Genomic DNA, 113,266 nt, shown 5'->3' with positions numbered 1-113,266 from the left:
TGGCTGGGCGTCCAGGGCGAGGGCGGTGTCCACGGCCCGGCGGGCGTTGGCGGGTGTGAGGTGCATCGCCGCCTTGTGCGCGTCATAGGTCTGGGTCAGCTCGGTGAGCTGGCGGTTCAGCTCGATGCTGCCGGCCAGTGCCCCGTTCATGATCTCGTCGCCATCGTCCGGCGCGGTCGGTCGCGGTTTGCGTGCTGTACCGGCTGGGCTGAAGTGCTCTTGTACATCGGCGTCGATGATCGGGTTGATCTTGCCCAGGTCCTGGGTGGCCGTGCCGACCTTCTTGGCGATGATCCCCATGAACGCCAGGTCCGCCCCGTAGGTCGAGGAGGTGGCTTCGGGCATGAAGTGGTAGATCTCGGGGTTCTTCGTCTGCCCGTACCGGTCGATCCGGCCGATACGCTGCTCCAGGCGGGAGGGGTTGAACGGGATATCGAAGTTCACCAAACGGTGACAGTGCACCTGCAGGTCGATGCCCTCCCCCGCGGAGTCCGTGGCGAGCAGTACCCGCACCGGGTGCTTGTCGGGGCTCTCGGTGAACCGGGCGCGGATCCTCTCGCGCTCCTCCACCGGGGTCGAGCCCTGGATCGTCTCCAGCACGTCCCCATAGCCCCGCTGCCGCAGAACGCCGGCGATCCAGTCGAGCGTGGCCGCGTACTCGGTGAACACCACGACCCGCTCATTCGTCCAGTGCAGGCCATCCGATGTCCGACAGTGCGTGTTGAGGAAGGAGGTCAACGCCTCCAGCCGGGAGTCCGGCTTGTGCTCGTAACCCAGGCCCCACCCGACCAGTGCGGCGATCTCGTTGTCGGTGGCCGCGACCAGCGGGTCCGAGCCCTTGGAATGCCGCAGCGCAGTGAACTCGGGGTGCTCGGCCTCGCCCTCCTCTTCATCGGACTGTCCGCTGCCCATGACCTCGGTGTAGTACTCGGCCTCGTCCTCCATCTCCAGCTGACGATCGCCGGCCGCCGCCCCGTCGTACAGCTCCAGGGTCCGGGCAAACGACCACGGGCTGGACAAAAAACGCTTCTTCAGGAGCATCGAGACGATGTCGCCGCCCTTGCCTTTGCCATTCGCGCGGGCGCTCTCCGCGAGCAGCCCCACCAGCCGCTCGAACTGCTCCTGTTCGTCCGCGGAGGGCTTAAAGGGAATCGTCAACAGCTTGCGCGGCTTGAAGCCCTTGTCCGGCAGCTCGCTCTTCAGCCGCCGCACCCGCACCTCGTCCAGCGCCTTCCTGTCGATGCTGGCGCCACGGGTGAACCGGCGGCTGTCGATCATCTCCAGAAGGGCAGTGAACGACTCCGAGTAGCCGTTGTGCGGCGTCGCGCTCAAGAACAGCCGGTGCTCGCACGCCTCCGCCAACCTCTTCGTGGCCGTCGTACGGTTGCTGTCCACCGCGTACCCACGCTGTCCTGGAGCCGTCGTCGGGCTGGCTGGAGCCACATGGTGCGCCTCGTCGACCACCAGTACGTCGAAGGCGAAACGCCGAGCGGTGGAGGCGTGACGCACATCGGCCAGGACATCACGCAGCAGACGCTGCGCCCGCAGCGACGGCAGCCAGGCCATACTTACGATCACCCGCGGGAACAGCCGGAACGGGTTCGCGCTCAGCCCGTGACTGCGCCGCACCTTCGCCATCAGCTCGCTGTTGACGATGACGAAGTCGAGGCCGAATTTCTCCCGCATCTCGTCCTGCCACTTCAGCGACAGGCTCGGCGGGCAGACGATCACAGCGGTCCGCGCCCGGTGACGCAGCAGCAGCTCCTGTATGACCAGGCCGGCCTCGATGGTCTTGCCCAGACCGACGTCGTCGGCGAGCAGCAAGTTCGTGCGGGAGGACTGCAGCGCCCGGCGCAACGGCTCCAGCTGATACGCCTCGACGTTCGCACCACTCCGGAAAGGGGCCTGGTACGAGTTCGCGTCCGCCGACGTCACCGCACCCCACCGCACCGCGTCCACGAACGCGGCCAGCGTGTTCGGATCGTCGAACGCCTCCGGCCGCACGGTCTCCGGCAGCCCCTGGTCCGGGGCAACGGTGTGCCCGACCTCCAGCTCCCAGACCACCGTCAGCTCCTGGCCGAGCCGGTCCTCGTCCAGCGACTGCAGGCTCACCACGTGTGCCAGGCCCGGCTTCCCCTCGTCGGCAGGGCTCCGCGGCAGACCCTGCCGACGGACATCCGACACAGCCCAGGTGGAGCCCCGGACCTTCACCACCTGCCCAGGATCCGGAACCGGCGGCAGCGCTACCGTCCGCCTGGCGCCGCTCCCCACCCCCTGCGGATACTCCGTAGCGGTCGCCACCTGACGAGACTCCTTCATCAACGCGTCACACCCAGCCCCAGGGCCATCCCACCGGTACACTGCGCAACCACGAGGTCACAGGGATGGCCGACGCACCAGTATCCCCGATAGCGGGCACAACCCGCTCGAAGTCTCCACGATCAAGCCAATCCGCTTCCCGAAGCGGTCGACCAGGTCGAAGGCAGCATGCTTGATCCTCTCGAGGGCCCTGCCCTATCGGCGACCGCTGCCGGCCTGAGTGACGCAGATAACACCGCCTCTGCCCACTCACTGGCCTCAGTGAACACAAAATCGCAAGCTCAAGCGGTGCTCTACGCTGCGGTGCATGATTCGCGCTGTTGTGTTCGACGTCGGTGAGTGCCTCGTTGACGAGACCCGGGAGTACGGGACCTGGGCGGACTGGCTCGAGGTGCCTCGCCATACATTCGCTGCCATGTTCGGTGCCGTGATCGCACAGGGGCGGGACTATCGCGAGACCTTCCAGGTGTTCCGGCCGGGCTTCGATCTGACTGAGGAGCGGGAGAAGCGGGCCGCCGCGGGGAAGCCCGAGTGGTTCGGTGAGGGGGACCTCTACCCCGATGTGCGGCCGGCCCTCTCGGCTCTTCGCGAGGCCGGACTCTGGGTGGGTATCGCGGGTAACCAGACGGTCAGGGCCGGGGGGCTGCTGCGGGGCCTGGATCTGCCCGCGGACCTGATCGCCACCAGCGATGACTGGGGGGCCTCCAAGCCGGACGTGAAGTTCTTCGAGCACGTCATTGAAGCGACGCCCGCGGAGCCCGAGGAGATCTTGTACGTCGGCGACCGCTTGGACAACGACATCCGGCCCGCGGTTGCGGCCGGCCTCCGCACGGCTTTGATCCGACGCGGACCGTGGGGCACGATCCAGCAGCACGACCCGGACGCCGACCGCATCACCACCATGCGGATCGACTCTCTGTCCGAACTGCCTGAAAAGGTTGCCAAGTTCAACGCTGGAGTGCGTTGACCGTCGTTCCCCAGTCATAGAGGCGGTCGTCGAGGTCACGAACGCACTGCTCGTTCTGCCAGGGTGCGAGCGAGCGGCGCACATCCCGTACGCGGTCCATGCCGGTCGCGTACGGGGTGATCGCCAGCTGGTCGAGAGCTCGCAGCGCGTAGTGGCATGCCTGCTGCGGATTTCCGTCGGCAGCTTCGACTGCGGCGAGGTCGCCGAGGACGACCGACCGCTGCTTGTCTGACTCCGGGGGTAGTCCGTCCAGGACGTGAAGCAGCGTGGTCCGGGCTTGGGGGATGTGTCCAGCCTTGAGCTGTGTGTTGCCCTTGAAGGCGGCCAGGCGCACCGCGATGAACCAATCCATCCATTCGGGCGTCGTGTGCTCCGAGCCGGCGGCGAGGGTGTCCTCGGCGTGGATGATCAGGTTGAGGGCCGCGCGGGTGTCCCCGCATCGGGTTTCGCATTCTGCCTCGACCGCGTCCAGCCATGCCCAGAACTCAGCGGAAGCGGTTCCGCGTCGGGCGTAGGTCCGTGCGGCCGCCATCCGCTCGACGGCTCCGTTGCGGTTTCCCGCCCAGCCCGGGATGAAGGCCGTGTGCGCGAGAATGGCTGAGCCAAGCAGTGAGTCGTCCGCCTCCCCCGCGGCTTGCAGGGCACGAAGGAGCGTTTCGCTCGCCCGTTCCGGCTGTTGGAGATCAAAGAACTCGATGCGTCCTGCCAGGAGGTAGGACTCGGCGAGCGCGGCGGCAAGTATACGGCGCCCAGGATCCGCTATTTCGGGCAGAAGTGAGCAGCCAAGCCTCGTGTGTTCCAGTATCGCTGGGTGAAGCGTCGCCGGTGCGACCGACCAGTACATGCGGCGGTGAGAGCGCGTTACCGCCTCAAAGTCCCTGCCAATGCTGGCAGGTTGCGACACGAGCGGGACCTGTGAGGGGACGGTGGCGAGCCTGGTGCCGACTCTCGTCTTAGCGGTGGCCGTCTGGCCAGCAGGCGCCACCGAGGTGCTTTCGGCTCCCCACGGCGGGGTGAAGCCGAGTTCTTCCATGCTCTGGCCCAGGAGCTGAGTCAGAACCCGTCGGATGTCGGGGTGCGGCCAGGGCGGTGTACGCGACTCCCAACGCCGTACCTGCCGGACGCCGACAGTGAGGCCACGTATCCCAAGGCGCGATGCGGTCCTGGTGATGACGTCGGCGAGAGCCTGTTGCGAGTTGTACCCGGCAGCGACACGAGCTGCTTTGAGTCGGGTGTTACCTGCAGGGCGGGACATGGGTACCTCCGGGCTTGGCGCTTGCCTGAGAGTTCCACTGTAAGTCCCTGATCAGGCAACAAATAGTCCCTACAGGAGCGATAAGGACCTACATAAGTCCTCTTGACGTCCTCTTAAAGTCCTCGAAACGGCCCTCCCTGACGTCCACCATGGCACGGCACCACTGATCACTCAGTGGCGCCGCATCTGCTGACGCCCGCGCACCTCAACTCGCACCCCGCGAAATCGGAGTTCGGCATGTCGCGCACGACCACGACGTTCGGTAACAGCCACCGCGTCATCGAGCCAGGCGTTGCCGGACCAGGAACGCCGCTGCGCGGCTCGCCCACCGGCTGCACGCGGAGACCGGTGACCACGCCGAAGCACATCGGTCAGGACCACCGGCGGCAGCGCCGCTATGCCCGTTCCCGCTGCCGAGCCCACCAACGCAAAGGTGATCAGCTTTGCTGCAGGTATTGAACAGCTTCGGCAACCTAAGTACTACCGGCACGGCCTGCATCCCGATGCCATGACCCCAGCACTGCCGAGCCAGGGCACCTGCTGGCTCTTCCCTTGATCGCTTCACGAAGGAGTGGATGACCGTGCGGACGCTACCAGCCACCAAGGCGTTTCCGGTGGAAGAAGGAGTGCGACTCTGCGGTCGATGCGAGGGCCGCTTGAGCAGGTACAACCGGGAGAACTACTGCAACCGATGCCTCCGTCACCTGTACGAAGCGGAGCTTGCCCGACCTTTCGTTCCCCCGCACGTCTGGCAGTTACCGGACGTGCAACGCTCCCTCATAGACCGGAACTTCGGGCGTCTCTGCCTGCTCATTCGCAAGCATGGCGAACTCCGACAGGAAGACGTGGCCGCACTGACCGGGCTGAGCCAGGCGTTCCTATCGATGCTCGAGGCAGGCGTGCGCCGACTCACGAACATCGACAAAATCGTCCAGCTACTTGACGGACTGCAGGCGCCGATGGAGCTTACCGGCCCCATGCTTCGCTCGCCGGCAGCGGACGAGGCCGCGCATCAAAGCGCACGCAACAGGCCGACGAGGTCGCGACCCATGGCAACGGTGCACGCGACGAGGCTGTCACCAGAGTTCTACACTCCCGATCATGGCGCGGAACCCTGTTGAGCTAGCGATCTCCGACTGTGACGGCGCGAAGAGCAGAGGACTATCGCGTTCCCGACCCCGACGAAGATCTGTCAGAACCGCCACAAGGCGACGTGGATTCTTCTGAGGCGCGCAACATCGGACCTGTAAGCTCCATCGGCGCCTCAAGACCATCGAGCAGTCTGACGATCTTGTCGATGTTCGTAAGCTTCCGCACACCCGCTTCAAGCATCGATAAGAAGGGCTGACTGAGGCCGGTCAGCCTGGCCATGTCCTCCTGCCGGAGCGACCCAAGCCGTCGAATCAAGAGGCATAAGGCCCCGAAGTCTCGCTCGGTAAGGGCCTGTTGCACCTCTTCGGCCTCCCATACGCGCTGAGGCACCGAGAGCATCCTTGCGCTTTCGCCCCCTTCTCGACGGCTGCACGCACTGCAGCGACGACCGCTGTTGTACCTGCTCAGTCGACATCCACACCCTTCACAACGGCGCACTTCCCCTGGAACCGCAAGCCCTTCAGCGGTACGTAGCGTCAACACGGACATCTGCTCCTTGGTGAACCGAAGCCGACTGGAGAGCCGGCGGGGCCCGACCCCGAGATAGATCATGAATCTCCGGGCTCGAGCGGTGTGGCAGGGCTTGAACATGAAACCGTGACGTCGGCGGCCGAGGTATCACTGCCGGCTACCAAAGCTCCTCACTCCGTGGCGACACGGTTTTTCAACATCTGCTTGCACACGCGCCCATGAGGGGCATCCCTTCGTTCACATCGGTGCGACGCTGTCGGCTGGCGCAGAGCCATAGGATCCGGGGGACCAGACGGGTGCGCCCCACAGCCCTGTGGGATCAGTCCAGTTGGGTGCCGCTGAGGCCGATGGATGCCACGATGCCGCGCTCGCGGATCCGGCCGCGGTGGATGTCAAGGCCGCGCGTCAGCGACCGGGACGCTTCGACCTCGGCCCCAGGCAACCGCAACGGACCTGCGAGCTTCGGTTTGCACCTTCGCGTGCCTGGAGGCATTGGACTCCCACGCCCAGGCTCAGTCGGCAGCACTTCGTGCAGCTGTCGCCAGACACACCGGCCTCGCTTCAGGGACGCCGCTGCCGCCAGCAGGTCATACCCGACCCGACGCCGTGGACAAGCGATCCCGCTACGTACCGGTGCACAGCGCGAGCCGAATCCCGCACTGCAGCTGGCGGTCCTGCAGTGGGGGCGGCCATGGGTGCGACAGCGCCGCCCCCTCACCGATAGCAGCGACTCAATCCGCCCCTACAACTCGACCGCCGGGCTCGCCAGCGGACTGTCGGTGCTTTCACCCATCGACGCCGTCAGGGGGGTCGGCTGTGGCGTCCCGGCCTCGCCCTCTCCCCTGCGGAGGACGAGAATCCGGGAATCGGGTGGCTGCCGACCTTGGGCATGGCACACCTCTTCCCACGGGCGTGAAGGCCGCACCCGCGAGTGAGTGCCGCCCACAGGAGCCCGATCTTCTGCACTTCCCCCACCCGTGTCAATCGATTGGAGAACGTTCCCCTAAAGACGCAGCTCAGTGATGCGAAGGATCGTCGCTAGGGTTCAACTATCGTGTATCTACGTGACGTTGGGGGGTGTTCGACCGCGCGACGCCTGGCCTAGGATGCGCCCATGTCCACTCCAAATCCGCACGCGTCGGCACCGTCGCCCCCGCCTGGGGAGCGGGACGCGGCACTGTTCGCCCAGCGGTTCAGGCGCCTGATCGACGTGGTGTATCCCGCCTCGTTGGGGCGGCCCTATACGGACACCGAGATCGCGAGGCAGACGGGTCTGTCCAACCAGTACGTCGGGAAGCTCCGCAAGGGGCAGTCCGTGCCGAGCCTGGCCAATGCCGGGCGTCTGGCCAAGCTGTTCGGTGTGTCGACGGACTACTTCCTCAACGCCTCGGACCATCCCACCGTGCGGTCCGTCGAACGCAACCTGCGGATGATCGAGGACCACCGCGCCGGCAGGGCACAGCGGGTCGAGCACCGGGCCGCCGGACGCGAGGCGGGAGGCGAAGACGCTGTCGACCTGCTCGACGACGACGAAGTGCGGCAGATCGCCGAGGGAGCTGCGGAACTTCCGCCGGCCATGAGGGGCCCGGTACGCGCTGTCATCGACCAGCTTCGCAAGGCCATCGGATTAGGGGCTGACAGCGGGCCTGGTCGCACATGAGCGAGGGACCGATCAATACTCCAGCCATTGTCCTGCTGGCAGTTGGCGGAGCGGGGAGGACGAGGTGAGGGCGGTCGGTCCGGCGGCCCTGGGCGCGCCGAAGGGCGCCGCCAGCCTGCCCACGTTGTCGCACGACTCCGTATGCCCGGCGGCCAGCCGGTTAGGGGGATCATCATGCTCGTTCAGCCAGGAGGACGTCCGTGAGTGCGGCAGACATGCCCCTGGGTCATGTGGCAATCCGCTGGCGGCTCCCTGAAGGACAGGAGAATGCCCTCGTGGGCTTACGACGCGCCCGACGCGAGTGCCGAGCCCTGTTGGAGAAGGCGAACCTGCCTCCGTATTCCACCGTCCAAGAGTTATGCGAACGACTCGGTGTGCAGCGGGGACGTCCCATCGTGCTCATCGCCAGGGAAATGACCCACGGGCAGAGATCCGGACAATTCGAGCAGCATCTGACCGAAGACCGGATCTATTACCCGCAACACACCAGCACAGCCCACCAGGCACACATTATCTGCCACGAGATAGCGCATCTCCTCCTCGCGCATATCCCCGAACTCGACGCCCTGGACCCGGAGGTCGTCCGTCTGGTCCTGGGTCGCTCCCACTACGCCGACCCAGCCGAGGAGCAGGCCGAGGTGCTCGGCACCCTGCTCTGGCAGCAACTCAACCTGGCGCCTGCAGAGCCGACGAATGCCGCAGTGGTCACCTCATTGGAGCACCGCCGGAGCCGCCATGTCTGACATCATTTTCAGTTATCTCTGTCTGTTTCTGAGCATCCTGCTGTGCGTGCTGGCCGGCTTCAAACTCCGGGCCTGGCGCCGTCAACGCGGCCCGGCGCTGCTCGTCATGGGGATAGCAGCGCTGGTCTCGGCCCTCTCCTTCCTCTGCGCGGCACCCGCGATCGCCCACCTCATCAATCGAGTGTCCGGCATCGGCCCATTCAGCGTGCTGCTCGCCTACGTCGGCAGAATGCTGTTCAGCGCCTGCGCCATCACGCTCGTACTGCTCTGGTCACCACCCTCCCGGCGCCCAGCCAGCCGTGAGGTGTGGGCCGTGCCCTACGCCGCAGTGCGATCCGAGGTGCGGCGCAAAGTCGTGTGGGTCTACGGCTTGATCATCCCGGCCATGGCGGTGCTGTTCGCGGTCTTCGGCCCGGGCATGGACACCTCCGTGGCATTGGACACCACCTACGCGCACCGTCCTCCGGTCCTTGCTTTCCTGCTGATCTACCAGGCGGGATTCGGCTGGGCACTGTGGCAATTGGGTCGAATTTCCTGGAAACACGCCGCTGACCTACCCGCGCCTGGCCTGCTGCGCCGGACCTTGCGGCGTTTGACCATCGGGTGCGCGCTGATCGGCGGCTACAGCCTCAGCAAGACCGTCGCGATCACTGCCGCGGCAGCAGACCACCATGCCCTGGACTGGCTGGGGTCGATCGTCGGCCCTCTTTCGGGCTGCGTCGGTTGTCTGGTCCTCGCCTCCGGCTGGGCGGGCGCTGCGGTCGCCACCTGGCGTCATCGGCGAGCCGACTACCGCGCCCTGCATCCACTGTGGATGACCGCCATGCAGGTCGACGGGCGCCTGGCGCTGGACAACCCACTGCGGCCGTGGGCTGAGCGGCTGGCCACCCGGGATCTGGAGTGGCGCATCACCCGCCGCACCCGGGAGATTCGCGACGGGCAGCTTGCTCTGCGCCCGTGGGTCCCTGCGGACGTCGTTGAGGTCGCCCGCCGCCGTGCAGCAGAGCACGACAGCCTGGAACCGGAAGAACGGGAGGCTGCGATCGCCGCCGCGGCCTTCGCCGGCGGTGTGCGCGCCCTGCGCACTCGGCAGCGCCCGGCCCGGCACTCCGAGCACACGCCCGGCACGGACGTCGCCCCAGGAGACGAGCGCCGTCATCTGGTCCTGGTCTCCCGGCACCTCCAGGGGCCTTTCGTGGCCCAAGTTCTGGCCGAGACCGCCTGAACGACTGAGACCACAGGGGGAACAGAGTGAAGCCCGTATCCGACGCAGAAACAACCTTGTCGCAAGCAGAATCCGTATATCGACGTCTCGCTTTCCATGACTTCAGCGAGGATCTCGCGTTCGGCCTCAATATCGGCTTCTACCGTACATTTGCTGTGCCCGAAATCGCGCAGCTCCTGGCCTCGACAAGGAAGATGACGGGCCAGACGGAGCTGCGCGCCAAGACGACTGGCCAGATGATGTACCGGCTCTTCCGCGATGGGCTCGACAGCGAGCTGGGTACTCAGACCGTGGCCGCCCTCAACCGCATCCATGCCCGCTGGCAAATCACCAACGACGAGTTCCTCTATGTCCTGGCCTGCTTCGACGTCGCCCCGATGCGCTGGTGCGACACCTACGCCTGGCGGCCCACAACTACAGGGGAGAAGGACGCCTCCCACGTCTTCTACCTCGCCCTGGCCGAACGCATGGGCATCCACAAGGTCCCGCCGACGTGGGGCGGGTTCGCAACCTGGATGGACCGCTACGAACAGAGCCGGTTCAACCGCACCGCGGAGGCCGCCGAGCTGTGGGCCGCCACCCGCAGTATTCTCACCAACCGCTTCCCCACCGTCCTCGGCCCCCTGGTCCGCGCCGCCGCGGACGCGCTCCTCGACGAGCCGCTCCGCTGCGCCTTCGGAGCCCGCCGCCCACCTGCTCTTGTACATGCACTGGCCTCCGGGGGCATGCGGCTGCGAGCCCGGCGCATCGGCCGTTCCCACGCTGATCCCGGCTACCGCCCGGTCCTGCCCCCTGCCGTGCGCGATCTCGGGTGATCAGATCTCCCGCCTGACAACGCGATGTGTGGGCGGGACTTGGACATGACACCGTAGGCATCGACGATCGACTATCACCGCCGGCCACCGCCACCGCTCGCTCCGTGACGACATGACTTTTCAACATCTGCTTGCACACGGGTTCATGAGGGGCAGACTTATGGTCTTGATCATGGCAAGGGATGGGCAGGCGGTAACGGACATGGCAAAGCGCCGTGCGGGATGGCGCCCGGACAGGCTCCGTGAGATGCGCGAGGCGCACGGGCTGACGCTGGAGAGAGCTGGGGAACGGCTGCGGGAGGTGGCCCGCGCTGCGGGCATCGCTGAGCCAGCAGCGAACTTCCAGACTCTGTGGCAGCACGAGCAGGGAGAGGTCTACCCCGGACCTCAATACCGACGGGCGTACTGCCTCCTCTACCGGGCTACGGAACCCGAGCTCGGCTTCCGTAACGCCCTGCCGGACGAAGCGACGCTCATGAAGCTCACGCCGTCGAGCGAGCCGTACAACGGCGCTCACGTACTGGCTGTTGAGCGCGCCTTGTCCCAGATCGCCCCAGGAACGACGGATTCCGATGGGCGGGGGGTGCAGCAGCGGATCATCGATGCGTGGAAGCGGCGCCACACCGGTGGAGACCCGAACCGGCCGACACTGCTTATGGTCGGCGGGTACGCAGGCAGTGGAAAATCGGAATTCTCACGCTTCATCTCCCAGCTCACCGGATGGCCTGTACTCGATAAGGACCCGATCACACGGCCACTCGTGGAGAGGCTACTTGTCGAGATGGGCAGTGACCCTCATGACCGGCATTCCACTCTTTACCGTGAACAAGTGCGCCCGCTGGAATACCAGTGCTTGCTGGAGACCGCGTACGCGAACGTCGACTGCTCCATCAGCACGGTGCTGACTGCACCCTTTGTCTCCGAGGTAACCGATGTCCGCTGGATAAGGCGCCTGACCAACCGATGCGAGGCACGAGGGGTCAGTGTCGCTGTCGTCTGGATCCAGTGTGACCTCGAGACCATGCACGAGTACATCAGCTTCCGATCGGCGGCTCGTGACAGCTGGAAACTACAGAACTGGGACGACTACGCAGCGACCATCAACTCGGAGCTCCGGCCTGCGGTACCCCACCTGATAGTGGACAACCGGCTGGGCGCGGCCATATCACTCACTGATCAAGTACGTCAGGTCTTCGGGACGGTGTTCTGATGAATCAAGGGATACTGCTGTACGGGCCGCCGGCCGCGGGGAAGGACACCGTTACCGACGAGCTCGCCGCGCTCGATCCGCGATACGTTCCCTTCACCCGTCTCAAGGTCGGGAGCGGAAACACCAAGGGATACAGGATGGGCACGCTTGAGCAGCTGGATGAGCTGGAGGCCCACGGCGATGTCCTCTACCGCAACGACCGCTACGGCAACACTTACGTCGTCGACCGGCCAGGCCTGGACGCGGTGATGAAAGACGGATGCGTCCCCATCCTGCACCTGGGCCAAGTAGCAGGCGTCGAGGCTGTCGCCTCGAACTACCCTGCGAGGTGGTCGCGCATCCTGTTGTGGTGCTCTCGCGACACCACAGCGCTGCGTTCCAAGGGACGGGGAGACGGCGATACGGATGCACGACTCATAGCCTGGGACGCGACCGACCTGGACCTCACCCACCACCAGTCCGCGTCGTGGCACCTCCGCGTGGACACCGAGGTTTGCTCACCGGCAGACGCAGCCCGGCAGATTGACCACCTGGTCCGCACTTCAGCGTGACAGACAGGGATCCACCGCACGGACGACTACCTCTCCGCGGCCCCCATACCATCGTGGTCAGCCTGTCCTTCAGTGCACAACTGCCGGAGGGCTTCGTCGACTGTGAGGGTCCTGCCCCTCGCGCTCTCCCAAAGATGGAGGACCTCGGTAGCCGCACGCATAAGGTGATCCGGGAGACCTGCTTCGGCGAGCAGGTCCGCTGCATCGCCCAGCTCGGGGCCCCACCGCCAAGCACGTGCGGCCGTCTTGGGGATGTAGTCGGTCTCGGCGAGATAGCTGCCAGAGCGCTTGCTCGCAATCTCAAGGAGTTCGTCGGCGACACCGTGCGAGTCTGCAAGCCCGTAGGCCACAGCGGCCAGGACTCGTGATGCCTTCTGATAGCTGGAGTAGGCGAGCTTCAGCGCGGAAGCCTTCCCGATCTCCTCTCCCAAACGGCGGGGACGGATATCAGTGCCCCTGAAAAGCGCTTCGACCTGCGCAACGTGTTCGCTCGGCCCGGAGAGATAGAGGGTGGGCTGCTTACCGCCCAGCGGCGGGGAGCCGACCACAGCTCCGTCGACGACAACCGCGTGAGGCAGGCGATCGGCGATGCGGCGGACCCTCAGCGGGGTGATCGCATTCGCCTCGATGTACGTGCCTCCTCGAAAGCCAAGGGCTCCAACTTGTGCTGCAACGTTTTCGGCAGCCTCAGGCGGACATAGCGACAGCACCACATCGACACGTCGTAGGAGCTCACCAAGATCATCGACTGTTTCGATGCCAGCACAGTCGGCCCGTTGCCTGGAAGCATTGCTACGGCCAGTCCGGCACCACAACACGGGAGTGCCCTGGGAACGTAACTGGGCAGCGAAAGCGGCACCCATGCTGCCGGGGTGCAGCAGCCCGACCGTCGATATGTTCGCCGTCATGCAGTACCCCTCGAGTGGTCAACGGCCAGGAGCAGTTCAATCGCCGAGAGGGCAGTTGGCACCGATCTGTCGGGTGGGGCGAGGTGGGTGGGCCAATGCCTGTCGCGACCCACCCAGATGGTCCGCAGCCCCGCTGCCCTGCCTCCGCAGATGTCAGTTTCGGGATCGTCCCCGGCCATCCAGCCGCCTCCAGAGAGCAAGGAGTCACATGCTTCCGCTGCCTTGGCGAAGAACGCGACCTCCGGCTTTCGGGCGCCGGCTACTTCCGAGATACACACACCGTCCACATGTTCGAGTATGCCAGCGGCCCGGAGCTTTGCCGTCTGGATGTCACTCGGCCCGTTGGTGGCTATCCCAACCCGCCATCCCGAAGCCCGGAGCGCCGCGAGGCCGGCAAGGACGGCGTCTGAACAGGCGACGGATGCCGCCATATCACGGCGGTACTCCCGCCACAGGGCACCCGGGGACGGCGCAAGGCAGTATTCGGATCGGATCTCTCCGAAGGTCGCAGGAGAAGCGCGGTCCTGCAACCTGGCGAGCAACTGCCGCCGGACATGGTCCCCGAGACGATGTCGTGCAATGAACGTGGTCACCCAGCTGACCAGAGCTCCGCTCCTATCGATCAGCGTGTCGTCGAGATCGAAGAGAACCAACCGTTGCATAGAAACAGACCCTAACTTGAGCCTGCCGGCGCACCCCAAAGGGCCCTGCCAGGGGTGCCGATAGGGATGGTTCCGAAACCGACCGCGGCAAGATCCGCCGACTCCGCACCCTGCCAGCCGGTACGTCGGAGGGTGGGCGGCCGACACTGGGTTGCTGCCGACAATCTTGCTCGCCTCGTGGTTGCCGTAGCCCAGCATCATGAGCCGGAAGGTCTCCTCCCGCTCACGGTTGAGCTTCCACCTGCCTGTCTGCTTCAGGCTCCAGTGACCTCGATCGCCGCCAGGTTCTTCTTGCCCCTGCGCAGCACCAGCCAGCGTCCGTGCAGCAGCTCGTCGGCCGTGGCCACCGCGTCCTCGGCGGTCACCTTCACGTTGTTCACGTAGGCGCCGCCTTCCTTGACAGTGCGGCGAGCGGCCGACTTGCTCGCCACCAGGCCAACCTCCGTGAACAGATCGGTGACCTGACCGAGCTCGCTCACCTTGGCATTCGGGAGCTCGGAGATCGCAGCGGCCAGCGTCGCCTCGTCGAGCTCGAGGAGCTCACCCTGCCCGAACAACGCCTTCGACGCCGCGATCACGGCGGCGCACTGGTCAGCGCCGTGCACCAGCGTGGTCAGCTCCTCGGCGAGCGCACGCTGCGCGATACGGGCTTGCGGCCGCTCCTCGGTCACCTTCTCCAACTCCTTCAGCTCCTCAGGCGACTTGAAGGAGAGGATGCGCATGTACCGCGAGATATCCCCGTCGTCCGTGTTCAGCCAGAACTGGTAGAACGCGTACGGCGTGGTCATCTCCAGGGCGAGCCAGAGCGTGCCGGTCTCCGTCTTGCCGAACTTGGTACCGTCCGCCTTCGTCATCAGTGGCGTGGCGAGCGCGTGCACCTCGGCGTGCGGCTCCCGGCGGTGGATCAGATCCAGGCCGGCTGTGAGATTGCCCCACTGGTCGCTGCCGCCCGTCTGGAGGGTGCAGCCATACCGCCGGTAAAGCTCCAGGAAGTCCATGGCCTGAAGCAACTGGTAGCTGAACTCTGTGAAGCTGATGCCCTGATCGGATGCCAGGCGCTGAGCGACCGAGTCCTTGGTGAGCATCTTGTTCACCCTGAAGTGCTTGCCGACGTCCCGCAGGAACTCGATCACGGATAGGCCCGCGGTCCAGTCCAGGTTGTTCATCATGATCGCCGCATTGTCGCCCTCGAAGGAGAGGTACGGCTCGATCTGCGCACGCAGCTGGGTCACCCACAGTGCGATGATCTCCGGGTCGTTCAGGGTGCGCTCGGCGGTCGGCCGAGGGTCACCTATGTGGCCAGTCGCGCCGCCCACGAGCACCAGCGGTCGGTGCCCGGCCTGCTGGAGCCGGCGGAGAGTGAGCACCTGCACCAGGTGGCCGACGTGCAGGCTGGGCGCGGTCGGGTCGAAGCCGCAATAGAAGGTGACGGGGCCATCCGCGAGAGCCTTGCGCAGTGCTTCCTGGTCAGTTGACTGGGCGATCAGCCCGCGCCACCTGAGCTCGTCGAAGATGACCGTCACGGTCCAGTGTCTCCTTGGCTTCGCGTGTAGACAAGTGCGGCCAGCTTAGTGCTCCAGCAGGGCGCACGGAGGCGTCAACGTATCGGAGATGAGGGTGATGATGTCGACTTATGACAGCATGCAGCATTCGGCTCTTCCACTCAACAAGACTTCCACGCGACGCCGTTGACCGACAAGCGCTGCGGGTCAACCGAAGGCGAGCAGCGGCACGTCGTACAGGTCGGGGTTGTGCGGCCTAGTCATGTTCGGTGACACGACTTCGACCACCAACAACTCGCTGAGGAACTGGACTTTGGCACTCAAGAGGTGACTCGTGCGACCGTCGGCAGACGGTGACTTGAGACCGGCGGACACATGGATGTGCGGCAGGATGGCGCCGCTCTCCGGATCGTGGGCTAGGGTGCCGGCTCCAAACGCCTCCACGTTGGTGACGTACGTCTTGGACCAGACCGGTGCGTCCGGGTTCTCGAGCCTCTCGCAGGCTCCCACAATCTCAGCTTCTGCGAAGGCGCCGATGAATGAGGGGATGTACCCCTGGCGTACGCCGTGCTCGCGGCAGAAGGTGGAAAGCGCTTCGAAGAAGTCCTTACCGTGGTCAAAGGTGACACCGAAGGTTCGTCCGATGGTCAGTTCATGGGCACGCATGCCTCTTCCCTCCTGGTGATCCTTGACTCGCCGTATCAACGCCGCCTGAGCAACCACCAGCTACCAGCAGGTCACTATGCCTCTTGAGGTGTTCAGCCAGGACGCGGTGAGCAAGGAGCCTGGCTCTTTGCTCAGAATCACGGTGCATCATTTTGTGTGGGCATTGCCTTCGCATGCTCCTCACGTCAGCCTTCCTACGCCGGACACGAAGGTGCCGCTTGGGCTGGCCTGGGACCTGCCGTTATGCGAGCGACCATGCTCGTACGGCCTATCGGTAGCACCTTCGTCGATGCGCTGCTCCTGATGTGATCATCCCACCTCATCCATTGGCGCCTCTGCGAAACGGGTGAACGTGCAAGGTCAAAGGCCACGGCGTCTTCAGCCACAGGCACACGCGACGCCATGATCGCCCTGAATCGAAGGGAGCCGGCCTTGCATCCAGTCGTACACCTCGTCGGTTGCGGCACCCGCCCAACCCGAGACCTCCCCCGCTTCGCGACCTCACTTCGTACAGCGGGTTGGGACCCCTACCTCATCCCCAGTCCAGTAGGGCGCCACTTCCTGGACCTCGCCGAGGCGGAGGAACGCTCGAACCACGTGGTGCGATGGGACTTCGATCCCGGTGACCCAGTGGAACTGCCTCGTGCGCAGCTTGTGGTCGCAGCGCCGGCGTCGTTCAACACGATCACTAAGCTCGGCGCTGGTATCGCGGACACCCTGGCTCTGGCCGTGATCAATGAGGCAGTCGGTGGTGGCATGCCCGTGCTCCTGGCCCCATGGGCGAACGCCCAGCTGTCTGCACACCCAGCGTACGTGCGAGCCGTGGCCAGCCTTCGATCCTGGGGAGTTCGATTCCTCCCTACGGACCAGTCAGAGCCCTTCCCGTGGCCTTCCCTACAGAATCAGATGGACTCGCTACGCCCTTAATTAGGCTTACGAGCAACTCGTCCGCACCTGCTCGTGTGCATCCACGATTGCCCAGCAGTGGGCGCTGTCAACGCTGCAGGCTCCGTTCGCGACAGCGGTCCGGCACCTTCACATCAATCGCTTGCGCGGTCCAACGGGGCTTCGCCTGGGCGCCTCCCGGTGACCGGAAATGAACGCTCAGCCCTCACTCCGGCACCCAGCATCACCTGAGTGATATCACGAAGGCGATGTGCTGCGCTGTCATCTCAACACCACACTGGCTGACCGTGCTCCCGTAGCGCAGCTCAACGAGGCAGGCGTCTTCCCTGCGAGTGTCTACGAATCACGAGCCACTCACATCCTGAAAACGCCGTCTTCCAAAAGGGCGTAGATGAGACACCTACTCAGGCGAGGATGGGAAATCGAGCATGGCAGCAAGCAATAGTTGCGTTGTGGTCGGCGCAGGGCTGACTGGAGCGACAACCGCGTGGGAGCTGACACGACATGGGTTTCGCGTTCGCGTGTACGAACAGGCCAACGTGGTTGGAGGACACATTCGACCCGAGTGGCTGAGGGGTATCCCTTACGAGCCGCACGGTGCACACATATTCCACACGCATGACACCGAGGTATGGCAACTCGTCTCCAAATTGGTCGACTTCGCGCCCTATCAGCACCGCGTCACTATCCGTGTACGTTCTCACGAGCTGAGCTGGCCGCTCCAGAGGTCCGAACTGCGCCAGCTAGAGGAATGGCCGGAAGTACAACGTGAGCTGGCTTCGATCCCACGCAAGGTCGACTCAACTAACTTCGAGACCTATTGTCAGTCACTCATGGGGGAGACACTCTACAATCTCTGCATTCGCAACTACACACAAAAACAGTGGGGCAGATCACCTGATACGCTCTCGGCTTCCATAGCCCACAACAGGGTCGAGCTCCGCAGCGACGAGTACCGAGGACTCTTTCGAGACCCATATCAGGGATGGCCGGAGCGGGGTTACACCGAGCTCGTGGAGGCGCTCCTCGAGAGCTCAGAGATCCACCTCGGTCAGCGCATCACCTACAAGGACTTGGAAGATATATCCTTGCCGGGTGAGCCTGTTTTGATCACCTCAGCTCTGGACGACTTCTTCTGCAACGAGCTGGGGCCTCTGGAATGGCGGGGAGTTCGACTTGACAGTCAGTTCATTCCGGGTGTCAAACTCGTCCAGCCGTCGATGGTGGTGAATGAGCCGGACGTTGGCGTCCAGTGGACTCGCACGATCGAGACCAAGTGGGCTTTGGAGAAATTGCACCACAGGCCAGGGACCATCGTCATGCGTGAGTACCCCGGAGCCGCTGCCAAGCACTATCCGGTACCCGACAGCGCCGGCAGCAACAAGGCACTGCAAGTCTCCTACGAGGCACAGCTCGCAGCCTATGCAAGGAATCCGCTTACAGCTGCCGGACGCCTGGCCACCTACAGCTACATCAACATGGATCAGGCCGTCCGGCAGGGCTTGAACGCAGCACACCACATCCTCGAATCCCGATGATGCAGGAAAAGGGCCGAGCATGACTACTGAACTGCTGCACATTCCCATACAAAGGACATGGGAGCAGGCAATCCCCATCATCGTTCCTGTAGGGCCGGACCACGATCCGAGATCCGCAATCAACTCCAGTTTGAGGGCTACCTCGGAAGCGGTCCAGCGCACGGATACGATGCATGTCGTGGTCTTCAACGGCGCCCGCGAGCCCGCCATAACCCCCGATGACCTGATCAAGGAACTCAGCGATACGACTGCGGAATTCGCTGTAGCTATCATCCCCGAGGACGTGGGTTACGTTCGTGCGGTCCAGGAGGGCCTCGGAATTACCGCGCGTCTGGACACCCGGCAGGATCTGGTCGGGTTCCTCGACGCTGATGCAGTCCTGAGGGGCACCGCCCACTGGGCCTTCCTGGAACAGGCGCTCACCACCGAACCCACGCTCGACGCCATCAGCGGCATGGTCATCCACGAGCAGTGCAAGCTCTGGGAGACCCCCAGCTCGCAGAAGTTCATACGAGTGCTGGAACGTGCAGGAAGCGTCGTCAACAAGCCCTATATTCAAGGCGGGGCTGGCGGAACCCTCGCTCGGCGCCCAGCGTTCGAGCAAGCTGTGAACACGGCCCTGAACCTGGGCACCCTCATCGGGCCGAGTCTGTCCGCCTGCGCGCTCGCAGCCGGCCGCGCGGTCCGCGCTACGAGCCACTTGCCTTGCAGCCACACTCCCCGCAAAACGCTCGGAGAATGGCTGGATTCAGTCACCGCATACGAGAAGTCGTGGCGGCGGCTCCTGGCGCTATACGGAACCGACATCGAGCGGCCGTGGCGCGAGTTCCTGCACAACGCGGAAGAGCAGGTGAGCTCCGATCCGTGCCTGTCCAGCGATTTCGCCGACTGTCAGGTCCTCCGGCAGCTGGTCGTTGATCGTGTCGAACAAGAGCACCGGTGCATCAGCTCCAAGGTTGAGTCCCCGCTGACGGCGAACATCTGACCGAAGGGACGATGCTGTGATCCCGTTCCACTCCAACAGCAAGCAACACGACGAGCTTTCACATGAACTGGCCAAAGCTCTCGGCTCGATCGATCTCACCGACGACACCGCCTTCGCCGGAGCAGTCGAGAGGTTCGAACACGCGCTGGCCGATTACTGCCAGGTTGATGCGGCGATAGCGGTCGCATCGGGCACAGATGCGCTCATCATCGCCCTCCGTGCTCTCGATGCGCCGCCCGGCGCGGAGGTCATCACCTGTGACTTCGGCTTCTACGCCACCGCTGCCAGCATCGTGATGGCGGGGTTCACCCCGGTGTTCGTCGATGTGGGCCCCGATCGGATGGTCATGGACCTGGACGCCGTCCGCGACGCGATATCGCCCAAGACCGCAGCCATCGTGCCGGTTCACCTCTTCGGCGAGGCTATCGATATGAAGGCGCTCAAGGAGATAGCGGACCAGCACTCGATCACCATCGTCGAGGACGTTGCTCAAGCTCTCGGGGCCCGGAGTGCCGGCCAGTATGTCGGTTCATTCGGCGCCGCCTCCGGCATCAGCTTCAACTGGTCGAAGCACCTATCCAGCTTCTCCAACGGAGGGGCCGTACTCACCAATGACCGAGAGATCGCCGCTCGTGCCCGGTCCCTGCGTGGCCACGGCAATGCCGGAGGCTTCCGTCACACACGAATGGGACTCAACAGCAGGCTGAACCCATTCGAAGCCGCGCTGCTGTCCGCCAAACTGCCGCACCTCGACACGTGGATCGCTCGTCGGCAGGAGATCGCGGCCCGCTACATGAGGAACTTCGCCTCATCTCCGAACGTCGTCACGCCGACGGCCACCAAGGTCGGGGCACACGTCTACCACAAGTACACGATCCGCGTTCCGGATCGTGACGGCCTGCGCCAGAAGCTCGCCGACCGGGGAATCGGCACCTTGGTCTGTTACCCGTGGCTGTTGCATGACCAGCCGGCGTTCGAGGGGCACGCTCTGAGGGCTCACAGCTCGGACCGTGCCACCGAGGTTGCAGCCGAAGTGATCTCGATTCCCGTCTACCCCGAACTCACTGATGCCGAGGTCGACTTCATCAGTGAGACCATCGTCTCCTATGTGGAGTCAGCGTCCTGATGTCCGGCGTGACCGCTGTCCCGTTGGACAATCAGATTGCTGATCGTTTGCTGCGCGCCATGTACAGACGATCAGGTGCCTGGCTTCTCGATCAGCTCGGGCTCGTGTCCGCCCAGAGCAGGGGCCTGTCTGGATACGGTCCGGTGAATGACGGGATTGCCTTTGCGGTGAATCCTCAGTTCGAGCCCCTGATTGGCAACCAGTCAGTGGTGGTCGGCGGAGCCTGCCTCACCAACTGCGATGCGAGGCTGGAGCGACTGCGGACAGAATTCGTAGTCGATACGGTACAGCCTCTGCTGCTGGCAGCATGGGCCCGCGTGCCCTGCATGCTGTTCCTACCGATCGGTGAAGAGATCATCATCAGCAACTCATCGATCACTGTGGACGCGTGGCGGCGCTTCGGTGATCAGGTCGAAGCATTCGTCAACAGCATCGCCGCTTCCATACCAGGTGGCCACCCGCCCATTCTGATCCGGACCGATAGCGACACAGTGTCGGCGACACTGGACACCGCGGTTGAGGCTGTCAGCAACCTGATCACGGCCACGGAGCTGGCCGATCTGTACGCCATCCGGCCCTCGTCATCCGGGCAAACGCCCCCCAGCGCAGCTCGGCTGCGGCAGTACCGACGCAGCATCGTGACGTACATGCCATCTGTGGTAGCCGAGCTGCTCGGTTGCCGTGATGTCCAACGTGTTGTGGTGGCAGAGAATCTGCATCAGGCGAAGGCTGTCCGCACAGCTCGGTCGGTGTCAGCAGCCATCGGCTCTCATAGCCGAATCGACCACCTCGCTCACGTGCCTGCGCCGTCGGTCACTGGAAGTAGCCGTATGGCTCGTGCAGAGGACCGGTCCGTGCTGTTCTGCCTCGACACCGAGGGAGTAAGGGCGGAGAAGCTCCAACGTATAACGCCGACCGTCCGCCGCTACTGGGAAAGCGCCTGGCGCAGGGCCCTTCGTCCTGATGGTACGGCGATGCATGGAGACCCTCTCAAGGCCGTCTTCGACGAATGGCGCCAGCTCCTGGTCCAGGTTGCCGACCCGCAGCGGCTGGAGGCCCCATCCGACAGCACCGTTTCCGAAGGAGCCACTTGATGAACAGCAATCTGCCCATCGGCGTGATCGGCCTCGGTGAAATGGGCGGCACGATCGCCCGGCGCATCCTCTCCGTCGGTCACCGAGTGGTCGGCCTCGACAAGTTCTCCGGCTTAGCGGATCTCGACTCCCCGCTCTTTGGGCCTGCCAAGCATCCTGCGGACGTTGCCGACCGCTGCGACGTCGTGCTCGTCCTCGTGCACACCGATAGCCAGGTTCGCGACGTGGTCTTAGGAGAGCACGGTCTCACCGAAACTGTACGCCCCGGAACCGTGGTGGTAGTGCACTCAACGGTCGCCCCCGAGACGTGCAAGGCCCTCGCGAAGGATCTCGCTGACCGAGACGTCGCGCTCGTGGATGCAGGCATGAGCCGCGGGCGCGGCTCCATGCGTGAGGGAGTCCTCACCCTCTTCGTAGGGGGTGACGCCGCCACGATCCAAGACGTGCAGTGGGCGCTCCACCTGTACAGCAACAACATCGTGCACGCTGGTCCCGTCGGTGCTGGCATGGGCCTCAAGCTCTGCAACAACCTGCTGTTTCACTCCAATCGCCTGGCGATGCTTGAGGTGGCCCACATTGCGGCTGCCGCCGGCTTACCACGTGAAGCCCTGCTCGACGGCATACGCTCCAGCACCGGCAGCAGCTGGGTACTCGAGCACTGGGGCAAGAAGGACGAGGATGCGCTGAGCGTCGGAATCGGCAGTCATCCCTTCGTGGAACGAACCACCCGCGAGATTGAACTCGCGCTCAGGTACGCCAAGAGCGTCGGCCTCGCGCTGCCGACGACGACGGCCACGGGGAAGTACTTGCCGGGTATCCTCACCGACGGGCTTCCCGCGCGCTTCAGTACGGACCCCTCCGTTGAAGGCAGAGCTGCGGGCCTCGTCCGAAGGAACCGGCTCATCGAGGAGTTCCGCTCCAACGGGGGACGACTGACAGGTGCGCGAGACTCTTGGGAGATCCTTCTCCTCACAACTGTCGGGGCTCGCAGCGGGCGGCACCGCACCACCCCCCTCGCCTATCAGCGCCAAGGCAATGAGCTCTTCGTCTTCGCCTCGAACGGAGGTAGGGACAAGAACCCTGACTGGTACCACAACGTGCGGGTCAACCCGAAGGTCACCGTAGAAATCGGCTCCCAAAAATTCGAGGCGACTGCTACAGAGCTGACCGAAGAAGAACGAAGTCGGGTTTACGAACGCCAGGTGGCGCACGATTCCGAGTACGCTCGCTACGAGGCCAGCACCTCCCGCAGGATTCCTGTAATCCGTTTGCAAGAGATACCCGGATGAGCGTACGCGCCAGATCACCCTTGCATCTTCGTTCCCCTGGGGGATGTCATGTTGTATGTCGACTTCGGCGTAGGGATGTCGTCAGGTCTGAACGGTGTCGGTTTCCGAGCCTGGGAGCTGGCATGTGCCCTGGAGCACTACGATGAAGTATCAGTACTGACTCCCGACGTTCCACATGCAGACGTTCAGGAGACCTGGACTGGAATTCCATGGAACGTCGGGTACAGCAAGGTCGCTCCGGGAGATCGGGACATATACCTCTACGGGTTTGCGACGCCCGTAGACTCCATTAGACGGTTCAAAGCAGCCGGGGCGATCTGCATATTCGATGCGATCGTATGGCCGCTGGAGTACACGACGTATCAGCGTGTGCACGATTCGGACGACCGGCCATCGAAATATCGTGCCCTGCTGGAAACATATCTGATGCGCCTACGGTTAGCAGATGGCTACTTCGTGGCCAGCGAAACGGAGAAGCAGGTGCTGACGGGTCTGCTTACCACCTGCCGATTCGATTTGCTCCTGGAACCGACCCAAGACATGTCGCTCGACGACCTCCTATGGCTGCTGCCAGTGGGTTTCAGCGATGTCAATGAGAGAACGCGACTGAAACCCTCAGCACAGTCCCCTACCCCCGGGCCCGACTTTGTGTGGAACGGGGGCCTGTGGAATCACTACTCCCCAGTAGCTGCCGTACGAGGTCTCAGCTCTCTCCTCGACTCCGGGCACGAAGCCACTCTGTGGTTCCTGTACCCGCAGCGTGGCACACCGACCGCGGCCTACCGAGCTGTCGAGGAAGCCGTAGCCGCGGACCGCCGGCTTGCCCAACACGTCACCTTCTGCCACGGCGGCCTGTCTCTGGCAGACCGGATCACAGTCATGGAAACGGCGCGGGCCACTCTCTGCTTGTACGAGCCACACGTGCTGTGGGACCTCTGCCCTCCCATGAGGCTCCGTGAGACTGTGCTATATGAGCTGCCTGTCATCGCACCACGCCGGGGCGCCCTTGGGAACATTGTCGCGAACCAGGGATTCGGGGCGACGACCGCCTCTCTGTCCGCGGACGACGTCGCGGAGGCAATGTTCTCCTGCTTGCAGGACGATCACGCAGCAGGGATGCGCGGAGCTGCGGCGTCGTCCTCAGAGAGTTTCCGCTACGAAGCCATGATGCCTGGGGTCGCCACCTGGCTCGACAGAGTGCGGGCCCGATGAAGCGCATACAGGTTGTGATCTTGGACCTGGACGGGACCCTGATCGATGAGAGGGGAACCACCGATCGGGCGTTCCTAGCCGCAGGGCGGTTGCTCCATGAGCACGTCGGCATCGCCCCCGACCGTTTCGCTCGCGTAGCCCGGGTGACTGCCCAGAGGCTCTGGTGGAGGGCGACATGGATCGATCCACTCAGCGACGCGTTCGGCATCTCGGCATGGGACGGGCTCTCCGAGAACTTCGAGAGGGCTGTACCTGCGCTCGACCGGATGAGGGCCTGGCTGCCAGCGTTCCGGCAGGCTGCGTGGAAGCTCGCGCTCGACAACGTCGGTGCGGCTGGTCGCGGGCTCGCTGAAGCGGTCGGCGCCGTCTACACGCAGCATCGCCACGAGGGTGTCCGCCTCCTCCCTGGAGCCGCTGACCTGGTGGAGACTCTCGTGCGCGAGCAACGACGCCTCGTCGTGCTGACCAACGGGCCTGGTGACGGCCAGCGCCGCAAGCTCGGATCGTCGGGTTTGCTCGAATACATGCGCGGTCTTGTGATCTCCACAGAGGTGGGATTCGCTAAGCCGGATCCCCGAGCGGTGTCCCTCGCGATCGAGCGCGCGGGTGGACGGTACGAGGAGGCAGTCGTCGTCGGCGACACCTACGACCGTGATGTCCTTGGGGCCTTCGCCTGCAAGGTGCCGGCCATCTGGATCACCGATCAGCCGGCATCGCACAGACCCCAGAACCCGCTCGCTGTCCCAGTCAGGTCGACACGAGCCGTGCTACCGGCCCTGTACGCCCTGGAGAGCCTGCCCGCCCATCTAATCCCACTCAACGGACAAGCAGATCAGCAAAACAAGCCAAGTCCCGAGCTGGGACAGTGACATTGACGCACTGACGGCCAGGTCGGCCACGCTACGCTATCCGGGCGCAGCGACCGGATCGCCTGGGGTTTCCTGGATCGCACACCTGCCAGCACCGCCACGCCGAGCCCGGACAGCCCTATCACCTTCCGCAACAAGGACTGGAACAAATGTCTGACGAGCAAGGGGTTACCGCCCGAGAGACCTATGACCCGCACAGCAGCATCGACAAGTGGCTTCGACTGTGGCGGGAAGAGCGACTCTTCGAGGCGGAGGAGCTGACGCCAGCGAGCCCGAAAGACGAGCAGCGGACCCTCGTCGTCAGCATGTTTCCTTACCCTTCGGGTGACCTCCACATGGGACACGCCGAGGTGTACAGCATCAGCGACACGATGGCCCGCTTCGCACGCATGCGTGGTCAACAGGTGCTGAACCCCATCGCGTGGGACTCCTTCGGCCTGCCTGCCGAGAACGCAGCCCGCAAGCGGAACCTCGACCCCCGTGACTGGACGTACGGCAACATCGATATCCAGGCGGAATCGTTCGAACGCCTCGGCATCTCCTTCGACTGGCGAACCAGGTTCCACACCTCGGACCCGGAGTACTACCGCTGGAACCAGTGGCTGTTCCTGAAGATGTTCGAACGCGGCCTCGCCTACCGTAAGGAAGCCCCGGTCAACTGGTGCCCCAGTGACGAGACGGTCCTGGCGAACGAACAGGTCATCCAAGGCCAGTGTGAACGTTGCGGCACCGACGTAGTGAAGCGCAACCTCACCCAGTGGTTCTTCCGCACAACGGCCTACGCACAGCGGTTGCTGGACGACATGGAGCAACTGCAAGGCAAGTGGCCGGACGAGATCCTGAGCATGCAGCGGAACTGGATCGGCCGTTCCACCGGTGCCCACATTGACTTTCAGATCGAGGGCCGCAGCGAGCCAGTTCGCGTTTTCAGCACCCGGCCCGACACCCTCTACGGCGCCACCTTCTTCGTCGTAGCTGCCGACTCAGCATTGGCCGACGAACTCTGCGACGCCGAGCACCGAGTGGCCTTCGAGGAGTACCGAGCCGGCCTCGCTTCCAAGGCTGAAATGGAAAGACTGGCCATCGACCGACCCATGACCGGCGTATTTCTCGGCCGCTACGCAGTCAACCCGGTCAACGGTGAGAGGCTCCCCACCTACGCCGCCGACTACGTTCTGGCCGACTATGGCACCGGAGCCGTCATGGCTGTGCCGGCCCACGACCAGCGCGACCTGAACTTCGCCCGCGCCTTCGGCCTCCCAGTCCGTGCTGTCGTCGACACGGGCGAGCCTGACCCGGCTGACACAGGCATCGCAACGGCTGGTGACGGCGTGCTCATGAACTCGGGTCCGCTCAACGGCCTGCGCAAGGAAGCGGCCATCACCGCGGTCATCGCCGACCTGGAGGAGCGAGGCGTCGGTCATGGAGCTGTCACCTACCGCCTGCGAGACTGGCTCCTGTCGCGACAGCGGTACTGGGGAACACCGATCCCCATCATTTACTGCGACTCATGTGGGGCCGTCCCTGTTCCGGAGGAGCAGTTGCCGGTCAAGCTCCCCGAAGGTGGTTACACGCTGCGCCCGGAGGGTGGAAAGTCGCCCCTGGAGACTGCAAGTGCATGGGTAGAGGTGAACTGCCCTGCTTGCGGACAACAGGCTCGTCGGGACACCGACACCATGGACACCTTCGTCGACTCCTCGTGGTACTTCCTGCGGTACCCCAACCCCCGTTACAAGGATGGCCCGTTCGACCCGGCCGGTATGGCGGCATGGCTGCCCGTCGACGAGTACGTCGGCGGGAAGGAGCACGCGACGGGCCACCTGATGTACGCCCGGTTTTTCACCAAAGTGCTCCACGACCTTGGACTGGTCCCCTTCACTGAACCGTTCACTCGCCTGACCAACCAGGGCCAGGTCATCATGAACGGCAAGGCCATGAGCAAGAGCCTGGGCAACCTGGTCAACCTTCAGGAGCAAATCGCCCAGCACGGCCCTGATGCAGTTCGGGTCACGATGCTGTTCGCCAGCCCGCCCGAAGACGACATTGACTGGGCGGACGTGTCGCCGGCTGGGTCAGTGAAGTGGCTCGCGCGGGTCTGGCGCCTGGCCGGCGACGTCGGTAACGCTTCTCCAGCGCCCGCGAACCCCACGGGGGACCTCGATCTCCGTAAGGTGGTCCACCGGCTGGTGGACGAGGCCACGCAGGCGATGGAGAACAAGAGGTTCAATGTCGGCATCGCCCGCATGATGCAGCTCACAAACATGCTCCGACAAGCTGTCGATCGTCAGCCAGGCTCGGGTGATGGCGCCGTCCAGGAGGGCACTGCGGCACTGGTCCGCATGCTGTCCTGCGTCGCTCCGTTCACAGCAGAGGAGTGCTGGGTCCGGCTGGGCCACGAGTCTTCCGTGCTCAAAGCGGGGTGGCCAGATGTCGACTCGGCGCTCCTGGTCGAGGAGAAAGTGACATGCGTCGTACAAGTGGCCGGCAAGTTCCGTGATCGCATTGAGGTCTCGCCGGACATCAGTGAGGAGGAATTGCGGGAGCTGGCTTTCCGATCTCAGAAGGTCCGGGCAGCACTTGATGGCACAAGCGTGGCGAAGACCATTGTGCTTGCCCCGAAGCTGGTGAACTTCGTGCCAGCCCGCGGCTAGGGATTGCTGGATGTCCGTATGGCCTCTATGGCCATACGGACGATGCATTCATGGGCTCGTGCATGATGGCGAGCCCTCCTGATCTCCCCCCGGTGAGATCGACCGTGCCACCCCGACCGCAGGGTACGCGAGGGAGGGACCGTTTCACGTGGGTTACACCCGAGGCCGCACCATCACACACTGCCCATACTGCGGATCAGCCTATCCAGTTGGGGCCAAGTGGCCCAGAGACTGTCCAGGATGCGGAGAAACGAACTGGGCAAACCCTCTGCCTGTTGCAGTCGCACTCCAGCCCGTCATCACACGGACCGGGACGTCGGGATTGGTGGTGGTACGGCGAGACGTCGAGCCCTGTCGGGGTCAACTGGCCTTCCCCGGCGGGTACATAGAGGTGGGAGAAACCTGGCAAGAGGCTGCTGCCCGGGAGTTAAAAGAAGAGACCGGACTCGACGCTACCGCGAATGGAATTCAGCTCTTCGATGCCTGGAGTGCGGTCAACACCCTCGATATATTCGCCTTACTACCCGCCCGGGACGCAGAGGCTCTTCCGATGCCAGCCCCAACGGCAGAAACGTCGGAGTGGTTCGTGCTCCACGAGGCTACTGCTCTCGCCTTCCCTGCTCATAGTGCAGCGATGCGGGCATATTTCTCCCTGGATCGGGTTCTGCGCTGATGCCGCGCCGGCGGCATAGGTCTGGTTGCCGAAGGGCACCTCCGACAACCAGAAACTCCCTGTGAATCTACTCGGTGACCGCGCCTGAGCTTGGGCGCCAGTCGGCAGTTATGGAGGCGTGCCAGCCAAGGCGAGGAGCGTCTCCATAGTCGTCGACGGCCGAGTGCCATACTGCGCGATTGTCCCAGACGGCGATGTCGCCAGGATGCCATCGATGCCGCACCACGAACCGTGGCTGGGTCGCCTGCTCTTCGAGTAGGCGCCTGACCATGGCCTGTTCCAAATCGCTCAATCCCGCAATACGTACAGCCGACGTGCTGTAGTACAGCCCACGCTCTCCGGTCTCAGGGTGATCGATAACCAAAGGGTGTTCGACTTCGAGCTGCTCGTCGGCGCCGGCTCGTGTTGTTGGGGAATATTGTGCCGGGTTTCCCAGGTAGGTCGCGGCGAGTTCGTCGAAGAGGCGCCGCATGGGAAGTGACAGGGCTCGGTAGGCAGCTTGCAGATCCGCCCACATGGTATCTCCCCCGGCGGATGGGGTGATCTTGAGCTGCAACAGTTCGGCGACGAACGGGTTCGTACGCCAAGGACCGCCGATATGCCAATCCTTGGCCGGGCCGTGCTCGGTGGCTACTGGGTTGATGTAGACACTCTCGGGCAGGTGCGGCATCGTTGGGTGGACGAACAGTTCTCCAAAGACCCGACTGAAGCGTTCGAACTCTTCCACATTGAGATCCTGCTCCTTGAAGAACAGAACCTTGCGGTCCAGGAGAGCAGCTCGCAGGGCTGCTCCCGTGCTGACAGTCAGTGGTTTTCGGAGGTCCAGCCCCGCCACTTCTCCGCCAATCGTGGGATTGAGGGGAATGATGTCGAAGTTGTCGGCTACAGCAGTTCGTTCCATTGTTCCTCTCCAGGGTTGACGTTCAGGTCGGATTCAAATCCTGGGTGGCAGTGAACGAGTCAGAGCGAACGGCACCGCAAAGGAGGTCGTACGCCTGGAATCCGACCGATTCGAAGAGTCGACGCGCGTGGTAGTCGGGGTCTACAACGGAGACAAGGCGCCGCACCCCGTCATGCTGTAGTGCCCACTGGGAGGCAAAACTGACGAGGGCCAGACCGACGCCGACCCGTCTGTGACTTGCCATGACCTCAAGCCCCTGCAACCTGGCGAATCCGTGGCCCAGAGCAATCCCACAGCATCCGACTACGCAGCCATCAGCATGTGCGGTGAACCAGGCCCCATTCCCTGCCTTTGATTCGACGCGGTAGAGGTCAAGACGGGCCGCTAAGAACTCTCGGTCGAGAGAACCGGTGACACGGTTAACTCGGAGGTGGAAGTCAAGAAGTTCCTGCCACTGAGCGTCAGATTGCACCACTTCCGTGGGGGTACCCGTTGCACCGGCCCCCTCCATCAAGGAGGTGGCTATCATGCTCAGGCTGTCGTACGGTTCGAAGCCCGCGTCCTTGAAAGCGCGGTAGGCATTCGCTTCGGCCGGGCCGCCTTCCCAGACAATGCGGCCATACCTCGCAGCAGATTGCCCGACTGCCAGTTCCAGCCTCCTGGTCCAAGCGGGCACGTCTTCGAGGCTTGGAGGCGTGGGGAAGACGATTGCGTTGCCGATGCGAAGTCGCGGCAACGCAGGAGTGCTTACGGAGATCCACTCATCGGTCACAGTCACATCTGCTGAATTACCGAGGATCAGCAGATCGCTTTGCAAGGTGAGTGATTTGAGCCAGCCGAGTCTTTGATGGATCTGAACGCCACTCGAGCCCTCATCAGCTATGCCCGCCTTGTGGCCACCGTTCCGATCTCCACCTACGATTCGCGTCCTGCCCAGGCTTCGAAGGCGATCGCCGTTGCCGTTATTCATCTCTGTGCCCCCACTCAAGCCACAGGATCTCCTCCCAGGCTTGTCACTCACGATCTCGGAGTGCCTTTCTGCGCAGCTGCATCTCTGCGCTCGCAGATATACCTATAGATCCGGCCGTCACAATGCTAAACGCAGTCCAGATGCCGAAAAGTGAACCCAGAAGCAACGAGCCACCTCCGAAGAGGAGTAGACCGATGGCGATGGCGGTTGGTTCGTTCTCAACTCCAGGCATTCACCAAACCTCATTCCGGGTTCGTTGCTCTACAGCATGGTGAATGGTGCACTTCGGATGGTGACCGGGCACTCACTTTGTGCCTGGTGAAGGCAGTGCTGGTCTCTCTGTTCCAGCGACATCCCGCTGGTCTCATCCGTGCCAGCGTACTTCTCACGTCTTGGCGGCGAAATCACTCAGGTGATAACGCGATCGGCCTCGGCTCGGGAAAGGCCTGAGCCGAGGCTCCGAGTTGGTCATGCCCTCAGCGGGCCCCGTGTGTCAGCGCTGCGATGGTCTCAAGGAGGAGTGCTACGTTCTCGAGGTTATCGAGTGCGGCGTCGGCCCCGGCTTCGATCAACTCAGCTGTCGTGGTTTTGCCGGAGGCGACCCCGATGACCGCGGATCCGCCTTCGAGGCCGGTCCGGACATCCTCGAGCGAGTCCCCGATGATGACGGTATTGGCACGATCGAAGACTGCACCATGCTTGGCTTGAGCCCTCTCCTGCGCGATGGCGACAAGCGCCGGCCGATGTTGATCATCGGAGGCGAATCCGCCGATCTCCGTGTCCAGAAAGCCGGCGAGGTTGAAGGCGTCGAGCTTCAGCAGAGCGTTGGGCTTGAGGTTGCCTGTGACCACGGTCGGGACGTAGCCCGGGTGGTCGCATACCGCGCTAAGCGCGGCGACGGCACCCGGCATGAGAACACCCTGCTGCCGCAGATCTTCCGTATGAGCAGCAAGCCGCTGCGGCAGGAGTTCAACCATGCGTGGAAGGAGGGTGGGGACCTCATTCTCCGGCACGCCGTTATTCACAAGCAGGCTGCGAATGGCCAGAGGCATCGTGACCCCTGTGCCTCGCGCGGGCAGCTGGTCGGCGCTCCTGCCAACGACCTCGGCAAAGGTTTCTCGGTAGACCTGTCGGTCGACATCGCCGACGTACAGCAGCGTTCGATCAATGTCCCAGAGCACGAGCACTCGGCTGTCATCAACCACGTTCAGTTCCCCATCTTTGTCAAGACAGCAGTACGTTCCAGCAGGTCACGAGCGTAGGGGGTATGGCTGACTGGCGTCAGCTCCTCAATGACGGTGCGCAAATGCTCATGCAGCCGGGCGGACTGGAGGTGTTCGCCAAGGGCCACGGCCTCATGCGCTGTCGCGCATCCTGCTTCAAGTTCACCGGCTCGGATCTGCGCAGTGGCCGCTCGGGAGAGGAACAAGGCGCGTGTCCGTAGGTCGCTGGGGGTGAGTGCGTCGTGGGCCTGTGTGAAGCTGCCGATGGCTTGCCCAGGGTCTCCGAGTTCGAGGTAGCAGCTGCCGGCCTGGCCGTGGATTTCGCCCTCGTTGATCCAGTAGAGCCAGTGCGGATCGTTTTCTGAGCGGCCTTGTGCGCATAGTTCACCAGCCAGGCCAAGGGCCCTGAGCGCTGCTTTGCCCTCACCGAGAACGGCATGCCCGCGAGCCTGGCGCGTAAGGAGCATGGCTTCCAAGGCGGGAGCATGCAGCGTCTTGATCTTCTCTCGAGCGGCCTGAGCGGCAACGACGGCATCGCGTGGATATCCCGTGGAGTAGCTGTGAATCGCGATGTACGACAGGGCGCCGGCGCCCAGCCGCACATCCCCGGAAGCGTGGGCTGCTCGAAGGGCGGCGAGGAAGTACCTCTGAGCATGGGCGTGTTGCCCGGCATCGAAGGCGAACCACCCTGTCTGGGTGGCGGTGTCGGCTGCTATGCCTGCGAGTCTGTGTCCGGCGGCTTCGGTATGGGTGCCTTGTTTGAGGATGCGTAGCACCAGTTCGAGGTGTGCGCTGCCGAGGTCAGCAAGCGTGCCGCTTCCGGCGGCAGCGTCCATGAGCCGTAGGTGATCTGTCGTGCCTTGGAGGTGTGCGAGCAGTGAGTCGGGTATTGGCCTGCCGTCCTGCGCTCGCAAGAGGGGCTCGGCTTCCGCCGTCCCCCAGTGGTGTACGTACGCGGTTAACTCGATGCCTCTGCGGGAGAGGAGGGTTCCGTGGTCCAAGGCCCGATGGCCTGCGGCCTCCCGTAGCGCCGCGACCATACGGTCCACGGTCCACGGCAACGCCGGGTCCTGGTCGCCATCATCCTTTGCCGTGGTGTCCTGCGGCTCAGCGGAGTTCCCTGGAAGGGGTAGGCGGAGGAGTCCAGCCGGCGCTCCGAGCCCGGCGAGGAACTCGGTGATCTTGTCGATGTTTGTGAGGCGCCGTTGTCCGGACTCCAGCATCGATAAGAACGCCTGGCTCAGCCCGGTAAGTGCGGCAACGTCCTCCTGCCGCAAGGCTCCACGTTGCCGGACAAGGCGGCTGACCCTGCTGAAGTCCCAGGCTGCCAGTGCCTCCCGGACATCGACGTCCCTCCATACCTCTTCCGGCACAGCACCACCCGCGGCAGCGTGCGACGGCAGGTGTCGGATGCATGTTGCGCATCTGTCCTCCGCGTTGTACCTGCTCAATCGACAGCCGCACCCCGTGCAGCGCCGCTCAGCCGGTTGAACCACACACGCCTCCCGAGTGCGCCAGCCTCTGCTCCAATGAGCCCCCCGGAGCTGAATCACACCAGTGATATCACCGAAGAGATGTGCGCACGCGCGTTCTAGCGAAGAGTCTTTGCTCTTGCCGTGGCCATGGTCAGACGAGGTCCACGCTCCCCACCGCGGCCCCGGCTCGCGGAGCGAGCACAGGCCCCGGGCAACGCCTGACACCCCAGAGACGGCAACCCAAGGGGACTCGACCAACGCACATTTAGAGGAGATTTAAGTGGTGTCGCCCACATATACGTGGACGCCTGGTCGCATGCCGGAAGAAGTCCCCATACGCCGCATTCATGGCTTTTGTTTCGACGACGCCGGGCGGGTGCTTCTGAGGGAGTTGCCGGGTCGCTCTGAACTTCCTGGGGTTGAACCGCGCCCAGATGCCGACAACGCCGAGACCGCGCTCGTGCAGGGATGTCTGGAGCTGTGCAGGGTCTCAATCTCGGAGCCGTTCTACCTCGGATACCAGCGTGTCGATGAGAACAATGGCACGCCACCGTATGCCGAGCTCAAAATGGTGGCCCATGTGACTGCCTTTCACCCGCTCAATAGCATAACGGGCATTCACCCGGCGTACCGGCGGGTGCTGAGTCCGGTCAGCGCTGTCCCGGCCATTCTGCACTGGGGCGTTGAAGGGCTCCTGCAAACAGCAGCTGCGGCCATCGCTGCTATGGACATTCTCCGGTTGGATCTGTCAGGCAACCACGATGAGGCGTACCGCGATTGACGACTTCTAGTGATGTCCCTCCCGACGCTCGAGAGGGTCTTCATCGAATAGCACGGTCGCCCTTCTCGTTAGCGCTAACTTCCCTGGCTCGTGTCACCCGCAGCTCCTTGTCTCCATTGACATGCTGTCGATGTGCATACGGGCCCCCGGCCGACGTAGGCGGCGGACTCCACCGAACGTCTGGTGCAGAGGTTCCCATGAAAGGTGAGAGCGCGATGACCGGCCCGTACGAGTTCCGCCCGGTGTATCACCCCGCCGGATTTGACGATGCCCTGCGAGTCGCGGTGGAGGAGGTGCGCGCCGGGCGGTGGGTCGCGATGCGGGATCTGCTCGCCCAGGCGGGTACCGATTGGGCTCTGCGGACGGTGCGTACTCAGGTGCTGGGCGTGGTGGCCGCCGGGACCACGGCCGTGGAGGCGTGGTCGGAGGAGGAGCGGGACAGCCTCGATGCGCGGGTGATGTGGGCCCGGGTGTTGGTCCAGCGGGCGCGGCGTGCTCACCGGAAGCGTTACTACGGCGTTCACGATCTTGAGATCGTGGCACGTCAGGCGTGCTTGGTCGCCGCTGAGGCGGTGCCGGCCGATCCGGTGCCTTGGGTGTGCCTGCTGGCCCTGGCCCGGCTCGATGAACATCAGGAGCGAGCCGAGCACCGAGTCCGGGCGTGGGAGCACATGCTGCCGCCCGGCCCCTGGGGGCTCCTTCGGCAGGTCTGGGACCGTGACCAGTACCCCCGCGAAGCCTTCCATCACATGCTCGAGTTCCTCAATGGCTGCACCGCAGGCGCTGCCGCTATGGCCTCAGCAGTCGACTTCGGACGGTGGGTGGCCTCATGGGCCCCATTCGGGTCGGCGCTGCTCGCGCTTCCCCTGTATGCCTACACCGAGTCCTACCGTCAGCAGTTAGATGAGGCACGTCGCAAGGGGCGGGAGCATCCGCTCCTCCGACGGCAGTGGGCCGAAGATCCTGCTCGCGGCGACGCTCTCAAGGCGTTCCACCACTGGTTCGCCGCGATCGCGCAGTCGGATCCGCTAAGGCACTCGGTAGCAGACCTTTCTCATCTCGCCTTCGCGCTGTGGGCTGCCCACCGGTACGTCGATGCGGCCATGGTCTTCGAAGTCCTGGGCCATCATGCGGCCTTGCAGCCGTGGGTCCATGTCGCCGACGACCCCCACCGCCCGGAGTCGGCCGAGGCCGCATTCGTACGCGCGCGGGGCCAGTGCCTGACCGCGGCGGGAATGTCGAACTGGAGCTAATTGTCATGAGCGCAACCATCCAAGCGAACTTGCGCCATTTCACCAAATGTTGGAGGTCTTTCGTGTCCATCCGCAGCCGACGGCTCCGTCTGGTCGACCGGCAGTCGCAGGACCCGCGTGACGACGAGTTGCTCCGCACTCTCGGGTACAAGCCGGTGCTCACCCGGCGCATGGGCCCGTTCGGCAACTTCGCCATCAGCTTCTCGGTCATCTCCGTCCTGTCCGGCTGCATGACGCTGTACGGCTTCGGCCTGAACACAGGCGGCCCCGCGGTGATGATGTGGGGCTGGATCGCCGTCGGCATCATGGTCATGTTCGTCGGCGCGGGCCTGGCCGAGGTCACCAGCGCGTACCCGACCTCGGGCGCCTTGTACTACATGGCCGATCAGCTCGGCTCGAAGAGGTGGGGCTGGTACACCGGCTGGCTCAACCTACTCGGCCTGCTCGGTGCAATCGCCGGCATCGACTATGGAGCCGCCCTGTTCGCCGGCGCCTTCGCCAACCTGCAATGGGGCTTCGAGCCGACGCCCGGCAAGACCATGGTCATCTACCTGTGCATCCTGCTCCTGCACGGCCTGCTCAACCTCTTCGGCGTCCGTCTGGTCAGCGTCCTCAACTCCATCAGCGTCTGGTGGCACATCACGGGCGTCGCCGTCATCGTCGGCGTGCTGTGGGCCGTGCCCTCCCACCACCAGTCGGCATCGTTCGTGTTCGGGAAGTTCGTCAACGACACCGGCTGGAACTCGCACTGGTACGTCGTCCTCATCGGCCTGCTGCTCGCCCAGTACACGTTCTCCGGCTACGACGCCTCCGCCCACCTGTCGGAGGAGACCACCGGCGCCCAGATCAACGCCGCCCGCGGCATCGTCCGCGCCATCACCTGGTCCTGGATCGCCGGCGGCGTCCTCCTCGCCGGCCTCACCTTCGCCATCCAGGACTACAGCGGCACCCAGAACACCGACACGGGCGTGCCGCCGGCGCAAGTCTTCCTCGACGCCCTCGGCACTGGCGGCGCGAAGGCCCTGCTGCTGATCGTGATCGTGGCGCAGCTGTTCTGCGGCAACGCCGAGGTCGCCGCCTGCTCCCGGATGGTCTTCGCCTTCTCCCGGGACGGCGCCCTGCCGGGGTCACAGTGGTGGCGGCGGGTCTCTGACCGCACCCGCACACCCGTCCACGCCGTGTGGCTGTCCGTCGTCGTCGCCGGCGTCCTCGCAGCCCCATCCCTGTACAGCTCGACCGCCTACGGCGCGGTAACGGCGATCAACGTCATCGGCATCACCCCCGCCTACGCCATCCCGATCTTCCTACGCCTGCGCAACCGCCACACCTTCCGCCCCGGCCCCTGGACCCTAGGCAGCTGGGGCCCGTTCGTCGGATGGATCGCCGTGCTCTGGGTAGCGTTCGTGACCGTGCTCTTCCTGCTCCCCCAGAGCTACCCGGTGACGGCCGACACCTTCAACTACGCCCCCGTCGCCCTGGCCGCCGTCCTGCTCCTGGCCACCATCTGGTGGCACGTAGCCGGCCGCCGCTCCTACGAGACCCCCACCTACGGCAACGCCCGCGAGACCGCCGAACTCGAGGAAGAGATCGTCTGATGGAGACCACTACGCCGAATCGCTTCACCGCTGCCCGCGAGCGGACCGCGGCAAGCCGCCTCGCGGGGCGCCTCACCATCGACGGACTCCGAAAGCACGTCCGGTCTGGGCAGGTGGACACCGTGCTGCTCGCTCTCCCCGATCTTCAGGGCCGTCTGAAGGGCAAACGCTACGGCGCACGGCACTTCGTCGAGCGCATCGCCACAGGGGATGCGGACATGTGCGCGTACATCCTGGCCACCGACGTCGACATGACCCCGGCGGACGGCTTCGCGCTGACCTCCTGGGACAGCGGCTACCAGGACCTGCGCGCCGTGCCCGACCTGTCCACCATCCGCGCGCTTCCGTGGATGCCCCGCACGGTGCTGGTGCACGCCGATGCCCAGGACCATCAAGGACAGCCGCTCGAGGCGGCGCCACGGCAGATGCTGCGCCACCAGCTTGCACGGCTGGCCGACCGCGGGCTTACCGTCAAGGCCGGTCTGGAGACCGAGTTCATCCTCTACCAAGGCAGCTATGCCCAAGCCGCCGAAACCGGCTATCGGGACCTCCAGCCCGTGGCGACCGACAACCTCGACTACGCGCTCGACCACAACCCGGCCCTCGACCGCTTCCTGCGCCGACTCCAAGCCGCGTTAGAGGGTGCCGGGCTGCCAGTCGAAGCTATCAAGACCGAGTCCGCCCCTGGCCAGGTGGAAGTCACCTTCCCGTACGGGGACGCTCTGGCCGCCTGCGACGGACACACGGTCCTCAAGCACGCCGTACGCTCCATCGCCCAACGGTCAAGAATGGCCCCGACCTTCATGGCCGCTCCCGCGACCGGCCTGGCCAACGGCCTCCACCTCCACCTGTCTTTGTGGCGCGGTAGCCGCTCAGCGCTCGCGGTCGACGACACTCTCTCCCCGCTCGCGCTCCAGGCCATTGCGGGGCTGGTCGACTCCCTGGCTGACCTCGCTCCGCTCTACGCGCCCACCATCAACTCCTACAAACGGTTCACCAACGAGTCGTTCGCACCGACCCGCTTGGCGTGGGGATTCGACAACCGCACCTGCGCAGTACGGATCGTCGGCCAGGGCGACGGCCTGCACCTCGAGATCCGCCTCCCGGGAGCGGACGCCAACCCCTACCTCGCCCTCGCCGCCGCCATCGCCACCATCACGGACGCCATCGACCACGACATGCAGCCCCCGCCGCCGTTCACCGACAACGCCTATCAGGCGGACAGCGCACGGAGCGTCCCCCTCTCGCTCCAAGAAGCTCTCAATGACTTCCACGAAAGCCCGGTAGCGCTGAAAGCATTCGGCGCCAGCGTGGTTGAGCACTACGTACGTCTTGCTCAGATCGAACTCGATGCGCACCGCAGCATCGTCACCGATGCCGAACTTCGGAGGTGGTTCGACAAAGCCTGAATTCGATCTCCCGGTGGTCCGGGCTGCCGGGACCGAGATTCCGGCAGCCCCACCTAAGATCCCGCAGTTCTGACCTACCGAAGGTGGATCTGCCTTTCATGAACGTACGATTCGGTACCTACAACCTTTACAAGCTCGCCATACCGAGGGCTCGGGGAGAGCGGAACCGCTACGAACAGGTGGTGCGCATCATCCGCACCATGGGCGTCCATGTTCTCGCCGTCCAGGAGATCATCGGGGCCGAGCCCGACGACGGCGCCAAGGTCCTGTGGCAGCTGGCCGACGACACCGGTCTGACCTGCACCACGGCGCCCGACCCGACCACCGGTACCCCCGCCGGCCCCGCGCTGGCCTCCAGCCAGCACCACTTCCACACCGGCCTGCTCTGGCACCCCGACCTCACCGCCGTACCCGGCGGGTGGCGGGCCTACAACGGGTCACCCGACTTCTGGCACAGCCTGGCAACGCTCGTCCTCGACACCAGCGGCCCCCAGGTGAAGTTCGCGTCCTTCCACGCCGATCCCTTCCGCCCCGACTGGCGCTACAACGAAGCCCGCCGCGTCACCAGCGCGTTCCGCGCCGGTGTCCCGGGCGCCATCGGGGCCGACTGGAACGCGATCAGTGCCGACCACCGCACCGACGGCACCCTCTTCGACGACGATCCGTACACCGCCCAGGACCACATCGACCTCGAGTACCAAGTCGAATGGCGGGACGATCCCACCGCGCCGCCGAAGGCCGACCGTCGGGCTAGCGAAGTCCTGCGCCGGGGCGGCCTCCTCGATACAGCCGCCGTCCTCGACGTGCCCTGGGAGCCGACCACCGGGCACTGGACGGACGGCCAGGGCGACCCGGACCGGTGGGGGCCACGGCGCATCGACACCATCCGCATCACCGAGCGCCTCGTCCCGGCCCTGCGGGCGCACCGCACCGTCCGCACGCCCGACACGCTCGCCGCATCCGACCACCTGCCCGTCGTCGTGGACTTGGCTCTCCCGTAGGTTTCCCGGTAGTAGGCGAATTCTGAAGGGTCCACTTGCAGGAACTCGCGGGTCGATTGTCCTGAACGGCGGGTCTGAGGCCCTGTGTTCGAGAACCGGCCAGCAAATACCCTGTGGGGCACGGTCTGCACCAGACCAGTCGGCGTGCTGTCAGTGCTGTACGAGAGCCTAGTTCGACCGTACGACCATCTTCCCACCCAGGCCATCCTGTCCTGGCCTGATGGGTGACTGACAAGCAGCGACAGGACCAAGCGTAGCTCGCGGTCAGCGGCTCGGACCTGAAAGGAACGTCATGGGCGCAGAGTGGGACTGGGGCAATGACCGAGGCGTTTTGGAGTGGCTGACTGAACTGATCAGCGTCAAGATCGGTCTCGCCGTCTCGGATTCAGCTCTCCGGACGTCCACCAGGACCAGTGCAACTCGCCTTCTGTCAAAGCGCGCTGGATACAAGGAGGCTTACGAGAAACTGGGACGACACACCCTAGAGGAATTCGGCCTGGACGGCACCGTCAAGGCCGGACGAGGGATCATCCCGGGCGTGCATGACAGGGTTGGGGACCTGAGTCTTGCCGTTCGAGCATCCGCCTTCGTCCATGCGCGCCTACACAGGCCAAGAGACATAGAACGGGAAGAGAAGTCCTTCTTGCTGGAGGGGATTTCACCCGGAGCCGCGAGCATACATATCCCAATCACCCGTGTCGAGCCAGCGCGCGCACGCGAGCTGATCTCTGAGGCTCAGCGGAAGCACGGAGCCGAGCTGAGAAAGGCCGTATCGGACACCATCGAAGAAATGAATTTTCGCGTATCACGGAACCTGGTCATTCCCAGCGATGAAAGGCGCTGGCCAGATGTGATCGAACTCGCCGAGCTCTTCGAGTCGGAGTCCGTCACAGCCTCCTGTGGCAGGTTCTTTGACCAGCGGTTCGTCAACTACCTCGCCAATAACTATGAAGAAATCGGATCTGTGAACTGGAGGAAGTTCGAGGCACTGGTGGCAGAGTATTTCCATCGAGCGGGTTACGAAGTTCAGCTTGGGGCTGGCAGAAATGACAATGGTGTAGATGTTCGCGTGTGGGAGTCCGGCACAGGCATCGATGAGTCACCCCCTACAGTGATCATTCAGTGCAAGCGGGAGAAGCGGAAGATCTCAAAGGTCGTCATTAAGGCTCTCGCTGAAGATGTGCGATGGGAGAAAGCGAAGAAGGGAATGCTGGTTGCGACTGTGGACTGGTCACCAGGCGCTAGGGAGGTTGCGAAGACACGGAGTTTCCCGTTGGAGGAGGTGAACGGGGATGCGGTGCATAGGTGGCTTCGGGAGATGCGGAGTATGGGCAGTGGGCTCTGGATCCTTGGGTAGTTCAACCGCTGCTCGAAGTCCTCGGCCTCCTGCGGCATCTCCAGGCGGCGCGGAGCACCAAGCGAGCGCACCACCACAAGAGCCATCAACACCCCAGATCAGGAGATCCGACCGTGCATCGACAATGCCAGCGAACCGTCAAGGTTCCTGACGGAACGTCTTCCTTTGCGCTCGAAGGAGTGCACCCGCACCAACCTGGTCACACGCCCGACCTGCGACTTCGGAACGACGTAGAACTCGCGGGACTTCAGACGGTGGCAGGGTGAAGGACTTCTGGGAGACCCACCACTGGCCCGAAGGGGAACGGCGCGCCCACTGGCACGTGCTCTTCGACGACCAGCCGGCCGTGCACGCCTTCGTCCGTGACCATGCCGAGCTGCTCGGCCGCCATCGCGAGCTCGCCCCGGTCCCCGTCGAGTGGCTGCATGCCACGATCCAGTCCATCGGCCCCCTCTCCCCCGGCCAGGCCGACGCCGTCGCCGCAGCTGCCCAGTCGGCCGCGCGGGACATCGCGCCGTTCGAGCTCGAGATCGGCCCCGCCCAGACCATCCACAACGGGATCATCGCCGCGCTCTACCCGGAGGAGCCGATCTCCGCCCTCTACCGGATGCTGCGGCAGGCCACGGAAAGCGTCCTAGGCGCCGGTGTACTGCCGATTCCACGGGACGCGAAGTTTTGGCCTCACATGAGCCTGGCGTACAGCAGCGCCCACTGGGACGCCGACAACCTCGCGAAGGCGCTGGTCAAGCTCCGCCCGCCCCGGGCCCGGATGACCGTGACCCGGGCGGTCCTGGTGGACCAGCAGCAGCTCTGGCGCGACCGGTACGCCTGGACCCCGATCGCCGAAGCTCGACTTGGCCAAGGCCCTCGGCCGGACGCTGTACCGGCCGCCGCCCGAAGGGAAGGACACTGACCATGAGGAAGTTCATCCCGCAGTTCCAGGGGGCCGCGTGGGCCGACGGCATGCGCGTCCTGCACGCCTACCTGCTCCCGGACCTGACGGTCGACCGGCATCTCGCGCAGCTGGTATCGGCCTGCCGCGAGGCGATGCGGCCGTTCCCGATCACGCTGCTCGGCAATTCACGGCTCCACGTCACCGTCGAGATGGTCGCCGACACCAGCTCGGACAACATCGGCCCGGACGAACGCGCCGTGCTGGTCGACGTCCTGGAGCGGCATCTCGCCGGGGCGGCGCCGTTCCGGGCGACGGCCGGCTCCCCAGTGGCCAACAAGGCCGGCGCTCTGCTGGATCTCTCCCCCGACGGCCCCATGGAGGACCTGCGAGGCCGGGTCCGAGATGCCTTCCGCGAGGCCCGCGGCCCCGAGGTGATCCAGCACGATGGAGGCCGACATCACCTCTCTCTCGGGTATAGCTGGGCTACCGCCGACAGCGATCCCCTCCAAAGTGCCCTGCGGCGCATCGCGCCCAGCCACGCCGTCTTCCACGTCGACCGTGTGCACCTGCTGGACGTCCAGTTCCGTGAACGCGCCCGCGAGGACGGAAACACGGCCTGGGAGATCTCATGGACGCCGGTCGCCGCGATCCCGCTGACGGCGTGACCCGCCCTCGTTCGCCGCAGGGGCGGGGGGCGGTGGATGTGTACCGCCGTATCCGCGAGACGGCGGGCGACCCTGCGTGATCTGATGCGTTCCAGGCGTCGGAGCCAGTACCGCTCGACTCGAAACTACGCCCGCGATCCGGGAGTTCCGCCTCCGGGTCGCGTAACTGCCAGAGGAGATGGGCATGAGGAAGTCGACGGCTGGTGACGGGCCGTGGCAGGCGGCTCTTCGCCGGGCCACGGACACGGCAGCCTCACGCCTGGGCAGCGTGGATGAGGACTGCTGGGACGACGTCGCGATCCGCGACATCATCGCCGTGACCCTCTATGCCCTCCATGTGCGCGACGGTCGCGACGTCGACGACGTGCCGTGGGCGTCGGTGCTGTGGTGGCTGTGGGACGACGAGCGCGTTATCGCGCTGGTCGAGGAGACCGTTCCTGGCGCCGACGCCGCCATGGGCTCTGCCGGTGGTCCGGGCGCCTCGGCGGATCCGGTGGCCGCGCGGTGGTGCTGGCTGAACAGGACCTGGGATCCCGACGCACCCCTGCATCGCCGTAGTCGCGCCTCTCGGCCGGACGACATGCTCCAGCAATCGCGGGGCCTCGGCCAGGAGCTCCTGCCCGCGGTAGAGGCGCGGTGGGAGGGCATGAGCCGGGGCATCGCCAATGCTCTTCCGGACCCGGCCATCGAGATCTGTACCCACTGGGCCGCTGGTGCCGTCGCCGCCGCCCTCAGCGCCGCGAACGGCGGATACGAAGTCCACCAGCGCGTCCGCGCGACGGCCGGCGCCTTCGAGGGTCAGGCCGGCTATGTGTCCGACGTCGGCTGGGAGTTCGACGACACAGCGCAGCAGGTGATCGGGCCCGCGGGCTACGTGGTCGACTTCGATGACGTCCAGGGCACCGTAGGCGTCGACTCGGAGCACCTGGCGCCGGCGACCGATCACCGGTGGCCGCGGCGGAGTCCGGGATCACTGAAGGACGGACCGCCGGCCGGACTGGACGACCGGCTGGCCCAGATCCCGCACCCTACGTGCGCCGAGGACCTGGACGTCCTTCTCGGGCGGGCGAGCAATCCGCAGAGAGTGCCGGAGGAGCTGCGGCAGCTGATCCGGGCTGCGCATCAGCACCATCATCTCGATGTCCGGCGGCAGGCCAGCCCCCGGCCGCATCGAGTGACGGTGCAGAGGGTCCTGCACTGGTACCAGCTGGCCGAGCACTATCCCGGTGGCCCGGAGGACCGTGCCGAGGTGTGGGAGGTCCGGGTCACCCGGCACCTGCACGACGAGGAACCCGAGTGCTCGCTGGCGCTGGACCGCAAGGAGGCGGAGGAGCTTGCCGAGCGCCTGTTGCGAGCGTCGTGACGGCGCACGACCCGAGGGTCAGGCGCCAGGGGCTGTGGTGAGGTGGGTGAGCAGGAGGGCGGTGGCGCTGGGGGCGTCGGTGATCCGGCCGACGCGTACCGCTTCGACGGCCTCGTGCAGCGGCCACCGGAGGACGGTCATCCCGATCTCCGTGATCTCGCGGGCCTGCCGCCCGGGACGCAGCCTGGTGGCAAGGAAGAGGTGTGTGCGTGCCCTGGTGGTGGAGGGCAGCGGGTCGACAATGCCCAGGGGGCGCAGGTTGTCCGCAATGAGCCCGGTCTCTTCTTCCAGTTCCCGCAGGGCCGCGGTACGGGGGTCCTGGCCGTCCGTTCCACCGCCGGGCAGGTGGATCATGCGCCGCTGTGGGAGATAGAAGTCGTCCTCCACGAGCACCACCTCACCGTTGCCGTCGAGCGCGACGATCCGGACGCCGTCGGCGACCGCAATGTGGTCGTACACACCCGGGCTGCCGTCGGGCCGGAGCACGCCGTCGCGGTGCAGCGTGACGAACGCTCCCCGGTGCAGGACCTGCGTCCCCATGCGTGTCCATCCCATGGCTGCCGGCCCCCCTCGTTCGTCGCCACCAGCACGGTGACGGGGATGTCAGAAGGACAGGGACCACATCGGTGCCAGCGCGCGGTCGAGACCCTGGATGAAGCCGGGGCCCCATCGCGTGAACGTGTCCTCCCAGACCTCGTCCGGCGCGCCGTCCGGCGGCCGGTGATCCACGCGCAGTCGCTGCCACTGGATGGCGACCGGGTCATCCGGGGCGTCGGGGTCGTGGCCCGCCGCGCGCAGCCGCCGCTCCCACTCCTCTTCCCCCTTGCTGAACCGGCTGCCGGGGTCTCCGCGCAGTTCGTCGACCTGGGCCCGCGTCACCTGCTCCGGGCTGATTCCCTCGGTCTTCGCGATCACGTACAGAGCGATCGTCAGGGCCGCCGCGCCGTCGGCGAGGAGTACGCCGTCGACGTTCGTTCCTCGCCCCTCCCACAGGGGTCCCACCAGCTCGATGGTTCGTTCCCAGGAAGCCTGCCAGGCCGCAGGGCCTCCTTCGCCCTGCCACTCCCGCAGCTGGTCCAGAATCAACGGCATGACGGTGTGCCCCCTCGGTCTTGAGCGTGCTGCCCGGCGTGGCCGCCAGCGCGTTCGGTGAAGACCCATGAGACCACGGAACCGGAACGGTGATCCGGGCATTGCGCCCACCGGATCCAGCCACACATACCGCCAGCAGCCCATCACGGAACAAGGCACGCAAAGTCGCCTGTCCAACGGTGCCCTCGGCGTCATCAGCGGCCCCGCCTTGCTGTCGGCGTCGGCCTGCTGAAACGCTGGCCCCGCACGGCATCCGTCATCACACCGCGGCAGCCCTGGGAAAGAGGGGCTCCGCGATCCGCACCCTGGGGGGCACGGCGCTCGCATGCTGATCCGACAAGCCGAGTTCGACGACGCTCGAAAGCTGACCGGCACACTGGTCAACGACCCGAACCTGTGGTCCACCACCGCCTTGCTCGTCGAGGACGGCCTGGCTCACAACGCCGACCGCCTCTCGCCGTTGCTGGCCGCGTGGTCACAGATCGCCGTAGCGGCCACGGGCGCCTCCGGCCCGCCGTTCGCCGGGGTCACCGACCCAGAAGCCCGCTGGGTGCACCTCGGGCGCGACCTGTGCGGCGCCGCCTGCCAAGGCGAGCCGGCCGACATCACGAGCGCCGCGGAACGGTGCACTGTCGAGCTGGCGCCGGACGAACGCGTACTGCTGGTCGAGCACCTGGGCAAGCACGTCTCCGATACGCTCCGCCTGGCCGGCGGGCTGGAGGAGCTGCTGGAACAGGACAAGGCGCACGAGGAGTTCGCCGCCGCACCGAACGCGGGGTGGGTGAGCGCCGCGGCCTGGGCGATCTGTGCCCTGACCGAAATGCACCACGCCGAAGCGGACCGGGCCATCACCCGTCTCGTCGCCGACGAAGGACACGGCGCCAGCCTGTGGCGGACGTGGGCGCAGGTGGCCGCTTCGATCATGTCGCCGGAGTACCTCAAGCACCTGACCCCGTTCCCGCAGGACTCGGCTACCTATCCCGTCGGGCTGCCCCAGCGCGCGGTCGAGGCTGTCCACGGCACGACCAGGATGATCAAGCGCGCTCAGGCGGAGTTCGCCGCCCAGTCCCAAGACGATCAGGTCATGCTGGCCTTCGAACTGGCCATGATGATTGCCGCCGTCCGTGCGCAGCCCGCCCGGAAGGCGGCGCGCCAGGCCGAGCGCGTGATCGGCCATGCCCCATTGGATGCGGAGCAGGAGGCGATGCGCAGCGTCGTCGGGTCCCTCATGGATGAGCTGCCGGATGGAATCGTCGAGCGGACGGGCCGGATGCACGCTCTGTCGCGTCGCGCGGTCCTGGCGTTCATCGACGAGGACGCCCAGACCCTGGCTGCGGTCGTGGACCGGATCGCCTCGTGGGACGACGATCCCGGCCGGCTGCCGTATCCGCAGCCGCGCTTCCAGTTCGCCTCCCGGCAGGCCCTCGCGCTGGCCAACGACCTCTTCTACCAGGCGGAGACGCACGGCGCCCACATCTCCAACCGGGCCGCCGCCGGCGGCGCCGGTGATCTGATCGCACGGCATGCGCCGGCGGAACACCGGGCGGCCGCGCAGCGTCTGCTGACCGCCATGAACGAAGACGGCCGCGACGCCGAGTTCAGTCCGACGGCCGGGGACGAGGCTCCCGGGCTGCTGGCGTTCGCCGCGACCGCTGCCTGGCTGTGCGTCCACCCCAAGGTCCACCGCTCCCGGGAATCCGCCCGCCTGGCCCTGATCCAGGAGATCAGGGAGAGCGAGGCCAAGGCCCTCAAGACGCCCGACCGCGAAATGATCAACGAGATCAGCGACCAGGACGCGCTCCACCTCCTCGGCCAGCTCTACGACGGGGACTACCCCCTGCCCCGCGATGCCGGCGAACGGGCCGTGTGGGAGGCGGACATCATCGCCGTCGCGAAGCAGCACCTGCTGGAGACCCCCGCCGATGCCACCACGCCGGAGCAGAAGGCGGCCCTGTGTGAGCGTGTGAGTGCCATCCTGCGCGCGGCGGAGGGCACTCCTCGACGCACGCCGCCGCCCCCGGACCGCACCGGTGTGGTCCGTACCCAGCCGAAGCGGACACCCAAGCGCAAGCGCAAGGGCAAGTAGGCACCAGCACCGGCTCCTCCGGCCACGGGCCGGAGGAGCCGGTCGAGCGGCGGCTCAGTTCTCGAAGAGTGATCCGAGGGTGTCGTGGGAGCGTTGCTGGGCGTCGGCGACAAGGTCCTCGGCGCGGTCGGCCAGGGTCACCTGCAGCTGGCCGCTGCTCAGGCGGGCGAGGATGTCCCGGGCGCTGAGGCCGACCGGGACCCGCAGCTGGCCGGCGTGCGCGAGCAGCACCTCGTGCGCCGTACCCGCCGCCCATTCCTGTACCTCCCGCCCGGTGCGTTCGAACGACTTCCACAGGCGGCGCACCTCTTCCAGAGGCCCGCGCTCCGGCCGCGGCCCGACGTCGGAGATCACGCGGCTGAGGAGTTCGTCGACCCTGTAGAGGCCGCCGAACCGGCCGGGCAGGAGGTCCGCGGCCGGCATCAGCGGGGTGCGGGCGACGGCAGACCCGTCGGCGGGGTCGTCCAGGCCCTCGGCACGCGCCGTGACGAACAGAGCCAGGGTGACCAGGCGGTTCACCAACGGCAGCCGCCCGGCGCCTTCAGCATCGGTCCCCCTCCACGCGGCGGGCGTGCGGACGCGGTGCCAGCCCACCAGGGCACCGGCCCACGTCGAACACGCCTCCCACACCGTGGTGAACGTCCGGTCCACGCCGAACGGCGCCTCCTCGTCCTCCAGCTCCAAGACGCGCACCCGGTCACTGGACACCAGCAGGGGCTCGAACTGGACGCCTCGATCACCCGTGGCGCCCAGTCGCACCAAGTAGGACGGCGGCGGGCCGGAGTTGACGTCGCGGGCTTCGTCATCGAGCCCCCATGCCGGAAGGATCACGGTGGCAGACCCGCCGTCCTCCTCACCGCCGACGATCCGAACACGGGTCTGGGGAGCGATGCCGCCACGTTGGAGGGTCAACGCCGCATTGGCCGCCATGAGCGCCCAGTCGGTCCCGATGTCCACTGCGGGATCCGGATGCTCACGGCGGTAGACACGCTGCAGGCCGTCCCAACGCGGTGCACTCCCCGGCGCAGGACGCTCATCGGCGTACGCGGCCTCGGGCCAGGTCCGTGTCAGCCACAGCCACCGCGCCACCACAGGATCATCCGCGGCCCCGACCGTGTCCGGGACGCTGTCCGTGCCCGCGGCGAGACGGTCGCCGACCAGCGGGACGACCAGACCCCGCAGGTGCCCGGGGCCTTGCTGCAGGTGCCACAGCAGCGATCCGAGACCGACCGCACCGACCCCGCCCTGGATGCTCTTCCCCAAGGCGGCGAAGGTCATGGACAGGATGCCGGTGACCGCCGTCCACTCCCACGTGCCACGAGGATCATCCGGCTTCCCCAGGTAACTGGCGGCCACCTCCGATCCGCGCTCGCAGGCCCGCTCCCACTCCTCCACCACTGTGTCCTCCCCTCCTGCCGACTAGACCCTGGACAGCCGGTCGGCTATCGGAAGATCGTAGGGCTCGCTGCCGCAGACCGGAGCCGGGTGGGTAGGAGCCGCGACCACCAAGGCCGGTACGCAGCAGCGGAACGGACCAGCCTCGTCACAGCCGTCAGGGCCTCCCTACCTGCTGGCGTGTACGCCGCGGAAGGGAACTCCTGCAATCCCACCGCGTCGCCCAGCAACGCCACAAGACGACCATCCATCCGGTTAACCTGCCGGACTCCCGAGGCGACGAACGCCACCGTGATCGCATCACCCGAGATGACGGCGGCAGACTCACGCGAAACGGCGAGCGGCGTGAGTGCGGTGTCCGTCCCCGGGTCCGTGCTCAGGGGCAAGCGAAACGGTTCGCTCTGATCAAGCACACGGAGCAGACGAAGATCAAAGGTGTTCGGCTTCCAACCCCCGGTCTCGACCTCGGCCCTCAGATGCTCAGCCCTAAAGCACAGCTCCCGCAGCGATCCAGCCCCCAGCCCATTCAGCATGTGCCGATCTTGGCATGCAGAGCCGACTGGGCAGCACCCTTCGGGCGCATCCGGTCCACAGGGCCTTCTACCCCGTGAATACCGGCAGGGATTCCAGTCCCCGCATGAGCCGCGTACGGCGCCACCGGAGTTCTTCGGCCGCTACGGCGAGGCGCAATCCAGGGAATCGGGTCAGGAGCGCGCGAAGGGCGATCTCCGCCTCGGCGAGGGCGAGCGGCGCTCCCAGGCATCGGTGGATGCCGTGGCCGAAGGCCAGGTGTCCCCGGGCGTCGCGGCCGGTGTCAGGGTGGTCGGGGGCCGGGTACCGCGCAGGGTCTCGGTTGGCTGCTCCAGGAGAAATGAGTACAGGTACCCCGGCCGGGATCTCGGTCTCACCGAGGGTGAGCGCCTCGGTGCTGTAGCGGAAGGTCGCGATCCCGACCGGCGAGTCGTAGCGCAGCAGTTCGTCCAGCACATTGCCGATCCGGCAGGGGTCGGTGCGTACGTGGTCGAGAAGACCGGGGTGCTGGAGCAGCGCCAGGGTGGCGTTGCCGATGAAGTTCGTGGTGGTTTCGTGGCCGGCGATGAGCAGGAGGACGGCGAGGGAGACGAGTTCGTCCTCACTGAGCTGGTCGCCTTCGTCCCGGACGGTGATGAGGTCGCGCAAGAGGCTGTTGTCCGGTTCGGCGCGCTTGGCCGCGATGAGGTCGGCCATGTAGCCAGCCACGGCGTGGGAGGCAGCGTCGATCCGTTCGGGCTGCCCGGCGGCGAAGAGGTCGTTGGACCAGGCTCGGACTTGTGCGCGGTCGGACTCGGGTACGCCGAGCAGTTGGCAGATCACCGTGACCGGCAGCGGGATGGCCAGGGCGGCCACGAGGTCGGCTTCGCCGTCCATCGGGAGGTCGTCGAGGAGGCGGTCGACGGTGTGCTCGATGTACGGGCGCAGGCGGGCGACGGCGCCGGTGGTGAATGCCTTGGTCACCAGGCGGCGGAGCCGTGTGTGCTGGGGCGGGTCGGTGGCAAGCATGTTGTGCGCGATCGCGGGGTGCAGGTTGCGGTGGGAGGGGCGGCCGGCGAAGAACCGCGCGGTGTCCTTGGACAGTCGCGGGTCCCTGAAGGCCGCCTTCGCCTCGGCGTAGCCGGTCACCAGGTAGCTGGACCTGCCGCCGGAGCCGGTGGTCACCTGCTGGACAGGGGCTGCTTCCCGGAGTTGGTCGTAGAAGGGGTAGGGGTTGTGGAGGAACTCCGGGCACGACAGCGGGTCGCTCATGGTGTGGGGACAGCTTCCTTTTCCTGGGCGGCCTCGGTGGTGGTCGCGCGCACGACGTCGCTGTTGGCGTATGCCTGGGCGACGAGCAGCAGCCACTCGGTCTCGGCTCTCAGGTTGCCCTCTCGTTCGTCAGTGCCGGGTGCAGGCCGGGCGATGTCCCCGTTCGGTCTCAGGCCGCGGTGCTTGGCCCGGACAGCATCTTTGAGTACAGCCGCTTCCACCGTGGCGTACCCGCGGAGCGTGTCGGCTTCACCGAGCTGGGCCAGGGCGTGTGTGGTGGCTTGCTGGACGCGTCCGGAGCGGTAGGCCCTCAGGGTCAGGATGCCGTCGTTGATCTCGATGACGCGGCGGTGGAGGAAGAAGTCAGCGTCGGCCTCGGCTACTTCGCCGGAGTTGATGGTGGCGAGGACGATGTCGGGGCTGACCTCGGCCAGCTCGCTCCATAGGGGCGCGAGGGCCTTGAAGGAGCGGGTCTCCCAGCGTTTGCGGGCCAGTTGGCTGATGGGCCAGGCCAGTGCGGGCAGGGTCAGGCCGGAGACGACCAGCAGCACGCTGACGGCGGGCGCGGCAACGCTGAAGGTGCAGCGCACGGGGGTGAAGATGCTGGAGCACCGGTAGCCATGCGTGATCAGGCCCAGGTCGAATCCGAGGGAGACCAGGGTGAAGATCTTGTAGCAGCAGTAGACCAGGGCGGAGGCGCAGCCGGCGGAGGCTAGGCGCAGTCCGATGCGTTGGCTTGTCCGGCGGGATCGGCAGGACTGTTTCCAGGTCTGCACGAGGAATTCGCCGACGGTGATGCCCAGGTAGGTGATGTAGACGAAGAGGTAGAGCGCGTAGAGCTGGGGCGAGAACCGGTCTTCGTCGCCGGCGATGAACAGCCCGCTCATCACGGAGACTGCGGAGACCAGGTAGGTCAGGCGCAGGCGAATGCGTCGGCGAGCTGTGTCAGGGTCGCTGATCTGGAACATGAAGGCCAGGACCGCGGTGGCGGCGGTCAGGCTGGCGCAGTTGCTGACGAGCCGGGAGCCGTGGGGGATGACGGACTCGACGACGTAGCGGCCGGCGGGAGCATACGCGGCGAAGGCCACCCAGAGCGAGGCGAAGATGGCGACCATGGCGTTCGCGCCCACGGGGCGTCGGTTCGTGCGGCGGCCCCGGACGAACCAGAAGATGACCGCCAGCATGAGGATGTCCGCGGTGTGGAAAATGAGGGGTGGAGTCACAGTCTTTTGCGCTTTTTCTGGGGGAAGTTGGCGAAGAGGGCTTCCCAGCGTTCGCTTCGGTCGTGGGGCTGGCTGGGCGGCAATTCCATTCCGCGGTAGATGCGCTGGCGGATGACGGTGGCCATGACTTCCGCCTCGCGCTCGTCGTCGGTGCGGTAGCTGGTACGGCCGGACATCCGCCGGACGAGCGTGGGGTTGAGCCCGAGCGCCTCGTCCGTACCTCCGCCCAGCGACAGGGTGCCCGGGTGATCACACAGGACGTGGCCGATTTCGTGGGCGAGGATGTGCATCTGGTGGAGCGCGGAGGTGCCTCGCTCGAAGTACAAAAGGTCAGCCGTGGCCGTTTCCACGCGGATGCCGCATGGCAGGTCGCCCGTGACCGCGGTGTCCATGGGGCGCAGGATGATCGGTTTGCCGCGGAGTTCGGCGACGGCGTCGCATAGCTGTTGGGTGCCGAAGCGGTGGGGAAGGTTCAGGGCTTCGAGCCGCTCCGAGCAGGCCGTGCGCAGCCGATCGTCCATGTTCTCCTCCAGTTCCCTCCGGGTCCGTCGGCGCCGCTCCGGGCTTCCCGTGCGGGTGCGACGCCTGCGGTGTTGTCGCGTTTAGGACGGCTTCACCAGCTCTCACCGGCGCTGTGATGCGGCCGTACGGGGACCATGCCGCTCGTGCGCTGGTCGCGGGTTAGTGCCCCATGGCGACGCCGCCGTCGACCGGGATCACCGCTCCGGTGATGTAGGCGGCCTCGGGGCTGGCAATGAACTTGACGGCGTGGGCGATCTCTTCGGGTGCCGCGGCACGGCGCAGGGGGATCTGCTCGAGGATGTGCTGCTTGCGCTCGTCCGGCAGGGCGGCGGTCATGTCGGTATCCGTCAGGCCAGGGGCGACGATATTGACGGTGATGCCGCGGGAGCCGAGCTCCTTGGCCAGGGAGCGGCCGAATCCGACAAGGCCGGCCTTGGAGGCCGCGTAGTTCGACTGGCCCGCCTCGCCGGCGAGGGCGACTGCGGAAGCGATCAGGACGATGCGGCCCTTGCGGGCGCGGAGCATGCCTCGGGCCGCTTGTTTGGCGACGCGGAAGGCTCCCACGAGGTTGGCGTCCAGGACGGTGAGAAAGTCGGCCTCGTCCATGCGCAGGAGCAGGTTGTCCTTGGTGATGCCGGCGTTGGCGACGAGGACCTCGACGGGCCCCTGCTCCTGTTCGATCGCCGAGAAAGCCTGGGCGACCTGGTCTGCGTCGGTGACGTCGCAGCGCACGCCGAACAGTCCCTCCGGCGGCTCGCCGCTGCGATAGGTGACCGCGACCCGGTCCCCCGCGGTCGAGAGTGCGCGGGCGATGGCCAGTCCGATCCCCCGGTTTCCACCCGTGACAAGAACAGAGCGCGACATTGCGATTTAAACTTTCTCGAATTGAACTTCTGTGTCGGCCGATCGCTCAATGACCAGCCCCTGCATTCTGCACCTTCACAATCGCCACTCGGAGTGGCGACAGTCGATGTGACGCTGCCTGCGTTAGACCAATCGAGGACTCCTCGCACGCAAGACCTGTTACCCCCTGACCTCGCCGTGACCTCGTCAGTTGGCTCGCGCATCGACCGTTCTGGAGGCACGATCAGAATTGACCGCTGCCCATGCGTACAGAGGAAGGACCGCGCCCACCATGGAAATCGGTGACAGACATCTCAAAGGTGTCAGGCCGTCAGAGAACGAGCTTGGGCAGCTGCTCGTCTCCTGGCGCGAGAGGCTCGACCCGCGGAGGATCCCCGGCATCGATACGCAGCGGCGCCGCCTGAGATCCGGCCTCACTCAGCAGGAGGTGGCCACCCTGACAGGGGTGAGCGTCACCTGGTACCGCAAGCTGGAGAAGGGCGAGCCGGCCGATTTCTCGGACGCCTTCCTGCAGCGGCTCACCATGACACTGCGTTTGGACGAAACCGAGCGCGGAGTGCTGTTTCAGCTGGCCGTAGGCCGGACGCCCGAGCCGACCCGCCTGGCCGTGGACACAGCGGTCGACGAGAGCATGCAAGCCCTCCTGGATACCCAGCTCCCGAATCCGGCCTACGTCACCAACCTCTGGTGGGACATCGTCGCGCACAACGATCAGCAGGCGGACTGGTTCCCGTGGATTCCGTACGAGCGGAACAGCATGCGATGGGCCTTTCTCTACCCGGAGGCCCGCGAGCAGCTGGTCAACTGGCGGGATGACTGGGCGGATCCCTTTCTGGCGCAAATCCGGGTGGCCATCGCGCATAACCCGAAGAGCAAGGAGCTGGCGAAGCTCCGGGACGACATCCTCGCTGGAAACGCAGAGGCGGCCGAACTCTGGAAGGAAAACCGGACTCAGGTACATCCTGATGGGGATATCCGGCGTCTGCGGCTTCCATACCATCAGAGGGAAGAGGTGCCGGTGAAAATCATGGCCCTGGCCCCGTTGCGCAATACGCAGCTGCGATTCATCGTGCTCATGCGCGATTGGGCACCGCGCCGCTGATAGCCAACGCAGCCGCCTCGCCCCCGGCAGGTTACTGGCTGAGATCCAGACCGTGTGTCGACTCGCTGTCGGGCAAGCCTTCGAGACTCCGGGCTTGCTCGATGAGCGCCGTGACCATGCTCAGGCTGTTCCCGGACAGACCCTTCGCGCGCAGGGCGACGCGCCGTACGTCCTGGTCGCGCATCGCGGCGACCAACGCGATCTCGGCTTCCGTCCGCTCTTTCGCCTCCTGGTCGAAGAAGTACCCGGGCTCGACACCGAAGAAGTCGGCGAGGGCCTTGATCGTCGACATCATGGGGTTCTTCTTCTGCCCGGTGCGCAGCTGTGCGATGGCGCTGGCGGAGATGCCCTTGCCGCCGTTCGTGGCGGCCTTGGTGATCGCCTCCGCGATCTCCGCGTTGGTGTACGGACCGCGCCCGGGTGGGTGGATCTCCTGGACCAGGTGTTCCAAGAGCTCGGCGAACGTCTTCTCCGGCCCGCCTGCCATCTCCGCCCTCCCTTCACCCGGGTTACCGGTCAACTTATCGATCACCACTCCAGTGTAGCGCCAGCCCGAGGTCGAACACTCCAGTTGGCCACGGGGTGTAACTGCGGTGTAAGTTTTTCACGGCTCGCGACACCTGAGTGTTCCGTCGCTGGTCAGAGGGGTAGCAACCGCTGGACTGTGGCGGAGAGCTGACCGTATGGTGCTGGTCCCTGCGGCCAGGGAGGTCCGGGGAGAAAGGGTGGTTCGCGCGGCGCGACGACAGACGCAGATACGAGCTGGCGCCCGAGAGCGGTAACTCTCAGGCGCCAACCACAAGACGCTCCCGCCTCTGCAAAGGCGAGGAGGTCACAACCAGAGCCGATCCGGACCCTTTGGACGAGGCATCCCGGACGGCCCCACTCGAAGGAGCGATTGTTACATGCCTGCTCACCAGCAGGAAACCTCGGCAGACCAAGCCGCCGGCCTTGACCTGCACGCCGAGCGCCTCGCAGCTGACGGGGGCCGCTGATCATGGCGCGCATCCGCACGATCAAACCCGAGGCATTCGTCTCCGAGTCCCTCGCCGCCTGCACGGTCACAGCCGAGCGGACGTTCTTCGGGCTGCTCACCCAGGCCGACGACCACGGGCGTCACCGCGACCATCCCGCGATCATCGCGGGCAAGCTGTGGCCGCTGCGTCCCGAGCACACTCCGCTGGACGTCGAAGACGATCTCCAGCAGCTCGCCAGCGCCGGGCTGATCTGCCGGTACACCGGGTGCGACGGACGGGGGTACCTGCACATCGTGGCCTGGGCGAAGCACCAGAAGATCGACCGGCCCAGCGCTTCGCGCCTGCCTCTGTGCTCCGCCCACGACCAGGACAAGCGATGCGGCGCCTGCAAGGCCGAGTGCGGCCAGACGCCGCGATCGGATCACGCGCCGGCACCCTCGGTCCGCGTTGTCGAGGACTCGGTGAGCACTCCTCGAGCACTCGTCGAGTCCTCGACGAACGTTCGACGAGTCTTCGCGAGCGCCGATCAGCCCTCCGCTCCACCGACCACCTCCTCCCCCACCCCGGTACCTTCCGCCGGGCACTCGGAGAGCGCCACCTCCACGGCTAGCGGAGAACCCGCAGGTCAGAGCACGTTCGACGAAGATTCGTCGAACCCTCGTCGAGTCCTCGACGAGCCCTCGCCGTCTGGATCTAGGATCTTGGATCCTGGATCCATACCTTCGGGGCGCACCGCGCCCGCGCCCTCGACCGTCTCGGCCAAGACCTTGATCGGCGAGTACGTCGCCGCCTGTGCGCACCGGCCGCCGGAGCGGGTGCTCGGGCATCTGGGGCGGGAGCTGAATCAGCTGCTTGCCGAGGGCATCGCCACCGAGCACCTGCGTGCCGCGTTGGAGCGGCTGCGGGTGAAGGGGCTGAGCCCGAGTGTGCTGCCGAGCCTGGTCAACGAGGTCATGAACGCCACCGCCCGGCAGACGCCCGCTCGGGCAGGCGGCGGGTACACGCCCTGGATGAACCCGGCGGACGACTCGGCGTACGAGGAGGTGCTCTGATGCCCCCTCGCCACCGCGATCCGGCGCCCTTGTCGGCCGCCCCGATCGCCGCCCGCTTCCAGCGGATCTTCGCCGAGCGCGGCATGCCCCCGGGCGGGATGCCGGTCAGCGACACGCCCGAGCCGATCCCCGCCCTTGAGCGGGCGCAGAGGCAGATCCCGCGCCTGTACCGGGGCGCAGTCGCCGACCACCCCCGGGTGGCCGCCTGGGTGCACACGATCGCCCGCGCCGCCGAAGCGCCGAACGTCTCCGCACGGCGGCAGGTGACCCACGGCCCGTCGCTGCTGCTGGTCGGCCGGACCGGCCGGGGCAAGACCCACGCCGCGTACGGGGCGATCCGCAGCCTGCTCGGCGCCGGCCTTGACGTGCGCTGGCACGCCACCACCGCCGCCGACCTCTACGCCGAGATGCGCCCGCGCCAGGGCGTCGACCCGGAGTGGATGCTGCGCCGCATCATCCGCATCCCGGTGCTGCTCCTGGACGACCTCGGCGCCGCGAAGTCCTCGGAATGGACCGAGGAACTGACCTACCGGCTGATCAACCAGCGCAGCATCCACCAGCTGCCCACCCTGGTCACCAGCAACCTGCCCATCAGCGACCTCCGGGCACAGATCGGCGACCGGGTCGCCTCCCGCCTGACCGGCATGTGCGAACAGGTGGTCTTCACCGGCCCCGACCGCCGCCGGGACAACGCCGCCTGACTGGCTGCTCCCGACCATCGCCGCTTCCTCCTGCATCCTCTTCACCCGAACCCCCGCGCTGAGCGCTGTCCGCACGCGCCCCGGGGGCGAACGGAGCACCTTCCCATGCACGCCCGCACCACCACCGCCACGCCCGCCTCCGACTTCCGGCGGCTCGGTGACCAGTCCTGGCACGACAAGGCCGCCTGCAGCAACCTCGAACCCGACATCGCCGACCGGCTGTTCTTCCCCACCTCCCGCGCCCGCAAGGACATCGCCCAGGCCAAGGCGCTGTGCGCCCAGTGCCCCGTCCGCCGGATCTGCCTGGACGCCGCCCTGGAGAGCGAGAGCTTCTACGGCATCCGGGGAGGCATGACGGAGGACGAACGCCGGCCTCTCCACCACAAGCTCGACTACCGTCTGGACGGGGACCGCGTCGCCGCCGCGCTGCGCGGCCTGGACATCCACCTCAGCAACGCAGAACGTGCCGCCGTCGCCCGCCTCGCCTATCTCCACGGCTTCACCGCCGAACAGCTCGCCTGGACCCTGAAGGTCAGTCAGGACTGGGCCACCGATCTGCTGCGCAACGCACACAACGAGATCGAGGACCGCGACCGCTACTGGCAGGAGGCAGGAGGCACTGACGAGCCTGCCGACGATGCCGCCTCCGGCACCACCACGGTGCCCGGACGCTTGGGCCAGGTCATCGACCGCGACAGCCTCGGCGAGGCCGCGTGACCACCACCAGCAACACCACCACGGCGGTCGGCGACTGGGACCGCGCCGCCATCCTGCTCCTCGGCGCCGCAGGATGCGCCCTGTCCTACGACGCACTCCAGCAGATGGCCGTCGCCATCCACATCCGCGGCCTGCTCACCTACCTCTATCCACTGGTCATCGACGGCTTCATCGGCTACGGCGTCCGAGCCCTGATCCTCACCCGCACCGCTCCCTGGCGCGCACGGCTCTACGTCTGGGCCCTGTTCGGCACCGCAACCGCCGCAAGCATCTGGGCCAACGCCCTGCACGCCATCCGGCTCAACCAGCTGCACCACGCCGAAAGCACCGAACTGCGGCTCGGTGACGTCACCGTCGGCGTCCTGTCCACCCTGGCCCCGCTCGCCCTCGCCGGCGCGGTCCACCTCTACATCCTGATCACCCGCCACCAGCCCGCCCACACCGAGGCGCCGCGCGGACCGGTCCCCGCGGACCATCCAGCGTGTGCGGACCAGCGGACCGCTCGTGGAGACCGGTCCGCGGACCAGAACCGTGCAGCGGCCGGTCCGGAGAACACGGTGCGGACCGTTCCACGCCAGGACCACAGCGCCGGACAGGCGAGCGGACCAGCCCGCTCGCCCCGGACCACCGCTGCGGACCTGTCCGCTGAGACCGTCCGTGCCCTCAGCGGACCCCGAACTGGGGCCCTCGACGGTCCGCTCGCCGAGGCGCCGGCATCGCACGAAGCCCTTGCCGCCGACCGCGATCCGGCGCTGCCGCACCCGCAGGAACCAGGGGCATCCGGTCCGCTGCCCCGGGCGTCTGCGGACCGGTCCGCGACGGCATCGGTCCGGGCGCCCGGTCCCCGGACTACGGACGCCGCCTCTTCCGGACCGTCGGCGCAGACCGCGGACCGGTCCGCTGCGGACCAGCGGACCGCACCTTCCAAGACAGACGAAGAGGTCCGGACCGGTCCGCAGAAGGGTGCGGACCAGCGGACCGGTCCGCAGAACCAGTCCACGCCGCTCGACGCCGCCGCGGACCAGCGGACCACCGACGCTGCGGACCGGCGGAGCGCGGACCGGTCCATGACCGGAGGCGACGGCGAAGAGCAGGACATCGACGAACTCCTGCCGATCGCCCGCGCCGCGGTCACACTCCATGGCCGTATCAACCGGACCGTCGTCCGCAGCGGCCTGCGCGAGCACCAGATCCAGGTCAGCAACCAGCGCCTCGGCCTGATTCTCCAGCGCCTGCGCGACGAAGCCGCGCTCGCCGCCTGACCTCCCCTCGCCCGCCTTCCCCGGTGTGCGGCGGCCCCACAGCCACCGGCGGCCGCACACCCTGCATGCCCGTGAAAGGCCATCGCTGTGCACCACTGCTACCGATTCCGCTCCATCCGGACCGCCTTCGAGCGCGACATAACCGGATACGAGAGCCGCGCCGACCGCGCCCCGGCCAGCCCCCTGGGCCGGACCTGCCGCACCAGCGCCCAGACCACCCGCCATGCCATGGCCCGGGCCCTGAACCGGCACCTCCGCCGCTGCCGCGAATGCGGCTGACCAGCACACATACCGCTGCCATCGCCACCAGGCGGCCCAACCACACCCGGCCGGGCCGCCGCCCCGCCCCCGCTCTGCAAGGGAGTTCGCGCCACACATGCCCCACCACCCGATGCCCGCACCGAACGCCGGCCTGGAGGCCGCCGCCTGGATCGACGTGCTCCTGCGCTACGGACTCGTACACGCCGCCGTCGAAGGACCGGACGGGCAGTGGCTCGCCCAGATCCGCCCCGACAGCACGGTGTGGCTGCTGCGCGACGCCAGCGAAGTCCTGACCCTGGCCGCCACATTCCAGCAGCAGCTGCGCGGCACCGACGGTGAGAACCGATGACAAACCGCCGACCGTCCCCGAACCCCTCGCACCCGCAGGCGGCACCCAACTCGACCTCAGCGCGAGCAAGTTGGAGCTTTGTGCACTCCTCCTACGGAGGAGTGCACAAAGCAGCCCCCGCCCCGGGGGCGGAGGCCGACCGGCGCCAGGGGGCACCGGCCGGAGAGGCTGCGACCGAGGGCGGACCGCAGCCAAAGCAGGGCGAGCACGTCTGCCACTCGCCCTCGTGCGAGCACCTCCACACGAACGCCAAGCCCCGCATCCGCCGCCGCCCCTACCAGCGCGGCAGACGCCTCCACGGCCGTACCGCCCGCTTCAACGACGAAGAGCTCGCCCTGATCACCGCTGGCGCGAACGCCGCCGGCATCACCGTCGCCGCCTACCTCGCCCACGCTGCCCTGGCCGCCGCCCGTGACCTCGACCGCACCACCGCCGAGATCGCGAGCCGACGCGAGATCGTCTCCGAACTCTTCGCCGCGAGGCGCCATCTCGGTTACATCGGCAACAACCTCAACCAGATCGCCAAGATCCTCAACTCCGACGGCCACGCGCCGCAGACCGACGTCGTGCTGGAGGCGGTGCACCGGGCAACCGAGCGCCTGCAGGCCGCCACCATCCGGCTCCTCGACCAGTAAGCACCCCCAACGTGATCCCCCGAGTCCACAAGCAGGGCGACCGCACTCTCGGTCTCCTCTCCTACCTCTACGGCCCCGGCACCCACGAGGAACACACCGACCCGCATCTGGTCGCCTCCTTCGACAGCGCCGCCCCCGACCCCGGCCGCGACCCGGCCGCCACACTCAAGGAGCTCCAGCTCCTTCTCGACCAGCCGGTGCAGGCGATCGGGAAGGAGCTGCGGCCGGGCAAGCACGTGTGGCACTGCTCGGTCCGCGCGGCTCCCGGCGACCGGATCCTGTCCGACCAAGAGTGGGGTGAGATCGCGCGGCGCGTCGTCGCGGCCACCGGCATCGACGACGGGGACGGTGCCGGATGCCGATGGGCCGCGGTCCGACACGCCGACGATCACGTCCACATCATCGCCACCCTGGTGCGCGAGGACGGCCACATGCCCAACCACCACCGCTCGGGCATGCGCGCTCAGGCCGAATGCCGTCTCATCGAAGCCGAGTACGGGCTGACCGCTGTCAACGCCGGCGACGGTACCGCCGCGAAACGGCCCACCAGCGCCGAGCGGCACAAGGCCGAACGCCGGCGCCGTGCGCAGACTCCGCGCGAGGAACTGCGCGAGAGCGTGCGCCGAGCCGTGGCCGGTGCCGCCACCGAGCAGGAGTTCTTCGACCGCCTGGCCGCAGCCGGCCTGCTCGTGCGCACCCGCACCGCCCCCTCCGGCGACCTGCTCGGCTACACCGTCGCCCTACCGGGCGACCGCAACGGCCAAGGCGAACCGGTCTTCTACTCCGGGTCGAAGCTGGCTCCCGACCTCTCCCTCCCCCGCATCCGCGAACGCCTCACCCCCGAAACCAAGGAACCGTTCGCCGCAACGGACTTGGGCGAAGGCGACACCGTCCAGTCCCGACCGACCGGCCCGGCGTCGGCCCGCCGCGCAGCAACGAGCCCCGTCTGGGAGGCCGCTCTCCTCCTCGACGACCAGGGCGACGACGGTGCCGCGGCCGCCCAGCTCTCCGCCACCGGCGAGCTTCTCGACGCCCTCGCCAAAACCTCCGCCGCCACCACACGCGACGAGCTGCGGCTGGCAGCGAGGGCCTTCGAGCGTGCCAGCCGCTCTCACATTCGCGCCCAGCACGCCGAAGCACGTGCCCTGCGCAAGGCCGCCCGGGAAATCGTCTACGCCGGCCCGTCGCTCGGGCGCGGCGAGGACGGAGCGGCCACCGCCATGGTGCTCTCCACTCTGCTCTTCGTCGTGGTGGCCGCGGCCCGCTGGCACGCCCAGCACCAGCACGCCCAGCAGGCCGCAGCCGCCCGCCAGGCCGCCGACCATCTGCGCGCCGCTTACCGCACCACCGCCCACGCCCCGCTGACCGAACTACGCCACCGAGGTCGGCGCCTCCCGCGGACCACCCGCGCCCGGTACGAGACGACCGTGCACACCGTGCTGCCACACCTCGCCGAGACCGTGCTCGCCGAGGGCGGATGGGATGCCCTGGCCGCCACCCTCAACGACGCCGCACGAGCCGGAGCCGACCCCGCCGCCCTCCTCCGTGAAGCCGCCAGCAAGCGCGAGCTGCACTCGGCCGACTCCGTCAGCGACGTCCTCGTCTGGCGCATACGCCGCATCGCCGACCTGCCCGTCCACACCCCGCAGACCACGACCGCCTCGACGCCGGCAGCCACTGCCCGTACGGCGCGTCCGGCATCTCCCGGAAACCGCCGCCGTGCAGGGCGGACGAGTTTCTGATGCACACCAAATCGCAAGTAGCTCTGCAGGGCGCCCGCGGCCGATCGTGGAATGACAGACGGCAGCACAGCAGGAGGAACGTCGGATGTTCTGGCACAGAAGGAAGACCGCCCGCCAGGGGCAGGAGCCCGCCGCTCCCGCAGCAGCGCAGTCCGCTCCGGAGTCCTTCGACGTGCCGACGGACTTGCGAGTGGACCGGACCACGGCGTCGTTCATGGCCTTCCCTCACCCCGGGCCTCTGGTCATCGCCAATACGACCGTCACCTGCCGCCACTGCGGGGCTGAAAGGGAATGGATGGTGATCAAGACCGTCGAAGGCGTCTTCATCCGCTGCCGCTGCACCTCGACCTGGCCCGAGCCACGCATGTCGCCCCAACGGTTCGACGACCTGATGGGGCCCGTCACGGACGTGGCACCGGACTTCAACCACGCCCTGCGCACCATGGGCTACGACGGCACGTTCACCGGAACCTATTTGGCCGAATGATGCCGGAGGGCCACACCGTTGGGGATGCGCCCCTCGGTCACTAACTTGTCGGCTCTTAAAGGTGTAGCTCTTGACACAGGAGCGTTCGGCTGCGCTCACTTCTGACCCTCACCTGCGTCGAGGATTCAGGCCCGTACGCCAACCGATGTCCAGGCCCGTCGAGTCCCTCAGGACCTTGTTCAGCGCTTCGACCTCTCCTTGGTCTTCAAGCAGCGTGCGGGGTAGGTGATCCGAGGCGAGAGGACCGGTGCCGTGCAGAATGTCGTCGTAGGCCGACGCCACGGCGGCGCTGATCAACAGGTCCGTGGCCTCGTTGAGGTTTACGTGCTCCGCTGGCCATCGGTACTCGCCCTGGCTCACCTGGAACACGGGGAAACACCACCACATGTTCCGGTCGGGGTCGATGAACCTGAGCGCCCGGTCCTCCAGGAAATTGACGCCGTAGTGGGTGAGCGCGCAGACATCCTCCTCACGGAGATCGAGCAGGTATGAGGCGCAGAGGAGGGAAACGGCCGGGGTGCGTGTGGCGAGATGCATGGGCACTGCGGCAGCTTCCCGCAGCGCGGAAAATCCGGACAGACGGGATACCACACGTCCCATCCGGAGCCCGCTGCGTTTGGCCAGCATGCGCTGGAAGTGAACCGTCGTCTCATGGCTGGGGGGCTGGAATTCCAGGTCGCTTTCCCAGCCCGCCATCGCCTTTGCCGCCGCCGCGAAGCGGTAGGGAGGGTACAGCTCTCTCCAGTCGACGGACGGGTCGGCAGAGGTCAGGCCCGGGACGACCGGGTTCAGTGCGAAGTCGATCAGGGCCAGGACGACGCTTCCACCAAGGTCCCTCCCCGCCAGAGCGCTCGCAAGACACCACGGAAGCCCGTACTCGCCGTTCATCTCCTCGAGCAGGAACTCCCGCAGCGTCGGGTCGGCCATCCGCATGAAGGAACCCTCGAACTGGAAAAGCTCGTCGATCACCGCCGCACACTCAAACAAGGTTCGAGTACTGAGCGGACCTTCGGAGGTGGGTACCAGCTTGAGTGGCCCCACAACGCTGACGCGCGTGTCCTCAGGGCGGTCCACCATCTCCATGCCCGCGCTCTGGCTCCATACATCTTCCAAGGAATTCTCGAACGCCGCCCGGACATCCCAGGACGTAGCATCGAACTCCGTCAGGCCCTCCGGGTCCAGCAGAACGTAGTAGGCATGGTAAAGATTGAGCCAGTCCAGCTCGTTGTATCTCAGCTCTCCGCCTGTGTGCTGGGGATAGCGCTTGAAGGAGAGAAAAGGCAGTCCGCTGGCCCGGCCCTCGTGGAGGAAATCGGTTTGCTGCTGGCTCATGCGGGAGATCGTGTACGCGGCTAGCTGATCCCTCGTACGCCGTAACAGGCTCAGCAGGACGCCGACAGTAGAGCCGTGATACCGCGCCCAGTGACTACTCTCATGGACGTAGGTCTTGTGCCAGGAACCGACCGCGGTTACGAGGCCTTTGGTACGAGTACGGGTCGGATCCTGGAAGAGGATCTGGCTTCGCAGATTCAGCTCGGCGCCGCTGGAGTTCCGCAGGCGTGGAGAATGAACGGTCATTGGTCCGTGCCTTCCGCGTCCTCCCTGACACCTTCGGGGCGAGGGCCTACCTCGTCCACAGGTCCACGGTCACGCGCGCGACCAAGGCCTTGAGGGCATCGTACAGCGCGTTCGTGGCCAGTCCGGCAGCGACAGAGACGGCGAGCTCCGCCCACTGTGCGTGACGCAAGGAATCGCGTCTGTCCTCACGGAGGGGCGTGAGGACAAGCGAGCATTTTCCAGCGAGGTGCGGATCCGCCTCGATCTCCCGCACGAGCACCTTCAAGTTTGCGCTCTCGCCCCGGTATTCAGTGATCAGCATGGCGGGAGCCTACAGTCACCCTTCAGCCCTTGGGGCGGGTTCAGGGCACCCCCTCATCGCCGGGAAGGCGTCGGAGTCGGCGAACCGAACGATCGGATCACGCCAGCGCCCTACCGTGACTCCGGGATGACTCGACAGCGCGAAGCGGCCTTTGCGCTCTGCGTCACCTCAACACCGTTCATGTGCTGCGCAATCAACTGTCGCCACAAGGCAACTTACCTGCACATATAAGAGGATTCAGCCTCGCGGCCATGCAAAGGCCGCACGTGGCGAATGGCGATCTCGCGTCTATGACTCGGGAGGTACGCATGGTGGGCTTGCATCGAACACGCGTACCCGAAGAGGAGGATCGTTGAGACGCATACGCACCCTGTCGGCACTGCGGCACGTGGCCGCTGGCGCTGTCCTTGCTGTTCTCGCGGGTGCGGGAACAGCAACGGCGACCGAGTTACCGCCGGTGCCCAACCCTTTGGCAGCTCCGGCGTCGCGTCCGGCAGCCGGGCCAGAGCACGCCGCGGCGGCCGGGGCACGGCCTGTGTCCGGCAAGAATCCGTCGGCTGGCCCGCAGTACACCAAATCCGGCAGCACCTGGCGCGTCATCACCCCGGAGACGGTGCTGCGGAACACGGTCACCGATGCTGACGGTCACACGGCCAACCTCACGTTCGAGGTATGGACGACAGACGCTGACGGCAAGCCGAAGACGCAGGTCAAACTCACCGACGCCAACCCGTACGGCGTCCTGGTGTCGCCCTTCGTCGCGTCGGGGAAGACCGCGCAGGTCACCGTCCCGTACGGCAAGCTGAAGCCGGGCGTGACCTACACCTTCCACACCTCCGCCTACGACGGAAGCCTGTACGAGACCGACTGGTCCCCGTGGGCGAACTTCCGCATCGAGCCCTACGTGGCGTTCCCCGCGCCGCAGGCTTCCTCGACGATCGACCCGCTCGCGCAGAAGACCATCGAGTTCACCCGCACCGACCCGGGACCGGCGCTGCCGACCCTGCGCAAGGACGGCACGACCCTCAAGGCCCCCACGAAGAAGCGCACGTGCGGCAAGCCCGACGCGCAGGGTCGCGAGCTGTGCTTCGAGCTGAACCCGCCGTCCAAGAAGGCTCTCCGGTCGGCGGCGCCCGCGGGACCGGCCGTCGATCTGGTCGACTGGTGCTATGACAAGCCGTCCGGCCTGGACTACATGAGCCGGACCGAAGCCTGCATGAAGAGCATCGGCACCGGCACACTGATCTTCACCAGCACCGACCCGAAGAAGCCCGCGCTGGGGACGGCCACCTTCAACATCGAGCAGCGGATCAAGACCTACCCGAAGAAGGGCGACAGCGGCTCGGACTTCGCCGAGTTCGACCAGCAGATCGTGCTGGTGCCCCAGCACATCGACCCCGAGCTCAAGGGCGTCCGCATGAAGTGGAACGTCGGGTCGTCGTGCAAGTCCTGCGTGACGTCGAACATCCGCTGGGCGGACAACCAGAACAACACTGCGGGCGACGCGTACTGGGACGCCGCGACGGCCGACCCGTACAGCGGGCGCTGGGGAACCATCCAGACCACCTGGTCCGGCACGGGCAAGGAGACCATCGACCTCGGATGGTCGGTCACCGCCACCGTGGACGCCGGCGGGAACCCTGCCACGGCCAACTTCGGCACCAGCGGAGTCCCATCCGTGCGCGAGCTCGCCCCACGCTGCGACGACATCCTCAAGGGTGTCTCGCCCGGCTGTGTCCTGCCGTTCTTCAAGCCCACCTACACCGTCGACACCAACCTGTACCCGGCCGCCGGCGCGTACTACTGGCTGATGCAGGAGAAGATGCCCGACCACGCCGGCTCGAAGAAGTGGGACTCCCTTCTGCACTACCTCGGCCCGGACACCACCGTCACCAACCCCAACACCGGCAAACCGTGGACCTCTGACGACAGCCGCGGCAAGGTCTGCGGCAACTGGACAGCCCACCAGAGCGACGCCTCTGTGGGCACCATGGACTGCGACGAATACGCCATGGCCTCCACCCACGAGAGCGGCGGATTCCCCGGCGGCCTCAACCAGGTGTCCAACGGCGACCAGTGCACCCAGCTCTTCACCGACAAAATGGGCGACGGCAGCGCCAACTTCGGCCTGCTCGCCGACACCCGCAAGGCCACGACCGGCCCCACATGGAAGGAGAAGTGCGGCCGGGCCGGTATCGAGTCCACCCAGAACCGACAGGCATTCCGCAAACTGAACCCCACCATCTGGCGCCTACTGGACAACGACGGATTCATCGTCAGCAACCCCGGCTTCGAGCACTGCGCGAACGCCGACACCACCTGCGCCTGGCGCAAGGTCTGACACATCCTGCGTGACGCGAAAGGGGTGGGAGCCGACATACCGGCTCCCACCCCCGTCTTTGGTCCCGTGGTCCGGTCCGTGGGTCAGGCCGGCTCGCTGCCGGGCCCCCACGCCAGGGCGCCGTCGACCAGGCTGGGCTTGTCCGGACCGGCAAGGGACGGCACCTCCAGGGCGTCCGCCATCTCCTCCAGGTAGCTGGTCAAGGACTCGAACTCGACCTGACGGTTGGCGAACTCGTCCCATGACCACACCTCCCCCGTCCCGGCATCCAGGTAGAGGCCGGACGACCAGCTGTGCTCGCCAAGCGTGCACACCGGTATCCATCGGCGATCCCACAAGTGGTCGTCGTAGACCTCTCTCCAGTGCCGGTGAAGTTCGATGGCCTCGGCGATGGTCATGAGCTTCGCGTTGTCCTGCAAGAACGCCGCACCCACAGAGGAATGGACGCCCCGGTGCAGTCCCCACAGGGCCTTCAGCTCGGCGGGAACCCTGACACCAAGTTCGCCCTCCGCCCTGTCGATCTCCTCCCGTGAGGCCCCGGCCTGCAACGAGGCAAACGAGACAGGCGCATGCTCGCGAAGCCACGTCTCGATCCGCTGCCACGCCCCGGTCACCTGCCGTACCGCGATCTCTTCAAGGCGGGGATCCGGTACCTGGTCGCGATCGCCGGCGCCGGTGACGGGCGGCTGTGTCGCAGTGATGCCCCTGATCTCCGCCCGGTCCTCTTCCAGCAGGGGTGGGCCGTAGGCGTAGTGCACCTGCAGTGCCGGGCAGTCCTCGAAGGTGTCGCCGTCGATCTCCACGGTGTACAGGGACGGCTCGCCCTGCGGAGTACCCAGCAGGGGATCATCACTGAGCCGCGTACGCAGAACCTTCACGGCGTAACTGACGCCGTTGCCCAGCTCGTTGCAGCGCTCCTGTATGTGCGGGGGTATGTCGACGGTCGTGGACATGGCGCGATGTCTCCCTGCGGTCGTCGCGTGGTCGATGACGTGGAACTCGGATCGTAATGGAGGCCATGGCGCCGCTCCAGGCAGGCGCGGAGGCGGTCCCGCACCGGAGCCAAGGTCGCTTCCAGGCCCAGTTCGCAGGCGCGTGGGTGTTGCGGTGACGAGTGCAGTTCAGCGGGAGAGGCGGATCGTGAGGTGGCCGCCGGGGTCCTGCGGCAGGACGGAGCGGGACACGGGGGTGGGGTCGGCGAGGGCCGTGGTGAACCCGGCGACGAGCTCCTGCGGGGTGGAGGGGCTGAAGGCTGCGCACCACTGGTGAGGGAGGTGGTCGTCGGTTTGGGCCCAGGCGAGGTATCCGGGCAGGCCGGGGATGGGGTTGCCGTCCTCGATGGCCTCGGAGACCGCTCCGTACGTCACCCATGCCTGGAGTTTCGGAGCGTAGTAGGTGTTGCCGGCGTCGGTCGGGTCGGTGGACCAGCGGGCGTCGGCGAGAGGCTCGAGCGAGCTCCGGCCGGGCTCGATCCCGCCGGTGACGTCCGGGGCGGTGGCGAGTGCGGTGGCGAAGGCGGTGACGAGCTCGTGGGGGACGCGGGCGGTGAAGTAGGCGTTCCACAGAGGTGGCGCGGTGACTTCGGTGCGGGCGAAGAACTCCCACACCACAGGGTCCCCGTCGAAGAGCACGTTCGGGTGACCTGGGAGCCATTCGGCGCCCCGGAGTTGGTCGGCGTCGAGGAGGTGGCGGGTCTGGGTACGGGTGGTCCAGCAGCTCCAGCCGATGTTGACGAGGGCGTCGGTGACGTGGTCGCCGAGGAGGCCGTCGTTGCCGGCGAGGTAGCGCGGGGAGACGAGGTACGGGCCGCCGTCGACGGCTGGGGCGCTGGTGCGCTGGCTTCCGGGGGCCTGCTCGGGGTCGGTCGAGGACAGGGAGAGCTCCGTTCATGTGCGGCGGTTAGTGGGCGTCCGGGTCAGCGTGCCGTGGCGCGTGCCGTGCGGCGTCGGGTTTGCGGCGCGGTAGTGTCGGTGGTCCATCGCAGGGCTACGGCGACGGGGCGGGGCAGGTAGCTCTGCTGTCCGCCGTCGCCGAGGAACACGGCGCGACGGCCGTCGTCGTCGAGTCCCTCGGTGAGCGTGCCGGGGTAGTGCGCGAAGGGGAAGTCGGGGTTGACGGCGAGGCGGATGACGGCGTCATCGTCGTAGGTCTGCAGACGCTGGACGAGCTCTCGCACGGTGATGTTTTGGGGCAAGATCGTTCTCCTTGGTAGGTGTACAGGTGCCGCGATCGAATGGGTCAGCGGGTCATGGTCGCTGCGGTCGTTCTGTATGGGGCGGCGGGTCGAGAGGTGGAGATCACCGCTGCGACGAAGGCGGCGATGAGTTCGGCTGGGGTCTCCGGCTCAAAGCTCGCTGCCCAGCCGGGCACGTCCGCAGTGCCTGTGACGGCGATCTTCCAGCCCTCGCCGTCTGTCCCGGGCCGGCCTTCGGGGAAGTATCCGAGGTAGAGGCGGCCGTCTTTCGATGAGACGTGGACGTCGGCTCTGTCGTCGACCACGAAGTGGTAGTCCTCGGCGTCGAATTGGGCCAGGACACGGGTGGCCTGTCCGGGGCCGATCGGCCACTCGCGCAGGCGCAGGGCGGCGAGGGTGGTGCGGAATCCCGGTGTCGTCGTCTCGATAGTCATGAGGGCATCCCTTCTCTGACCTGCGGTTTTTCGGACTGGGTGACTTTGACATGGGTCCGCGACGTCTCTCCAGTCCGAGACGGCTCTTCCGCGTCTGCCCTGGGCGAATCGACTACCTGCAGGGCCATCTCGCCTGCCGACGCACGACGTTCGTCGCCCGGCGACCGGTTCCGGAGTGTTCGCGGGGAGGACATGACGAAGGCCCTCACCGTGGGGGTGAGGGCCTCGTGCGGGATGGGTGTGCGGTCAGCGGGCTCGGCGTCCGGCCGCTGCTGTTGGTGACAGCGGTGCGGGTCTGAGTGCGGCGGTTCCAGGGTGTTGCGTGGTTGCGGTGCGGGCGCGGGCGGCCTGTGCGCGGCGTACGTCCAGGGGTGTGGGGACCGGGGTTGGTATGGGGGTGAGTTGGGCGTGGTTGCGGGTGAGGAGGGACAGCTCGCGGGCGTAGCGGGTGACGGGGGTGGGGTCGGCGATGGCTGTGGTGGTGGCGGTGATGAGCTGGGTGGGGGTGTGGGTGGTGAAGGTGGCGTACCAATCGGGGAAGCGGCGACCGGTGCCGCCTCGGAGCCACCAGCAAGAGTGATGTCCGGCGATCTCACTCTCGTGGTCGGGGGCCAGGTGCTCGTAGGTGAGGTGGGCAAGGCTGTCGGGGGCGGTGAGCTCGTCCGTCCAGGCGCGCCGGTCGTGCTGCCAGCCGGCCGCGGTCAGCGGAGTGAACGCCTGGGCGGGCTTGTTGGTCGCGCCGTGGAGGTAGGCGTGGGGGCCTTGGGTGTATGCCTGGGCGAGGGCGGTGGTGAAGGCGGTGACGAATTCGGTGGGAGTGCGGTCGTTGAAGGTTGCGGCCCAGCGTACGGAGCCGAAAGCGTCGTCGTAGGCGCTGATGCGCCACAGGCCGTCGTCGTCTCCTTCGGGCAGGTAGCCCAGGCGGATCCGGTGGTCTGGTGCGGAGACGTAGGTGTTGCCGAGGTCGTCGTGGTGCAGGGCCCAGCCGAGGTCGCGCAGGGGCTGGAGTCCGGGGTCGCCGATGGCGGTGGAGCCGGCGAGGTGGCGCGGGGAGACGAGGTACTCCTGGAACGGGTCCTCGCGGACAGAGGGGGACAGCGGTGGCTCCTGGAAACCGGGGCGGCGCCCGCCGGCTGGCGAGCGCCGCGAGACGTGCGACGGGGCGGGGAGGCCACAGGGGTGGGTCCCTGGCCGGGAGGGGTTTCAGGCTTCCCGGCCAGGAGCCGTGCGGGGACTACTCCTGGGGTTCGGTGGTCTCATCCTCGGCGGCGGTCTTCTGCCGGCGGCGGGTTGCCCACAGTGCGCCTCCTCCGGCCAGCAGCAGGGCTGTAGCTCCGCCCAGCGCCCATGCGGTGGTGTCAGCACCGGTGTGGGCGAGTGCTCCGCCCGGGGTGTCGGGGGTCTTGGGCTTGTCCGGCCGGTGCGGCGGGGTGGTCGGCGGCGTCGTGGGAGGGGTCGTCGGCGGTGTGGTGGGCGGGACGGGGGTGTTCTCCACCGTGACGGCGACCTGCTCCCCCGGCTTTGCCGTGAACGGTGACGGGGTCTTGTTCAGCTGGTAGTGCGTGGGGGCCTTGGTCTCCTTGGCCCAGTAGCGGGTGCCCGCCTTGAGGTCGACGCCGAGCTTGAGCTTCGCGGTGCCGTCCGCGCCGGTGGTCAGCTCGGCTATCTTCTTGCCCGGCTGGTGCTTGCCCGCGGCGTCGACGGTGTCGGAGTCGATCTCGATGACCGCGCCCGCGAGTGCCTTGCCAGTCGACTTGTCGATCTTCTTCACCAGGAGGTCGGCGTCCTTGAACGGGTCGACGACGGTGATCGGATGGGCCTTGGCGGACTGGCCCTCGGTGATGACGATGTCCTGGTCGGGCACCAGGGCGTGGATCGTGTCGCCGCTGTCGGTCTCGTGCAGGCGGTACGTGCCCGGTGCGAGATTCTCGAAGGCGAGGATGCCAGCGGCGTTCGTCCTGCCTTCAGCAACGGTCTTTCCGGAGGCCGGGTCGATGAGCTGGAAACTGGCGCCGGCCATCGTGTCCTTGCCCGGGTCGGTCTTGTGGATCTCGACGCCGCCCGTGGCGGGGGTGACCTTGACCTTCGTGGTGCCTTCGGCGGCGGTGGTGTCGCCGGCCAGCAGCATGCGCTGGGCCGAGGCGTCGCGCGGTTCGAGCACCTTCAGCTGCGAGCCCGGCAGCCCGCTCGCCGTCGCCTTCACCGTGGCTTCACCGGCCGTGCCGGTGGTGAACTGCCAGCTGGCACTTCCGTCCTTGCCGGTGGTGACGCTGCCGCGGGCGGTGCCGGATCCGGTCTCGGACAGGTCGATCTTGACGCCGGGGACCTTGGCACCGGACAGGGAGGCGGTGACCTCGACGGCCACCGAGACCTTCTTGCCCGTGGTGGTGGTCTCGACGCTCGGCTTGATGTGCAGGGTGTAGGGGCCGGCGCACTTCTTTGCTTCGGCGATGTAGCCCTCGGCCAGCGTGCGGGCTGTCGGCGACACGTTCGGGTAGCCCAGGCGCTGCTTGCCTCGGGATCCGTTGATGGCGTACTTCCCGCCGGCCAGGAACTCGTACGTCGCGGCGTCGACGGCGGCGGCCTGCTCGTCGGACTGCGTCTGGCCGTACTTGCCGATCACGTAGGAGGCGTAGGCGACGTGGGAGTCGGGGACCGCCTGGCTGGTCTCGGAGGACGTCCAGTGGGTGACGGTCTTCGGGCCGGTGTAGCCGCCGGCGGCCTGGGGGCCCTTGCGCTCGGGGTCGGCGCAGTAGGTCTCGCTGTCGCCCCATACCTTGATGCCGGGCGGACCGTAGGCGCCGATGTGGGAGGTGGCGGCGTTGCCGTCGGAGTCCGGGATCGCGTAGCCGGGCCCGAAGTCAAGCGGCTTGGCGTCGGCGGCCTGGGCGGTCGGCATCCAGGCGAGGGTGCCGGCCACGCCGGCGGCGACGACGGTCGACAGCAGCCGGACGATGCGAGGGGTGGTGCGGGTGCGCATGGGGTGGTGATGCTCCTGCAATGCGGTAGGTACCGGTCCCGCGCAGCGGGGACCGTGTGGTGAAGCCGCGCCCAGCGGGGCTGGAGGCGGAAGGACAGCGGAAGGAGAGGGCCGTCAGGAGGTGCGGCTATGGTGAGCGGTCCGTCCAAGGCTGGGAGCGAACGACGTGAGGGTCATCGGCTCCGGCCGGTGCTCGGCAACCGGCATGAGGGGGTGGCGTTCGTCATCGTGACCGCCCGCTCGTCGCCGGGGCCGGGACGATGGGCGCGTGGCGGGTGGTGTGGGAGAACATGTCGGCATGCCGCCACGAGGGCGGTGTGCGCTGTGCGGTGATGGCCGGGGTGGTGCGGGGGCTGGTGGCGACGGCGGCCGCAGCCACTGACCGTCGCACCTGCCCGTCCTGCGCATGGTCAGTGGCCTGGGCGGGTGCCCAGACGGGGTGTGCTGTAGTGGGCGGCCTTCCTGCGGCCCACGCTGAGAGCGTGGTGTAGGCCGGGCCCAGGGCGTGGGCCGCGGCGGTGAGTTGGTAGGGCGAGCGGTGGTTGTCGGTGACGCGCTCGACGAGACCGTCGGCGCCCAGCTGCCGCAGCCGGGAGGTGATCACCATCGGGGACAGGCCGGGGGCTACTTCGCGGGCCAGCTCGCCGCTGCGCATCGGGCCGTAGGTCCGCAGTGCCCACAGGACGGCGGTGGCGTGGCGCGGGGTGATCAGCTTGAGGGCGTCCTCGACCTGCTCGGCGCGGGCGGTGGGGCCGGTGTTCTCCAGGCATGAGTCGGCCCAGGCGGCCAGCGCGTCCTGGGCGGGGGCGAGTTCGCGTCCTCGGTCGGTGAGGGAGTAGTAGACCGGGCGTCCGTCGGTGGCGGTGCGGTCGAGGAGTCCGTGGTCGGCCAGGGCCGCCAGTCGCTGGGAGACAGCGGGATCTTTCAGCCAGGGCAGCTTCTCGCGCACCTCGTGGTAGCGCAGGCGGCCGGCTTGCTGGAGGGTCTGCAGCGTCCACACGCTCCAGCGCGGGGCGATCATCGCCAGGGACTCCTCCACGCGCTGCAGATCGTTGATGCGGGAGGTCGGGGACGTGACGGTGGTGGCGGTCACCGAAGGGCTCCTTGCAGAAGGTCAGCGGGCACGGGCAGCGGTTGCACACGACGCTGGGGAAGGGGGCTGAGTACCGGCGTCGGGGCGTCAGCGATTGCGATGTAGGGCGGGCGTGGTGGAGGCCGGTGCCGCCGACGGGACCGGCAGGACGGTGGCCACGGGGCGGGCAGGCGCAGGCCGGGAGGACCTGGTGGGCATGGTGCGCAGCAGCTCGTCGATGGCCTGGGCATACTGGGCTTTGGCCGTGGTGGCTGCCGCCAGCCACTGGATGTCGACGGCCAGGTCCTCGGCCGCCGGTTCCTGGCCGGGCGCGGTGGCCGTGTGGAGGCGGTCACGGACCTCGTCCAGGTGGCCTTCGGCCACGGTGAGAAACCGCCGCAGCTCCAGCATGCGCTGCACGGCCGGCGAGACCGACGCGGCGGCCTGCAGCTGGTGCAGTTCTTCCATGCTGCGGCCGAAGGCGGCCTCGATGACGCCGTCCTTGCTGGACGGGCGCAGAGCAATGCTCACACAAACCTCAACATCAACGACAAGGCGGAAAAAGGGGGGTCACCGGCGGCGGGTCGGCGCCTCGGTGCGGGTGACGGTCGGCGGTGTGGTGCTCGCGGCCGGTACTGGCACGGTCGCAAGCGGGTAGTTCGGGGAGTGGCTGATGGCCACGGCCGCCCGTCGGGCTTGCGCCGCCACCGGTCCGGCCATGGGAAGGGAGGCGTGGCGGTCGACGAGGCGGAGCAGGGCCGTGGCCTGGGCATCACGGGTGGCCATCGCCTCGGTGACCGCGCCCGCGGCCTCCAGCAGTTGCCATCCGTCGGCTTCACCCGGGCCGTCTTCCGCTGCGCCGAGTCGTTCGAGCAGCACGTCGTGGTGGCCGTCCAGCGTCTGCTGCAATTCGGAGAGCCGGGCGTACGCCTCCACGATCTCCGCGAGGCCCGCTTCCGGGTGCGGTGTGGTCGCGGTGTGCTGCTGGAGGTCGGTGAGGGTGCGACCGAGGGACTGCTCGATCCGCGCGCCGAACAGTGCCAGCACCTCGTCGTCACTCATAGATCAACTCCCTGGGCGCATAAAGGTGGCAGTGCTTCCAGGGTCTGGATGACGGCCGGTTTGGATAACCGGTGATCGCGCGCTATAAGCAGGCACCCGCCACCGCCTGGCTGGGGCGGCTGTGGGCAGACCCACCCGGTCAGCGCCGGAGCCCTGGCGAGGGAGGTGTCGGCGGCTTGGCGGGCAGGAGAGACGCCGGGGGCGGCTGGGGCGATCTGCGGGTAGTGGTGCGGGCGGCCCCGGCCCTGGGCGTGGCGAGCACGGCGGGGAGAGGGGTGCGTGGCGCCGGAAGGGGTCCCTCGCGGTTCTCCATCCACTCCCATGCGGCTTCGACGTCGGGGAAGGCTCCTTCGCGCAGGGTGTAGGTCGGGCTGTCGGGTGACCACGTTTCGAGAAAGAGGCGGTACGGCTTGCCGACGCTGGTGGGGTCGGTGTCGTGGACCAGCACGGACGTCTCGTACTCGGTGCAGTCGTCGGTGTAGTGCTCGACGACGTCGTACCGGGTGCCGGAGGTCATCAGCTGTTCTTCCAGGACGGTGGTGAGTGAATCGGCCGGTCGTGCTCCCGTGCGCTCCGGCGGCATGCGGACGGCATCCGGTGCCGCTCCTCGGGCGATCAGCCACCGCTGAGCCAGGGAGATCAGGGGATGGCGCTCGGCGTCAAAGCGGAAGGTCCGGTTGTCCGGGTCCCGGGTCAGCGTCATGGCCAGCAGCTGCGGGCTGCCGGGGATGTCCCAGGTGGCCGCTGTGTCATGCAGGACGAGGTAACTGTTCCGGCCGTCGTCGGTGTGGTGGGTGACCAGCGGAGCGAGGCAGTCGTGGTTCGTGGTCAGCGCGTGGAAGAGGTAGTCATCGCTCCCGTCGGCCAGGGTGTATCCGTCGAGACGGAAGTCCAGGGCGGACAGAGCGGAAAGGTCGGGCAGGTCGCGTTCGGGATGGTTCAACGGTGTTCTTCGATCAGGTGTCGTCCACGGCGGTGAACCGTGGCGTCGGCATCGTCAGCGTCGCCGCGGCTGGGCCGTCTGCGCAGCCACGGGCGCAGCGGTCGGGGCGGTCTGTGCCGCGGGTGGGCTCTGGCGGGTGCGGGTCAGGCAGGCGCGGCCGGCATCGGTCAGCGTGATGGGCTGCCCGGCGTGCAGAGGCCGTGTGATGTCCCGGTTCACCAGGCCCTGTGCTTCGAGCCGCTGGAAGGCGGGCCAAGTGACGCGGTTGCCGGAGGGGGTGGTCACGGACATGCGGTGAGTGAGCAGGTGCTCGCGCAGTACCGCGCCGCCGGGGGCGATGGCCACCAACGCGGCGTAGTCGGCCTGGAGAAGATCGGCCCCGGGTGGCGCCAGGCGGGGCCGGTTCCGTTCTTCGAAGGGCTTGAGCGTGCACATCAGTTCAGCGGCGCGCTCGTCACGCTGGGCGGCGGCATCCTGCAGCTGCGCAACGGTGCGGTCGATGCGCTGGAAGAGGGCGTCTTCGACCTCGAACTCGCCGTTGGAGAGCCGGTGGAGCAGGGTGCGGTAGAAGGTGACACCCCGCTCCGCGTCCGCCAGCGCGCGGTGCGCGGCCACCACGTCCGCGAGCCCCTCCTCGGCATGGACGCCGGTCTCCCACAGTGCGTCGATGCTCCAGCCCGTTGCGCTCTCCACCCGTGCATCGAGGGAGGTCAGCGCCTTCGGGGAAGTTCTCGTGGTGCTCACGCGGTGCGCTCGTCATGGCGGGCGGGATTGACCGACAGGTCCGGGCGGTGTCGGCGCAGCGCGGCGGTGAACTCGGAGCGCTGGTAGCCCTTGCGCTGGGTGCCGTCGGGCACGCGGATGTTGTGTGAACGGATGTTGTAGGGAGACAGCAGGATGGCCAGGCGTCGGGGGGTGAGGTCTTCGCGCTGCCAGGTGCCCAAGGCAGGCCCCTTCGTCGAGCGCAGGGCCTCCACGATGTCCGTCGTGGGCAGGGCTCCCGGGTCTCCGTGGGCGGCGAACACCTCACGGCAAGCTCGAAGGATTCCCGTATCGCCCTGGCTGCATTCCACCGCGTGATGTGCGTGCCGGCCTGCGGGCGGATGCGCAGCAACTGCCCTGGTGGCTGCGCTGCGGCGCGGTGTGGCGCTGAGCAGGTGGACGAGCTCTTCCGCACACTCCAGCAGCTCGAGTGCCTTCTGCCGACACCGGGCGCGGTGCTCCTCCTGCTGGGCTTCGTCGGCGTCGAGGGTCGGGGTGAGCGCCGGGTACGGCAGGCGTGCGTCGGCCCCGTCGAGGCAATGCTGTGCGCAGCAGGAGGCGTCTATCAGGAAGTCAGCGAGGAAGGGCGTCATCGGGAAGGGCCTTTCTGGGCGAGCGGGGCCGTCGGAGCGGCGGTGGCCACAGGGACAGTGCGGCGCTGGGGCGTGGGGGATGCAGAAGTGCGCACCGACACCGTGCGGGGTGAACGGGCGCGGGCGGCGGTGGCGCGGGGGGAGGCGGTGGTGCGTGTGCGGCCGAGCCGGTGGAAGGCGGTGTTGTATGCCTCGAATCCGGCGCGGGGCCTCATGGCGACCAGGAAGATCTCCCTCTTGTGCAGGGATCCGGCCGGGGCGGGGCGTTCCTGGTAGACGATGCGCCAGTCGACCTTGGCGTCGACGTAGAGCTTGCGGCAGTCGGACAGGTCCTGGCCGTGCCGGTCGTCGAGGCGCTGGCCGCGTTGTTCTCCGTGGACGAGGTCCTGCAGGGAAAGGAGCGCAAGGTCGCGGATCTCGGTCGGTGCCTCGCGCAGGTCGTCCAGGGCGCGGGGGTCGGCGGCGAACGCGAACTTGGGGAAGCTCACGTCGGCGTCACGCGGCCTGGGTGTGTCCGGTGATGGGGACCGGGTCGGTGGTGGGCTTCGGGCCGGGCAGCAGGCGGTGCGCGGGCCGGGACGGATTCGTGGTGCACGCGGCGAAGGGACCACCGGGTGCTCGGAGTTGGGCCATGGTGTGGTCGAGGTGGTCGCGGTGCCAGGTCGAGGGGCCCGACGGGCCAGCCTCGGGGTCGATGTGCTGCTGCCAGGCCAGCCACAGGGCGTGGAGGCGGGCGACGGCCTCGGGGTGCTGGTCCCACCAGGGGCACCAGGGGGTGCTGGAGGTGATCTCCCGGCCGTAGACCGGCAGGAGCAGGTCATCGACCCAGTCGGTGAGCGCGTCGAGCTCGCTCTCGTACGCCTGGCCCTCCATGGCCATGATGAACAGCGGTTCACCGCCACCGGCCGGTCCCGGGCCAGGAGCGAAGCCGCCGAAGTCGGGTCCTGGCAGTGGTATCGGCGGCGGGTCGGCGGCCAGGTGGTCCAGGACGCGGGCTTGCTCCTGGGACTGGTCGATCAGCCGGCGCACGCTCGCGGACAGATCAGCCAGGTCGAGGTCCGTCATACGGACCGGCTCCGGGATTTCTCCCGTGGAGGGGTCGGGGGAATCAGACACAAAGCTTCTTTCCAACAGGGCGAGTTCAGTGAACGCCAGCGTCCGGACTCCGGCCGGTTTAGGTAACCGGTATCCGGGCGCTATAAGCAGGCGGTATTGGCCATCCCGTATCCGCTAAGGGCAGAGCCCGTGGCTCCGCCGGTGGACATCGTCGGTTACTCGGTTGGGCCAGCGAGGGCGTAATCGTCCTGCGAAGAGACCGCGTGGAGAGCCTCGGTGAGCCGGTTCTCGGCGATGTCCGTGTAGTGCTTCGTCTTCTCGATACCGATGAAGTCGTAGCCTTCCAGCAGGGCGGCGACGCCGGTGGATCCGGAGCCGGCGCAGAAGTCGAGGATGGTGCCGCCGGGCGGGCAGATCTTCACCAGTTCCCGCATCACCTCAACGGGCTTCTGCGTGATGTGCTGGCGGCCCTTGCGCGGCTGGGATCCGGTGTAAAGGCCGGGCAGGTAGACCGGGTTGCGGTCGGCGTCGACCGCGCCCTTGGATGCCCAGTGGATGAACTCGCAGGACTGCTTGAAGCGGCCCTTCTGCGGCCGGGCCTGGGGCTTGTGCCAGGCCAGCGTGCCCCGCCACGTCCAGCCGCCCGCCTGGAGGGCGTCCGACATGGAGCCTGCCTGGCGCCAGTCGGTGAACAGCAGCAGCGTGCCCGACGGCTTCGTCACCCGGTGTGCCTCGGTGAGGATCTGCGTCAGCCAGAACGTGAAGGACCTCTGGTCCATGTTCTCGCCGGGGAAGTCCGCCAGCTGATGTTCGGCGTCGGTCGAGGTGTACTTCTGCCGTGCCGTGCGGGAGGTGCGTTCCTTGGCCGTGCGACCGCCGGAGTTGTACGGGGGGTCGGTGATCACGGCGTCCACGCTGTTGTCGGGCAGCGTGGCCAGTACGGACAGAGCGTCGCCCTGGTGCAGGGAAAAAGACATGACGAGGTCCCGTTCAAAGGGTGCGAGAGGGAACTGAGAGCGCTCGCATAGAAGCACGCCCTGGTGATCCAGACGGCGGCTGCGAGGCGACTCCAAACTGTAGGCCCAAAAACCCGGTTGACCCCGGGCAGAGGGAAAACTTCCCTGAATTCATTTCCGGTCGCCGAATCCTTTGGTCAACCGGGATTCCGTCCCTACAGTTCTGGTCATGCCCGCCCCGGTCACACCGGACGGCACCCCTCAATTCCCGGCTCCCTTTAGGAGAGGTCTCTTCGTCATGCCACTGAGCACCTGACACATGCCCCGGACGCGGCCCGGGAGCTGCAACTCCCCCGCGCCGGCTTGTCGCACCACCAGCAACCAGACCTGTTCCGGGCGCCTTTGGACCAAGCGCACGCCCGGACGGCTCCACGCGAAAGACAACGCCTTGGCACACCCATGCCCTCATCCAGCCATTCCGCCGCCCCGGGCCCTTTCTGACCGGCCGGGCAGGTGGCGTTGAAGGCCGTCGTCGCGACCATCGGTGTCGCGGTTCTCAGCCCGCTGCTGCTGGCCGGCACCGCCGCAGTCGCCGCAGCCGGCGGCGGCGCAGCCAGTGCCGCCCACGGTGATTGCGGAGGCGAGGCCGGATCGGTCGACGCCGAAGCGGTCGCCAAACAGGTCAAGGACATCCTTGGCGGGAAGGGCGGCGGGAAGGTCTCCGTCGAGGGACTCGATCTGCCCGCCGAGCAGATCCCCAACGCCAAGACGATCGTGGCCACGGGCGTGGCCATGCACATTCCCGAGCGCGGACAGATCGTCGCCCTGGCCACCGCCATGCAGGAATCCCGGCTCCGCAACCTCAACTACGGCGATCTGGATTCGCTCGGGTTGTTCCAGCAGCGGCCGTCCGCGGGCTGGGGTACCCCCGCCCAGGTGCGCGACCCGGTGTATGCGTCCACGAAGTTCTACAAGGCGCTGCTGGAGGTGCGCGGGTGGGAGTCGATGACGGTCACCCAGGCCGCGCAGGCCGTCCAGCGTTCGGCATTCCCTGATGCGTACGCGCAGTGGGAGCCGCTGGCTCGTGCCCTGCAGTCCGCGATCACCAAGACGCTGCCGGATGGCGGCAAGTCCAAGCCCGAGGACGGCAAGACCGCCGGCAAGGACAAGAAGGACTCCACGGCCGGCAAGGGTGGTTGTGCCACCGGAGCGGACGGGAGCAGCTTCGGCACGATCCCGCCGGGCGCGGTGCCCAAGGGCTATGCGATTCCCAAGGACGCCCCGAAGAAGATCCAGACCGCGATCCGATGGGCGCTCGGCCAATTGGACACCCCGTACCAGTGGGGCGGCACCTGCGAAAACTCGCACGGGCCGGACCCGATGGGCCGGTGCGACTGCAGCTCGCTGATGCAGATGGCCTACCGCGCCGCCGGCGTGAACATCTCCCGCACCACCTACACCCAGGTGAACGAGGGCAAGGCCGTCTCGGTCAGCTCGCTCAAGCCCGGGGACCTGCTCTTCACCCGGGGCACCGCGGCCGTGCCCGAGCACGTGGGGATGTACATCGGCAGCGGCTTGATCATCAATGCGCCGAAGACCGGTGACGTCGTGCGCATCACCACGCTCGCGAACTGGAAGCCCCAGATCCTCGCCGCGCGCCGCATCCTCAACTGATCGCAGCGCAAGCCTCTTTCTCCGACGCCGCTCGGCCCCCATACCCAGGGCACGACCCCTGCGCCAGGGAAGCAGATCACGTCGGCGACCGCCCCTTCCGGCAAGCGGGCCGAGATCTGCACCTGTAGCCCACTGCGGTATTTCCCCCTCTCCGAGGCGCTCGCCTCCCCTCTCCCCCTGTTCTTTCGTCGCTTTCGCATGCCGTTTCGGCGTGCCCGCAAGGAGCTCGTCTGTGCCCACGCTCGACCATGTCCGCTACCTCGCCTACAACCCGGGCATCAGCCCGAAGGAGGGCGGGCTTCCGGGCCTGTCCGTCCTGAAGGACGTCATCTCCTCGATCAACCTCTTCGCGATCATCGCGATCGTCGGCGCCCTGGCCGTGAGCCTGGCCGTGTGGGCCTGGGGCCACTACACCGGCGGCCACCAGGCCGAAGCCAACGGGAAGAAGGGCGCGGTCGTGAGCGCCGGCTGCGCGCTCGGCCTCGGCGCCGCCAACGGCATCGTGTCGTTCTTCAGCACGCTCGGGACGCAGGTCCACTAATGCCGAAACGTCACTTCAAGCGCCCGCGCACCCCACGCTTCGCCGCGCTGACCTCGCGGACGGCCTCGTGGTCGATGAACCGGCGCCTGGCCGCCGGCATCGCGGCCCTGGCGGTCCTGGCCGGTGCGGCCGGGCTGACCGCCTACCTCACCACCGACACCGACAAGCCCGCCACCTCGCCCCCTCCAGTCTCCGCGAGCAGCAGCCCCTCGCCGACAGCCTCGGCCGACGGTGAGGGCAGCGGCGCCGTGCCGAAGCCGCCGTCCACCCATGACCCGGTGGAGTTCGCCAAGGCCGCTGCCGGTGCCCTGTGGTCCTACGACACCCGCCAGGCCACCCAGCCGCAGCACCTAGCCGGGCTAAAGGCATGGATGACGAAGGAGTCGAAGTACACCGACTGGGACTCGGTGGCCTCGCAGGTCCCCGACCCGACGCTGTGGTCACGGATGCACGACAACGGCCAGTACGCCACCGCGAAGATCGCCGAAGGACACATGCCGCAGGCGTTCACGAAGGCGCTCGGCGACAACCCCGGCGCCATCACCGAGGCGTACGTCTACGTGGTCACCGTCAGCGGCAAGCAGTCCATCTCCTGGCGCGGCGGCGGAGCCGGCGCCGAGGGCCGGGCGATCACGCTCGCCGTCCAGTGCCGCCCCGACCGCAACTGCGCCCTGTCCGGGGTCTCCCCCCGCGTCGCCCCCTGACCCACGCCCAGCAGGAAGGAGGTAAATACCTGTGGGCTTCTGCAATCTCCCGCTGGTGGACAACGTCTGCAAGGCGGTCGACGCGATCGATTTCGTCGCCGACCCCGGCAAGTCCATCACCGAGGGTCTCGGCGCGTGGATCGCCAAGAGCGTCGGCGAACTCGCGGCCTCGGCGGCCGACCTGGCCGCCAAGGCCGTCGACACCACCACCAAGGTCGATCTCAACGCAGGATGGTTCAGAGACAACTACGAACTGATCCTGCCGATCGCCCTCCTGGTGATCGTCGGCACGTTCTGTATGCAGCTGGTGCGAGCCGCCTGGAAACGAGACGGCCAGGCGTTGAGCCAGGCGCTCAGCGGCACGCTGGTCGGCGTGATGTTCGCCTTCGGCGCCATCGCGTTCACCACAGTCGCCCTCACCGTCGTCGACGCACTATCGGACGGCCTGTTCAAGGCCGGGCACTCCTCGATCGCGGACTCCGTCCGCCGCATGATCAAGGTCTCCCAGTACGGCGGCATGTACGAACTGGGGTGGCTGGTACCGACGTTCGTGGCGATCGGCGCCGCCATCGGAGCGTTCCTCTACTGGTGCGTGATGATGGTCCGCAAGGTCGGCATCCTCGTCCTGGTCACCCTCGCCTGCTTCGCCGGCGCGGGCGGCGGCTGGGAGGTCGCCAAGCGGTGGCGCAAGGGCTGGATCGAAGCCACCGCGACGCTCGTGGTCTCGAAGCTCTTGATGACGATCGTCTTCCTGCTGGGTGTCTCCGCCATGGGCAAGACCGATGCGAAGGACGGGCTCGCCGCCGTCTCCGATGCGATGGCCGGCATCGTCGTGATGGTCATGGTGCTGCTGTGCCCGTACATCACGTACCGGTTCGTGCACTGGGCCGCTGATGGTCACGGCGAGGACCTCCACCGTTCCGGCGGCGCCGGTATGGCGGCTGCGTCCCGTACCGCCCAGGGCGTCGGCCGCAAGGCCATGGCCATGTCGGCCGGAGGTGGCGGCGGTGCCGCTCTGGCCGCGGCAGCCCCGCAGGGCCCGCCGCAGGTCCCCGGCCAGCTGCTGGCCAAGGCAGCTCCCTCCAGCTCCGGATCAGGTTCCAACTCGGATTCGGATAACGACTCCGGTTCGGGAACGAGCAGCGGGACGTCCGGTCCCGGGTCGGGATCTTCCGGGAGCCACGGCGAGGGCGGCTCGGGCGACGAGCCGACGCCCACGCCTCCCCCGCGGTTCGCCGCGGACGACAGCGGATCCTCCTCCCCGCAGTCCGGCCGACTGACGGGCCAGGGCAACGGCATGCCGGCGCAGCAGTCCGGCCTCATGGCCGCGGGTAGCCAGCCGGGAGCGAGTCTGGCCTCCGGCTCCGGTCTGATCGGGCAGGGACCGCCAGCCCCGACTCCGCAGGGTCCCGCGGTCTCCACGCCCAGGCCACAGCCCGCCACCCGGTCCGGCGAGACGGCCGCCCCGCCGTCGCCTCCCGCGACCGGCAGCTGACCCACCGTCCCCCACCCCCTGGGGCACCCGCCGACCCAGTCCACTGCGGCGGCGGGTGCCCCGGGGGCCCCACCCGGCCACGCCACCTCTTGCTTCGTCGTGCCCCCTGCACTTCCAGAACGGCCCCCATTTGTATGTCTGATCACTCCGCCGCTGTGCCGGTGACGGTGAAATTCCCGCACCGAAGTCGCCGCGGCATCCTGCTCGGGCTCTCCCTGCCCCAGCTCACCCTCACCGCTTCCACGCTCGCCTTCTTGATGCTCATCGTCGTGAGCACCGGCCTCACCGGCGCCTTCGCCCTCACGCCGCTGTGGCTGGCCATCGCCGCGCTGGTCTTCGTCCGCCGGGGCGGACGCTCGCTCATCGACTGGGCCCCGGTCATCACCCGCTACTCCATCCGCCGCGCCCGAGGACAGCACATGTGGTTCTCCCGTCCCTCCACCCGCCCCCGCACCGAGGGCCTGCTCCATCTGCCGGGCACCGATGCCTCGTTGCGGGTGTTCACCTCCCCCGACCGGCAGCTCGCCGCGGTCCACGACCCGCGCGCGGGCACCATGACCGCCGTCGCCCGCATCTCCAGCCGGGCCTTCGCCCTTCTCGACCCCGCCACCCAGAACGCCAACGTCTCCGGCTGGGGCCGCACCCTCGCCGGCCTGGCCCGCACCGGGCACATCAAGACCATCCAGGTCCTCGAGCGCACCGTCCCCGACTCCGGTGACGCTCTCACCCGGCACTGGAACGAACACGGTCACCCCCAGGCTCCGGTCGCCGGCACCGTCTACGCCGAGCTCGTCGCCGCCGCCGGCCCGGCCGCAGCACCCCACGAGGCATACCTGGCCATCTCCCTCGACATGAAGGCCGCCCGCCGGCTGATCTCGCAGGCCGGCGGCGGACTGCCGGGCGGTTTCACCGTGCTGCAGCAGACCACCGCCACCCTCACCCAGGCCGCCCGCAACGCGGGACTCACCGTCACCGGCTGGCTGGACGCCCGCGAGATCGCCGCGGTCATCCGCACCGCCTACGACCCCAAGGCCCTCTCCGCCCTCCAGCAGTGGTCGCCCACCGGCCGCGCCGAAGCCGACCCGGCCGCCGCCGGTCCCGTCGTCCAGGTCGAGGAAACCGACCGGGTCATCACCGACAGCGCCCACCACGCCACCTACTGGGTCGAGAACTGGCCCCGCACCGAAGTCGGCGCCGGATTCCTCCACACCGTGCTGTTCTCCGCCGGGGTACGCCGCTCCTTCTCCCTCATCTACGTGCCCCAGCAGCTCGAGGCCGCGCTGAAGGACGTCCAGCGCCGCAAGGCCACGATCATCGCGGACGCGGCCGAGCGCCAGCGCAAGGGCCAGGTCGACAACGAGGAAGACAGCGTCGAGTACGCGGACGTCAAGCAGCGCGAGCGGCAGCTGATCGCCGGCCACGCCGACGTCGCCCTTACCGGCCTGCTCACCATCTCCGCCGACAGCGACGACCAACTCGACGCCGCCTGCGCACAGATCGAAACCGCCGCTGTCTCCGCCCAGGTCGACCTGCGCCGCCTGACGTACCAGCAGCCCGACGCGTTCGCCACCGCCGCCCTGCCGCTCGCCCGCACCGCCCTGTAACACCCGCAAGCCGCAGGAAGGACCACCCTCTCGTGACGCCTCCGTCCCCGCTCACCAGCAACGAGCCGCTCGCCTACCTCACCGCAGCCACCGCCGGCATCCGCCACCACACCCGCGCCACCACCTCACCCCCCGGCAGCCGCCCGGCAACCCGAGCCCAGGTGGACGCCCTCCACGCCCACCTCACCGCCCTCCACGCCCTCCTCGGCCGACTCGCCGAGCAGACCCGCAGCGAACGCCCCGCCCAGAGCAGCCACTTCGCGACGGCCCGCACCCGCCTGTGGCAGGCCGGCGAACACCTCCACGATGCCTTCCACCAAGCTCCCCGCACCCCCGCACCCGCCCCGGACACGCCGCAGGACGACACCTGCCAGCAGGACATCGACCCCACCGGGCCGCCGTTCCTGACGATCTGCCTGCGCCACCTGCGCACCAGCACCCTCGTCCGGCACGAGACCACTCCCGCCGACCTGCACTCGCCCCTCCACGGTCACGCCCGCCACCGCACCAGCTGAGACCGTTCCCCCGCCGAAAGCCGAGCACCCCACCCGATGAACCACCGGCCCGCCCGCACCGCCCGCCGCGCCAGCGCGTCCCCGCTCTTCACTCCCCACACCCGCGACCGGGCCCGACGCCGCGCCGACCGCCAGCAGCTGCACTCCGCCCGCAACAGAGCCCGCAAGGCCGCCCCCGCCCCCGCCCACCGCCGCGGCCGGACGGACGACCAGGGGCCGATGCCGCAGTACCCGGCCAGCGGCCGCCCGGGACCGGCCTCAGCCCGCGGCGGGAAGCTGTCCCTGCCCGCCCACCGCATGACCACCGCAACCGTCGCCGGCGCCTACCCCTTCCTCGCCGAAGGCGGCCTCGGCGCCGAAGGCACCTACATCGGCCGCGACGTCCACGCCGAAGCATCCTTCACCTTCGACCCGTTCGCGCTGTACGGGAAACTCGACGGCTTCACCAACCCCAACGTGCTCCTCGCCGGCGTCATCGGCATGGGCAAATCGGCACTGGCCAAGAGCTTCGCCCTGCGCAGCGTGGCCTTCGGATACCGGATCTACGTCCCCTGCGACCCCAAGGGCGAATGGACAGCGGTCTCGGCCGCGCTGGGCGGCACGACCATCGCGCTCGGCCCCGGCCTGCCCGGCAAACTCAACCCCCTCGACGCACCCCCGCAACCCGACGGCGTGACCGCGGAGGACTGGGCCAGCGAGGTCCGCAAGCGACGGCTGATGCTCCTCGGCTCCCTGGCCCGCACCGTCCTCGGCCGGGACCTGCTGCCGATGGAGCACACCGCGCTCGACGTCGCCCTCGACTGCGTCGTCACCCACGCCGCCCAGAGTGGCCGGACCCCGCTCCTCGGCGACATCGCCGCCACCCTCAACAACCCCGGCCTGCTCGACATCGCCGGCGGCGAACTCTCCGGCCGCCTCGGCGACGCCGCCCGCGACCTCGCCCACGCCATGCGCCGCCTCGTTCACGGCGACCTGGCCGGGATGTTCGACGCCCCTTCCACCGTGGTCTTCGACCCGCGCAGCCCGATGCTCACCATCGACCTCTCCCGTCTCGGCGGCTCCGGCGACGACACCGGGCTCGTCCTCGCCATGACCTGCGCCTCCGCATGGATGGAGTCCGCACTCGCCGACCCCAACGGCGGCCGCAGGTGGGTCGTCTACGACGAGGCGTGGCGGCTGATGCGACACGCGGGCCTGCTCGAGCGCATGCAGTCCCAGTGGAAGCTCTCCCGCGGCCTGGGCATCGCCAACCTCATGGTCATCCATCGCCTGTCCGACCTGCTCACCGCCGGCGATGCCGGCTCGCGCGGACGCGCACTCGCCGAGGGCCTGCTCGCCGACTGCTCCACCCGCATCGTCTACCGCCAGGAAGCCGACCAAGTCCTCGCCGCAGCCGGACTCCTGGGCCTGACCTCCGTCGAATCCCAGGCCATCGCCCACCTCAACCGCGGACGCGGCCTATGGAAAGTCGCCGGCCGCTCCTTCATCGTCCAGCACCTGCTCCACCCACAGGAACTGGCCCTCTTCGACACCGACGCCCGCATGCACTGAAAGGTCCGTAAGTTCACCATGCCTGACATCACCAGCCCCGACTACTTCCTGCGACTCGCACAGAGCCTCGACAGGATCTTCGACGACCTTCCGCAGGCCGAGCGTGTGCGGCGAGGCGACGACATCAGCGCGGCCGTCCACACAGTGGTCACCAACACCGGCCACGTCCTGACCGAGATCAGCGAAGAACTGGCCACCAGTAGCCGCCACGAGGCCGAGGCTCCCTCGGCGTACAGCCACGCCGAGCGCTCCGGCACAGCAGCACTCACCCAGTGCGCAGTACCTCTCGGAACCGCCCTCGCCCACCTCAGCCAGGTAATCGGCCATCTCGGCTTCCTCCACGAGAACACTCGGCACTCCGCCACCGGCCCGCGCACTCCCGCCCCAGACGACGTGCAGCTTTCCCTCCAGAGCCACCTCGACCAAGCCGGCAGCACTCTGCGTACGGCCGCCGGGCAGCTGCGCAGCAACGCCACCCAGCTCTCACGCCCGCTTGCCGCCCGAGCCCTGGCCGCGCCGTCACACGTGGTGCCCACTGCCGTGGCACCGTCTGCCGAGCAGGCGTCCCGCCGGTCCCGCTGACATCGCAACGCGCACCCGCACCCTCGATGGTGCGGTCGGGCCAGGGGCCCGGTACACCACAAATGTCGCTGCAGCATCGAGATCCCCGACGATACGGCGACTTCCCCGCACCCTCGAGCGGGCCCCTGGCTGCCTGGATCCCCAGATCGTCGGCCCAGCTGAGCCCCAAACGAACCCACGGCAGTACAGACATCCGGAGCGATCCTGTTGCGCATTGACCCTCGCACCCCCGCCCACCTCAACACTATCGCCCAGGAAATACGCGAACTGGCCAACGGGCTCACGCTGTTCACCCACAACACGCCGGAGACAGCGGCCTTCACCGCCGGTGCCCGGATGAAGGCCCTCGGCGGCATGACGGAGATGCTCTCCAACACCCTGCTGTACAACCTCAGCGGCGAGCCCTCCGCCGACCGCGCCGAGCGTCGCGGTGCCGGCGCCCTCGCCACCGCGGCAGCCGGTACGTCACAGGCCATGGGTCACCTGGCTGAAGCGCTCCGGCAGGTCGCCTTCCTCCAGGAACACGCCACGCGCCGGCCAGGGCCGGACCTCGCCGACGCCCAGCAGGCCGCATGGAACGTCATCGGTGACCGCCTGGACGAAGCCCGTACAGCACTGGAAGACACCGCCACTCAGCTGGAATCCGACACCCGTCACCTCACCCAGCCGCCACGGCGGCCCGCCCCGCGCAGAACCGTCCCGATCGCGCAGGCCCAACGGCCGCCCACGCCGGTGTCCGTTCCCACCACCCCTCTGCGCCGACCGGTCCCCTGACCGCACCACCGACCACCCGTCACCGGAAAGAACTTCCCTCTTGCCTCACCGAGCTGATCTGTCCGCGTTCGCCGACGCACTCGCCCTGCGGCTGCCCGGCACATGGACCAGCCAGTACCACCCGCACCCCGACTACCCCGCCCAGTTCCCCATCGCTGAAGAGCTATGGGACATGGCCCATGCCCATTGGGCTGTCTCCGAGTTCGTCCTGAACCACGACGCCGTACTCACCGGCCCCGACGGCAAGCGCCTGTACGTCATCGACCGGCCCCTCAACCAGAACGAGTTCATCGTGGCCGCCCTCGCGCCACCAGGACTGGACGACCACCTCTTCCGCGGCGTACCCGAGCCCAACGGGATCACGGTGGGCGCTGATCCCGCCCGGGCCGCGGCCACCGTCGCCCGGCGCCTGCTGCCCCGCTACGACAAGGCACTCGCCGAAGTACACCGCAGAGCCGCCGTGGAGCAGGACCTTTCGGTGAAGCGCACGGCCCGGGTGGATTTCGCCTGGCAGGCAGACGGCTCCCTGACCGCCACAACCGATCACCCAGCGACCATCGATCATCTGCACCGCGCCGGATTCCATGCCGACCCCCGCGACGGCAACACCTTCGCCCTCCCCGTCGCCCTCAGCCCAGCCGAACGGGACCAGAGGCTGCGCACCGTCGTTCTTGAACTCGGAGCTCTCGGGGCCCATGTCTCCCTCCGCAGTGCCCCCGCGCCGCCCGCACCCGCGCCCCCGGGATCGGCGGTCCTGACGGAGCTGGTCCACCGCGCTGCCTCCGCCGAGGACCTGCACGATGTAGCCGCGGTCCTCGACGAAGCACTCGACCCGAGGTCCGGCCCGCTTGCCGGTCTGGAAGCAGTGGTCCGTCACAGCGCCGTACGCGCCGCCCAGACCGGACCGGGCCCGCTGCGCAGTGAGTTCACCGCCTCCTTCGACGCCATCGCCGCACGCATCCAGCAGCTCCATCGCGATCTCGCCGAACTTCGGCTCGGCGTGGGAGAGATTGCCGCTCTCACCCACGCCCACGGCGAGCACATCTGGGCCGATCTCCTCGACCAGCGCCACACCACACGCGCCACCCCCACTGCGACAGCCGCATCCCCGACGCCAGCCAGGACCACCGCCACCATCGGTGTCCCGCGCGGGCGCTGAGCGTAGCCACGTGCCGCCGGTCACCGCCGTGCCCTCGTTGCCGCCACCGGTGAGCCCTTCACACTTTTCCCCAGCACGGAGCACAGCCCTGTGGATAACCCAGACCCTCATGTCGTCGTCGGCCGCCACCCCGAATTCGGCTACGTCGCCCTGAACACCCAGGACTTGTTCGTCGCCGACCACGTGCTCAAGCTCCTGGGCTTTCAGCCCGTCCCCGGCAGCAAGCTCTACGCCCTGGCCAGCCCCGAGCACGACGGCGAACGCCGCGCCCGGCAGGCCATCGCCTCCCTGCGCGCCGCCCGCTACCAGGTCGCCGCCGACATCAGCCTCGACCCCGCACCGCCCCAGCAGGCCGCCACCCCGCGCCTCGCCAACGAGCACCAGCAGACCACGACGCAGGGCAGGGCGCAGCGGACGACGCCGACTGCTCAGGCGGCGGTCGTGAAGTCCGCTGCCTGGCAGAGCCGTACCGATCTCCAGCCCCTTCCGCCCAAGCCGAAGAACCCTCCGCTGTGGGCTCCCCGCAGCCAGATACGACGTTGAGGCCTCAATGGACCTGACACCAGCCGACCGTGTCGCCGGCGCACGCTCCACAGCAGAAGCGGCACGCATACTCCAGGAAGCGCTCGAAGATCCGCACGGCCATCTGGCCAGCCTCTATGACCTGTTGGAGCGGGCCAGTATCTGGTTCGACGAGCACCCCGGCCCCACCCCCGGCAATGCCGTCCGGCGGCTGCGCGACGCCGCTGCCGCGCTGGATGCGATCGGGGACGACGTCGTCCGGCTCACCGAAGATCTCACCCATTCCCCTGCGCCCACACCCCGCGGTACGGGGTCTCGGCCGCACACCGTGCACCCCTTCGGCCCGCCCGGCTCTAGCCTGCCACCGCGTGCTGCCACGCCGCCCGGCCACCGTCCCCGCCGCTGACCATCCCCTTCAAACCGCGACCGAGTTGGAGAACTTCATGGCTGTCCGTACTCACTGGACCATCGACCACACGTGCGGCCACCAGGTCGACCATGACCTGTCCGATCGGGCTGCTGACCGCCGCGCCGGCTTCGCCCGCTGGCTTGAGGTCCGCGACTGCTCCGACTGCTGGAAGGCCGCCCGCGCAAGCAGCCCGGACGAGAAGCAGCAGTGGCTCGCCGCCCGGCGCGCCGAAGAGCAGGAAGCAGCCGCCGAGTGGGAGCAGCGCTACGCAATGCCGCCGCTGGAGGGACCGGAAAAGGCGGTGGGCTGGGCGGTGCGGTGCCGACACCAGCTGGTGACCGCCGCGTACACCGCTCTGGCCGTCGAAGGTGAACTCGACGACGCGGACTGGTCGGAGATCGAGGAGAAGGTTCGTACGGTCACGCGGGCCGGGTGGTGGATCGATCAGCGCGATGCCGACGGCGCCGATCTGCCGGAGCTGCTCGAGGCGGCGACCGACGCCGACCGCCCGACCGAGAACCCCTACGTGTAGCAGAGCAGACATAGCCCCTTATGGCCGGTTCAAGAAACCGGCTTCGCCGCACGACCCCCGACGTGCGTTCCCCTTCTCACCGTTCCACCGCTGAGGACCCGTCGATGCCCGACTCCGCTCCCCTTCCCGTCCACGCCACCGACACCGTCACTCCCCGCCGGCAGGTCCGGCACGACCACTTCGCCCCCGGCGATCGCGTCGTGGTCATCCGGGGCAGCCTGGATGGCGATCTCCATGGCGACGACCTGACCGTCGTCGCGCCGTCCTGGCACACGCCCACCGGCCAGGACGGCTGGCGCACCCGCAATCCCCAGGGCGGCGCCCACACCTTCACCACCGCGCACCCGCGCTATCTGGTCCACGTCGAGCGGCGCTGCCCCGACTGTGTCGCGTTCTTCCGTGCCCTGGCCGCCGAGCTGCTGCCGCAACTGCCCAAGCGCGGGTGTACGGAAGGGGATTGGTACCGCTTCACCGCACTCGACCAGCTCGTGCACCGCGATGACTACGGCCTAGCGGCCTGATCGCCCTCCGGAGCCGCGAAGGCGATGCCGACACCATCGTGCACGACGTCCTACAGACTGCGGAGCCCGACACCCCACCCACCCGTCCCTGCCGCACAGATTCCCCTCGCCTCACATGCTCCCCAGCTCCACCACGGCCGTCGGACCCTCAGCCCGGCTGACGCGCCACCTCTTCTACCGGCTGCGCCGACTGCTCCACCGCTGCATCAGCCGCTATGCCTCCGCATGCGCGACGTACCCCCGACATACGGGCATCCCTCTGGCCATCGGCTTCGGCACGCCCCACGAGACCGGCCGAACATCCGGCACGACGCCTCCCTCTGGCCGAACCGGGGATGTGAGCGGTCGATGTTGACGGTCCCGTCCCGGGAACGATCGAGGAGGCGGCTCGGATCGCCGCCGATCTGATCCACCTGCTCGACCAACGTCTGCGCACCACGAATGAGCCCCGGGCTGCGGCCCCCGTCCATCTCAGAACCGGCGTGCTGGAGCGGCTCACCGCCGCTCGCCCTTTCTCACGGCGCTCCCGCCCCCCGGCCATGGCTGCCGTATCTCCCGCGCCCAGCCGCCGAGGCCGCTGAACCCAGCGCATTCCCCCGCGTCTCTCGCGCTCCCCCTCCCCTTCCGCACCACCACAGGACCATCCGCTTTGCCTCCTCGCACGTCCCCGTCCGCGTCCTCCTCCCCGGCCACGGACCTCCTCTTCCGGATCCTGATCGGCGCCATCGCCGTTTTCGTCCCCTTCGCCACCGCCTCCTGGATCGGCGGCAACGCCGTCGCCTTCCTCACCACCGACACCGACTCCCGTGCCCCCTTCCGCCCCGCCGACGCGCTCCTCCACCCTCATGACCTCTGGCCCGAGACCGGCGACACCGCCCTGAACCTCGGCACCCTCGTCTTCCCCAGCGTCGTCCTCGTGACCATCGCCGCCGTCGCCGCGCGGCTCTACATGCGCCACAAGAACGGTACGAAGGGCGGCAAGGCCGTCAAGGGGATGGCCACCCGGCGGGACGTCGAGCCGCTGCTCGCCCGACAGATCACCGCCAAGGCCAAGGAGCTGCGGCCGAGTCTGGCCAAGAGCGAGACAAAGAAGATCGATCCGCAGCAGACCGGAGTGCTGCTCGGGGATCTCGCCGGCACCCGCCACGAAGTCCGCATGGGCTACGAGGACGTGGCTGTGGCCATCATGGCCCCCCGCTCCGGCAAGACGACCTGCCTGGCCATCCCCGCGATTCTCGGCGCCCCGGGTGCTGTCCTGCTGACGTCCAACAAGGCAGCGGGCGACGCCTATACGGCCACGCTGGAGGCCCGGGGGAAGGTGGGCCGGACATGGTCGATGGATCCTCAGCAGATCGCGCACGCCCCGCGGGAGATGTGGTGGAACCCCCTCGCTGACGCCACCAGCCTCGAAGGCGCCGGCCGTCTGGCCGGCCACTTCGTCGCCGCCTCCGTCGACAGCAGCAATGCCGGCGACTTCTGGTCCAAGGCCGCGCAGAACATCCTCGCCCAGCTCTTCCTGGCCGCCGCTCTGGACCGGCGCCCGATCACCGACGTGATGCAGTGGCTGGCCTTCCCTGCCGACCGCACCCCGCTGGACCTGCTGCGTGACCACGGTTTCGACGCTGTCGCCGCTCAGCTCAAGGGCACCGTCGAGGGCCCGCCCGAGACCCGCGACGGCATCTACGAGACCGCCCGCCAGTACGCGGCCTGCCTGCTCTCGGCCGATATCGCCGCCTGGATCACCCCGCAGGACGACGTCGCGGAATTCCAGCCCGCCGAGTTCGTCCAGGGCCGCGACACCTTGTACCTGCTGTCGAAGGACGGCGGTGGCGGAGCGAGCGCGCTGATCGCCGCGTGCGCGGACTCGGTGATGCGCACGGCGACCGCGCACGCCGAACGTTCCGGAGGCCGCCTGGACCCGCCGATGCTCGCGGTCCTCGACGAGGCAGCCAACGTCTGCAAGATCAGCGATCTACCCGACCTGTACAGCCACTTGGGATCGCGCGGCATCATCCCGATCACCATCCTGCAGTCCTACCGCCAGGGCCAGAAGGTCTGGGGCGACTCGGGCATGGACGCGATGTGGAGCGCGGCCACCATCAAGGTCATCGGCTCCGGCATCGACGATCCGGACTTCGCCGACAAGCTCTCCCGGATGATCGGCGACCACGACGTCGAGACCGTCTCCACCTCCACCTCGGACTCCGGCACTTCCAAGTCGGTCTCCATGCGGCAGGAGAGGATCCTGCCCGCCGACGCCATCCGGGCCCTCGCCAAGGGCACCGCCATCTGCCTGGCCACCGGCATGCGCGCCGCCATGCTCACCCTGCGCCCCTGGTACAAGGAGCCCGGCGCCACCGAACTCTCCGCAGCCTCCCAGCGCACCTCGCAGGCCATCACCGCCCGTGCCGTCGCGAAGGCTGCACCGAAGCAGGACAACTTCGGGCAGGCCGCATGATCCTGGACCTGTTCGCCGGCCCCGGCGGCTGGTCGCACGCCCTGACCGTCCTCGGCGCCCACGACGTCGGCCTGGAATGGGACGAGTGGGCGTGCAAGACCCGGGCAGCCGCCGGGCACACCACCATCCGAACCGATGTGGCGCAGTATCCGACGTGGCCGTTCACCGGGAAGACCACAGGGCTAATCGCGAGCCCGCCGTGTCAGGCGTGGTCGATGGCTGGAATGCGCCTCGGTCTGATGGACCAGCCCCTCGTGCACCAGGCCGTCACCGACCTCGCGCAGGGCCGCGACACCCGGACCCGACTCCTGGGCGCGTGCCGGGACGAGCGGTCCCTGATGGCCGCCGAACCAATGCGCTACCTGTACGCCCTCAACCAGGCAGGCGAACCGGAGTGGGTGGCCATGGAAGAGGTCCCGGACGTCCTTCCGCTATGGAGGCAGTACGCCGCGATCCTGCGCAGCTGGGGCTTCTCGGTGTGGACGGGGATCCTTAATGCGGCCGACTACGGTGTGCCGCAGACGAGGCGGCGGGCGATCCTGCTCGCCTCCCGCACGCGCACCGCCGAACCACCGGTTCCCACGCACGCGAAGGTCGCCGAGCCGGAGTCGCTGTTCGGTCCGGGGCGTGCTCGGTGGGTGTCGATGGCCCAGGCGCTCGGCTGGGGTGCCACCGACCGTCCCGTGCCGACTGTGTGTGCCGGCGGCGGTCCTGGCGGAGGGCCCGAGCCGTTCCCCTCTGGCTCCCGCAAGGCCCTCGCCGACGCGCGCGACCGCGGCACCTGGAAACGCCACCCGTGCAGCACCGGGCAGAAGCCCTCCGCCCGCGCGCCGGTCGCGAGCCCTTCCGGGGCGCGCTGGGCCTGGTCGCTGCGCAGCAACAACCAGGCCAACGCCACTGTCCAGGGTCTGGACGAGCCGGCCGGGACGTTGTTCTTCGGTCACCGCGCCAACGAGTGCGTCTGGGTCGCCGACCCCGTCGACGGGCAGATCCACGAGGACGGTCCGATGCCGGACCCGGTCCGGATCACCGCGGCCGAGGCCGGCCTGCTGCAGACGTTCCCCGCCGACTACCCGTGGCAGGGCAATAAAGGCCAGCGGTTCTCCCAGATCGGCAACGCGGTTCCCCCGCGACTCGCGGCCCATCTCCTGGCCCCGCACCTCGGTAGGACCCTGGGCCCCGACGACTTCGCCCTGGCGGCCTGATGCCCGACTCCGCCCTCCCTCAGCAGGACTGCGGCCTGGACGAGCCGGTTCCGCCGCAGCCGGTGTACTACGCCGAGCAGGCACTGCTTGGCGCTCTCCTTCTCGACCCGCAACAGCTGAAGACCGTTGGCGCCCTGGAGCCCAGCCACTTCGGCAACCACTCCCACGCCGTCCTCTTCGCGGCCATGCGCACCATCCCCCCGCCCGCCGCCGAGGCGCATGCGAGGGAACCTGTCTGGCTGAACGCTGTTCTGCACGCGGCCCGGCCCGAAGCCCCTGGCCTGACCGCCGCCTACCTGCACAGCCTGGTCCACGCATGCCCCTGGGCCGGGCACGCGGCCGCGTACGCGCGGATAGTCCGGGCCGACCACGCCCGCCGGAGCCTGCACATACATGCCCAGCGCCTGGCCCAGTCGGCCACCGACACCACGGGACCCGACCCGGCCGCCGCTGTCCTGGACCAGGCCGATGCCCTAGCCCGGTTCCTGGACGAACTCGCCGGCCAGTTCGCCCCGCACCCTGGCTCGCTCCCCCGCACGCCGACCCCCACGACCCGGCCCTGCCATGCCGGCGAGGATGCGGTGGAGGAAGAACGGCTGTTGCTGGCGTCCGCCACCGCCCACCCCTCCGGCCTCAAGACCATACGATGGCTGCAGCCTGACGACTTCGTCCTGCCCCTGCACGGCGCCCTCTTCCAGTGCCTGACCGCCCTGGCCCGCCGGGACGATCCCGTCGACGCCGTCACCGTGCTCTGGGAAGCTCAGCACCGCGGCCTGCTCACCACGGACATCACCCCAGCCGACCTGATCGCCTTGCTCTCCACGCCCGTCGGCTCACCGGAACACTGGGGCGAACGCGTCCTCCAGCGCTCCCTGCTCGCCCGGGCGCACACCATCGCCCTGCGGATCCAGGCATTCACCGACGACCCGGCCAACACCCCTCACCAGCTCGTCACCGGCAGCCGCCGCGCTCTCGCCGACCTCACCACCATCCGCGCCCGCTGGCAACGCACCACCCCACCACATCACTCACCGGCACCCCGCCACGCGCCACGCCCACCGGCAGCCGCCCGCGCCGGGCCACCGGCCTCCGTCAGCGTGTACCGAAGCCCCCGGTCGGCCACAACCAGCCGCCCGCTGCCGCCCCTCACCGCCAACGCCCAGCCGACCCGCAGGCGGTAGACCAGCACCCCGTGCTGCGTGGATTGGTTCCGATTCTGTACCTACACTGTCCCTACATAAACGGGGAGGCAGCCATGGGCAGGCCGAAGGGCGACGGTGAAACTCCCAAGCGGAACGTCCGCATCAAGGAGTCGCTCTGGCAGGACGCGAAGAAGGAGGCCAAGAAGGAGGACCGGACGATCACTGATGTCATCGTGTCGTCGTTGACCAAGTACGTAGCCGAACGCCGAGCACAACGGCGAGCCCAGAGGGTAATCCCGCTCAGCGACGATACGGCGACCTTGCTGCGCCACTTGACGGCGGACCAGCCGAACGGCTTCGTGTTCCGGCCGAGGAGCGTCCAGCTCCGCACCTTCCACGCCGCGAACAGCCAAGTCGTTCTGCTCGACTCCAGCGAGGTCTCGCGCATGCTGCGCGCACTGAGCGCCTCCTACCGCGCGCCCCTGCACAGGGGCGTCGCACAGGACCTGGAAGAGCTGGCCGACGCACTCGACGTGCAGGCCCTGGCCGCCCAGGAAGCAGCCCGCGGCGACGGGTTCGTCTAGGGGATCAGCGGAGGGCAGCGGGCAAGAACGCGGCAAGGCCGATGGCAGTGCCGGCCGCCAGCCCCCACACGATCGCACGCATCCGTGTCAGCTCCGACTTCACGGCGTCAGGGTATACGCCGACTGTCCCAAGCTCGAAGGGCCGAGGCGCCTCAGCTATACCGCGGTGTAGCTGAGGCGGAACAGGTCCTGGGCTCGCTCCAGGTCCCGGTCCGTGCGCAGTTGAACCTCCAGGTCGCCGGTCCCGTGGTGGCCGAGTCCCGTCACGTCCCGGGTGAATCCCGGGACGAGGTCGACCTCCTCGGGGTTGACCTTGAGGTAGACGAGCAGTTTGTCCCGCTGCGGCGGGCAGACACAGGCGAAGTTCCGCAGCCGCTGGTACGCGCGGTAGGTCTTGCGCTGCACCGTGGTGATGTCGCCACCGAGGCCCAGCAGGGCCTGGTCGACCTCCGCGAACAGCTCCTGCATCGCCCCCTTGTCCACGCGAGCACTGGGTACTCCGGCCTCGCTCGCCCGCCGGACACCCGGGGGCGCCGTCTGGGCAGCGACGGAGGCGACCGTCTCCAGGCCGAAGTGGTCCTCGCCGAAGAAGCGGTAGCGGACCAGGTCAATACTGCGCCGGTGCTCGCGGATGGCGTGCACGTCGTAGCGGGTGAAGTTGCCAGCAACGCAGATCAGCCTGGGCGCGCTCCACAGCACCTGGTCCGCGACCGCTGCCCCGAGCCGGCCGCGCACCAGGTGCCCGAACTCCGCCCTGTGGTCCACGAGCCACGACAGGTAGAAGAGACCCTGGTTGACCACACCTGCGTCAGTCGCACGCTTGAACTCAATAATTACCGGAGCACCGTTTTCGTCAATACCCAGGGTGTCGATCCGGCCTCCGTGTACAGGGCCCGTGCTGTACTCGCTCGCCAGAAACCGCACGCCGAGCATCGCCTCGAGATTGCCCTCGACGAGGGCCTGTACCTCCGCCTCAACCTCGGCAAGACGCGACGTCACCTCCGCCACGGCACCTTTCGTGTGGAACAGCTTCAGTCCCGACACCTCCCCCTCCTCAACTGCATAAGCGCAACGTCAGCAAAGGGAGATGTATTTCCGCTAACCACCTACCGGGATGCTGTCACCTCGTGATGCACGGCATCGAGCCCGCCTCGGGAGATGCCAGCCAGGGCAGGCCACGCAAGTGGCCCCACCAGGTTGAACCGTGCAGGCTACCTCGAAGTGGTGGAACATAGCGCGGGATCACCGGTTAGCCAAACCGGTGATCCCGCGCATCATTGATAGTCCACCGCCACTATCTGCCCACACGTCGGAAGGCATCGCCAAAACAGCCACCTGACACCCTCCGTCAGCGCTTCACGCCGTCCACCTAGTTCACGCGGAACAGGTCCGCAGCCACGCTCCAATTCCCACAGAGCGAGCATGACGTTCTGGGCATCAGTGCTGTTACGGAGAACCGCCTCACGCCCTGGGTGAAACCCAATGCGCAGTCGAGAGCATTGGGCCTCGGTCCGCGCATCACCCCCAGGGCAACGCGGGCATGACCTCGCCTACGTCAGTCACCACGATGCCCGGCACCGTGGCCCACTGAGCAGCCACAGGTCGTTCGCCCCGCAGTTTTGAAACCTACTGACGCCGCATAGGCAGCGCCACTTTGAAAGCGACTGGAGAATCCACAATGCACAGGCAGGCAGACGAGCTGCACGGTGCCCAGTACAGCCCTACGCACATCCGCGCCACCTGGAGCGGTACGGGAAGCGTGGAGGACGCGTCCAAGGCCCTCGGGTTCTCACGGGCGAAGGGCTACGACTTGGTTCGTCACGGGGAGTTCCCTTGCCGCGTGATACGCATCGGCCGTAAGACGCGCGTCGTCACCGCCTCCCTGCTCCGTGTACTCGACAGCGGAGAGCCGGAGTACAGCGGCGCCCGCACCGAACACTGCGCGCCGTCGTAGTCCGCAGTGCGACGAACCCCCGCCGTAGGCCACTCGGTGGGGGTTCGTCGTATCACCAGCAATCACAGCAGTCACAGGCGTGTCACCAACTGCGCAGAGCTCCCGAGACAAAAGGGTCCTAACTTGGCTTTAAGCACCTCTCATGGACCTGCTGGACGGCCGTGGACGGTCTATACGACCTGTGCCAGGTGGTGCCCAGAGCGGGGCCGAGGACGAGGACGGGGGCGGCCTCGGGGCCGTCCGTCCGGTACTGAAGGGTCTGCTGCTCGCTCACCCGTGCCAACTTATCCGACAAAGTCGAACAAGCGTCGGCTCAGGGGGTGGTCGTGGACACGACGAAGACGCGCGGGCGGTTCGGGTCGTCGAGGTTGACGACGACCTCCAGGCTGGGCTTGGGCTTGTCCTCCTCGCGGACCGCGCCCGTCCAGTGGTGGCCCTCGCCGAACCTCCAGCCGACCTGGGCGGCCTCGTCCTCGTCGATGGTGATGTCGCCGTCCTCGAAGTCGGACGGGGAGAGGCCGTGTTCGGCCAGCCACGGTCCGAGGCGGTCGCGGGTGGTGGTGAACTGGAGGTACAGGGAGCTGGACTTCCAGGAGTTGGTCTCGAAGTGGGCCACGTCCTCGGCGTACGGCGCGACGGTCACCTCGTAGATGCGCCGCTGGAGGCGGGAGGGCCAGCCCTCCTCCAGGCCGGTGGCGGCGGCCTGTTCCTGTTTGGTGCCGCTGCCGTTGCGGCTCTGCATCGCGGAGATGTAGAGGTAGCCCGCGGGAATCGCGATCAGCAGGAAGACGATCACCGGCTTGAGCCAGCGGCGTCGCTTCGGGCCGGCGGGGGCGGGGGCCTCCTCCGGTGCCGTCTCGCGCTCGGTGTGCTCCACGGTGATCACCCGCGGCCGGCCCGCGCGTACCGTTCGTAGCGCTCCACGCGCCGCCGGTTGGCCCGGCGGAAGCGGCGGGCGACGAGCCGGGCCAGGTCGGCGGCGCCGACCATGCCCGCCTCGGGGCCGAGCTGGGCCTTGACGATGCGGGCCTCGGGCCGGTAGCCGCGGCCGGTGAGATGGCGGCGGAAGGCGTCCCGGGCGGGTCCGATCAGCAGGTCGTCGGCGGCGCTGACGCCGCCGCCGATGACGAAGCAGGACGGGTCGAGGGCGGCGGCGAGGTTGGCGATGCCGACGCCGAGCCACTGGCCGATGTCCTGGAGCAGCTCGACGCACATCGCGTCGCCGCCGCGGGCCAGCTCGGTGATGAGCGGGCCGGTGATCTCGGGGATGTTGCCGCCGACGCGGTCGATGATCCCGTACGCGACGGGCGACTCGGCGGCCGCCAGCTCGCGGGCCTCGCGCACCAGCGCGTTGCCGGAGCTGTACTGCTCCCAGCAGCCGCGGTTGCCGCACGGGCAGCGGTGCCCGCCGGGGACGACCTGCATGTGCCCGAACTCGCCGGCGACCCCGTACTTGCCCCGCTTGACCTGGCCGTCCTCCAGGATGGCGCCGCCGATGCCGGTGCCCAGGGTGATCATCACCAGGTGGTCCTCGCCGCGGCCGGCGCCGAAGCGCCACTCGGCCCAGGCGGCGGTGTTGGCGTCGTTGTCCACGAGGACCGGTACGGACAGGCGGCCGGCGAGGCGGTCGCGCAGCGGCTCGTTGCGCCAGGACAGGTGGGGGGCGAACAGGACGCGGTTGCGGTCGGCGTCGACCCAGCCGGCGGCGCCGATGCCCACGGCGTGCACGTCGTGCCGGTCGGAGAGGTCCAGGACCAGGTCGACGATGGTGTCCTCGACGACCTTGGGGCTCTTGGACTTGTCGGGGGTCTCGGTGCGGACCTTCTCCAGGATGGCCCCGTCGGCGTCGACGACCCCGGCCATGACCTTGGTGCCGCCGATGTCGATGCCGACCGTGGGCACCCGCGGGGCGGTGAGGTGGGAGCGGCGCTCCCGGGTGCCCGCGGTGCGCAGGACGGTCGCTCTGGCCGTGCCCCGGTACACCCGCTCGCGGTAGATGCTCATCGCGGCACCTCCGCCCCGGGGAGTGCTGCGGCGGATGATCGGGGGCGTGCTCGCACGAGGTCGTCGTCCCTGCGGTGGTCTCGGGAGGCCCGGGGCCTCGCTGGTTGCGGTCGGTGCGGGCGCGGCCCGCGTCGCCGATTGTGCCTCACCCGCGGCACCGGCCGCACAACGGGCCGCGGGGCCCGCCGTCCGGCGGGCCCCGCGTGAAGGGGTCGGTCAGGCCCCCTGGCCGGGCTCCTCGACGTGCTTGCCGCCGATGACGTCCGGCACCGGGGCCCGCTCCAGCTCGTGGCTGAGCTGTTCCAGTTCGCTGCCGCCCGCCATCTGGCGGGTGAGCTCGTCGAGGGCGATCTCCGGCTTGGCGTGGCTGCCGGCCATCGCGCCCCGCTTGAGCAGGACGAAGCGGTCGCCGACCAGGTAGGCGTGGTGCGGGTTGTGGGTGATCAGGACCACGCCCAGGCCGGCGTCGCGGGCGGCGGCCACGTACTTGAGGACGACGCCGGACTGCTTGACGCCGAGCGCGGCCGTCGGCTCGTCCAGCACCAGCACCTTGGCGCCGAAGTGCACGGCGCGGGCGATGGCCACGCACTGGCGCTGGCCGCCGGAGAGGGTGCCGATGGGCTGGTCGACGTCGTGCAGGTCGATGCCCATGCGGTGCAGCTCGGCGCGGGTGGTCTCGCGCATCAGCTGGACGTCGAGCCGCTTGAAGGGGCCCTTGCCCTTCGTCGGCTCGGAGCCGAGGAAGAAGTTGCGCCACACCGGCATCAGCGGCACCACGGCGAGGTCCTGGTAGACCGTGGCGATGCCGCGGTCGAGGGCCTCGCGGGGCGAGCCGAGCCGGACCTCCTCGCCCTCGATCTCGAAGGTGCCCGCGTCGTGCCGGTGCAGCCCCGCGATGATCTTGATGAGGGTGGACTTGCCCGCGCCGTTGTCGCCCAGCACACAGGTGATCTCGCCCGCGTGGACCTCCAGGGAGACGCCTTCGAGGGCGCGGATGTTGCCGTAGTACTTGCTGACGTCGGCCAGCCTCACCAGGGCGCTCATTTGCTGGCCTCCGCACGCTTCCGGACCCAGGCGTTGAGCAGGGTCGCCAGCAGCAGCATCGCGCCCAGGAAGAACTTGAACCAGTCCGGGTTCCACTGGGCGTACACGATGCCCTTGCTGGTCATGCCGAAGATGAACGCGCCGACCGCGGAGCCGATGGCCGAGCCGTAGCCACCGGTCATCAGACAGCCGCCGATGACCGCCGCGATGATGTAGAGCAGCTCGTTGCCGACGCCCTCGCCGGACTGCACCACGTCGTACGACATCAGCAGGTGCTGCCCGGAGATCCAGGCGCAGAAGGCGACCGCCATGTACAGGCCGATCTTGGTGCGCCGGACGGGCACGCCGACCGCGCGGGCCGCGTCCACCCCGCCGCCGACGGCGAAGATCCAGTTGCCGGCGCGGGTGCGCAGCAGCACCCAGGTGGCCAGGGCGACGAGGCCGAGCCACCACAGGACGGTGACCTGGAGGTCGACGCCGCCGAGGGTGAAGTGCGAGGCGAACAGCGCGCGGGCGGAGTCGAAGCCCTCCATGTCGCCGATGGTCTTGGTGGAGACGGTGCCGCTGATGAGCTTGGTGAAGCCGAGGTTGAGGCCGGTCAGCATCAGGAACGTGCCGAGCGTGATGATGAAGCTCGGCAGCCTGGTGCGGGTGAGCACGAAGCCGTTGAAGAAGCCGATCGCCAGGGTGACGAGCAGCGAGACGCCCACGCCGACCCAGACGTTGGCGGTCATCTGGTAGCTGAACATCGAGGAGACCAGCGCGGAGCTGGTCACCATCACACCGGCCGACAGGTCGAACTCGCCGCCGATCATCAGCAGCGCCACCGGGACGGCCATGATGCCGATCGTCGAGGACGCGTACAGCACCGTGGAGAGGCTGGAGGCGCGCAGGAAGCTGTCGGCGGCGAACGCGAAGAAGAGGAAGACGGCGAGGGCGCCCACGACCGAGCCCAGCTCGGGCCGGCCGAGGAGGCGCCGGGCGTACGAACGGGCCGCGACGGGGGCGTCGGCCGGGGCCTCGGGTACCGCGGGGGCGCTCATCGGGTACCCCGCTTCGTGTACTCGGCCAGGGACTTGGCGTCGTCCTTGGTCACGATCTGCGGGCCGGTGAGGACCGGGCGGCCGCCGCCGAGGACGTCGGCGTTGTACCTGTACAGCCAGAGCAGGTCCACGGCCTGGTAGCCCTGGAGGTAGGGCTGCTGGTCGACGGCGAAGCCGAGGGAACCGTCCTGGAGGCCGGCGGCGACCTTCTCGTTGAGGTCGAAGGTGTCGATCTCGGCCTTGCTGCCGGCCTGTTCGGCGGCCTTGACGGCGGTCGGCGCGAAGGGGGCGCCGAGGGTGACCACGGCGTCGATGTCCCGGTCCGACTGGAGCTTGGCCTCCAGGGAGGACTGGACGCCCGGCATGTTGGTGCCCTCGACGTAGAGGTTCTCCAGGTCGCCCTTGAAGGTCTTCTTCACCCCGGCGCAGCGCTGCTCGTGGCCGACGTTGCCCTGCTCGTGCAGGACGCAGACGGCCTTCTTCCTCCCGCGCCGGTTGAGCTCGTCGCCGACGGCCTCGCCGGCGATGGTCTCGTCCTGGCCGATGTGGCTCAGGGCGCCGAACTCCTTCGACTTCTCCGAGCCGGAGTTCACCGTGACGACCGGGATGCCGGCCTTCTTCGCCTTCTCCACCACGTCCTTCATGGCGTCGGGCTTGGCGAGCGTGACGATCAGGCCGTCGACCTTCTGGTCGATCATGGCCTGGACGTTCTGGGCCTGCTTGTTGCCCTCGACGTCATGGGCGTAGAGGAACTTGACGTTGTCCTTCACCGCGGCCTGCTTGGCGCCGCTCTGCACGATGTCCCAGAAGGTGTCGCCATCGCCCGAGTGGGTGACCATCGCGAACGTCCACCGCGGGGTGTCGACCGCGGCGCGCCCCTGGGCGGCCTTGGCGGCCCGCTCCTCCGCACGCTTGCCGCCCGTGCTGCTGCACCCTGCCAGCGCGGTGGCCAGCGCCACCGCAAGCACGGCGCTCACCGCACGTACGCCTATCCGAACCCTTGCCACGAGGACTTGCCCTTCCACTGTCTGTCACGGTGCGGCCGGGCCCCGCCTCCGCGGGACCGACGCCCCAGTATCCGTCACGATCCGTCACGGCCGTCGGCCGGGTCGCCGAGTTCCGGTGACCCACGCCACACGGCGTCCGCCGCGGTCGTCGTGCGTCACCGCATCATCGCGCGTCACCGCGCGAGGAGCTGGAAGTCGAACGAATACCGCGACGCCCGGTAGAGGTGGGAGCCGAACTCCACCGCCCGGCCGGTGTCGTCGAACGTCGTCCGCTCCATCGTCAGCAACGGCGCGCCCGCCGGCTCGCCGAGCAGCTCCGCCTCCTGCGGGGTCGCGGCGCGGGCGCCGATCGTCTGCCGGGCGCTGTGCAGGGTGATGCCGGCGGTGCGCATGAGCCGGTAGAGGCCGGTCTCGGCCAGGACGTCGCCGTCCAGGTCGAGGAGTCCGGACGGGAGGTGGTTGCGCAGGTGCGCCACGGGTTCGCCGTGCGCGAGGCGCAGCCGCTCGATGTGGACGACCTCCGTCCCCTCCTCGACGCCCAGGGCCGCGGCGACCTGCGCCGTCGCCTCCTCGACCGTGTGCGACAGCAGCCGGGTCGCGGGCCGCTGCCCCGCGCTCTCCAGGTCGTCGTAGAGGCTGCTCAGCTCCAGCGGCCGCCTGACCTGGCTGTGCACCACCTGCGTGCCCACGCCCCGGCGGCGCACCAGCAGCCCCTTGTCCACCAGCGACTGGATCGCCTGCCGGACGGTCGGCCGCGACAGCCCCAGCCGAGCGGCGAGCTCGATCTCGTTCCCGAGCAGACTCCCCGGAGCGAGCCCGCCCCGCTCGATCGCCGCCTCGAGCTGCTGCGCCAGCTGGTAATAGAGGGGGACCGGACTGCCACGGTCCACGCTGAACTGGAGGGGTCGCTGCTTCGCCACCCAGGGAGGGTAGCCCTGGCGCCGGATGACGGGAAGTCCTGAGGTCCGGATGTATGGACAAGGAGGTCGGGAGCGGGGCCGAATCCAGGGGTGCCCCCGCGCCACGCCGCGCGGGCGGGCGGGCCTTGTGGGCTGCTCCGCCCGGCCGGGCGGGGCTCGTGGAACGGGCAGAGCCTCTCCGCCCGCGACGCAAGCGGGGTGCAGGGGGCGCAGCCCCCGCTTAGCCGTGCGCAGCACGACCCCGGGGTGCAGGGGGCGCAGCCCCGCTTGCCGTGCGCAGCACGACCCCGGGGTGCAGGGGGCGCAGCCCCGCTTGCCGTGCGCAGCACGGCCCCGGGGGGAGGGGCGGAGCCCCTGAGAAACGGTGAAAGGGCGGGGCGGGGGCAACACCCTCCCCCCGCGGCCGGGCGAGCCGGAACAGGGCGCCGCCAGGCCCCCGGGACAGGCCGGCCCGGCCCCGGCCCCCCGCCCTCACCGAGCCGCCCCGGCCGGACCCGGTCGTTCCGGAGGCGAACAGTCCGCCCCTGGGGCAGGATCGAGGCCGGCACGGCGCAGCAAGAAGACGGGCCGCACAAGCACAAGCACAAGCACGCACACGCACAGGCACAGGCACAGGACAGGCACAGGCACACGACAAAAAGGGCCCCGCGGGCCCGGAGGGACGGGCACAGTGCGGGTCACGGCACTCGGAGTGGCGCTGGGGCTGAGCGCCGGCATCACCCCCGGCCCCCTGCTCGCCCTCGTCCTCTCCGGCACCCTGCGCGGCGGCCTCGCCACCGGCCTGCGCGTGGCCGCCGTCCCCCTGCTCACCGACCTGCCGGTCGTCCTCCTCTCCGTGACGGCGCTCTCGGCCCTGCCGGACCGGGCCGTCGCCGCCGGCGGAGTGGCGGGCGGCCTCTTCCTGCTGTGGCTGGCCGTCTCCACCCTCGGAGAGGCGAGGACGGCGGAGATGCCCCGGGCCGGCTCCGCCGAGGCCCGTACCCAGGGCCGCAGAACCCTGCGCCAGGCCGCCCTCGCCAACCTGCTGAGCCCGCACCCCTGGCTCTTCTGGCTGACGACCGGCGCGCCGCTGCTCGTGGACGCCTGGCGGGACGGGCCGGGCGGCGCGGGCGGCTTCGTCGCCGGCTTCTACGCCCTGCTGGTGGGCAGCAAGGCGCTCCTCGCCGTCGTCGTGGCCCGCACCCGGCACCGGATGACGGCCCGCGCCTACCGGCTGCTGCTCGCCGGGACGGCCGTCCTGCTGCTGGCCGCCTCGGCGATGCTGCTGACCGAGTTCGGCCGGGAGCTGGCGGCGTAACGGGCGGACGCGGGACCGTCTCGCCCACGGACGAGTCGGCCCCCACCCCACCCACCCCTCGTCTACCCCTCGCCCTCCCCTTCCTCCCCCTCCCCCAGCCGCGCCAGCAGTTCCTCCGCCCGTTTGGCGACCGTGTCGCGGTCCCCCTCCGACAGGGCCGGGCCCGGGGCGCAGGCGACGGCGCCCGCGGCGATCCACTCGGGGACGGCCTCGACGGCGAGGTCGCCGCTCGGCACGAGGGGTGCCTGGGGCAGCTCGGCCCTGAACTCCCGCAGGACGGCGGGGCGGTGGCCGGCGGCGGGGAAGAACTTCAGGGCGTCGGCGCCGAGTTCGAGCGCGCGGAGGATCTCGGCCGGGGTGGCGACGCCGGGGAGGACGGGGACGCCGTAGCGGTGCCCGGTGCGGATCACCTCCGCGTCGAGGACCGGGGAGGCGAGGAAGCGGGCGCCCGCCTCGACGGCCAGCCGCGCGGAGGCCGCGTCGAGGACGGTGGCCGCGCCGATGACCGCCTCGTCGCCGGCCTCCCGGACGAGGGTGGCGACCGCCTCCAGCCCGAACGGCGTGGCGAGCGATATCTCCAGGCTGGTGAAGCCGGCGGAGAGCAGCGTCCCCGCGGCCTCGGCCGCCCCGTCGTAGCTGTCGCTCCGCACCGTGGCGATGACGCGCTGGGCCAGCACGGCCCGGGTGATCTCCCAGCGGTACACGGCAGTTCGCCGCCTTTCTCGTGCGCGTGGATCGGCTTGCGGACGAGAAAAAGGTAACGGCAGGCACTGACAACCGGCCCCGGCTCACCGGCGCCCTTCGCGCGAAGGCGCGTGCGGGGGGCGCGACGGCTTCTGCCCTGTGGCGCAAGGAAACTGACGCTCCGTCGGACGGGCCGCGCGACCGCCGCCCCCGCGACGGGGAACGGCGGTCCGGCGGCCGGGCGGAGGGAACGGGCGGCTCAGCAGCCGAAGTCGACGCGCGCGAACGAGCGGTAGTGATCGGCGGTGTAGTAGTCCTCCTGGGGCTGCGCACCGGTGATGATCCGGCGCGCCCCCCGGTCCGGCGAGCCGGGGGTGATCACGGTGAACTCGTGGTAGTAGCCGGAGCGCTGCTTGGGCAGCACGCCCTCCCTGTTGCTGAAGACCGTCCCGTCCTTGGGGTACGGGTAGGGGCCGCCCTCGTCGATCAGGTCGAGCGTGTCGTGGGCCTGGGACGGCAGCGCCGAGTAGCAGACGTGGCCGACGGACTTCAGGGCGGCTCCGGACGGGGCGGCGGACGGAGCGGCCGAGGGGGCGGCGAACGCGGAGGTGCCGCCCAGGAGGAGGGATGAGGCCAGGGCGGCGAGGACGCCGGCCTTCGCTATGCGGTGGGGGATGCTCATGCGCCAAGGATGACGGCGCGAGGCTCTGACATGTCAATGCCAAAAAGGCGATGTTTCCTCATCGTTCACCGGAACACGATCTTCCGCACCTGGAGCGTCGCATCCGGCCGGCCTTCTGTGAGGCCGTGAGGCCGCGAGGCCTTTGCCTGTGAGGCAAAAACTTTGCCTCACAGGCAGGCCGCGGCCTATACCGGAGTCATGAGCCCGGAGCCCGGACCCCCCGACCCCACGGCCGACGAGCTGCCGCCCGTCGCCCCCCGGCTGCGCGCCCTGCGCACGCGGAGCGGGCTGACCCTGGAGGCCGCCGCCGCCCGCGCCGGGCTGTCGCCCGCGCACCTGTCCCGCCTGGAGACGGGGCAGCGCACCCCGTCGCTGCCGATGCTGCTCGCCCTTGCACGGACGTACGGGACGACGGTATCCGACCTGCTCGGCGAGGTGCCCCAGGCCGCCGACCCGATCGTCCGCGCGGAGCGCATGGAGGCGCAGCGGGCCGGCGGCTGGAGGTACTGGCGGGCCGGCGGGGCCGGGCGCGCCATGCAGGCCCTGCGCCTGCACGTGCCGTACGGGCCGGGCGGCCAGGGCGACCTGGTGCGGGTGCACCCCGGCGAGGAGTGGCTGTACGTCACCGGGGGCCGGCTCCGGCTGGTCCTCGGCGGGACGGCGCACCTGCTCGCCCCCGGCGACGCCGCGCACTTCGACTCGCTCACCCCGCACCGCATCTCCGCCGCCTCGCAGGGCGGCGCGGAACTGCTGTTCATGCACACGCTGATGCAGAGCGGCGCCGCCGGGCTGTGCCTCGGGGACGCCGGACCGAACCGGAGGGGACACTCATGAGTGACACCGTCGAGAGCGACGCCGCGCAGCAGGCGGAGATCGAGGACCGCACGCCGCGGGGCATCGCCTTCCGCGCCTTCGTCTACCTCGTCGCGGTCCACTTCATCTCCGCCTTCTTCTTCCTCCTCTTCTATCTGGGCGACCGCTGACGTCCCGGCTGCCGCCGGCCCCGTCGCTATGCTGGCGGAATGGCGCGGACAGCCCGGGAAGTCCTGGAGGACGCGGCGCGGGAGCCCGCTCCCGGGGCGGACGACAACCCCGTCGTCCCCCTGATCGCCCGCGGCGGCGCACCGCGCGCGGTGCTCGCCGCCCTCGCCCTCGAACAGCACCACGTCATCGCCGCCGACCTGATCAGTTACCGGCATCTGGCCACGCGGGCCGCCGGTTCCGGCAGCCCGGCGGCGGCCGCCTTCTTCGCCGCCCTCGCGGACGGCGAGGAGACCGCGCTCTGCCTCCTCGGCCCGTTCGCCGCGGCCTGCGGCCTGGACGAGGCGGCCGTCCGCGCCCACGAACCGGCGCTCGCCTGCCAGGCGTACCCCGCCTGCACCGCCATGCTGGCGCTGGGTGCGGAGCCGGCGGACGTGGTCGTGGCCCTGAGCGTCAACTTCGCTACGTGGGGCGGCTTCTGCCGGGAGGTGGCGCGGGCGCTGCGCTCGCGCTACGGCTTCCCCGACGAGGCGTACGGCTTCTTCGACCTCTTCGCCCGCCCGGACCCGGAGGGCGAGGCGCGGGCCCTGGCGGCGGTGGAGGAGGGGCTGGCGGACGGGAGGCTGACGGAGCGTCTGGCGTGGCGCTACGGGCGCCTGTTGCAGGGGTACGAGGCGATGTTCTGGCGCGGCGTGGGCGAGGCGCGCCCCGACGCGTAGGACCGCCCCGACCCGCCCGGGCAACGCGCAGGCCGCCCCGCTCACCCGGCCGGCGCGCAGAACCGCCCCGGCCCGCCCGGCCAGCACGTAGGACCTCCCCGATCACCCGGCCGGCGCGCAGGACCGCCCCGACCGCCTAGCCCGCCCGCCCCCACCGCTCCTCCAACTCCCGTACCGCGCCCTTCGTCAGCTCCCCGTACGCCCTCAACCGCCCTATCCCGCCGTCCGGGTAGACCTCCAGCCGCAGGTGGGTGGCCGTGACGCCGGACTCCACCGGGAAGCGGTGCACCGTGTCCGGCTGGAGGCGTGTGCGGGGCAGGACCTCCGTCCACGGCGCCTCCCCCTCCGCGCCGTCCCGGGCCCATATCCCGGCCCAGCCAGCGGAGTTGCCCTTCAGGAAGCCGGTGTCGATCTCCAGGGCGCGCAGCGCCGCGCGCCCCGCCAGCCGGTAGCGGACCCAGTCGTTGCCGCGGTCCCGGCGGCGGCGGGTCTCCCAGCCCTCGTCCATGCGGCGCGGGCGGCCGGGGAGGATCGTGCCGAGGGGGGAGGAGAAGAAGCGGTCGGAGGCGTCCTCGACGAGGCCGCCGTGTTCCAGGGCGGCGACGTCGAGGACGCCCAGGGCGCGCACCCAGGCCGGGTCCGCCACGGCCTCGCCGTGGACGCGCAGCCGGGCGATGCCCCCGTCGGGGTGCTGGTTGAGGCGCAGGTGGGTGAAGCGGCGTGCGCAGCGGACGGCGAAGGCGTTGGCCGCGTGGCCGCCGACGGGGGTGGGCGGGACGAGCACCGTCCAGGGCGCGTCGGCCAGTTCGTCCGCGGACGGCGTGCCGTCCACCGCCGCGGCCTCGACGCTCACGGCCCGCGGGTGGTTGCCGCGGAAGTGCGCGGTGTCGACGACCAGGCCGCGGACGATTCCCGGCGCCCCGAGCCGTATCAGCGCCCAGTCGTGGTCCCCGTCGCCGGGGTGCGGGGCCCCGGCCGAGGCGCCGCGCCGGCGGCGCGTCTCCCAGCCGTCCATGATCTTGCCTTTGTGGCCGAAGCGTTCGGGGTCGAAGCGGGCCGGTCCCGGCACGAGCAGGTTCTCGCGCTCGGCGAAGAACTCGTCGTTGGCGGCGAGCACCGCCCCGCCCAGCCGCCGGTCGGCGAGGTCGGGCAGGCCGGCGAAGGGGACGTCGGCGGCGCGGTAGTCGGCGTACGGGTCGCCGCCGCCGTAGGGCCGCGCCGCGCCGGTGAAGGACGTGAGGGCGGTGAACGCCGAGGTGGTCATGCGCGCTCCAGAAGTCGTCCGGCGGGTCCGCCGAGGACGCCGCGGTGGTGGATCCTGCGGCCGCGCAGCCAGGTGGACCGTACGACGCCGTACAGGGTCCGCCCCGCGTAGGCGGTGACCGGGTTGCGGTGGTGGAGCGCGGCCGGGTCGACGGTGAAGGTCTCGTCGGGGGCGAGGACGGCGAAGTCGGCGTCGCGGCCGGGCTCGACGGCGCCCTTGGCGGCCAGTCCCACCAGCGCGGCGGGCGCGGTGGCCATCCAGCGGGCCACGTCGTCCAGGGTGTGCCCGCGCCGCCGCGCCTCGGTCCACACGACGGGCAGGCCGAGTTGCAGCGAGGAGATGCCGCCCCAGGCGCGGCCGAAGTCGGGGACCTTGAGGTCCGCGGTGCACGGCGAGTGGTCGGAGACCACGCACTGCACGACGCCGGCGGCCAGCGCGTCCCACAGCGCGTCGCGGTCGTCCGCGCCCCTGATGGGCGGGCAGCACTTGAACTCCGTGGCGCCGTCGGGTATTTCGCCGGCGGTCAGGGTCAGGAAGTGGGGGCACGTCTCGGCGGTGACGGGCAGGCCCCGGGCCCGGGCGGCGGCGATGGTCCCCAGCGCGCCGGCGGAGGACAGGTGCAGGACGTGGATCCGCGTGCCGTACCGCTCGGCCGCGGCGACCAGCCGGGCCACCGCCGCGTCCTCGGCGCCGGGCGGCCGGGAGGCGAGGAAGTCCGCGTAGCGCGGCCCGTCGGGGCGCGGCGCGCGCTCCAGGTGGCCGGGGTCCTCGGCGTGGACGATCAGCAGCCCGCCGAGGGCGGCGATCTCGCTGGCCACCGGCTCCAGGTCGTCCGGGCCCAGGTGCGGGAACTCCTCGACGCCGGAGGGCGAGAGGAACGCCTTGAAGCCGAAGACGCCCGCGTCGTGCAGGGGGCGCAGCTCCGCCCGGTTGCCGGGCAGCGCGCCGCCCCAGAAGCCGACGTCGACGTGGACCGACGGGCGGGCCGCGGCCCGCTTGGCGCGCAGCCCGGCCGGGGTCGTGGTGGGCGGGACGCTGTTGAGCGGCATGTCGACGAGGGTGGTGACGCCCCCGGCGGCGGCCGCGCGGGTGGCGGTGGCGAAGCCCTCCCACTCGGTGCGGCCCGGTTCGTTGACGTGGACGTGGGTGTCGACGAGGCCGGGCAGCAGGACGTCGTCGCCCAGGTCCTCGACGGGGACGCCGGGCGGGGCGGGGGCGGAGTGCGGCAGGACGGCGGTGATGCGGCCGCCGGCGACGGCGACGGAGGCCGGTCGCGTCCCCTCGGGCGTCACGACGCGCGTCGAGCGCATCACCAGTTCCGGGCCGGCCATGGGAGCCCCCTCGATCGTCCGGCCCCAACGGGCCTGTTTCAACGTTCTGTTGAATCACGACGCCCCGCAGTCTCCGGCGGCCGCCGCGTACCCGTCAACCCCACGCGGGGCCGGTGGCCGCGCACCCGGCGTCGCCACCCGCCCGTACTGGTACTTTCCGGATGCCGGGAGGGCGGTTCCGCGCCGTCGAACCGAGCGTGAGCCACCGGCCACGGCCCGGTAGGCTGCACTACCACCCCACCCCGGAAGGACCCGCGCCGTGCCCTCGTCCGCCGAGCCCAGAACCTCCTCCGCCACCGGAGGCGTCCAGTCCCTCGAGCGTGCCTTCGACCTGCTCGAGCGGATGGCCGACGCCGGCGGCGAGGTGGGACTGAGCGAGCTGGCCACGAGCAGCGGGCTGCCGCTGCCCACCATCCACCGGCTGATGCGCACCCTGGTCGCCAGCGGGTACGTCCGCCAGCAGCCCAACCGGCGGTACGCGCTCGGCCCCCGGCTGATCCGGCTCGGCGAGAGCTCAGCGCGGCTGCTGGGCCACTGGGCCCGGCCGTATCTGGCGCGCCTCGTGGAGGAGACCGGCGAGACGGCCAACATGGCGCTGCTGGACGGCGACGAGGTCGTCTACGTCGCCCAGGTGCCCTCGCGGCACTCCGTGCGGATGTTCACCGAGGTCGGCCGGCGGGTGCTGCCGCACACGACCGGCGTCGGCAAGGCGCTGCTCGCCCAGGCGCCGGACGAGGAGGTGCGGGCGATCCTGGCCCGTACGGGCATGCCGGCCGCGACCGAGAAGACGATCACGACGCCGGACGTCTTCGTCGACGCCCTCGCCCGGGTGCGCGCGTCGGGCTACGCGGTCGACGACAACGAGCAGGAGATCGGCGTCCGCTGCCTCGCCGTCCCCGTGCCCGACTCGCCGACGGCGGCGGCCATCTCCATCTCGGGCCCGGCGGGCCGGGTGACGGAGGAGGCGACCGAGCGGATCGTGCCGCTGCTCAAGGAGATCGCCACCGAGCTGTCCGCCGCGCTCGCGGCCTCGGCGCCGGCCGCGCCCCCGGCCTGATCACCCGCCGCTCCCCGCGCCGGCCGCGCCCGGCCCCTGGTCGTGGCGCTCCTCGTCCCGGCGCTCCACGTCGAAGCGCTCCACGGCCGCCCGTACCGCGCCGAGGGCCGGGGCCAGGGCGCTGACCGAGCCGACGGCCCCGGCCACCAGCAGCAGGGAGCGGCGCAGCCGGGACAGCTCCGGCTCGCCCGCGCCCGCCATCGCGTCGAGCGCGGCGAGCTCGTCCTCGGCGGCGTCCCGGTCGGGTAACCGGGCGGGGTGCGTGGCCAGCGCCCGGCGCAGCCGGTCGACCGCCGCGCTCAGCTCGGCCGCTCTCGGATCCCGCTCGCCGGGACGGTCCGTCAGCTCCTGTTCCACCACCACGGCGCCTTCCGCCACGACTCTCCCCCTGCTGCCCCACGCGCCCGCCCGGATCAGTTAACGCCACTTTCCGTGCGCCGCGCCACACGGAAAGCGAAATTCAGGGCCGGTCCTCACGGTCGGGTGACGAACGCGCGCTCGCCGCACACGCGGCGCCCGTTCGTGCGGTGCAATGAGGCATGCCTGTGACGACGGACACGAAGCCGACAGACGTCGTTCCCCCGGTGGCGGGGCTGCTGCTCGCGGCCGGCGGCGGCCGGCGGCTCGGCGGGCGCCCCAAGGCGCTCCTGGAACACGAGGGGCGCACGCTGGTGGAACGGGCGCTGGCCGTGCTGGAGGGGGCGGGGTGCGGGCCGCTGCACGTGGTGGTGGGCGCGGGGGCGCACGAGGTCCGTACGCGCTTGGCTCACCTGTCGTGCGCCGTGGTGCACAACCCGCGCTGGGCGGACGGCATGGGCTCGTCGCTGCGCGCCGGGCTGGCGTCCCTCGCCGGGACGGCGGCCGGTGCCGTCGTGGTGCTGCTGGTGGACCAGCCCGGGGTGGGCTCCCCGGCCGTGGCCCGGGTGCTGGCCGCGCACCGCGCCGGCGCCTCGCTCGTGGCGGCCGCGTACGGGGGCGAGCGCGGGCACCCGGTGCTGCTGGCCCGCCGGCACTGGGCGGGCGCCGCCCGGGCGGCCGAGGGGGACCGGGGCGCCCGCGCCTATCTGCGGGCGCACGCGGACGGCCTCAGGCTGGTGGAGTGCGGGGACGTGGCCGCGCCCGACGACATCGACACCCCGGCCGACCTCGGTCTGCTCGCGCCCCCGCCGCCGCCCGGCCGGAATCCTCCCCTCGCCCATTGATGTTCCGTCATAAGGAATCTATATTCCGGCTCACATCCGCCCCTGGCACCCCGTGCCACGGCCGTCGTCCCGGACGAGGAGTGACCCGCACATGCCCGCAGCAGCGCCGTCCCCGCTGACCGTCCTCGGTGCCCCCGTCGCACGGCAGGACGAGGTACTGACCGCCCCCGCCCTGGAGTTCCTCGCCGCCCTGCACGAACGGTTCACCCCGCGCCGCGACGAGCTGCTGGCCCGCCGTGCCGAGCGG

Annotated in this window: 113 protein-coding genes (2 of these 113 running past the window's edge); 63 read left to right on the top strand and 50 right to left on the bottom strand. The window is 68.4% G+C overall.

The features are described 5' to 3' along the window. Positions 1-2,319, bottom strand: the 5' portion of a protein-coding gene (gene drmD, locus AC230_RS02315) for a DISARM system SNF2-like helicase DrmD (RefSeq protein WP_078870896.1). It extends 909 nt beyond the left edge of the window; only the first 2,319 of its 3,228 coding nucleotides appear in the window; its start codon is at positions 2,317-2,319; the stop codon falls past the left edge of the window. Positions 2,320-2,626: 307 nt separating this feature from the next. Here drmD and AC230_RS02310 point away from each other — a divergent pair, with 307 nt between their 5' ends. Beyond that, the gene (locus AC230_RS02310) at positions 2,627-3,286 is read left to right on the top strand and encodes an HAD family hydrolase (RefSeq protein WP_049714228.1); all 660 of its coding nucleotides are present in this window, start codon (positions 2,627-2,629) and stop codon (positions 3,284-3,286) included. On the opposite strand, the gene AC230_RS02305 is transcribed toward AC230_RS02310, so the two are convergent. Next, positions 3,267-4,541, bottom strand: a complete 1,275-nt coding sequence (locus AC230_RS02305; RefSeq protein ID WP_049714227.1) for an NsdA family TPR-like regulatory protein — start codon at positions 4,539-4,541, stop codon at positions 3,267-3,269. The genes AC230_RS02310 and AC230_RS02305 overlap by 20 nt on opposite strands. A 575-nt stretch (positions 4,542-5,116) precedes the next feature. Here AC230_RS02305 and AC230_RS33330 point away from each other — a divergent pair. Beyond that, positions 5,117-5,662 (top strand): helix-turn-helix domain-containing protein, encoded by a 546-nt coding sequence (locus AC230_RS33330; RefSeq protein ID WP_241833043.1) that lies wholly within the window; start codon positions 5,117-5,119, stop codon positions 5,660-5,662. 40 nt (positions 5,663-5,702) lie between these two features. Here the strand turns inward: AC230_RS33330 and AC230_RS34610 are convergent, their stop codons facing one another. Then, a complete protein-coding gene (locus AC230_RS34610) occupies positions 5,703-5,912 on the bottom strand; it encodes a helix-turn-helix domain-containing protein (RefSeq protein ID WP_241833042.1) in 210 nt (69 codons plus the stop codon). Positions 5,913-7,278: 1,366 nt separating this feature from the next. On the opposite strand from AC230_RS34610, the gene AC230_RS02300 reads away from it, so the two are divergent. The 6 genes from AC230_RS02300 to AC230_RS02275 all read left to right on the top strand — a co-directional run bounded on the left by AC230_RS02300 (position 7,279) and on the right by AC230_RS02275 (position 12,368). Then, on the top strand, positions 7,279-7,824 hold the full coding sequence (locus AC230_RS02300; RefSeq protein WP_049714226.1) for a helix-turn-helix domain-containing protein: 546 nt from the start codon (positions 7,279-7,281) through the stop codon (positions 7,822-7,824). A 395-nt stretch (positions 7,825-8,219) separates the two neighbouring features. Beyond that, a complete protein-coding gene (locus tag AC230_RS02295) occupies positions 8,220-8,567 on the top strand; it encodes a hypothetical protein (RefSeq protein ID WP_049714225.1) in 348 nt (115 codons plus the stop codon). Then, positions 8,560-9,792 (top strand): MAB_1171c family putative transporter, encoded by a 1,233-nt coding sequence (locus AC230_RS02290; RefSeq protein ID WP_049714224.1) that lies wholly within the window; start codon positions 8,560-8,562, stop codon positions 9,790-9,792. The genes AC230_RS02295 and AC230_RS02290 overlap by 8 nt, the downstream gene beginning before the upstream one ends. A gap of 155 nt (positions 9,793-9,947) precedes the next feature. Beyond that, positions 9,948-10,607: an oxygenase MpaB family protein gene (locus AC230_RS02285; RefSeq protein WP_198535388.1), complete on the top strand. Its 660-nt coding sequence runs from the start codon at positions 9,948-9,950 to the stop codon at positions 10,605-10,607. A gap of 202 nt (positions 10,608-10,809) precedes the next feature. Further along, complete coding sequence (locus AC230_RS02280) at positions 10,810-11,817, top strand: AAA family ATPase (protein WP_049714952.1); 1,008 nt, start codon at positions 10,810-10,812, stop codon at positions 11,815-11,817. Then, positions 11,817-12,368 carry a DEAD/DEAH box helicase family protein gene (locus AC230_RS02275; RefSeq protein ID WP_049714222.1) on the top strand — a complete coding sequence of 184 codons (552 nt, stop codon included), beginning with the start codon at positions 11,817-11,819 and terminating at the stop codon, positions 12,366-12,368. Before AC230_RS02280 ends, AC230_RS02275 begins: the two co-directional genes overlap by 1 nt. A gap of 26 nt (positions 12,369-12,394) precedes the next feature. On the opposite strand, the gene AC230_RS02270 is transcribed toward AC230_RS02275, so the two are convergent. From AC230_RS02270 to AC230_RS02260, 4 genes are all read right to left on the bottom strand, one after another. Next, a complete protein-coding gene (locus AC230_RS02270) occupies positions 12,395-13,276 on the bottom strand; it encodes a DUF1932 domain-containing protein (RefSeq protein WP_049714221.1) in 882 nt (293 codons plus the stop codon). Beyond that, positions 13,273-13,938 carry an HAD family hydrolase gene (locus AC230_RS30610; protein WP_078870895.1) on the bottom strand — a complete coding sequence of 222 codons (666 nt, stop codon included), beginning with the start codon at positions 13,936-13,938 and terminating at the stop codon, positions 13,273-13,275. Before AC230_RS30610 ends, AC230_RS02270 begins: the two co-directional genes overlap by 4 nt. Positions 13,939-14,192: 254 nt before the next feature. Then, on the bottom strand, positions 14,193-15,461 hold the full coding sequence (gene tyrS, locus AC230_RS02265) for a tyrosine--tRNA ligase (protein ID WP_049714220.1): 1,269 nt from the start codon (positions 15,459-15,461) through the stop codon (positions 14,193-14,195). Positions 15,462-15,647: 186 nt separating this feature from the next. After that, positions 15,648-16,106: a PPC domain-containing DNA-binding protein gene (locus AC230_RS02260; RefSeq protein ID WP_049714219.1), complete on the bottom strand. Its 459-nt coding sequence runs from the start codon at positions 16,104-16,106 to the stop codon at positions 15,648-15,650. Positions 16,107-16,508: 402 nt separating this feature from the next. On the opposite strand from AC230_RS02260, the gene AC230_RS30605 reads away from it, so the two are divergent. From AC230_RS30605 to AC230_RS30595, 10 genes are all read left to right on the top strand, one after another. Further along, positions 16,509-17,033, top strand: coding sequence for a flavoprotein (locus AC230_RS30605; RefSeq protein ID WP_078870894.1), 525 nt, complete (start codon positions 16,509-16,511; stop codon positions 17,031-17,033). Between the two features lie 407 nt (positions 17,034-17,440). Beyond that, positions 17,441-18,550: an FAD-dependent oxidoreductase gene (locus AC230_RS02255; protein ID WP_049714218.1), complete on the top strand. Its 1,110-nt coding sequence runs from the start codon at positions 17,441-17,443 to the stop codon at positions 18,548-18,550. A gap of 19 nt (positions 18,551-18,569) precedes the next feature. Beyond that, positions 18,570-19,535, top strand: coding sequence for a hypothetical protein (locus tag AC230_RS02250; protein WP_049714217.1), 966 nt, complete (start codon positions 18,570-18,572; stop codon positions 19,533-19,535). 16 nt (positions 19,536-19,551) lie between these two features. Further along, positions 19,552-20,661, top strand: coding sequence for a DegT/DnrJ/EryC1/StrS family aminotransferase (locus AC230_RS02245; RefSeq protein WP_049714216.1), 1,110 nt, complete (start codon positions 19,552-19,554; stop codon positions 20,659-20,661). Next, positions 20,661-21,755, top strand: coding sequence for a hypothetical protein (locus AC230_RS02240; protein ID WP_049714215.1), 1,095 nt, complete (start codon positions 20,661-20,663; stop codon positions 21,753-21,755). The genes AC230_RS02245 and AC230_RS02240 overlap by 1 nt, the downstream gene beginning before the upstream one ends. After that, a complete protein-coding gene (locus AC230_RS30600) occupies positions 21,755-23,044 on the top strand; it encodes a nitroreductase/quinone reductase family protein (RefSeq protein ID WP_198535386.1) in 1,290 nt (429 codons plus the stop codon). The genes AC230_RS02240 and AC230_RS30600 overlap by 1 nt, the downstream gene beginning before the upstream one ends. Before the next feature lie 48 nt (positions 23,045-23,092). After that, a complete protein-coding gene (locus tag AC230_RS02230; RefSeq protein ID WP_198535384.1) occupies positions 23,093-24,256 on the top strand; it encodes a glycosyltransferase in 1,164 nt (387 codons plus the stop codon). Then, complete coding sequence (locus tag AC230_RS02225; protein ID WP_078870892.1) at positions 24,253-25,125, top strand: HAD family hydrolase; 873 nt, start codon at positions 24,253-24,255, stop codon at positions 25,123-25,125. Before AC230_RS02230 ends, AC230_RS02225 begins: the two co-directional genes overlap by 4 nt. A gap of 149 nt (positions 25,126-25,274) precedes the next feature. After that, a complete protein-coding gene (leuS, locus tag AC230_RS02220; RefSeq protein ID WP_049714213.1) occupies positions 25,275-27,776 on the top strand; it encodes a leucine--tRNA ligase in 2,502 nt (833 codons plus the stop codon). Between the two features lie 148 nt (positions 27,777-27,924). Beyond that, a complete protein-coding gene (locus AC230_RS30595; RefSeq protein ID WP_078870891.1) occupies positions 27,925-28,449 on the top strand; it encodes an NUDIX domain-containing protein in 525 nt (174 codons plus the stop codon). A gap of 67 nt (positions 28,450-28,516) precedes the next feature. Here AC230_RS30595 and AC230_RS30590 read toward each other — a convergent pair whose 3' ends face one another. From AC230_RS30590 to AC230_RS02205, 4 genes are all read right to left on the bottom strand, one after another. Beyond that, a complete protein-coding gene (locus AC230_RS30590; RefSeq protein WP_078870890.1) occupies positions 28,517-29,350 on the bottom strand; it encodes a TauD/TfdA dioxygenase family protein in 834 nt (277 codons plus the stop codon). A 22-nt stretch (positions 29,351-29,372) separates the two neighbouring features. Further along, positions 29,373-30,320, bottom strand: coding sequence for a GNAT family N-acetyltransferase (locus AC230_RS30585; RefSeq protein WP_078870889.1), 948 nt, complete (start codon positions 30,318-30,320; stop codon positions 29,373-29,375). Positions 30,321-30,796: 476 nt separating this feature from the next. Beyond that, positions 30,797-31,525: an HAD family hydrolase gene (locus tag AC230_RS02210; RefSeq protein ID WP_078870888.1), complete on the bottom strand. Its 729-nt coding sequence runs from the start codon at positions 31,523-31,525 to the stop codon at positions 30,797-30,799. A gap of 2 nt (positions 31,526-31,527) precedes the next feature. Further along, complete coding sequence (locus tag AC230_RS02205) at positions 31,528-32,916, bottom strand: helix-turn-helix domain-containing protein (RefSeq protein ID WP_049714211.1); 1,389 nt, start codon at positions 32,914-32,916, stop codon at positions 31,528-31,530. A gap of 418 nt (positions 32,917-33,334) precedes the next feature. Here AC230_RS02205 and AC230_RS32375 point away from each other — a divergent pair, with 418 nt between their 5' ends. The 9 genes from AC230_RS32375 to AC230_RS02165 all read left to right on the top strand — a co-directional run bounded on the left by AC230_RS32375 (position 33,335) and on the right by AC230_RS02165 (position 43,337). Beyond that, a complete protein-coding gene (locus AC230_RS32375) occupies positions 33,335-33,799 on the top strand; it encodes a hypothetical protein (protein ID WP_157868485.1) in 465 nt (154 codons plus the stop codon). A gap of 215 nt (positions 33,800-34,014) precedes the next feature. After that, complete coding sequence (locus AC230_RS02200; protein ID WP_107082037.1) at positions 34,015-35,052, top strand: hypothetical protein; 1,038 nt, start codon at positions 34,015-34,017, stop codon at positions 35,050-35,052. A gap of 89 nt (positions 35,053-35,141) precedes the next feature. Beyond that, entirely contained in the window at positions 35,142-36,647 is a 1,506-nt protein-coding gene (locus AC230_RS02195; protein ID WP_422125555.1) for an amino acid permease, read from the top strand. Beyond that, positions 36,647-38,056 carry a glutamine synthetase family protein gene (locus AC230_RS02190; RefSeq protein WP_078870886.1) on the top strand — a complete coding sequence of 470 codons (1,410 nt, stop codon included), beginning with the start codon at positions 36,647-36,649 and terminating at the stop codon, positions 38,054-38,056. The genes AC230_RS02195 and AC230_RS02190 overlap by 1 nt, the downstream gene beginning before the upstream one ends. A 98-nt stretch (positions 38,057-38,154) precedes the next feature. Then, positions 38,155-39,057: an endonuclease/exonuclease/phosphatase family protein gene (locus AC230_RS02185; RefSeq protein ID WP_157868484.1), complete on the top strand. Its 903-nt coding sequence runs from the start codon at positions 38,155-38,157 to the stop codon at positions 39,055-39,057. Between the two features lie 292 nt (positions 39,058-39,349). Then, positions 39,350-40,414, top strand: coding sequence for a restriction endonuclease (locus tag AC230_RS30580; protein WP_078870885.1), 1,065 nt, complete (start codon positions 39,350-39,352; stop codon positions 40,412-40,414). 262 nt (positions 40,415-40,676) lie between these two features. Continuing rightward, positions 40,677-41,327, top strand: coding sequence for a 2'-5' RNA ligase family protein (locus AC230_RS02175; RefSeq protein ID WP_049714207.1), 651 nt, complete (start codon positions 40,677-40,679; stop codon positions 41,325-41,327). 2 nt (positions 41,328-41,329) lie between these two features. Next, a complete protein-coding gene (locus tag AC230_RS02170; protein ID WP_049714206.1) occupies positions 41,330-41,974 on the top strand; it encodes a 2'-5' RNA ligase family protein in 645 nt (214 codons plus the stop codon). Positions 41,975-42,158: 184 nt separating this feature from the next. Next, a complete protein-coding gene (locus AC230_RS02165) occupies positions 42,159-43,337 on the top strand; it encodes a hypothetical protein (RefSeq protein WP_049714205.1) in 1,179 nt (392 codons plus the stop codon). A gap of 18 nt (positions 43,338-43,355) precedes the next feature. Here the strand turns inward: AC230_RS02165 and AC230_RS02160 are convergent, their stop codons facing one another. Continuing rightward, the gene (locus AC230_RS02160; protein WP_049714204.1) at positions 43,356-43,877 is read right to left on the bottom strand and encodes an NUDIX domain-containing protein; all 522 of its coding nucleotides are present in this window, start codon (positions 43,875-43,877) and stop codon (positions 43,356-43,358) included. Between the two features lie 63 nt (positions 43,878-43,940). Next, positions 43,941-44,429, bottom strand: coding sequence for a hypothetical protein (locus AC230_RS02155; protein WP_157868483.1), 489 nt, complete (start codon positions 44,427-44,429; stop codon positions 43,941-43,943). A 325-nt stretch (positions 44,430-44,754) separates the two neighbouring features. On the opposite strand from AC230_RS02155, the gene AC230_RS02150 reads away from it, so the two are divergent. Beyond that, complete coding sequence (locus tag AC230_RS02150) at positions 44,755-46,515, top strand: hypothetical protein (RefSeq protein ID WP_049714202.1); 1,761 nt, start codon at positions 44,755-44,757, stop codon at positions 46,513-46,515. Positions 46,516-46,569: 54 nt separating this feature from the next. Here AC230_RS02150 and AC230_RS02145 read toward each other — a convergent pair whose 3' ends face one another. The 6 genes from AC230_RS02145 to fabG all read right to left on the bottom strand — a co-directional run bounded on the left by AC230_RS02145 (position 46,570) and on the right by fabG (position 52,301). Beyond that, the gene (locus AC230_RS02145; protein WP_049714201.1) at positions 46,570-47,913 is read right to left on the bottom strand and encodes a hypothetical protein; all 1,344 of its coding nucleotides are present in this window, start codon (positions 47,911-47,913) and stop codon (positions 46,570-46,572) included. A 44-nt stretch (positions 47,914-47,957) separates the two neighbouring features. Then, positions 47,958-48,443 carry a hypothetical protein gene (locus AC230_RS02140; protein WP_049714200.1) on the bottom strand — a complete coding sequence of 162 codons (486 nt, stop codon included), beginning with the start codon at positions 48,441-48,443 and terminating at the stop codon, positions 47,958-47,960. 67 nt (positions 48,444-48,510) lie between these two features. Next, a complete protein-coding gene (locus AC230_RS02135; RefSeq protein ID WP_049714199.1) occupies positions 48,511-49,692 on the bottom strand; it encodes a cytochrome P450 family protein in 1,182 nt (393 codons plus the stop codon). Continuing rightward, positions 49,689-50,876, bottom strand: a complete 1,188-nt coding sequence (locus AC230_RS02130) for an MAB_1171c family putative transporter (RefSeq protein ID WP_206743341.1) — start codon at positions 50,874-50,876, stop codon at positions 49,689-49,691. Before AC230_RS02130 ends, AC230_RS02135 begins: the two co-directional genes overlap by 4 nt. Before the next feature lie 35 nt (positions 50,877-50,911). After that, positions 50,912-51,436, bottom strand: coding sequence for a M48 family metalloprotease (locus tag AC230_RS02125; protein WP_049714198.1), 525 nt, complete (start codon positions 51,434-51,436; stop codon positions 50,912-50,914). 160 nt (positions 51,437-51,596) lie between these two features. Next, entirely contained in the window at positions 51,597-52,301 is a 705-nt protein-coding gene (fabG, locus tag AC230_RS02120; protein WP_049714197.1) for a 3-oxoacyl-ACP reductase FabG, read from the bottom strand. Between the two features lie 271 nt (positions 52,302-52,572). On the opposite strand from fabG, the gene AC230_RS30575 reads away from it, so the two are divergent. After that, a complete protein-coding gene (locus AC230_RS30575; protein ID WP_078870883.1) occupies positions 52,573-53,403 on the top strand; it encodes a helix-turn-helix transcriptional regulator in 831 nt (276 codons plus the stop codon). Between the two features lie 31 nt (positions 53,404-53,434). On the opposite strand, the gene AC230_RS02110 is transcribed toward AC230_RS30575, so the two are convergent. Continuing rightward, positions 53,435-53,938, bottom strand: a complete 504-nt coding sequence (locus AC230_RS02110; protein ID WP_241833041.1) for a helix-turn-helix domain-containing protein — start codon at positions 53,936-53,938, stop codon at positions 53,435-53,437. A gap of 462 nt (positions 53,939-54,400) precedes the next feature. Between AC230_RS02110 and AC230_RS02105 the strand changes: the two genes are divergently transcribed. The 8 genes from AC230_RS02105 (at position 54,401) to AC230_RS02065 (ending at position 61,586) form a co-directional block, all read left to right on the top strand. Continuing rightward, positions 54,401-55,432, top strand: coding sequence for a hypothetical protein (locus AC230_RS02105; RefSeq protein WP_049714195.1), 1,032 nt, complete (start codon positions 54,401-54,403; stop codon positions 55,430-55,432). Continuing rightward, positions 55,432-56,133, top strand: coding sequence for an ATP-binding protein (locus AC230_RS02100; protein ID WP_053160943.1), 702 nt, complete (start codon positions 55,432-55,434; stop codon positions 56,131-56,133). The genes AC230_RS02105 and AC230_RS02100 overlap by 1 nt, the downstream gene beginning before the upstream one ends. 105 nt (positions 56,134-56,238) lie before the next feature. After that, positions 56,239-56,850, top strand: a complete 612-nt coding sequence (locus AC230_RS02095) for a WhiB family transcriptional regulator (RefSeq protein WP_053160940.1) — start codon at positions 56,239-56,241, stop codon at positions 56,848-56,850. Further along, on the top strand, positions 56,847-58,112 hold the full coding sequence (locus AC230_RS02090; protein WP_049714194.1) for a DUF2637 domain-containing protein: 1,266 nt from the start codon (positions 56,847-56,849) through the stop codon (positions 58,110-58,112). The genes AC230_RS02095 and AC230_RS02090 overlap by 4 nt, the downstream gene beginning before the upstream one ends. Before the next feature lie 376 nt (positions 58,113-58,488). Further along, positions 58,489-58,722, top strand: a complete 234-nt coding sequence (locus AC230_RS02080; protein ID WP_049714192.1) for a hypothetical protein — start codon at positions 58,489-58,491, stop codon at positions 58,720-58,722. A gap of 101 nt (positions 58,723-58,823) precedes the next feature. Beyond that, complete coding sequence (locus AC230_RS02075) at positions 58,824-59,357, top strand: plasmid mobilization protein (RefSeq protein WP_241833040.1); 534 nt, start codon at positions 58,824-58,826, stop codon at positions 59,355-59,357. An 11-nt stretch (positions 59,358-59,368) separates the two neighbouring features. Then, entirely contained in the window at positions 59,369-61,099 is a 1,731-nt protein-coding gene (locus AC230_RS02070) for a relaxase/mobilization nuclease domain-containing protein (RefSeq protein WP_049714190.1), read from the top strand. An 85-nt stretch (positions 61,100-61,184) separates the two neighbouring features. Beyond that, entirely contained in the window at positions 61,185-61,586 is a 402-nt protein-coding gene (locus AC230_RS02065) for a hypothetical protein (RefSeq protein WP_049714189.1), read from the top strand. A 108-nt stretch (positions 61,587-61,694) separates the two neighbouring features. Here the strand turns inward: AC230_RS02065 and AC230_RS02060 are convergent, their stop codons facing one another. Next, a complete protein-coding gene (locus AC230_RS02060; RefSeq protein WP_157868482.1) occupies positions 61,695-62,918 on the bottom strand; it encodes a hypothetical protein in 1,224 nt (407 codons plus the stop codon). A gap of 292 nt (positions 62,919-63,210) precedes the next feature. Beyond that, on the bottom strand, positions 63,211-63,465 hold the full coding sequence (locus tag AC230_RS02055; protein ID WP_049714187.1) for a hypothetical protein: 255 nt from the start codon (positions 63,463-63,465) through the stop codon (positions 63,211-63,213). Between the two features lie 535 nt (positions 63,466-64,000). Between AC230_RS02055 and AC230_RS02050 the strand changes: the two genes are divergently transcribed. Beyond that, positions 64,001-65,806, top strand: a complete 1,806-nt coding sequence (locus AC230_RS02050) for a hypothetical protein (protein WP_049714186.1) — start codon at positions 64,001-64,003, stop codon at positions 65,804-65,806. Positions 65,807-65,889: 83 nt separating this feature from the next. Here the strand turns inward: AC230_RS02050 and AC230_RS30570 are convergent, their stop codons facing one another. The 15 genes from AC230_RS30570 to AC230_RS01980 form a co-directional block, all read right to left on the bottom strand. Next, positions 65,890-66,759 (bottom strand): SMI1/KNR4 family protein, encoded by an 870-nt coding sequence (locus AC230_RS30570; protein ID WP_078870880.1) that lies wholly within the window; start codon positions 66,757-66,759, stop codon positions 65,890-65,892. Positions 66,760-66,927: 168 nt separating this feature from the next. Further along, positions 66,928-67,533, bottom strand: a complete 606-nt coding sequence (locus AC230_RS02040; protein WP_277816840.1) for an SPDY domain-containing protein — start codon at positions 67,531-67,533, stop codon at positions 66,928-66,930. Between the two features lie 188 nt (positions 67,534-67,721). Then, positions 67,722-68,000 (bottom strand): hypothetical protein, encoded by a 279-nt coding sequence (locus tag AC230_RS02035; protein WP_078870879.1) that lies wholly within the window; start codon positions 67,998-68,000, stop codon positions 67,722-67,724. Positions 68,001-68,044: 44 nt separating this feature from the next. Beyond that, positions 68,045-68,434 carry an SPDY domain-containing protein gene (locus tag AC230_RS02030; protein ID WP_049714183.1) on the bottom strand — a complete coding sequence of 130 codons (390 nt, stop codon included), beginning with the start codon at positions 68,432-68,434 and terminating at the stop codon, positions 68,045-68,047. Positions 68,435-68,680: 246 nt separating this feature from the next. Further along, a complete protein-coding gene (locus tag AC230_RS34605; RefSeq protein ID WP_422125554.1) occupies positions 68,681-69,361 on the bottom strand; it encodes an SPDY domain-containing protein in 681 nt (226 codons plus the stop codon). 307 nt (positions 69,362-69,668) lie between these two features. Then, entirely contained in the window at positions 69,669-71,414 is a 1,746-nt protein-coding gene (locus tag AC230_RS02025; protein ID WP_049714182.1) for a SpaA isopeptide-forming pilin-related protein, read from the bottom strand. 223 nt (positions 71,415-71,637) lie between these two features. Continuing rightward, positions 71,638-72,507 carry a winged helix-turn-helix transcriptional regulator gene (locus AC230_RS02020; RefSeq protein ID WP_049714181.1) on the bottom strand — a complete coding sequence of 290 codons (870 nt, stop codon included), beginning with the start codon at positions 72,505-72,507 and terminating at the stop codon, positions 71,638-71,640. An 87-nt stretch (positions 72,508-72,594) separates the two neighbouring features. Further along, a complete protein-coding gene (locus AC230_RS02015; protein ID WP_049714180.1) occupies positions 72,595-73,017 on the bottom strand; it encodes a hypothetical protein in 423 nt (140 codons plus the stop codon). 39 nt (positions 73,018-73,056) lie between these two features. Beyond that, positions 73,057-73,548, bottom strand: a complete 492-nt coding sequence (locus tag AC230_RS02010; RefSeq protein ID WP_049714179.1) for a hypothetical protein — start codon at positions 73,546-73,548, stop codon at positions 73,057-73,059. Positions 73,549-73,687: 139 nt separating this feature from the next. Continuing rightward, a complete protein-coding gene (locus AC230_RS02005; protein WP_049714178.1) occupies positions 73,688-74,491 on the bottom strand; it encodes a hypothetical protein in 804 nt (267 codons plus the stop codon). Positions 74,492-74,545: 54 nt separating this feature from the next. Beyond that, a complete protein-coding gene (locus tag AC230_RS02000; protein WP_049714177.1) occupies positions 74,546-75,235 on the bottom strand; it encodes a hypothetical protein in 690 nt (229 codons plus the stop codon). Next, complete coding sequence (locus tag AC230_RS30560) at positions 75,232-75,846, bottom strand: DUF3631 domain-containing protein (RefSeq protein ID WP_078870877.1); 615 nt, start codon at positions 75,844-75,846, stop codon at positions 75,232-75,234. The genes AC230_RS02000 and AC230_RS30560 overlap by 4 nt, the downstream gene beginning before the upstream one ends. Continuing rightward, positions 75,843-76,334, bottom strand: a complete 492-nt coding sequence (locus AC230_RS01990; RefSeq protein ID WP_049714175.1) for a hypothetical protein — start codon at positions 76,332-76,334, stop codon at positions 75,843-75,845. The genes AC230_RS30560 and AC230_RS01990 overlap by 4 nt, the downstream gene beginning before the upstream one ends. 7 nt (positions 76,335-76,341) lie before the next feature. Beyond that, positions 76,342-76,911: a DUF4913 domain-containing protein gene (locus tag AC230_RS01985; RefSeq protein WP_198535381.1), complete on the bottom strand. Its 570-nt coding sequence runs from the start codon at positions 76,909-76,911 to the stop codon at positions 76,342-76,344. Between the two features lie 206 nt (positions 76,912-77,117). Next, positions 77,118-77,879: a DNA-methyltransferase gene (locus tag AC230_RS01980; RefSeq protein ID WP_049714173.1), complete on the bottom strand. Its 762-nt coding sequence runs from the start codon at positions 77,877-77,879 to the stop codon at positions 77,118-77,120. A 498-nt stretch (positions 77,880-78,377) separates the two neighbouring features. On the opposite strand from AC230_RS01980, the gene AC230_RS01975 reads away from it, so the two are divergent. The 11 genes from AC230_RS01975 to AC230_RS01925 all read left to right on the top strand — a co-directional run bounded on the left by AC230_RS01975 (position 78,378) and on the right by AC230_RS01925 (position 89,000). Continuing rightward, a complete protein-coding gene (locus AC230_RS01975) occupies positions 78,378-79,532 on the top strand; it encodes a C40 family peptidase (RefSeq protein WP_049714172.1) in 1,155 nt (384 codons plus the stop codon). A gap of 232 nt (positions 79,533-79,764) precedes the next feature. Further along, positions 79,765-80,073 (top strand): DUF6112 family protein, encoded by a 309-nt coding sequence (locus AC230_RS01970; protein WP_049714171.1) that lies wholly within the window; start codon positions 79,765-79,767, stop codon positions 80,071-80,073. Next, complete coding sequence (locus AC230_RS01965; RefSeq protein WP_049714170.1) at positions 80,073-80,777, top strand: hypothetical protein; 705 nt, start codon at positions 80,073-80,075, stop codon at positions 80,775-80,777. The genes AC230_RS01970 and AC230_RS01965 overlap by 1 nt, the downstream gene beginning before the upstream one ends. Before the next feature lie 31 nt (positions 80,778-80,808). Then, positions 80,809-82,272, top strand: coding sequence for an SCO6881 family protein (locus tag AC230_RS01960; protein ID WP_049714169.1), 1,464 nt, complete (start codon positions 80,809-80,811; stop codon positions 82,270-82,272). 134 nt (positions 82,273-82,406) lie between these two features. Then, the gene (locus tag AC230_RS01955) at positions 82,407-83,876 is read left to right on the top strand and encodes an SCO6880 family protein (protein WP_049714168.1); all 1,470 of its coding nucleotides are present in this window, start codon (positions 82,407-82,409) and stop codon (positions 83,874-83,876) included. Positions 83,877-83,908: 32 nt separating this feature from the next. Continuing rightward, complete coding sequence (locus tag AC230_RS01950; RefSeq protein WP_049714167.1) at positions 83,909-84,391, top strand: DUF6238 family protein; 483 nt, start codon at positions 83,909-83,911, stop codon at positions 84,389-84,391. A gap of 36 nt (positions 84,392-84,427) precedes the next feature. Then, positions 84,428-85,942 carry a TraC family protein gene (locus tag AC230_RS01945; protein WP_049714166.1) on the top strand — a complete coding sequence of 505 codons (1,515 nt, stop codon included), beginning with the start codon at positions 84,428-84,430 and terminating at the stop codon, positions 85,940-85,942. An 18-nt stretch (positions 85,943-85,960) separates the two neighbouring features. Then, positions 85,961-86,524 carry a hypothetical protein gene (locus tag AC230_RS01940; RefSeq protein ID WP_049714165.1) on the top strand — a complete coding sequence of 188 codons (564 nt, stop codon included), beginning with the start codon at positions 85,961-85,963 and terminating at the stop codon, positions 86,522-86,524. 207 nt (positions 86,525-86,731) lie between these two features. Then, the gene (locus AC230_RS01935; RefSeq protein ID WP_049714164.1) at positions 86,732-87,298 is read left to right on the top strand and encodes a hypothetical protein; all 567 of its coding nucleotides are present in this window, start codon (positions 86,732-86,734) and stop codon (positions 87,296-87,298) included. 40 nt (positions 87,299-87,338) lie between these two features. Beyond that, complete coding sequence (locus tag AC230_RS32370) at positions 87,339-88,457, top strand: hypothetical protein (protein WP_157868481.1); 1,119 nt, start codon at positions 87,339-87,341, stop codon at positions 88,455-88,457. Positions 88,458-88,547: 90 nt separating this feature from the next. Beyond that, complete coding sequence (locus AC230_RS01925; protein WP_049714162.1) at positions 88,548-89,000, top strand: hypothetical protein; 453 nt, start codon at positions 88,548-88,550, stop codon at positions 88,998-89,000. A gap of 4 nt (positions 89,001-89,004) precedes the next feature. On the opposite strand, the gene AC230_RS01920 is transcribed toward AC230_RS01925, so the two are convergent. Beyond that, on the bottom strand, positions 89,005-89,262 hold the full coding sequence (locus AC230_RS01920; RefSeq protein WP_049714161.1) for a hypothetical protein: 258 nt from the start codon (positions 89,260-89,262) through the stop codon (positions 89,005-89,007). 160 nt (positions 89,263-89,422) lie between these two features. Here AC230_RS01920 and AC230_RS01915 point away from each other — a divergent pair, with 160 nt between their 5' ends. The 6 genes from AC230_RS01915 to AC230_RS01890 all read left to right on the top strand — a co-directional run bounded on the left by AC230_RS01915 (position 89,423) and on the right by AC230_RS01890 (position 95,830). Continuing rightward, positions 89,423-89,920, top strand: coding sequence for a hypothetical protein (locus AC230_RS01915; RefSeq protein ID WP_049714160.1), 498 nt, complete (start codon positions 89,423-89,425; stop codon positions 89,918-89,920). A 104-nt stretch (positions 89,921-90,024) separates the two neighbouring features. Beyond that, positions 90,025-90,441 carry a hypothetical protein gene (locus AC230_RS01910; RefSeq protein ID WP_049714159.1) on the top strand — a complete coding sequence of 139 codons (417 nt, stop codon included), beginning with the start codon at positions 90,025-90,027 and terminating at the stop codon, positions 90,439-90,441. Positions 90,442-91,090: 649 nt separating this feature from the next. Further along, the gene (locus AC230_RS01905) at positions 91,091-92,899 is read left to right on the top strand and encodes a type IV secretory system conjugative DNA transfer family protein (RefSeq protein WP_049714158.1); all 1,809 of its coding nucleotides are present in this window, start codon (positions 91,091-91,093) and stop codon (positions 92,897-92,899) included. Then, complete coding sequence (locus AC230_RS01900) at positions 92,896-94,104, top strand: DNA cytosine methyltransferase (RefSeq protein WP_049714157.1); 1,209 nt, start codon at positions 92,896-92,898, stop codon at positions 94,102-94,104. Before AC230_RS01905 ends, AC230_RS01900 begins: the two co-directional genes overlap by 4 nt. Next, positions 94,104-95,285, top strand: a complete 1,182-nt coding sequence (locus tag AC230_RS01895; RefSeq protein WP_049714156.1) for a DnaB-like helicase N-terminal domain-containing protein — start codon at positions 94,104-94,106, stop codon at positions 95,283-95,285. The genes AC230_RS01900 and AC230_RS01895 overlap by 1 nt, the downstream gene beginning before the upstream one ends. Positions 95,286-95,359: 74 nt before the next feature. Continuing rightward, entirely contained in the window at positions 95,360-95,830 is a 471-nt protein-coding gene (locus tag AC230_RS01890; protein ID WP_049714155.1) for a hypothetical protein, read from the top strand. A 156-nt stretch (positions 95,831-95,986) separates the two neighbouring features. Here the strand turns inward: AC230_RS01890 and AC230_RS01885 are convergent, their stop codons facing one another. Then, positions 95,987-96,874, bottom strand: coding sequence for an endonuclease NucS domain-containing protein (locus tag AC230_RS01885; RefSeq protein ID WP_049714154.1), 888 nt, complete (start codon positions 96,872-96,874; stop codon positions 95,987-95,989). 634 nt (positions 96,875-97,508) lie between these two features. Here AC230_RS01885 and AC230_RS01880 point away from each other — a divergent pair. Next, positions 97,509-97,784 carry a helix-turn-helix domain-containing protein gene (locus AC230_RS01880; RefSeq protein WP_078870876.1) on the top strand — a complete coding sequence of 92 codons (276 nt, stop codon included), beginning with the start codon at positions 97,509-97,511 and terminating at the stop codon, positions 97,782-97,784. A 313-nt stretch (positions 97,785-98,097) separates the two neighbouring features. Here the strand turns inward: AC230_RS01880 and AC230_RS01875 are convergent, their stop codons facing one another. The 6 genes from AC230_RS01875 to AC230_RS01850 all read right to left on the bottom strand — a co-directional run bounded on the left by AC230_RS01875 (position 98,098) and on the right by AC230_RS01850 (position 103,802). After that, positions 98,098-98,661 carry a hypothetical protein gene (locus AC230_RS01875; RefSeq protein ID WP_049714940.1) on the bottom strand — a complete coding sequence of 188 codons (564 nt, stop codon included), beginning with the start codon at positions 98,659-98,661 and terminating at the stop codon, positions 98,098-98,100. A 5-nt stretch (positions 98,662-98,666) separates the two neighbouring features. After that, a complete protein-coding gene (locus AC230_RS01870) occupies positions 98,667-99,788 on the bottom strand; it encodes an ROK family glucokinase (RefSeq protein ID WP_049714153.1) in 1,122 nt (373 codons plus the stop codon). 216 nt (positions 99,789-100,004) lie between these two features. After that, positions 100,005-100,832 (bottom strand): ATP-binding cassette domain-containing protein, encoded by an 828-nt coding sequence (locus tag AC230_RS01865; protein ID WP_049714152.1) that lies wholly within the window; start codon positions 100,830-100,832, stop codon positions 100,005-100,007. Then, positions 100,829-101,875, bottom strand: coding sequence for an ABC transporter permease (locus AC230_RS01860; RefSeq protein WP_049714151.1), 1,047 nt, complete (start codon positions 101,873-101,875; stop codon positions 100,829-100,831). The genes AC230_RS01865 and AC230_RS01860 overlap by 4 nt, the downstream gene beginning before the upstream one ends. After that, positions 101,872-102,882, bottom strand: coding sequence for a sugar ABC transporter substrate-binding protein (locus AC230_RS01855; protein WP_078870875.1), 1,011 nt, complete (start codon positions 102,880-102,882; stop codon positions 101,872-101,874). Before AC230_RS01855 ends, AC230_RS01860 begins: the two co-directional genes overlap by 4 nt. 173 nt (positions 102,883-103,055) lie before the next feature. Then, entirely contained in the window at positions 103,056-103,802 is a 747-nt protein-coding gene (locus AC230_RS01850; RefSeq protein ID WP_078870874.1) for a GntR family transcriptional regulator, read from the bottom strand. A gap of 670 nt (positions 103,803-104,472) precedes the next feature. Here AC230_RS01850 and AC230_RS01845 point away from each other — a divergent pair. Further along, complete coding sequence (locus AC230_RS01845) at positions 104,473-105,099, top strand: LysE family translocator (RefSeq protein ID WP_049714148.1); 627 nt, start codon at positions 104,473-104,475, stop codon at positions 105,097-105,099. Between the two features lie 62 nt (positions 105,100-105,161). On the opposite strand, the gene AC230_RS01840 is transcribed toward AC230_RS01845, so the two are convergent. Further along, positions 105,162-105,803 carry a bifunctional 4-hydroxy-2-oxoglutarate aldolase/2-dehydro-3-deoxy-phosphogluconate aldolase gene (locus AC230_RS01840; protein WP_049714147.1) on the bottom strand — a complete coding sequence of 214 codons (642 nt, stop codon included), beginning with the start codon at positions 105,801-105,803 and terminating at the stop codon, positions 105,162-105,164. Positions 105,804-106,042: 239 nt separating this feature from the next. Then, complete coding sequence (locus tag AC230_RS01835) at positions 106,043-106,465, bottom strand: guanyl-specific ribonuclease (RefSeq protein ID WP_049714146.1); 423 nt, start codon at positions 106,463-106,465, stop codon at positions 106,043-106,045. A 198-nt stretch (positions 106,466-106,663) separates the two neighbouring features. Between AC230_RS01835 and AC230_RS01830 the strand changes: the two genes are divergently transcribed. The 3 genes from AC230_RS01830 to AC230_RS01825 are packed head-to-tail and all read left to right on the top strand — an operon-like array spanning position 106,664 to position 108,165. Further along, positions 106,664-107,299 (top strand): helix-turn-helix domain-containing protein, encoded by a 636-nt coding sequence (locus tag AC230_RS01830; protein WP_049714145.1) that lies wholly within the window; start codon positions 106,664-106,666, stop codon positions 107,297-107,299. Then, entirely contained in the window at positions 107,296-107,448 is a 153-nt protein-coding gene (locus AC230_RS32360) for a DUF6126 family protein (RefSeq protein WP_157868479.1), read from the top strand. Before AC230_RS01830 ends, AC230_RS32360 begins: the two co-directional genes overlap by 4 nt. 39 nt (positions 107,449-107,487) lie before the next feature. Beyond that, positions 107,488-108,165, top strand: coding sequence for a heme oxygenase-like domain-containing protein (locus tag AC230_RS01825; RefSeq protein ID WP_049714144.1), 678 nt, complete (start codon positions 107,488-107,490; stop codon positions 108,163-108,165). A gap of 136 nt (positions 108,166-108,301) precedes the next feature. Here AC230_RS01825 and alc read toward each other — a convergent pair whose 3' ends face one another. Then, on the bottom strand, positions 108,302-109,429 hold the full coding sequence (alc, locus tag AC230_RS01820) for an allantoicase (RefSeq protein WP_049714143.1): 1,128 nt from the start codon (positions 109,427-109,429) through the stop codon (positions 108,302-108,304). Next, the gene (gene allB, locus AC230_RS01815) at positions 109,426-110,760 is read right to left on the bottom strand and encodes an allantoinase AllB (RefSeq protein WP_049714142.1); all 1,335 of its coding nucleotides are present in this window, start codon (positions 110,758-110,760) and stop codon (positions 109,426-109,428) included. Before allB ends, alc begins: the two co-directional genes overlap by 4 nt. 259 nt (positions 110,761-111,019) lie before the next feature. Between allB and AC230_RS01810 the strand changes: the two genes are divergently transcribed. Then, a complete protein-coding gene (locus tag AC230_RS01810; protein WP_049714141.1) occupies positions 111,020-111,817 on the top strand; it encodes an IclR family transcriptional regulator in 798 nt (265 codons plus the stop codon). Here the strand turns inward: AC230_RS01810 and AC230_RS01805 are convergent, their stop codons facing one another. After that, a complete protein-coding gene (locus AC230_RS01805) occupies positions 111,818-112,195 on the bottom strand; it encodes a DUF5955 family protein (RefSeq protein ID WP_241833039.1) in 378 nt (125 codons plus the stop codon). Between the two features lie 167 nt (positions 112,196-112,362). Between AC230_RS01805 and AC230_RS01800 the strand changes: the two genes are divergently transcribed. Continuing rightward, positions 112,363-113,019 carry a nucleotidyltransferase family protein gene (locus tag AC230_RS01800; RefSeq protein WP_422125548.1) on the top strand — a complete coding sequence of 219 codons (657 nt, stop codon included), beginning with the start codon at positions 112,363-112,365 and terminating at the stop codon, positions 113,017-113,019. Positions 113,020-113,110: 91 nt separating this feature from the next. Further along, a protein-coding gene (aceB, locus tag AC230_RS01795; RefSeq protein ID WP_049714139.1) for a malate synthase A crosses the window boundary here: on the top strand, positions 113,111-113,266 show its beginning. The gene runs 1,461 nt beyond the window's last position; the window shows 156 of its 1,617 coding nt (coding positions 1-156); it begins with the start codon at positions 113,111-113,113; its stop codon lies off the right edge, out of view.

It is taken from the genome of Streptomyces caatingaensis (assembly GCF_001187435.1).
GTDB lineage: Bacteria > Actinomycetota > Actinomycetes > Streptomycetales > Streptomycetaceae > Streptomyces > Streptomyces caatingaensis.
The sequence above is the reverse complement of the archived record's forward strand: the minus strand, read 5'-3'. Positions and strand labels throughout refer to the sequence as shown.

What these genes read in the sequence shown, in the direction of transcription:
- AC230_RS30605 (WP_078870894.1), top strand. Translation starts at nt 16,509, where the DNA reads ATGATCGCCCTGAATCGAAGGGAGCCGGCCTTGCATCCAGTCGTACAC.
- AC230_RS02275 (WP_049714222.1), top strand. Translation starts at nt 11,817, where the DNA reads ATGAATCAAGGGATACTGCTGTACGGGCCGCCGGCCGCGGGGAAGGAC.
- AC230_RS30560 (WP_078870877.1), bottom strand. Translation starts at nt 75,846, where the DNA reads ATGACGCCCTTCCTCGCTGACTTCCTGATAGACGCCTCCTGCTGCGCA.
- AC230_RS01890 (WP_049714155.1), top strand. Translation starts at nt 95,360, where the DNA reads ATGGGCAGGCCGAAGGGCGACGGTGAAACTCCCAAGCGGAACGTCCGC.
- AC230_RS02030 (WP_049714183.1), bottom strand. Translation starts at nt 68,434, where the DNA reads ATGACTATCGAGACGACGACACCGGGATTCCGCACCACCCTCGCCGCC.
- AC230_RS02230 (WP_198535384.1), top strand. Translation starts at nt 23,093, where the DNA reads ATGTTGTATGTCGACTTCGGCGTAGGGATGTCGTCAGGTCTGAACGGT.
- AC230_RS02270 (WP_049714221.1), bottom strand. Translation starts at nt 13,276, where the DNA reads ATGACGGCGAACATATCGACGGTCGGGCTGCTGCACCCCGGCAGCATG.
- alc (WP_049714143.1), bottom strand. Translation starts at nt 109,429, where the DNA reads ATGACCACCTCGGCGTTCACCGCCCTCACGTCCTTCACCGGCGCGGCG.
- AC230_RS01915 (WP_049714160.1), top strand. Translation starts at nt 89,423, where the DNA reads ATGGCTGTCCGTACTCACTGGACCATCGACCACACGTGCGGCCACCAG.
- AC230_RS02300 (WP_049714226.1), top strand. Translation starts at nt 7,279, where the DNA reads ATGTCCACTCCAAATCCGCACGCGTCGGCACCGTCGCCCCCGCCTGGG.
- AC230_RS02305 (WP_049714227.1), bottom strand. Translation starts at nt 4,541, where the DNA reads ATGTCCCGCCCTGCAGGTAACACCCGACTCAAAGCAGCTCGTGTCGCT.
- AC230_RS02130 (WP_206743341.1), bottom strand. Translation starts at nt 50,876, where the DNA reads ATGCTGGCGGTCATCTTCTGGTTCGTCCGGGGCCGCCGCACGAACCGA.
- AC230_RS34610 (WP_241833042.1), bottom strand. Translation starts at nt 5,912, where the DNA reads ATGGCCAGGCTGACCGGCCTCAGTCAGCCCTTCTTATCGATGCTTGAA.
- AC230_RS02155 (WP_157868483.1), bottom strand. Translation starts at nt 44,429, where the DNA reads ATGCCGTTGATTCTGGACCAGCTGCGGGAGTGGCAGGGCGAAGGAGGC.
- AC230_RS02165 (WP_049714205.1), top strand. Translation starts at nt 42,159, where the DNA reads ATGAGGAAGTCGACGGCTGGTGACGGGCCGTGGCAGGCGGCTCTTCGC.
- AC230_RS02010 (WP_049714179.1), bottom strand. Translation starts at nt 73,548, where the DNA reads ATGAGTGACGACGAGGTGCTGGCACTGTTCGGCGCGCGGATCGAGCAG.
- AC230_RS02255 (WP_049714218.1), top strand. Translation starts at nt 17,441, where the DNA reads ATGGCAGCAAGCAATAGTTGCGTTGTGGTCGGCGCAGGGCTGACTGGA.
- AC230_RS02055 (WP_049714187.1), bottom strand. Translation starts at nt 63,465, where the DNA reads ATGCTGATCACTGAATACCGGGGCGAGAGCGCAAACTTGAAGGTGCTC.
- AC230_RS02290 (WP_049714224.1), top strand. Translation starts at nt 8,560, where the DNA reads ATGTCTGACATCATTTTCAGTTATCTCTGTCTGTTTCTGAGCATCCTG.
- AC230_RS30590 (WP_078870890.1), bottom strand. Translation starts at nt 29,350, where the DNA reads ATGGAACGAACTGCTGTAGCCGACAACTTCGACATCATTCCCCTCAAT.
- AC230_RS02105 (WP_049714195.1), top strand. Translation starts at nt 54,401, where the DNA reads ATGGCGCGCATCCGCACGATCAAACCCGAGGCATTCGTCTCCGAGTCC.
- AC230_RS02160 (WP_049714204.1), bottom strand. Translation starts at nt 43,877, where the DNA reads ATGGGGACGCAGGTCCTGCACCGGGGAGCGTTCGTCACGCTGCACCGC.
- AC230_RS02125 (WP_049714198.1), bottom strand. Translation starts at nt 51,436, where the DNA reads ATGGACGATCGGCTGCGCACGGCCTGCTCGGAGCGGCTCGAAGCCCTG.
- AC230_RS01895 (WP_049714156.1), top strand. Translation starts at nt 94,104, where the DNA reads ATGCCCGACTCCGCCCTCCCTCAGCAGGACTGCGGCCTGGACGAGCCG.
- AC230_RS02025 (WP_049714182.1), bottom strand. Translation starts at nt 71,414, where the DNA reads ATGCGCACCCGCACCACCCCTCGCATCGTCCGGCTGCTGTCGACCGTC.
- AC230_RS01870 (WP_049714153.1), bottom strand. Translation starts at nt 99,788, where the DNA reads ATGAGCATCTACCGCGAGCGGGTGTACCGGGGCACGGCCAGAGCGACC.
- AC230_RS02260 (WP_049714219.1), bottom strand. Translation starts at nt 16,106, where the DNA reads ATGCGTGCCCATGAACTGACCATCGGACGAACCTTCGGTGTCACCTTT.
- AC230_RS02225 (WP_078870892.1), top strand. Translation starts at nt 24,253, where the DNA reads ATGAAGCGCATACAGGTTGTGATCTTGGACCTGGACGGGACCCTGATC.
- AC230_RS02280 (WP_049714952.1), top strand. Translation starts at nt 10,810, where the DNA reads ATGGCAAAGCGCCGTGCGGGATGGCGCCCGGACAGGCTCCGTGAGATG.
- AC230_RS01825 (WP_049714144.1), top strand. Translation starts at nt 107,488, where the DNA reads ATGGCGCGGACAGCCCGGGAAGTCCTGGAGGACGCGGCGCGGGAGCCC.
- allB (WP_049714142.1), bottom strand. Translation starts at nt 110,760, where the DNA reads ATGGCCGGCCCGGAACTGGTGATGCGCTCGACGCGCGTCGTGACGCCC.
- AC230_RS30600 (WP_198535386.1), top strand. Translation starts at nt 21,755, where the DNA reads ATGAACAGCAATCTGCCCATCGGCGTGATCGGCCTCGGTGAAATGGGC.
- AC230_RS02250 (WP_049714217.1), top strand. Translation starts at nt 18,570, where the DNA reads ATGACTACTGAACTGCTGCACATTCCCATACAAAGGACATGGGAGCAG.
- AC230_RS01860 (WP_049714151.1), bottom strand. Translation starts at nt 101,875, where the DNA reads ATGAGCGCCCCCGCGGTACCCGAGGCCCCGGCCGACGCCCCCGTCGCG.
- AC230_RS01835 (WP_049714146.1), bottom strand. Translation starts at nt 106,465, where the DNA reads ATGAGCATCCCCCACCGCATAGCGAAGGCCGGCGTCCTCGCCGCCCTG.
- AC230_RS30580 (WP_078870885.1), top strand. Translation starts at nt 39,350, where the DNA reads ATGGGCGCAGAGTGGGACTGGGGCAATGACCGAGGCGTTTTGGAGTGG.
- AC230_RS02240 (WP_049714215.1), top strand. Translation starts at nt 20,661, where the DNA reads ATGTCCGGCGTGACCGCTGTCCCGTTGGACAATCAGATTGCTGATCGT.
- fabG (WP_049714197.1), bottom strand. Translation starts at nt 52,301, where the DNA reads ATGTCGCGCTCTGTTCTTGTCACGGGTGGAAACCGGGGGATCGGACTG.
- AC230_RS30585 (WP_078870889.1), bottom strand. Translation starts at nt 30,320, where the DNA reads ATGAATAACGGCAACGGCGATCGCCTTCGAAGCCTGGGCAGGACGCGA.
- AC230_RS01955 (WP_049714168.1), top strand. Translation starts at nt 82,407, where the DNA reads ATGTCTGATCACTCCGCCGCTGTGCCGGTGACGGTGAAATTCCCGCAC.
- AC230_RS01830 (WP_049714145.1), top strand. Translation starts at nt 106,664, where the DNA reads ATGAGCCCGGAGCCCGGACCCCCCGACCCCACGGCCGACGAGCTGCCG.
- AC230_RS02150 (WP_049714202.1), top strand. Translation starts at nt 44,755, where the DNA reads ATGCTGATCCGACAAGCCGAGTTCGACGACGCTCGAAAGCTGACCGGC.
- AC230_RS02095 (WP_053160940.1), top strand. Translation starts at nt 56,239, where the DNA reads ATGCACGCCCGCACCACCACCGCCACGCCCGCCTCCGACTTCCGGCGG.
- AC230_RS01910 (WP_049714159.1), top strand. Translation starts at nt 90,025, where the DNA reads ATGCCCGACTCCGCTCCCCTTCCCGTCCACGCCACCGACACCGTCACT.
- AC230_RS30575 (WP_078870883.1), top strand. Translation starts at nt 52,573, where the DNA reads ATGGAAATCGGTGACAGACATCTCAAAGGTGTCAGGCCGTCAGAGAAC.
- AC230_RS02170 (WP_049714206.1), top strand. Translation starts at nt 41,330, where the DNA reads ATGAGGAAGTTCATCCCGCAGTTCCAGGGGGCCGCGTGGGCCGACGGC.
- AC230_RS02100 (WP_053160943.1), top strand. Translation starts at nt 55,432, where the DNA reads ATGCCCCCTCGCCACCGCGATCCGGCGCCCTTGTCGGCCGCCCCGATC.
- AC230_RS01985 (WP_198535381.1), bottom strand. Translation starts at nt 76,911, where the DNA reads ATGACGGACCTCGACCTGGCTGATCTGTCCGCGAGCGTGCGCCGGCTG.
- AC230_RS02310 (WP_049714228.1), top strand. Translation starts at nt 2,627, where the DNA reads ATGATTCGCGCTGTTGTGTTCGACGTCGGTGAGTGCCTCGTTGACGAG.
- AC230_RS01980 (WP_049714173.1), bottom strand. Translation starts at nt 77,879, where the DNA reads ATGTCTTTTTCCCTGCACCAGGGCGACGCTCTGTCCGTACTGGCCACG.
- AC230_RS32375 (WP_157868485.1), top strand. Translation starts at nt 33,335, where the DNA reads ATGCCGGAAGAAGTCCCCATACGCCGCATTCATGGCTTTTGTTTCGAC.
- AC230_RS02185 (WP_157868484.1), top strand. Translation starts at nt 38,155, where the DNA reads ATGAACGTACGATTCGGTACCTACAACCTTTACAAGCTCGCCATACCG.
- AC230_RS33330 (WP_241833043.1), top strand. Translation starts at nt 5,117, where the DNA reads ATGACCGTGCGGACGCTACCAGCCACCAAGGCGTTTCCGGTGGAAGAA.
- AC230_RS02065 (WP_049714189.1), top strand. Translation starts at nt 61,185, where the DNA reads ATGTTCTGGCACAGAAGGAAGACCGCCCGCCAGGGGCAGGAGCCCGCC.
- AC230_RS30570 (WP_078870880.1), bottom strand. Translation starts at nt 66,759, where the DNA reads ATGTCCACGACCGTCGACATACCCCCGCACATACAGGAGCGCTGCAAC.
- AC230_RS01880 (WP_078870876.1), top strand. Translation starts at nt 97,509, where the DNA reads ATGCACAGGCAGGCAGACGAGCTGCACGGTGCCCAGTACAGCCCTACG.
- AC230_RS02190 (WP_078870886.1), top strand. Translation starts at nt 36,647, where the DNA reads ATGGAGACCACTACGCCGAATCGCTTCACCGCTGCCCGCGAGCGGACC.
- AC230_RS01865 (WP_049714152.1), bottom strand. Translation starts at nt 100,832, where the DNA reads ATGAGCGCCCTGGTGAGGCTGGCCGACGTCAGCAAGTACTACGGCAAC.
- AC230_RS02080 (WP_049714192.1), top strand. Translation starts at nt 58,489, where the DNA reads ATGCCCCACCACCCGATGCCCGCACCGAACGCCGGCCTGGAGGCCGCC.
- AC230_RS02200 (WP_107082037.1), top strand. Translation starts at nt 34,015, where the DNA reads ATGACCGGCCCGTACGAGTTCCGCCCGGTGTATCACCCCGCCGGATTT.
- AC230_RS01900 (WP_049714157.1), top strand. Translation starts at nt 92,896, where the DNA reads ATGATCCTGGACCTGTTCGCCGGCCCCGGCGGCTGGTCGCACGCCCTG.
- leuS (WP_049714213.1), top strand. Translation starts at nt 25,275, where the DNA reads ATGTCTGACGAGCAAGGGGTTACCGCCCGAGAGACCTATGACCCGCAC.
- AC230_RS01945 (WP_049714166.1), top strand. Translation starts at nt 84,428, where the DNA reads ATGAACCACCGGCCCGCCCGCACCGCCCGCCGCGCCAGCGCGTCCCCG.
- AC230_RS32360 (WP_157868479.1), top strand. Translation starts at nt 107,296, where the DNA reads ATGAGTGACACCGTCGAGAGCGACGCCGCGCAGCAGGCGGAGATCGAG.
- AC230_RS01940 (WP_049714165.1), top strand. Translation starts at nt 85,961, where the DNA reads ATGCCTGACATCACCAGCCCCGACTACTTCCTGCGACTCGCACAGAGC.
- AC230_RS02060 (WP_157868482.1), bottom strand. Translation starts at nt 62,918, where the DNA reads ATGAGCCAGCAGCAAACCGATTTCCTCCACGAGGGCCGGGCCAGCGGA.
- AC230_RS30610 (WP_078870895.1), bottom strand. Translation starts at nt 13,938, where the DNA reads ATGCAACGGTTGGTTCTCTTCGATCTCGACGACACGCTGATCGATAGG.
- AC230_RS02135 (WP_049714199.1), bottom strand. Translation starts at nt 49,692, where the DNA reads ATGAGCGACCCGCTGTCGTGCCCGGAGTTCCTCCACAACCCCTACCCC.
- AC230_RS02140 (WP_049714200.1), bottom strand. Translation starts at nt 48,443, where the DNA reads ATGCTGAATGGGCTGGGGGCTGGATCGCTGCGGGAGCTGTGCTTTAGG.
- AC230_RS01965 (WP_049714170.1), top strand. Translation starts at nt 80,073, where the DNA reads ATGCCGAAACGTCACTTCAAGCGCCCGCGCACCCCACGCTTCGCCGCG.
- AC230_RS01920 (WP_049714161.1), bottom strand. Translation starts at nt 89,262, where the DNA reads ATGGGTGAGATCTTCGGTGAGCCGGACGACGTCGTCCCCGATCGCATC.